We start from the raw sequence: 115,343 nt of genomic DNA, 5'->3' as shown, positions 1-115,343 counted from the left end.
ATGACTGCTCTGGTCCCCCTCCACCCCACGCGTGGTGGGTGCTGGCGATGTGCGGGCCGGTCCCCTCCGGTCCGCGGGTGCTTCCTTGTACGTCTCGTTCCCGTTTACGGCCGTTTTGCGGCGGCCTCAGGCGGATCCTGCCCCCTGCGGCGGTGCCGGGAACGGGAGCAGCGCCACTGTTACGTTGTCGTGGCCCCCGCCGTCCAGCGCGTGGCCGACCAGGACCCGGGCCGCGTGCAGCGGCCGCAGGGCCACGTCGGCGGGGACGACCTCGGACATCTCCTCCGCCGACTCCGCGTAGTTCCACAGGCCGTCCGTGCACACCACCACCACACCAGGCCGGTCCGGCTTGAAGGAAGCGGTGTGCGGCTCCAGTTCGTAGGCGTCCGCGCCGAGCCATCCGGTGATCGCGTGGGCCCGTTCGTCGGCGTACGCCTCGGCCTCGCTCATCAGCCCCGCGGCCACCATCTGTGCCGCCCAGGAGTCGTCCTCGGTGAGCCGGGCCGACGGCGCCCCGCGGTCCGCCGGCACCCAGTAGGCCCGGCTGTCGCCGACCCAGCCGACCACCAGCAGGCCCGCGGTGACGACCGAGCCGACGATCGTGCACGCCGGTGCGTTCTGGTGCGGGGTGTGCTCGCGGGCCGCCGGGGGCTCCTCGGCGAGGGCGTTGACGGCCTGGGAGGCCGCGACGATCGCCTCGTGCATCGCCGCCTGCGGGTGCGTGCCCTGGGGCAGCGCGGCCAGCAGGGCCTCGCTCGCGGCCCGGGAGGCGGCCAGCGAGGCCTCGTCGGGGCGGGTCGCCGAGGAGACGCCGTCGCAGACGACCGCGAACATCGCCGGGGTGCCGTCGGGCAGCGCGGCGCGACCGACGGTGAAGGCGTCCTCGTTGCGGTGGTGGCGCAGCCCGCGGTCGCTGACGGCGGCCACCGGGCCGGACTCCTGCTCCATGTGGTCGCGTTCGCGCGGCTGGGCGTGCCCGCAGTTCTCGCAGTAGCCGTCGTCGTCGACCCGGCCCGCCCGGCAGGCCACACACACCTTCGGCAGCTCGGTGGTCTCGGCGCTCTCCGTGGCGGAGGCGGCCACCCGCGGGTCCGGCGCCTGCAGCGCGTAGTCGTCGTCGGGCCTCGGCGGCCGGTCGAAACGCACCCCGGAGGCGGGCGACGCCGGTGAACCGGGCGGCGGCGAATCCGGCGCGGCCGGCGAACCGTGCGCCGGCGAACCCGGCAGCGGCTTGCCGCCCGAGTCCGTGCCGGGCAGATCCGTCGGCAGATGCGGGGCCGCCGACGGACCGGAGCTGTCCGGCTCGGGCGGTGGCCAGTCCACGCCGGAGGCGCCCATGGTGAGGGTCGGGTGGTCCTGCGACGCGGCGGGCACGGCCGACAGGTCGTACCCGCACGCACCGCAGAACAGGTCACCCGATTCGAGCGGCTCCGCGCAGCTCGGGCACTTCGCCGGTGCGGCCTGCTGGGGCATCTGCGACATCAACTACACCCACGTCCGGGGGCGGTAACGGTTGGCCCGTTCCACCAGGTCGATCCTCTCCTCACCGCCGGTCGCCAGTCTGGCCAGCGTGCGGTACGAGCGCTCCAGGCCGAAGCGGAGGCCCCGCTCGTCCAGACCGCTGCCGAGCAGCACCCGGCCACCGACGACGGGCCGGAAGTCCTGGCCTCCGGAGAGTATCCAGTCCAGCGCGCAGCCGAGGACTTCCGCCGACAACTGCTCGCGCCGTGCCGGATCCAGACCGTACGCGTCCAGCGCCTCGATCTGTCCGGCGGCGGCCGTCAGATCGTCCAGGAACGGCGTGTCGTCGGGTGTCGCGGTCCGGTGCCGCAGCCGCGACCGTACGGCCGCCACCCGGGCCGCCGTGTAGTGGATCGACGCCTCCGGCACCGATTCCAGGGTACGCACCGCACCGCTCCGGTCCCCGGCCGCCAGCTGCACCCGGGCCAGGCCGAAGGCGGAGCTGACGAAACCCGGGTCGGTCGCCCACACCAGCCGGTAGTACTCGGCCGCGTTGTCCAGCTGGCCGAGCACCTCCGCGCACAGCCCGAGCGCCAGCTTGGGCGTGGTCTCGCCCGGGAAGGCGTCGTAGATCGCGTCGAAGGACAGCGCCGCGCCCTCGTGGTCCCCGGTGACCAGGGCGGTCACACCCCGGTACCAGACCACCCGCCAGTCGTCGGGCTGCTCGCCCTCCAGCCGGTCCAGAGTCTCCAGCGCGGCCTCGAAGTCGCCGTTCTCCAGCCGGGCGCGGATCTGGCGCAGCCGGGTCTCCACGCTCTGCGTCGGCGCCGCGGCCAGCGCGCTGATCAGGCTGACCTCGCCCGCCCCCGAGGTCGTCAGCCCCGCCAGGAATCCGGCGTTCGGGTCGTTCGGGTCGACCAGCGGGACGGGCAGGGCGAGCGCGGCGGCCGGGGTGGGCACGGGCCGCACCAGGGCGGGGGAGACCGGGGCGTCCGCGCCGGACGGGGCGCCGGCCGCCCCCGGTGGCTCCAGCGCGAGCGTTCTGGACGCCACCGTCCGGCCGCCGAGCCGGGAGACGTCCCCGGCCAGCTTCGGGAACAGCTCCGTGTCCGTGACCTTCACCTCGGGTCCGAACAGCGTCGACAGCGCGGGCCGGGCCCTGCCGGTCTGCACCGACACCACCTCGCGCAGCACGCCCGTCAGCTGCTCGGCCATCTCCTGCGCGGAGGCGAACCGGCGGGCCGGGTCGGGATCGGTGGCCCGCACCAGCAGCCGGTAGAAGGACTCGTAGCTCCGGAACACCTCGATGTTGTCCGGGTCGGGCAGCGAGTCCACGAAGACGGTCGTGTAGCCCTGGAAGTCGAAGGTGAGGACCGCGAGGGTCCGGCCGACCGTGTACAGGTCGGAGGCGACCGACGGACCGACCTCGGCGACCTCCGGGGCCTGGTAGCCGACCGTGCCGTAGATCGCCGACTCGTCGTCGTCCATCCGGCGCACCGCGCCCATGTCGATCAGCTTGAGCTGGTCCTCGGTCTGGATGGCGTTGTCGACCTTGAAGTCGCAGTACAGCAGGTTGCGGCTGTGCAGATGACCGAGGGCCTCCAGCGCCTCGATCCCGTACGCGCAGGCCTGCTCCACCGGCAGCGGGTCGCGGCGGCCCTCCGGGGTCCGGCGGTCGTTGGCGATCTCCTTGAGGGACTTGCCGCCGACGTACTCCATGACGATGTAGCCGTCGAGCGAGCCGGTGCGCTGGTCCAGGTGCTCCACGAAGTTGTAGATCCGGACGATGTTGGCGTGCTCGATCTCCGCGAGGAACCGCCGCTCGGAGATCGCGGCGGCCATCGCGTCCTGGTCGCCGGTGTCGAGCAGGCCCTTGAGCACCACCCAGCGGTCGGACACCGCCCGGTCCACCGCCAGGTAGATCCAGCCCAGGCCACCGTGCGCGATACAGCCCACGACCTCGTACTGGCCGTGCACGACGTCCCCGGCCTTCAGCTTCGGCACGAACGAGTACGGGTTGCCGCACTTGGTGCAGAACCCCTCGGTCCGCCCCGGCCGCTCCCCACGGCCCCGGCCGACCGGCGCCCCGCAGTCCGAGCGCGAGCAGAACCGCTTGCGCTCGGGCACCTCCGGGTTGTCCAGGACCATCTCGCGCGGGTCCGGCTTCGGCACCTGCGGGACCGTGACCAGCCCCGCGCCCAGCCTGCTGCGCCCCGATGCGCTCGTCGACGAACCGGAGCTGCGCACCGACACCGAACGGCCCGTCGAGCCGCCCGACAGGGACCGTGAGAGCCGCCCGGAGACCGAGCGCCGTGACTTCGACGACTGTGACGACGTACGCGAACTGCGGCCGCTGGCGCGCGAACTCCCGCTGCTCGCCGAGGACCGGCCGCCGGCCGTGATCCCGGTGGGCGGCGACCCGACCAGTCCTCCCGCCGAGACGACCGGCGCCAGACCGCACGTGTCGCAGTACAGCTCGCCGTCGCCGACGTCCTCGTACGTGCCCTCGCACTCCGGCCGCTGGCACGTCTGTCCCGCCTGGCTCATCGCCGCCGCATCCCCCTTGTCGCTCACGCTCCGGGTCCCCTCCGGTCCTCGGGACCGCTCTGCTGCGGCACCCGCGGCGCGCCCAGCGCCTCGGCCGCCGCGTGCTGATAGCGCAGCACCGCCTGCTCCGCGACCCGCAGGTCGCAGGGCGCGCTCCACAACATCCGCCGGGCCGCGTCGTACCGTTCGATCAGGAACGGGTCCTCCGCCAGCCCGTGCCTGGCCACCTTCGCCTTGTACGCGTCCAGCCGGCCGCGCAGCTCCGCGCGGACCGCCAGCGGCGCGGTGACCGCCGTCAACGACTCACGGGCGCGCAGCAGTTCGTCCTCGGCCTTCTGCTCCAGGGACTCCAGGAGCGGCGACAGCCGGTGCCACTGGGCCGTTCTGCGGTATTCCGCGGCGGTCGCCAGCTGCTCCTGAAGCGCGGTGGGCGGGCCGCTGACCACCGGCACCTCGGTCGCCGCGATCTTCGCCAGCACCTCGCCGCGCGCGGTGCGCGCCTCGGCGAGGGTGCGGTCCGCCCGGGACAGCACGTCCCGCAGCCTGATCAGCCGGGCCTCCGCGTCCTGCCGGACCGTCAGCACGGCGTCGATCTCCCGCCGCACCTCCTCCAGCGCCCGCGCCTCACGGTCGTACACCGTGGTGTCCGGCCGGCCGCCGCCCGGCGCCGAACTCCCCTGCGCGGGAACCCAGAAGCCCAGCGGGTCCGAGACGACGTCCTCGCGCAGCCTCGTCAGTATGCGGGTGATCCGCTCCAGGTCGTCACCCGCCGGGTGCTCGCCCGGGCGGACCCCGACGGAGTGCGCCAGCTTGCGGGTGCGCTGCAGCTCGGCGGCGAGCAGATCGATCCGCGCGGGCAGCGCCGACCACACCGCGTCGGCGGTGACGACCAGGTCCAGCGAGGTCGCGTACAGCTCGTTCATCCGGTCGACCAGGGTCACCAGCGAGAAGCGCTCGCTGAGCCGGCCGGCCGCCGACAGCAGCGTCGGCGCGTTCGCCGTCGCCGTGGCGCTGCCCGCGACCGTCACCGACTCGCCGCGCAGCAGCTCGGTCAGCTCCACCAGGTCCTCACGGCTGGACCAGCGGCGTCGCGCCCTGATCTCCCGGGCCGAGCGCAGGGTGTCCGTGTAGGCGTCGAAGTACGCCCACAGCAGGGTGATCGAGGCGTCGGCGGACGTCCACCGCTCCCGGGTCGTCCCGGTGAGCGCGGCACCCTCCAGGAGCCTGCGGCCCGCGTGGTCCTGCAGGGCGAGCAGCGAGGTCTCGATCGCCTCGTGCTCCGCGCCGAGCCGCGCCAGCGCACGGTCCACCTCGTCCCGGTCCATCACCGGCCCGGCGGGGTCCGTGACGCCCATCGATCACCTCTCGCTCACTTGTCGGGACCGGCCCCGCGGACGCGGGTCAGCTGGTGCGCAGGTACTGCGGCGCGGGTGGTTCCGACGCCGCCGAGTCCGTTCCCAGTGTCGCCGACAGCCACTTGTCGTACGACGCCTGCCAGCCGTCCGCCCGGTAGCCGACCAGGATCTGATTGACCCGGCGTACCAGATCGGTCGAACCCTGTTTCATCGCCACGCCGTAGTACTCGGTCGTGAAGGCGGCGCCCTTCAGCTCGACCGTCGGGTCCTGCGCGGCCTGGCTGGCGGCCAGCGCGCCGTCGGTGACCACCGCGTCCACCTCGCCGAGCTGCAGCCGCACCAGGCAGTCGAGTTGGTTGGGCACGGTGGTGGAGATGTCGGCCGACGCGGGCAGCCGCCCGGCCTTCTTGTCCGCGTCCAGCTTGGTGAAGGCCGTCGAACCGGCCGCCGTGCAGATCCTCCGGTGCGCGAGCGTGTCGTTGTAGCCGGTGATCGGCGACGACTTGGGCGCCAGCACCTGCTGACCGGTCTTGAAGTAGGGCGCGGAGAACGCCACGTCCTTCAGCCGGTCGCAGTTGATGGTCATGGTGCGGACCACCATGTCGACCCGGCCGTCCTGGACGGCCGGTATCCGCTGGCTGGTCGGGATCGCCTTGAACTGCACCGCGTCGGGGTCGCCGAGGATGTCCTGGGCGATCCGGTGCACCAGGTCGATGTCGAAACCCTCCAGCTCCGCACCGGAGTTGTTCGGGTTGCGGTAGCCCCAGCGGTAGCTGTTCTGGTCGATGCCGACGATCAGCTTCCGCTTGGCGCCGGTACGGGCCTTGATGGCGTCGATCGTCGTGCCGTCCGCGCCCGACGGCGACCAGGTCTCGTTCTGTGCCTGGGAGTCGACGCAGCTGTCCGCCTTCGCCGGGCCGGCGGTGGCCAGTCCCGGACCGCCGCGCGCCCCGTCCGTGCCGCTCCCCCCGGCGGACTGGGTGAGGGGCAGCAGCAGGACGAACGCCAGCGCGAGAGCGCAGCCGACCGCCATCGCGCCCACTCCGCCCCAGCCGCGCAGGGAGGCCCGCATCCTCTGCACGAACACCCTCCCGCCCCCTCTCACCGGTACTCCGAAAGCCTGCGTCCGATGCCGAACAGCGCGCCCGACGCCGCCGCCACACCCAGCATGGCGGCACCGATCGGCAGCCCGGACATCGCGTCCCGCCCGTCGGTGGCCCGCTCCTGGAACTCGGACTCCTCGTGGGCGAGAGCATTCTTCAGGTTCGCGTCGACGCTGTCGAAGCATTCGGCGGTCGCGCCCTTGGCGCCTATCACCTTGTCCAGCGCCGCCTGGTAGTCGCCGTTCTCGTCCTCGGTGCGGGCGCCGGCGTGCCGCTCCTTCCACACCTTCATGTTCCCCTCGGCCGCCTGCACGGGCTTGCTGCCCGCCGAGTCGTCCGCGAGCGCCGCGGCCTGGGAGAGGCCCTTGCCGAGGGCGGCCATGTCCTGGTCGAAGTCGTAGTAGTACGCGTCGTAGGTCTCACCGTCGACCGTGACCGTCTCCGCGCCCCGCGCGACCAGGCTGAGGTTCTCGTTGCCCCGGGCCTTCAGGGAGGCGATCCGGGCGTCGTGCAGCACGTTCAGCGAGCGGACGCCGTGGTCGTAGGAGCCGTCCAGGCCGGCGCGGGCGAAGGTGTGGCCGACGACCAGCCACAGCAGCGTGACGACGGTGGCCGCGGAGGCCGCGACCAGGCCGTGGTTGAGCACCCGGTTGGTACGGCGGTAGTGACGCAACTGCGCCCAGGCGAGCGCGGCGAGGGCGAGCAGGCCGAGGACGATGGCCGCCCACGGGTACGGGGTCGCGTCCGCGTAGTCGGACGACAGCCGCGCGTTCTCCTTGGTGTAGAGATCCTCCGCCGCCGGGAGCATCTCCTTCTGCATCTTCTCGTTCGCGTACCGCAGGTAGGCGCCGCCGACCGGGTAGCCCTGCCGGTTGTAGACGCTGGCCCGCTCGACGAGCCCCTTGTACTCCGGGAGCAGTCTGTTCAGCTTCGCCACGGCCGCCTCGGAGGGGGAGCCGGGCTCGGAGTTGGCGGCTGCGGTGACGAGCTTGGCGGCGGCGGTCCGGATGTCCGTCTCGTACCGCGCGCGGGAGGCCGCCGTCTCCTGGCCGCCGGCCAGGAAGCCGCTGGAGGCCGCGGTGTTGGCGTCGGCCAGCGAACGGTAGATGTCGGCGGCGCCCGAACTGAGCGGCTGGCTGCGGTGCAGCACGTCGTCGGCGGCGGCCGCGCGGTCGGTCATCTGCCAGGCGGTGACGGCACCGAAGGCGACGATCAGGACGGCCAGGACGGCGCCGATGAGCCGGAGCCGGCCGGGCTCGGTGGTGGCTGCTGCGCGCACCTGCTCGACGCCCTCCGCGAAGGCGCTGCGGCGCGGGGGCGTCGCCTCGGGTGCGGGCGAGCCGGTGCGCTGTGCGGGCAGGACGGTACCCGTGCCTGGTGGCGCCGCGCTCTTCGTCGGCGGGTGTGTCACTTGACCTCCCCCATGGTCATCCGGTCGCCGCCCAGTATCGCCGCCCGGACTGACATTCGGCACCGGCCGTCACGGGATCTTGATCCGATCGCAGCGGAACCCCTGCCCATGAATACGCCGGGGGAATCGGTTCGGTTCCGCAGGGGTGGTGCGGGGGCGGAGGGCGGGGCGCGGAGGGGCGGTGCCGCATCGCCCCGCCCCACCCCGGGTCACCCCTCGAAGTAGGCGCGTGTCCTCGCCTGCGTGTCGGGCCCCGCATCCATCACGTCCAGCCCCAGCAGCGCCGCGCCCAGCACCGGCCGGGCCCGCACCACCCTCGGCACCGCCTTGGGCGCGCGCGCCGCCAGCAGTTCCCGTACGCCGTCGTCGAGGCCCGGGTGGCCGCCCGTCAGCACACCGCCGCCCAGCAGCACCGGCGTCTCCTCGTCCAGCAGGTCGAGGCGGGTCAGGGCGACCGTGGCCATCGTCGCGACCTCCTGCGCCAGCCGGTCCACCACCGAGCGGGCGATCGGGTCGCCGTCGGCCGCCGTCGCGAACAGCACCGGCGTCAGCTCGTGCCGGCGGCCGTACTCGACGTGCTCCAGGTGCAGCGCCTCGATCAGCGCGTACATGGACGTCAGCCCGAAGTGCGCCGGGAGGGTGTCGGCCAGGGCCGTCGGCCCGCCGCGCCCGTCCTCGGCCCGTGCCGCGTGCCACAGGGCCTCCTCGGCCAGTCCCCAACCGCCGCCCCAGTCACCCGAGATGCGGCCTATCGCGGGGAACCGGGCGGTGCGGCCGTCGGGGCGCATGCCCACGCAGTTGATGCCCGCGCCGCATACCACGGCGACGCCCCGGGGCTCGGCCACACCCGCCCGCAGGATGGCGAAGGTGTCGTTGCGGACGGTCACCGAACCGCCCCAGTCACGGGCGGCCAGCGCGGCGGCCAACTGCTCCTCCTCCACCGGCAGATCGGCGTTGGCGAGGCAGGCGGAGACATGGCCGACCGAGGTGACGCCGGCGGCGCCGTACGCCTCGGCGACCGCGGCCGCCACCTCGTCCACGGCCTGCTCCACGCCCACCACCGGCGGCCGGAAGCCGCCGCCGCGGGCCGTGGCGAGGACCTCGCCGTCCGCCGCCACCACTGCGACGTCGGTCTTGCTGTTGCCCGCGTCGATGGCGAGGACACTTGCGGTCAGGCCCACGCGAGGTGCTCCCGGTTGTGCGCGATCAGCTTGTCGGTGAGGGCTTCGGCGTACTCGTACTGGCCGACGAGGGGATGCGAGAGCAGGGCCCTGAAGACCCGGTCCCGGCCGCCGCGCAGTGCCGCCTCAAGGGCCAGTTCCTCGTACGCCGTCACGTTCGCCACCAGGCCGGCGAAGAGCGGGTCGACGTCCGGGACGGGCAGCGGTACGGGTCCACCGGAGCCGACCGCGGCCTGCACCTCGATCACCGCGTCGTCGGGGAGGAAGGGGAGCGTGCCGCCGTTGTAGGTGTTCACCACCTGGTAGGGGTTGCCGGCGCCGCCGAGCAGCGCCGCCGCCAGGTCCACCGCCGCCTCCGAGTAGTAGGCGCCGCCCCGCTTGGCGAGCAGCTCCGGCTTCTCGTCGAGCGCCGGGTCGCCGTACATCTCCAGCAGCTGCTTCTCCATCGCGGCCACTTCGGCGGCCCGGGACGGCTTGGTGCCCAGCTCCCGCACGACCTCGTCGTGGGCGTAGTAGTAGCGCAGGTAGTACGAGGGGATCACGCCGCCCAGGCGGTCCAGGAGCGCCGTCGGCAGCTTCAGGTCGGCGGCGATGGTGTCGCCGTGCTCCGCGAGCAGCTTGGGCAGCACGTTCTCACCCTCGGGCCCGCCGAGACGGACCGCCGTCTCCCAGGTGAGGTGGTTGAGGCCGAGGTGGTCCAGGTGGACCTCGGCGGGCGTGACACCGAGCAGGTTCGCGAACTTCCGCTGAAAGCCGATCGCCACGTTGCACAGCCCGACCGCCCGGTGCCCGGCCTGGAGCAGCGCGCGGGTCACGATCCCCACCGGGTTGGTGAAGTCGATGATCCAGGCGTTCGGGTTGGTCCGCCGGACGCGTTCGGCGATGTCCAGGACGACCGGGACCGTCCGCAGGGCCTTGGCCAGCCCGCCGGCGCCGGTCGTCTCCTGGCCGATGCAGCCGCACTCCAGCGGCCAGGTCTCGTCCTGCTGCCGGGCCGCCTGGCCGCCCACGCGCAGCTGGAGCAGCACCGCGTTTGCTCCCTCGACCCCGGCATCCAGGTCTGAGGTGGTGACGATACGGCCGCTGTGGCCCTGCTTGGCGAAGATCCGGCGGGCCAGTCCGCCCACCAGTTCCAGGCGTTCGGCGGCCGGGTCCACCAGGACCAGTTCCTCGATGGGCAGGGTGTCCCTGAGCCGCGCGAAGCCGTCGATGAGTTCGGGGGTGTAGGTCGAGCCTCCGCCGACCACGGTGAGTTTCATAAAAGGGTTAACCCTTCACTCCGGTGAGCGTGACGCCCTCGACGAACGCCTTCTGGGCGAAGAAGAACACGAGGATCACGGGGGCCATGACCAGGACGGTCGCGGCCATGGTGAGATTCCAGTCGGTGTGGTGCATGCCCTTGAACGACTCCAGGCCGTAGGACAGGGTCCAGGCGCCCGGGTTCTCCGAGGCGTAGATCTGGGGTCCGAAGTAGTCGTTCCAGGCGTAGAAGAACTGGAAGAGGGCGACGGCGGCGATGCCCGGCTTCGCCATCGGGATCACCACCCGCAGCAGGGTGCGCAGGTCCCCGCAGCCGTCCACCTTCGCCGCGTCCAGGTACTCGTTCGGGATCGTCATCAGGAACTGGCGCAGCAGGAAGATGGAGAACGCGTCGCCGAACGCCATCGGCACGATCAGCGGCCACAGGGTGCCGGACAGGCCCAGCTGCTTCGCCCAGAACAGGTACATCGGGATGATGATCACCTGCGGTGGCAGCATCATCATCGAGATCACCAGCATGAGCGAGAGATCGCGGCCCCGGAACCGGAACTTGGCGAGTGCGTACGCCACCGGGAGCGAGGAGACGACGGTCAGGACGGTGCCCAGGCCGGCGTAGAAGAGCGTGTTGCGCCACCAGGTCAGGAAGCCGGGGGTGTCGAAGACCTTGCGGTAGTTGCCCCACTCCCAGGTGTGCGGGATCAGGTCCCGGCTGAGTGCCTGGCTGTCGCTCATCAGCGAGGTCAGGAAGACGAACACGAAGGGGAGGGTGAAGAAGAGGGCGGCGGCGATGCCGAGCGAGTGGACCGCCACCCAGTTCAGCAGCGCCTTGCGGCGGGCGGTGCGTTCGGCCGACGTCATCGGCTGGTCGGTCACGTCCACCGGCCGGTCCAGTACCTGGGCCATGTTCAGTCACCTGCCTGGATGAGACCGCCCCGGCGCCGCATCAGGAACGCGGTGAACACCATGGACAGGACGAAGAGGACGAGGGCGACGACACACGCGGAGCCGTAGTCGAAGCGCTGGAAACCGAGGTTGTAGACGAGCTGGGGCAGGGTGAGCGTCGACTTCTCCGGATAACCGGGCTCGAACTGGGTGCCCGCTCCCTGGATGACCCCCGAGGCGACCTTCCCGGCGATGAGCGGCTGCGTGTAGTACTGCATCGTCTGGATGACACCCGTGACGACCGCGAACATCACGATCGGCGAGATGTTCGGCAGCGTCACGTACCGGAAGCGCTGCCACGCCGACGCGCCGTCCAGCTCCGCCGCCTCGTACTGCTCCGCCGGTACGTCGAGCAGCGCGGCCATGAAGATGACCATCAGGTCGCCGATGCCCCACAGGGCCAGCAGGGTCAGCGCCGGCTTGGACCAGGTGGGGTCGTTGAACCAGCCCGGGGCCGGGATCCCGGCCTTCTCCAGGATGGAGTTGACCGGTCCCGTACCGGGGTTGAGGAGGAAGGCGAAGGCCATGGTGGCCGCGACCGGCGGGGCCAGGTAGGGCAGGTAGAAGAGGGTGCGGAAGACTCCCGTAGCCGTCTTGATCTTCGTGATGAGCATGCCGATGCCGAGGCCGAAGACGACCCGGAGCGAGACCATCACGACCACGAGCCACAGGGTGTTGCGCATCGCGGGCCAGAAGTAGGGATAGTGCTCGAAGACGTACGTCCAGTTCTTCGTGCCGTTCCACGTCGCCGGTTTGAAACCGTCGTAGTGCATGAACGAGAAGTAGACCGTCGAGATCAGCGGATACGCGAAGAAGACCGCGAAGCCGATCAGCCAGGGCGACATGAAGGCGAGATTGCGCAGCGCCGCCTTGCGGCGCTTGGAGGCCAGGGTGATGGTGCTCATCGCTACTTCGCCTGCGCGATGTCCGTGTCGATCTGCGCGGCGGCCTGCTTCAGGCCCGCCTTCAGGTCGGTGACCTTGCCGCTCTCGTAGTCGTAGCCGAGCTGCTGGACGGTCGTCAGGTACACACCGCCGTTGACGGAGGCGGGCGCCGTCGTGGAGTCGGGGTTCGCGGCTATGTCCAGGAACGTCTTGAACCGCGGGTCGTACTTCAGCTTCGGCGACTTCAGGGCGGCCAGCGTGGACGGCACGTTGTGGATGGCGTTGGAGAAGTTCACCACCGCGTCCGTGTCGGTGCTGATGTACTTCACGAACTCCCAGGCCGCGTTCTGCTTCTTGCTGGTGGCGGCGATGCCGGCGATGGTGCCGGTGATGTAGCCCTTGCCGTACTGGGCGGCCTGGTCGTCGGGGACCGGCATCGGGGCGACGCCTATGTCGAAGTTCGGCTTGGCGTCCAGGGCCATGCCAAGGCGCCACTCACCGTCGAGCTGCATGGCGACCTGGCCGGTCTGGAAGGGGTGCTTGGGGCCCCACTCGTCGCCGAGCGTGGCGCGGAACGTCTCCAGCTTCTTGTAGCCGCCGAGCGCGTCGACGAGTTGCTTCTGGAGCGTGAAGGACTTCTCGAAGGCCGGGTCCTTGGCGAGGTTCGACTTGCCCTGGCTGTCGAAGTACGTCGGCGAGAACTGTCCGAGGTAGTGCTCGGTCGTGGTCTCCCAGCCGTGGTAGTCCGGCATGAAACCGAGCTGCTTGAAGCTGTCGCCCCTGGCGATCGTCAGCTTCTTGGCGTCGGACCGGAATTCGGACCAGGTCTTCGGCGGGCTGGTGATGCCGGCCTTCTGGAACGCCGTCTTGTTGTAGTAGAGCCCGTAGGCGTCCCCGAGCAACGGCACCGAGCAGCGGTTGCCCTCGAACTGGGTGTACTCGTTCATCGCCTTCGGGAACGTCGTCTCCGGGTCGATGTCCGACTTCTTGAAGAAGGGGTTGAGGTCGACCAGCGCGCCCGAGTCGCAGAACTTGCCCACGCTGTTGGTGGTGAAGGACGAGATGACGTCCGGGGCCTTGTCGCCGCCGGTGCGCAGCGCCTGGTTCATCTTGTCGTCGGTCATGTTGCCGACGACGTTGACGTGGATGTTGGGGTGCGCCTTCTCGAAGCCGGAGATCAGCGCCTGGACGGCCTTGACCTCGCTCGGCGCGCTCCAGGCGTGCCAGAAGTTGATGGTGGTGTCGGCCGAGGCGTCGTCGGTGGCGCCGGAGGATGACTGGCCGGTACAGGCGGTGAGCAGGGCGAGCGAACTGGTCAGGGCGGTGAGGGCAAACGCCGTCTTTCGGGCAGTGAAGGACATGGGCATGGCAAGGTCTCCCAGGGGCGGGCGGTGAGGGAAGGGGCCGGTGCGGGGGGTTGGCGGGGCGGTGCGGGCCGACGGGGTCTGGTGCGGGTCAGCGCGAGGTGTCGAAGACCTCGTCACGGGTGGTCGCGAGCGCGCTCTCCAGCGCGCCGCGCAGCACGGGGTGTTCCTGGACCTCGCCGACGACGAGCCGCGGCCGGGCGGCCGCCAGCTCCTCCAGCTCGGCCTGGACCAGGGCCCGCAGCACTTCGCCCCCGGCGGTCAGGACCGTGCCGCTGAGGACGACGAGTTCGGGGTCGAGGACGGAGACGAGGGAGGCGAGACCGGTGGCGACCCGGGTCGCGTAGGTCCGCAGGAGTTCGTGGTGCGGCCCGCTGCCGTGATCGGCGGCGCGGGCGACGAGCGCGGCGGCCGCCTCGGAGTGCGACCCGGCCGGCAGCCCGGCGATGCCGAGCTCGTCGGCCAGCCTGGGCAGCGACTGCGCTCCGGCGAGTTCCTGGTAACCGCCGCTGTTGGCCTTGGTGACCTGGCGGACCAGTGGGGCGCCCGGCACCGGAAGGAAGCCGACCTCGCCGGCGCCGCCGGTCCAGCCGCGGTGCAGTCGGCCGCCGAGCACCAGGGCGGCGCCGAGGCCCTCCTCGTTCCACAGCAGCACGAAGTCGCCGTGGCCGCGGGCCGCGCCGAGCCGCTGTTCGGCGATGGCGGCGAGGTTGACGTCGTTCTCGTACTCGACGGGCATCGGCAGCGCGGCGGCGAGGTCGTCGAGCAGTGCGGGGGAGTGCCAGCCGGGCAGGTGCGAGGCGTAGCGCAGCCGGCCGGTGTTGGGGTCGAAGGCGCCCGGTGTGCCGATGACCAGCCGGTGGACGTCGTCCCGGGCCAGCCCGGCCGCCTTGACCGCGCCGTCGAGCGCGTCGGTGACCTGCCGTACGACCGACTGGGCCGACCGCCGTCCCGGGGTAGGGAGTTCGTACTCGCCGACGGTGCGGCCGGTGATGTCGGCGACGGCGGCGCGGATCCGGGCCGGGTTGACGTCGAGCCCCGCAGCGTGGGCGGCGCCCGGATTCACCGAGTACAGCTGGGCGTTGGGGCCCGGCCGGCCCTCGCTCGTGCCGGTCGCGAGCACCAGTCCGGCCGCCTCCAGGCGGGCCAGCAGCTGCGAGGCCGTCGGCTTGGAGAGGCCGGTGAGCTTGCCGATCCGGGTCCGCGACAGCGGGCCGTGCTCCAGCAGCAGGTCCAGTGCGGCGCGGTCGTTCATGGCGCGGAGTACGCGCGGGGTGCCCGGCGTGCCTGCGGTTCCTGCCATGCGGTTCGACACCTGCCTTTCCAGCCGCTCAGTTTCCCAGTGACCCGGGTGATCGGTCCACCCGGGTGACGCTCTGGGATCACGCGCGGGGGTCACCCGCCCGGGACCCCCGGGACCGTTCGCCCTTGATCACTGTTAGGAAAGTTTCCTGTTGGCTGGAAAACGTAGGCCGCCGGAAGGGGAGCGTCAATAGCCCTACTGCGCGGCAACCCACTCGTTACCTGCGCTCGGACGCGCGAAGGGCCCGTCCGGAAGGCCGGACGGGCCCTTGTGGCGAGGCGCTCGCGGGTGCTACTTGACCTTGATGAAGTCGCCCGTGGCCGTCGCCGCCGCGGCGCCCCTGGCAGTCCTTGTACGCGGCCGCGTCCCTGTGGTTCGCCGTCGGCGGCACGACGGCCGTCCCCTCGGTGAACTCGGGTCGAATCGGCGCCACCGACGCCTCCTCGATCGCGATCAGCGAATCGGTGGGGTCCTGTTCCGTCACGACCGTCTCCATGATCGGTTCGGCGCTCGTCCCCCGTTCTCCTCACGCTGCTGCCAGGCTGAGCCCGCGCCGGGCGCCCCGGCGGAACGATGGGGCACCCCGTACGCCGTGAGACGCCGGAATGCCCCATCGTGCACTCGAACGAGTGTGCTGGACCGTTCCGCTACTTCCCGGCCGTCGCCCCTCGCTGCACGGCGATCGGAGCCGTCGCCGCCACCTGCGGCGAGTCCGAGTTGGAGAAGGCCGACGGTGCCGCCACGGCCGCCGCCGGGTCCACCGGCTCCTCCTCGGTGAGCGCGACCGGCGCCCCGCCGACGATCCTGATGTCCGCCTCGTCGAAGGCCCGCTTGATCCGCCAGCGCAGCTCGCGCTCGACCGTCAGGGCCTTGCCCGGCATGGTCTTGGCGGAGAGCCTGACCACCATCGAGTCGAGGAGGACGGAGTCCAGGCCGAGGATCTGGATCGGGCCCCAGAGCAGCTCGTTCCAGGGCTCCTCCTTGGCCATCTTCTCGGCGACCTCGTCCAGGGTGGCCCGGACCCGGTCCAGGTCCTCGGTGGTCCGGACGGTGACGTCCACACCGGCCGTGGCCCAGCCCTGCGAGAGGTTGCCGATCCGCTTGATCTCGCCGTTGCGCACGTACCAGATCTCGCCGTTGTCGCCGCGCAGCTTGGTCACCCGCAGGCCGACCTCGACCACCTCGCCGGAGGCGATCCCCGCGTCGATCGAGTCGCCGACGCCGTACTGGTCCTCCAGGATCATGAACACGCCGGACAGGAAGTCCGTGACCAGGTTGCGGGCGCCGAAACCGATCGCCACACCGGCGACACCGGCGGAGGCCAGCAGCGGGGCCAGGTCGATCTGGAAACTGCTCAGCACCATCAGCGCGGCCGTGCCGAGGATCAGGAAACTCGCCACCGACCGCAGCACGGACCCGATCGCCTGCGAGCGCTGCCGCCGCCGCTCGGCGTTGACCAGCAGCCCGCCGAGCGTGGTGCCCTCCGCCGACTCGACCGTCCGGTTCATCCGGTCGATGAACTTGGTGATCGCCCGTAGGACGACCTTTCTCAGCACCACCGCTATCACCAGGACCAGCAGCACCTTGAGCCCGATCGCCAGCCACGTCGACCAGTTCTGCTCGACCCAGCTCGCGGCGTTCGTGGCGCTCTCCTGGGCGTCCTGGAGTGCGGGCACCGCCGGTGTCTGCGACCCCGAGGGGGTCGGAGACGGCGACGGACCGGCGGCCAGCAGGGCGGCGGGCAAGGACACGGCGGGTACCTCCAGGCGGTGCGGTACTGCCCTCCGGTACGGCGTTCAAGGTCACGTACGGCGTTCAAGGTCACGAAAAGGTCACCGGACGGGCAGGATCACCACACTAACGGGGCATCGCGTGTGCGCCCGACGGATACGAGAAGGAGAGACCGTGCTCACTCCGGCTCGCCCCGGCTCACTCCGCGGGCCTCCCGGTTGAGCAGGCTCGCTTGAAATGGGGGGTGTCCGGGGGATGAATGCGGTGTGGTCGAAAACACTCCCAGGCCGTTACGCGGACATGGTGGCGCGTCCACCAGGCAAGAGGGGAGACTGGCCACAGATCGTCCCGGCGCGAGCCACGCGCCGCCGACGCCCAAGGAGGCCCCCGTGCCGCATGTCCTGGTCCTCAACGCGTCGTACGAGCCGCTCGGCGTCGTACCGCTCCGCCGCGCGCTCGTCCTCGTCCTGGAGAACAAGGCAGTCGCCTTGGAGGAATCCGGCGCCTTCATGCACAGCGCAACCGTCACAGTCTCCGCACCCAGCGTGGTCCGGCTCAAGCGATTCGTCCGGGTTCCCTACCGAGGACCCGTTCCGCTCACCCGAAGGGCGCTCTTCGCGCGCGACGGGGGCCGGTGCATGTACTGCGGTGGCGTCGCAACCAGCGTCGACCACGTCATCCCGCGCAGTCGCGGGGGTCAGCACGTCTGGGACAACGTGGTGGCGTCGTGCCGCCGCTGCAACCACGTCAAGGCCGACCGCCATCTCTTCGAGATCGGCTGGCGGCTGCGGCACAAACCAGCCCCACCCACCGGCCTGGCCTGGCGCATCATCGGGACCGGCCATAGGGACCCGCGCTGGCTGCCCTACTTGCAGCCGTACGGCGCGGACGACGCCCTGGCCCGGATCGACGGCATCTCCGCCTGACGATCCGGGCCTTCGCACACCCCGTGGCTGCCCGCCTCAGCCACGGGGCCCTTCGGCACGCGCACCCCGTACGACATACAGCGCGCCGCCCACCGCGAACGCCCCCAGCGCCGCCGCCCAGGCGCCCGGTTGCGCGCCCGGTTGCACGGGCCACGCCCAGACGGCCACCGCACGTCCACGCGCCCCCGCCGAGCCCAGGTACACGGCACTGACGTAACCGAAGGCGGGCAGCCAGCTCAGCCGGGCGCCGATCAGCACCGCCGCCGCGGCCGTCACTCCCGTACAGCCCAGCGTGTTGCGGATCACGGCCGGCGGTCCGAAGGCCTCGGGATGCCCCAGCACCGCCAGCGGCAGCAGCACGGCCGCCATTGCGACGAGCCCGGCCAGCTGAGCCAGCCGGAGCGGCCACCACGGCCGTACCGCCGTCCGGTCCAGTTCGTCCGAGGGCGAGTACAGGCTCGCCCCGATCACCGCGGCCGCCAGCAGCGGGGCCAGCGCGACCACCGGCACCCGGCGGTCCGGGTCCACATAGGCGTCCAGGCGGGCCGCCGCCCAGACGGCGAAGGCGGCCGTGCCGACGAGTGCGGCCAGGGCGGCCGGGAGCGTGCGCGCGCGGGCGTGGAGCAGGGGACCGGCGATCGTCGTCACAGCGCGGGCACCCCGCTCGGGTCGCAGTTCGCCCGGCCCGCGAAGTACGCCGACAGCCAGGCCCGGCGCTCCCGCGCACCCATCGCCGCCAGGCGGGCCCGGGCGGCGAGGCGCGCGGCCCTCTCGGCACGGGGGGCCAGGTCGTCGAGGTGCCGCCGGGCGGGAAGCGGTGCCAGGTAGTCGACGACCGCGTCGTCGGCCAGCACGATCCGCCGGTCGGTCAGCTCGTCCGGGCAGTCACCGCGCACTTGGAGCGCCCCCACCGCCTCCCACGCGAACTCCGCCGGATCGGTCAGCCGCCCCCGCGCGAACGACCAGCCGAGCGGCGTCAGCGACGGCAGGCCGGCCTCGCCGGCGCGCGGCCCGCCGTACCGGTCCACCCAGCGCACCGGCAGGTTCCGCACGCCCGCCAGCCGGCCGGTGACGCCCGACAGGGCCTCGGTGAGCTGCGGGAGCGCACCCGCGTACCGGGCGTCCACGCAGACCGCCGGGGTGACGGACGTGTCGCACACCTGCCGCAGGGCCAGCGGGTCGGTGCGCCACAGTCCGTCCCCGGTCCGTATGAGCAGCACGGCCGCGGCCGTCGCCGCGGCCAGCGGCAGCAGGGCCGTCCACCGGCGCCGGGCCGCGTACGCCAGTACGGCCGCCCCGGCCAGCCCGCCCGCCCACACCGCCGCCGTCACCGGCTGCCACCACACCGGCACCGACGTCTCCACGACCGCGAACGCCGGGTCGAGATACCGCCCGGACCCGGAGCCGGTCGCCGCCGGCACCCCCAGTCCCAGATAGCCCGCCACGGCCAGCAGCGGAGCCGTGAGCCGCCAGGGCACCACACGCCCGGCCACCTGGCCGGCCGGTACCGCGGCGCCCGTCACGAACGCGTCGAAGGGCAGCCGGGCGAGACGCGGTCCGTCACCCAGGGCACCCTGCGCGTACGGCCAGGTCGCGAGCAGCGCCAGCCCCGCCGCGGCCAGGTACCCGGCAGCCACCCAGAGCGCCATCGGCAGCACCGACACCAGGAACCGGGCCAGCGGTGGCCGTACGGCCGTGTCCCACAGCTCCCGGGTACGGCGCCGCCGCTCCCGTCCGCCCTGCCAGCAGCCCGCGGCCGCGGCCGCCGGGACCGTGATCAGCACGGCATCGTGCAGTTCGGTGGCCGTCTCCGCCCAGCCGCCCTGCCACCGGCCGGCCGACGCGGCGAGCGCCACGCCCAGCGTCAGCAGCACGGTCAGCCCGGCCCAGGGGGCGAAGCCCCGGCGCGCCTCCGCGAGCAGCGGGGCCCGTACCGTCGTCACCACTCTCATCGCAGGGCCTCCCGGGCGGTGCGGTGGGCGCGCAGGGCTGTCGTGTAGCCGCGCTCGATCGGATGGTCGCCGGGGCCCTCGGACCTCTCGCCGAGGGCGGCCAGCCCTCCGGGCGTGCCCCGGTAGGCGACCCGGCCCGCGTCCAGCAGGGTGACCTCCGTGCAGGCCGCGGCCACGTCCTCCACCAAGTGGGTGGAGACGACCACGGTCGCCGAGGCGCCCAGCTCGCGCAGCAGTTCCCGGAACTCCACGCGCTGCTCGGGGTCCAGGCCGGCGGTCGGTTCGTCGAGCAGCAGGACCTCCGGTTCGTTGACGACCGCCTGCGCGATGCCGACCCGGCGGACCATGCCCCCGGAGAGCGTCCGGATCTTCGCGTCGGCCCGGCCGGCGAGTCCGACCCGGGCCACCGCCCGCTCCACGGCGGCCGGGACCACGGCGGCCGGCATCTCCTTCAGCCAGGCCACGTACGCCACGAACTCCCGCACGGTGAACCCCGGGTAGTGGCCGAACTCCTGCGGCAGATAGCCCAGCCGGGCGCGGACCTCGCCGAGGGCGCGGTGCCCGGCGGTGTCCCGGCCGAGCAGCTCCACCCGTCCCGCGGCCGGCCGGGCGACCGTGGCCAGCACCCTGATCAGCGAGGTCTTCCCGGCGCCGTTCGGGCCCAGCAGCCCGTGCACACCCGTGCCGAGCGTGAGATCGACCGAGTCCAGGGCTACGGTCCTGCGGTGCCGGACGCGCAGGCCGGTCACTCGTATGTTCAACGGTTCTCCAGGTGGTCGTAGGCGTCCCGGCGGACGGCGAGGAGCGCGGCGCACGCGACGGCGGCGGCGGCCCAGCCGGCCTGGGTGCCGTCGAAGCAGGCGGACAGCTGTCCGGCCAGCCGCGCGGTGAACGGGCCGCCGTGGGCGGCGACGGCCGGGACGAGGACGGCGGCCAGCCAGCCGCCGCCGGTCACCGCGGTCCCGGTACGGCAGCCGACGCAGGACGCGAGCACCAGGGAGCCGAGGGTCAGCGCGAGGCCCGGCAGCAGCCAGGCGGCGGCCCCGGGGGTGCCCGAGGCGGGCAGGGCGGCGCCGGTGAGCGTCAGCACGGGCAGGCTCACGGCGAGGACGGCGGCGGTACGGGTGAGCGCGAGGCGCAGTCCGCCGGCGGGGGTGGACGCGGTGATCTCGTGCAGAGGGTCGGCGTGCGGGCCGTAGGAGAGGGCGACACCGGCCACGGGGACGACCGGGGCGACGGTCAGGAGGAGGGCGCGGGTGGCTCCGTAGTCCGCGGCTCGGGCCAGCAGGAGGGCACCGACGACGACGGTGAGGAGGGCGAGGAGCCAGCTGCCCCTCAGGGCGGGGCCGAGAGACCGGAAGGCGGGGGTGAGGCGGCTGGTCCGGTGTCGGCCGGTGGGGGCTCGTCGCGCTGCCTCCCGCGCCCCTGCGGCGGGGGGCGCGGCCGTCAGCACCAAGTCCCGGAGCTCTTCGAGGACCGGTCCCGCCGCTGTCTCCCGCACCGCCGCCGACACCCGGCTCGCACAGCCGGTGCAGCTCTCCAGATGCTTCTCCAGGGACCACGCGTCCGCCTCCGGCAGGGAGCCGTCGGCGTACCGCAGGGTGAGATCCTCGGAGGCGTGCCAGGGTGTCCTCACGCCGGGCCTCCCATCGGTGAAGGGTTCAACCGGGCCAGGGCCGTGCGCAGTTCGGCCCTGGCCCGGAGTGCGCGGGACTTGACCGTGCCCTCCGGTATGCCGAGCAGCCGCGCGGTCTCCCGGGTGGACAGGCCGTCCACGACCGTCGCCCGCAGCACCTCGCGCAGTTCGGGCGAGATCCGGTCCAGGGCGGTGCCGACGTCGCCGTACTCCAGGCCCATGAGCACCCGGTCCTCCGCGGAGGGCGCGACCGCGGGGCCGGGCAGGACCTCCACCCGGGCGGCCCGTTCCTGCACCCGACGGGCGTCCACCAGCCGGCGGGCGGCGATCGTCCACAGCCAGCCGCCGGCTTCCTGCCCGCGGTGTGCGGCGGCTGACCGCCACACCGTGACGAAGGTGTCCTGGAGCACTTCCCGCACCACCTCCGGGTCGGCGCAGCGCCGGGTCAGGCGGGCGTACAGCCAGCCCGCGTGCCGGTCGTACAGGACGGCCAGCGCCGGGCCGTCGCCGGCCGCGACGGCCCGCAGCAGCGCCGCGTCCCCGTCGGCCGTTCCGTCGTTCTCCCGGTGGCCCCCCATGGGGCGGAACAGTCTCACAGCCTCTTTATCGATCACCCGGACGCGGTCGGTTCACCCGGTGTGGGGACGGGGGGCGGGGAGTGCCCTCGCCGCGACGGGGTAGGCCTGCCACGACGCGGCGTCCGCCGCCGTACCCGACGTCAGGACAAGGAGGCCACCGTGGCCGCAACGGTTCACCATCCGATCCCGGCCCAGTTCAAACCCCCGGTGGAGACCGAGCAGGAGTCCCTGCTGTGCGTGTTCAGCGCCGAGACCGTCTGCGCGGAGGCGCCGCTGACCAGCGAGCCGCCGCTGCCCGACGCCGAGCCGCTGACCAGCGAACCGCCGCTCGCCGACCTGGCCCCGCTGACCAGTGAGCCGGGGTTGTAGATGAGCGAAGCCCTGGACGGGGAATTGTGCCGGCTCGCCGAACTGCACGGCGTCGCCACCTCCTACAGCCCGTCGCCGGACCGTACGGTCGCGGCCTCGGCCGGTGCCGTGACCGCGGTGCTGGCCGCCCTGGGCGTCGACGCGAGCGGCCCGGAGGCCGTCCGCACCGCCCTGGCCGACCGGGAGCGGGACCTCGCCGAACGGCTGCTGCCGCCGACACTCGTGCACTGGGCCGGTTCCCGCGGCCCCGCCCTCGACCTGCCCGCCGGCACCCGGCTGGAGGTCCGCACGGAGGACGGCGAGACCCGGGCGGACGTGACGGCCCTGCCGGCCGGGGTGCATCTGCTGACAGCCGTCGCGCCCGACGGCCGTACCGCCCGCAGCCACCTGATCGTCGCCCCCGACCGGCTGCCCACACCCGCCGGCCGCTCGTACGGCCTCCTCGTCCAGCTGTACTCGCTCCTCTCCGACCGTTCCTGGGGCATGGGCGACCTCGGTGACCTGGCCGGACTGGCCGACTGGGCCGGACGCACGGCCGGGGCCGGGTTCGTGCAGGTCAACCCGTTGCACGCGGCCGTGCCCGGACCTCCGACCGACCCCTCCCCCTACCGTCCCTCCTCCCGCCGGTTCCCCGACCCGGTGCACCTGCGGCTGGAGTCCGTCCCCGAGTACGTCCCGGATCCCGCGCTCACGGAACGCGCGGGACGGCTGCGCGCCGCCGTCCTCGAGCAGGGCGCCCACATCGACCGGGACGCGGTCTGGGAGCTGAAGCGGCAGGCGCTGGAGGCGGTGGCCGCCGTACCGCTCACCGCCGCCCGGCAGGCCGCCTACGACGCCTTCCGCGCCGACCAGGGGCAGCCCCTGGAGGACCACGCCACCTGGTACGCGCTCGCCGAGCGGCACGGCTCCGACTGGCACCGGTGGCCCGAGGCGCTGCGCGACCCGCGCTCGCCGGAGACCGCCCGCGCCCGTGCCTCGCTGCGGGACCGGGTCGCCTTCCACTCCCGGCTCGCCTGGCTCACCGACACCCAGCTCACCGACGCCCAGCGCACCGCCCGCGCGGCCGGGATGCCGGTCGGGATCGTGCACGACCTCGCCGTCGGAGTGCACCCCGCGGGCGCGGACGCCTGGGCGCAGCGCGCCTTCTTCGCCGCCGGGATGTCCGTCGGCGCCCCGCCCGACGCGTTCAACGCCCGAGGCCAGGACTGGGGCCTGCCGCCCTGGCGCCCCGACCGCCTCGCCGCCTCCGGTCACGCTCCCTACCGCCAGCTGCTGCGCGCCCTGTTCCGCTATGCGGGCGCGCTGCGCATCGACCACGTGATGGGCCTGTTCCGGCTGTGGTGGGTGCCGGAGGGCCGGCCGCCCACGGAGGGCACGTACGTCCGCTACGACGCCGAGGCGATGCTGGCCCTGCTGGCGCTGGAGGCGACCCGGGCGGGGGCGGTGGTGATCGGGGAGGACCTGGGGACCGTGGAGCCGGGGGTGCGCGAGACGCTCCAGCTCCACGGGGTGCTCGGCACGTCGGTGCTCTGGTTCGAACGGGACTGGGACGGCGACGGCCGCCCGCTCGCCCCGGAGAGCTGGCGCGCCGACTGTCTCGCCACCGCCACCACCCACGACCTGCCGCCCACCGCCGCCCGCCTCACCGGCGAGCACGTCGGACTCCGCGACCGGCTGGGTCTGCTGACCCGTCCGGTGGCCGAGGAGCGGGCGGACGCGGCGGCCGACACGGCGGAGTGGCTGGCGCTGCTGACCCGGCTGGGCCTGCTGGCCGGCTCCGACGCCGGTGACGAGGAGGCCGAGATCCGGGCCGTGCACCGCTTCCTGCTCCGCACCCCGGCCCGCATGGTCGGCGTCTGGCTCCCCGACACGGTCGGCGACCGCCGCCCGCAGAACCTCCCCGGCACCTGGGACCAGTACCCGAACTGGCGCCTCCCGATCGCCGACGCGACGGGCCGCCCGGTGACCCTGGAGGAGCTGACGGCGTCGGCGAGGGTCCGCGCGCTCCTGGAGGTGCTGCGGCCGGAGAACCCGCCCGGCCCGGAGGACGACGGCCGCTCGGTGCCTCTGCCCAGCCCGTCCGGGGCGTGAGGGCGGCGACCGGTCCTGGGGCGTCCGCCGGCCGGCGGCGGCTCGGCGGCGGCCCCCGGGGCGGTCTCGGCCGTGCGCGGCGCCGCGTACGGGTACCCCGGCCGCGCGCCCCTCAGGCCGGCCCGCTACTTTTGGGAGCGTGGACAAGAAGAACGCCCTGCGCGCCGGCGCCCTGGCTGCCGGTACGACGCTGATGATGCTGCTCATGTCGTCCCCTGCTCTCGCGCTCACGCGTGACGACGGCGACGACCCCGGCAAGGGCCTGAGCGTCATCGAGACGCTGGGTCTCTACGTCCTGATCCCGCTCGTGCTCTTCGTGGTCATCGCGGGCCTGGTCATGGTGCTGGACAAGTCCAAGATCCGGGTCACCAGGCCGGGCACGACGAAGGCCAGGGCGAAGGCCTGACCTCCGCTTCTCCGTCGAGGGCGCCGGTCGCCTTCCGTACGTCCCCGCACGGGGCGCACGGGAGCTGACCGGCGCCCTCGGTGCGTTCGGCGCGTTCGCTCAGGGGTTCGGCGCGGTCAGATACCGCTGCAGGGTCGGCCCGAGCCACGCGAGGATCTCCTCCCGCGCAAGCGTCACCACCGGTGGCAGCCGCAGCACGTAACGGGTGAGGGCGAGCCCCATCAACTGCGCGGCGCACAGCCCCGCCCGCGTCTGCACCTGCTCGGGGTCGGGGCACACCAGCCGGGCCACCGGTACCACCTGCTCCCGGAAGATGTCCTGCAGCCGTTCGGCCCCCGCCCTGTTGGTGATGCCGACCCGCAGTACCGCGGTGAGCTCCTCGTTCTCCTCCCAGATGGTCAGGAAGTGGGCCACCAGCGTCCGCCCGGCCTCGGTGCGCGGCACCTGGGACACGTCGGGCATGTGCAGATCGAGCGCGACGGCCGCCGCGAACAGGCCGTCCTTGTTGCCGAAATAGCGCATGACCATGGACGGGTCGATGTGCGCGTCCTTGGCGATGGCGCGGATGGTGGCGCGCTCGTACCCGTCGGTGGCGAAGCGTTCGCGGGCCGCGGCCAGGATGGCGGAGCGGCTGGCCTCGGAGCGGCGCGTCGCCGAGCCGTTCGTGGGCCCTGTGTCTCTACTGGGGGTGCCGGTCATGCCAACGAGCGTAGGCCAACAGTCGTAGGCCAACAAGTGTTGACTGCGTGAGCGACCCTGCCTAGGCTTGTCAACAAGCGTTGGCCCACAGGTGTTGGCAAACAGGCGCTGGTCAACAAGCGCTGGTCAACAAGCGCTGGTCAACAAGCGTTGGTCAACGAGTGCTGGTCACCGCGCGTAGGCAATCCAGGAGGCCCCCATGAACGGCCCGACCGCCACCCCCGCCACCCCCACAAGCCCCGCCACCCCCGCGACCTCCCGCGTGATCGTCGTCGGCTCCGGTCCCACCGGCCTGCTCCTCGCCGGTGACCTCGCCGCTGCCGGCATCCCGGTCACCGTCCTGGAGAAGCGGCCGCACGGGATCAGCAACCTCTCCCGCGCCTTCGTCCTGCACGCCCGTGCCCTGGAGCAGCTGGACGCCCGCGCCGTCGCCGACGAGCTGGAGGCCGTCGGCAAGCCGCTCACCCGGCTCAACCTCTTCGACGGGCTCACTCTCGACGTCGGGGCCCTCCCCTCCCGTTTCCGGCACGTGCTCGTGATCCCGCAGTACGAGGTGGAGAAGGTGCTGGAGCGCCGCGCGGTCCAGGCCGGTGTCGACTTCCGCTACGAGTCCGAGGTGACCGGCCTGAGCCAGGACGCCGACGGCGTCACCGTGCACGTCGAGGGCGCCGAGGGCGACGAGGACCTGCGCGCCGCGTATGTCGTCGGCGCCGACGGCATGCGCAGTGCCGTGCGGACGGCGGTCGGGCTGCCGTTCCCGGGAAGGTCCGCGATCCGGTCCGTCGTCCTCGCCGACGTGCTGCTCGACGAGGAGCCCGAGACGCTGATCACGGCCGCCGCGGTCGGCGACGCGTTCGCCTTCCTCGCGCCCTTCGGCGACGGCTACCACCGTGTCATCTGCTGGCACCGGGGCCGTGACGTTCCCGATCACGAGCCGGTCGGTCTCGACGAGGTCAGGGAGATCACCCGGCTGGCCCTGGGCCGGGACTTCGGAATGCGCGAGGCCCGCTGGGTGTCCCGCTTCCACAGCGACGAGCGGCAGGCGCCCGGCTACCGGGTGGGCCGGGTCTTCCTGGCCGGTGACGCGGCGCATGTGCACACCCCGGCCGGCGGCCAGGGGATGAACACCGGTCTGCAGGACGCGGCCAACCTGAGCTGGAAGCTCGCCGCCGTCCTGCACGGCCACGCCGCACCCGGTCTGCTCGACACCTACCAGGCCGAACGCCACCCGGTCGGCAGGTCGGTGCTGCGCAGCAGCGGCGCGATCGTCCGCCTGGCGATGGCCAAGGGCTGGCAGCTGCCGGTGCGTTCCGTGCTCGTCGCGGTCCTCGACCGGCTGGCTCCCGTCCGCGCCAGGATCATGGGCCAGATCACCGGCGTCGGCTACCGGTACCCGGCTCCGAGGGGAGCCCATCCCCTCACCGGCGCCCGCGTTCCCGATCTCGCCCTGGCCGGCGGCGGCCGGCTCTACGAGGCGCTGCGCGGCGGCCGGTTCGTCCTGGTCACCCCGGGTGCGTACGAGGCGGGCGAGGGGCGCGCGGACCGGCTGGCGGTGGCGCACTGGGCGAGCGACCGCGGTACGACGGTGCTGGTGCGCCCCGACGGGTACGCGGCCTGGGCGGCGGAGGACGCGCGGGCCGCGGACATCGAGTCGGCGCTGGCCGCGCACGTCGGCTGAGCGGACGCCATCGGCGACGGCCGGGTCAGCCGACGGTGAAGTCGGTGACCTTGGTGTCCAGGGTGGTGCTGCCGTCCTTGGCGGTGGCCAGTACGGCGACGTGCCAGGTGCCGTGCGCGGACGAGGCGGCGTCGGCGGCGGTCACCACGGACTTGTGGACGCACCGCGTGGTGTCCCCCTCGGCCGGCGCGCAGGTCGCCGACTCCACCCCGGCCATGTCCTTGGCGGTCAGCGGCTTCTTCGCGAACTCGGACTTCTCCGGCCAGGCCAGCACCTTCAGGCTCTTCACCCCGGAGGATGCCGTGACCTCGGTGGAGAAGGCGAACGAACCGGCACGGCCGCTGTCGGCCGCGGTGTATCGGGCGGTGCTGTGCGCGAAGGCGGGCGGCTGGTCCCCCGCGTAGGCGAGGGCGAAGGCACCGGCGCCACCGAGGACGACGACACCGGCGGCGATGGACAGAGCGATACGACGGGACATGACGGCTTCTCCGTAACTGTCTGGCTGTCTGCGTGTCTGCGTGTCTGCGTGTCTGCGTGTCTGCGTGTCTGGCGGACTGTCCGGCTGACTCCGGCCGAATCCGACCGGCTCGGCCGGGCGAACCGGCGCTCCGTGCCCCGCCGTTGCACCGATACTCGCAACGCACGGACACCCCGGACGTGAGCACGGGTACTCAACTCCGCCTAGGTGATGGGGAGCGCGGGGACCCGGCTGCGCCCTTGACAGCCGTTGCGCCCGGAGTTCCCATGGGGGTCGCCCAACGTCCGTATCGACAAGGGGAGTTGACGTGACGACCAAGATCGAGATCCGCCCGTTGGACAAGAAGGAGACCACCGGGGACAGCAACTCTCAGGGCGCTTGACGGGAGAGGCCCGCGTGCGGACTCCGCCGTTGCGGCGCCCGCTCTACCCGGGCGTCGGCGAGCTGGAGCGGCGGGCTCGCACGCTGGTCGCTCTCGCGCCCGGGACGCTGCGGCTGCGGGCGGCCGGGGAGAGCCGGGCCGGCCGGCCCCTGTGGCTGCTGTCCGCCGGGCACGGCAAACGGCAGCTGCTGACGGTCGCGGGCGCGCACGCCAACGAACCCGTGGGGGGCGCCTCCGCGCTCCGGCTCGCCCGTCTCCTCGCCCACCGGCCCGAGCTGCTCCGCCGCCTCGACTGCACCTGGCACCTGCTGCTCTGTCTCGACCCGGACGGCGCCCGCCTCGCGCACGGCTGGCAGCCCGAGGAACCCGACCCGTCCCTGGAGGAGTGCCACCGGCACTTCTACCGGCCCGAGTTCTCCTGCCAGCCCGAGTCGCTGCCCGCCTCGGACACCGGACGGGAACCGCTGCCCGAGTCCGCCGCGCTGGTGCGGCTGCTCGACGAACTGCGTCCGGCGGTCCAGTTCACCCTGCACGGCATCGAGTTCGGCGGCGCCTTCACCATGCAGACCCGGGAGGTTCCGGGCGCCGCCCGCGCGTTCCGGGAGATCGCCGCCCGGCTGCGGATCCCGCTCGACGACCACCCCTGCGACGGTCCTGACTGGCGTCCGGACCCGCCCGGCGTCCTGCGGCTGCCGCCGGCGAGCAGCGGCAGCGAACGCGACCCGAGCGGCTTCGTCGCCGAGAGCACCTGGCTCCACCCGCGGTGCCACGGCACCCTCACCGTCCTCGTCGAGGCACCGGCCTGGGCGGTGCCCGCGGTGAGCGACTCCCGGGCCGCCCCCGACCCGCGGCGCGCCGTCGGCCGGGCCCGCGACCTGCTGCTGGCCCGGACCCGGGAGCTCGCCGCCCTGCTGGAGCCGGTCCCGGCCGGTGCGGTACCGGACGATCTGCGGCCCCTGCACACCGCCGCCGATGAGCTGCTGCGGGTCGCGCCGTCGCTCGCGGCCGGCTGGGCCGAGGAGGAACACGCGGGTTCCCGGGGCCACTTCGCGACCCTAGGGGTCTCCGCCCGCCGTATCCCGCTGCGGGTGGCGGCCATGGCCCACCGGGCGCTGGCCCGCACCGAGCCCGCGACCGCCGACGCGCTCGCGGACCTGGTGCGCGAGTGGTGCCGGGAGCTGGACAAGGCCTGCGAGCCGCGCTGGATCCCGGTGTCCGCGCAGACCGGGCTGCACGTGCGGACGATGCTGGATCTCGCCGCACGGCTGTGCGCATGAGGAAGGGGGCGCCGGTCCGCCGGCGCCCCCTCCGTCGTGACGACGGCCGCTACTGGGCCGCGGCGTCCGCCGCCTGCGCCCGCAGGGCGCGCTCGACGCCCGCGCGGGACTCCGAGACGAGACGGGCCAGGGCCGCGTTCGGCTGGGCCGCGGCCAGCCACGCATCCGTCTTGGTGACGGTCTCCTCGGAGACCTGGAGGGCCGGGTAGAGGCCGACCGCGATCTGCTGGGCGATCTCGTGGGAGCGGGTGTCCCACACCGACTTCAGGATCTCGAAGTACCGGTCCGTGTACGGCGCCAGCAGTTCACGCTGGTCCATCTGGACGAAGCCGCCGATCACCGCCTCCTGCACGGCGTTCGGCAGCTTGTCGGACTCGATGACCGACGCCCACGCCTCGGCCTTGGCCTCCTCGGTCGGCCGGGCGGCACGGGCGGTGGCCGCGTGGCGCTCGCCGGCGGCCGTCCTGTCCCGCTCGTACTCGCCCGCGATCTCCGCCTCGTCGAACCGGCCGACCGCCGCCAGCCGCTCCACGAACGCCCAGCGCAGGTCGGTGTCGACGGCCAGGCCCTCGATGGTGTGGGTGCCCTCCAGCAGGCTGTCCAGCAGGTCCAGCTGCTCCGGGGTGCGGGCGGTGGCCGCGAACGCCCGCGCCCAGGCCAGCTGGTGGTCGCTCGCCGGGGCGGCCGACCGCAGGTGGGCCAGGGTGGCGTCGGTCCAGCGGGTGAGCAGCGCCTCGCGGGCGGTCGGGTCGGCGTACAGCTCGACGGCCAGCTTCACCTGGCGGTGCAGCGACTGCACGACACCGATGTCGGACTCCTTGCCGATGCCCGCCAGCACCAGGGCCAGGTACTCACGGGCCGGCAGTTCGGCGTCGCGGGTCATGTCCCAGGCCGACGCCCAGCACAGCGCGCGGGGCAGGGAGGCCTCGAAGTCGCCCAGGTGCTCCGTCACGACGTGCAGCGACCGCTCGTCCAGCCGGACCTTCGCGTACGACAGGTCGTCGTCGTTGAGCAGGAACACCGCGGGACGGCGGCGGCCGGTCAGCTCCGGTACGGCGGTCAGCTCGCCGTCCACGTCCAGCTCGATCCGGTCGGTGCGCACCAGCTTGCCGGTCGCCTCGTCCAGGTCGTACAGGCCGATCGCGATGCGGTGCGGACGCAGGACCGGCTCGCCCTTGGCGCCGGCGGGCAGCGCCGGGGCCTCCTGGCGGATCGCGAAGGAGGTGATGACACCATCGCCGTCGGTCTCGACCTCCGGGCGCAGGATGTTGATCCCGGCGGTCTGCAGCCACTTCTTCGACCAGGTGCTCAGGTCACGCCCGGAGGTCTCCTCCAGGGCGCCCAGCAGGTCGGACAGGCGCGTGTTGCCGAACGCGTGCCGTTTGAAGTACGCCTGTACGCCCGTGAAGAACTCGTCCATGCCGACGTAGGCGACGAGCTGCTTCAGGACGGACGCGCCCTTGGCGTAGGTGATGCCGTCGAAGTTGACGAGGACGTCGTCCAGGTCGCGGATCTCGGCCATGATCGGGTGCGTGGAGGGCAGCTGGTCCTGCCGGTACGCCCAGGTCTTCATGGAGTTGGCGAACGTCGTCCACGAGTGCGGCCAGCGCGAGCCGGGCGCGTACGCCTGGCAGGCGATGGAGGTGTAGGTGGCGAACGACTCGTTCAGCCACAGGTCGTTCCACCACTCCATGGTGACCAGGTCGCCGAACCACATGTGGGCCAGCTCGTGCAGGATCGTCTCGGCGCGCGTCTCGTACGCCGCGTCGGTCACCTTGGACCGGAAGACGTACTGGTCGCGGATGGTCACCGCGCCCGCGTTCTCCATCGCGCCCGCGTTGAACTCCGGCACGAACAGCTGGTCGTACTTCTTGAACGGGTACGCGTAGTCGAACTTCTCCTGGAACCAGTCGAAGCCCTGCCGCGTCACCTCGAAGATCGCGTCCGAGTCGAGGAACTCGGCGAGCGAGGGCCGGCAGTAGATGCCCAGCGGCACCGACTGGCCGTCCTTCTCGTACACGCTGTGCACGGAGTGGTACGGGCCGACGATCAGCGCGGTGATGTACGACGAGATGCGGGGCGTCGGCTCGAAGACCCAGACGTCGTCCTTGGGCTCGGGCGTCGGCGAGTTCGAGATGACCGTCCAGCCGGCCGGCGCCTTCACCGTGAACTGGAAGGTCGCCTTGAGGTCCGGCTGCTCGAAGGAGGCGAAGACCCGGCGGGCGTCCGGCACCTCGAACTGGGTGTACAGGTAGGCCTGCTCGTCGACCGGGTCGACGAACCGGTGCAGACCCTCGCCCGTGTTGGTGTAGGCGCAGTCGGCCACGACCCGCAGGACGTTGCGGCCCGCCAGCAGGTCCGGCAGGGCGATCCGGGAGTCCTCGAAGACCTCGGCGGCATCCAGCGGGTCGCCGTTCAGGGTGACCTCGTGGACCGCCGGGGCCACCAGGTCGATGAAGGAAGCGGCGCCTGCTTCGGCGACGTCGAAGCGCACCGTGGTCACGGACCGGTAGGTACCGCCCTCCTGCGCTCCGGAGAGGTCGAGATCGATCTCGTACGAGTCAATGGTGAGCAGCTTCGCCCGCTGCTGTGCCTCTTCGCGAGTCAGGTTTGTGCCAGGCACGCGGTCATCTCCTCGTTATGTGTGGGTTGCGCCATCCTTCCACGGCGGCCCGGCCCCGGGCGACGAGGAAAATCCCAGAGATCTCCCGGACACGGGATGTCAGGCGGCCGTCGTACCGCCGTCGACCGGCATCGCCGCGCCGGTCACGAAGGAGGAGCGGTCGCTGCACAGCCACAGCGCGGCCTCCGCGACCTCGGCGGGGCCGGCCATCCGCTTCTGGAGGGTCTCGCCCTCGAACCGCTCCCGCAGCTCCGGCAGCGTGCGCACCGCCCGGTCCATCATCTCGGTGCGGGTACTGCCCACGACCAGCGCGTTGACCCGGATGCCGCGCTGCGCGTACTCGGCCGCGGCGGCCCTGGTGAGCCCGAGGACGGCGTGCTTGGCGGCCACGTACGCGGCCGACGCCCCCGTCGCCCGCTGTCCCGCGACACTCGACGTGTTGACGATCGTGCCGCCGCCGGACCCGAGCATCTCGGGGATCTGGGAGCGCAGACAGTTCCAGACCCCGCGCACGTTGACGTCCATGGTCTGCTCGTAGACGTCCTGGCCGGTCTCGTGCAGCTCGGTCCCGGCGGTGCCGAACCCGGCGTTGTTGAAGGCGCAGTCCAGGCGGCCGAAGGCGGCGACCGCCGTACGGACGACCTCCTCCACCTCCGCGGCCGAGGCCACGTCCGCCGGTACGGCCAGCGCCCGGCCCCCGTCGGCGGTGATCTCCTCGGCCAGCGCGCGCAGCCGCTCCTCCCGCCGCGCCGTCAGCACGACGGCCGCACCCTCCCGCGCGAACAGCCGCGCGGCGGCCGCCCCGATCCCGCTGGAAGCACCGGTGATCATGACGACCTTGCCGTCGAGAACACGCGACGCGGCACAGGACGGCTGGGTGTTGCTCATGTGTGGTGTCCCTCCCCTGGACGAGGTGCGTGAGCGACGGCGCCCCGTCAGGGGCGCGGGACCGTGCCGATATGCGGCTCCGCGGCGGGCGCGGCCGGCCGGGACGGCGCCGCACCCGCCCCGCGGCAGAAGGCGGCACCCCCTGAGGCGGACGGCGCCTAGGCCGACAGCTCCGCCGCCACCAGCTCGGCGATCTGCACCGCGTTCAGCGCGGCCCCCTTGCGGAGGTTGTCGTTGGAGATGAACAGCGCGATCCCGTTGTCGACCGTCTCGTCGCGACGGATCCGGCCGACGTACGACGCGTCCTGGCCGGCCGCCTGCAGCGGGGTCGGGATGTCGGAGAGCTCGACGCCCGGGGCGTCCGCGAGCAGCTCGGTGGCGCGCTCCGGGCTGATCGGGCGGGCGAACCGGGCGTTGACCTGGAGGGAGTGGCCGGAGAACACCGGGACGCGCACGCAGGTGCCGGAGACCTTGAGCGCCGGGAGTTCGAGGATCTTGCGGGACTCGTGGCGCAGCTTCTGCTCCTCGTCGGTCTCGTTGAGACCGTCGTCGACGAGGTTGCCGGCGAAGGGGAGCACGTTGAAGGCGATGGGCCGCTTGTAGACCTGCGGCTCGGGGAAGTCGACGGCCGCGCCGTCGTGGGTGAGCTTGTCGGCGTCGGCGGCGACCTTCTGCACCTGCCCGTGCAGCTCGGCGACGCCCGCCAGACCGGAGCCGGAGACCGCCTGGTAGGTGGTGGCGACGACCGCTTCGAGGCCCGCCTCCGCGTCCAGCACCTTCAGGACCGGCATCGCGGCCATCGTGGTGCAGTTCGGGTTGGCGATGATGCCCTTGGGGCGGTCGGCGATCGCGTGCGGGTTGACCTCGGAGACGACCAGCGGGACCGCGGGGTCCTTGCGCCAGGCGGAGGAGTTGTCGATGACGACGGCACCCTGCGCCGCGACCTTCTCGGCGAGCGCCCGGGAGGTGGATCCGCCCGCCGAGAACAGCACGATGTCCAGGCCCGTGTAGTCGGCGGTCGCCGCGTCCTCCACGGTCACGCCGTCCAGCACCGTCCCGGCGGAACGGGCCGAGGCGAACAGGCGCAGCCCGGTGACGGGGAAGTCGCGTTCCGTGAGGATCCTGCGCATGACCGTGCCGACCTGACCGGTGGCTCCGACGATTCCGACCCTCACGGTGACTCCCTCTGCCTGTGGTGACGTGTGTCTGCGGCCTTTCCATCATGCGGCCGACCCGGGTCAGCCTGTCCAATTCTTTGCCCGCCATGCCCGAGGAGTGGACCGCACGGTCGGCGGAACTCTCGTCGGCACCGGCACTGAGCTGCATAAATTACCTCCGTGCCGCGCCCGCGCCGCAAGCTGTGCCGCCTGGCGCGCCGGTGTGACATACGCCTCGGGAAAGATTTCCCGGAGCCGTCCGAACGTTTCGGGGAGCTGCGGCGTCGTAGGGGAAACGCGGTGAGGGGGGTGGGTTGTGCTGCGCAGAAAGGCCCGCCGGGCCCAGGGGGACCAGCATGGTGATCCCCTGGACGCGGACCAGGAGCGCCGGGTCCGGGCGGTGCTCGCGCTGGGCGGCGTACCGCAGGTCGACCTGCTGGACGGGGTGCAGCAGGTCCGCCTGCGGCTGCTGGAGCGGGCCGCGAGCGGGCGGGAGGCACCGCGGGACGTCTCGGCGTGGGCGGCGGTGGTCGCCTCCAACCTCGCCATGGACTGGCACCGCGCCAAGCGCCGCCAGGAACGCCTCGGCGAACGCCTGGCCGCCCTGCGCGTCCCCGACCACACCTCGGGCGAGGACAGCAGTGTGCTCTCCGTCGCCGTCGCCCGCGGCCTGGACGAGCTGCCGGACGCCCAGCGCCAGGTCGTCGTCCTGCGCTTCTACGCCGACCTGCCGGTGCGCGGCATAGCCGAGGAACTCGGCATCCCCGAGGGCACGGTCAAGAGCCGGCTGCACACGGCGGTACGTGCCCTGCGCGCCCGCCTGCACGAGGACGAGGTGGTGTGACCATGCCCGCCGAACACGACGGCCACGACGCCGAGGGCGAGGTGCGGGACGGGTTCTTCGGTGGCGCCGACGGTGGTGCCGCCCACGGCGCCGACGCGCTGCTCGCCGTTCTGCTGGACGAGCCGCTCTCCGACCGGCAGCGTGCCGACCCGGGCTTCATGGCCGAGCACCGGGCCGCCGCCGCCGACGTCGCGGTCCTGCGGGAGCGGCTGGGCGTCATCGGGAACGCGCTCGCCGGATCCCGGCCGGAGCGGGAGCCGGCGCCCCGCCTTCCTCCCCGGCCCGAGCGGGAGCCGGCGCCCCGCCCCGCTCCCCGGCGGCATCCCAGGGTGCGGGCCCTCGCGCTCGCCGGCGCCTTCGCCGCCGCGTTCGCCTCGGTCGTGCTCGGCTTCGGCTGGCTGGCGGCGCACGGTCCGAGCGGGTCGGAGTCCGACAACCGCAGCAGCTCCGACAAGGCGGCCGGGAGCGTCCCGGCCCAGGAGTCCGCCGCCGGCCCCGGCTACCTGGCCTGCGCCCGGCTCGTGGCCGAGGGCACCGTCACCGGGGTCCGACAGCTCCCGGACGCCGGCAGGGAACGCGTCACCCTACGTGTGACCCACGCCTACAAACCGGCGAGGACGGCCGCGGAGGTCGACGTCGTCGTCGAGTCCGATGCCCGGATCCGCGCCGGGGTCCGGCTGCTGGTCGGCGTCACCCGCGGCCGGTCCGTGGCCGACCTGTACGCCGTCGGCGAGGCCGCGATCGCGCCGGAGCGCGCCTGGATCGTCCGTGACCTGCCCGAGTCCCGGACGGCGACCTGCCCGGGCGCATGAAGGAGGCGGGCGCCGCTCGGGACGCCCGCCTCCGTTCCGGTGTCCCTTACGGAACGACCTTCTCGATCTTCACGCTGCCGATGCCCGCGACCGTGCCACGTGCGTTGACCAGCTGGACCCGGCCGAAGAACTCACGTCCCTCGGGGGCCGCCGTGGCCGCCGTGACCTGGCCGGTCACCGTGGCCGATCCGCCCGTGCCGAGCTTGACCGGCGCCGACCCGTCGACCGTGACCGCGCCGAGCGCGGCGGAGAAGAACACGTCCCGGTAGTCGTAGTCGGTGGCACCCGAGGGGACCGAGTAGCCGGCGACCTGGACGGTGTACGTGCCGGCGGCCGGCGAGGCGATGGAGACCGCCTCCTCCGAGTCGCCGTCGGCGGACTGGGCGACCTGCTTGCCGGACGCGTCGTACACGGTCAGGTCCAGGTCGGCGGCCGCGTCGGAGACACCGCCGATGGCCACGTCCAGCGACTGCGCGCCCGCCGGCACGGTCACCGTGGTGGACTGGACCTCGCCCTCCTTGATCGAGGGACGGGCCGTCTTCGAGGAGCCGAGCGGACCGCCGACCAGCTTGCCGTCGAGCGCGGCGAACTCGTTGGTCACCTTCCAGGAGGCGCTGACCGGGACGCCGGCCTTCGCCTCGGGCAGGGTCACGGTCTCCGGGTCGAAGGCCGCGCCGAGCACGGTGACGCCCAGCTTGTACGGGTTGTCGAGCAGCGGCGAGGTGCGGCGCGCCTCCACCTCGATCTCCCAGACCCCCGCCTGCGGGTCGGCGTACGAACGGACGTCGGGCTTGCAGCCGTTGCCGTCGAGGTAGTTGTTGTAGCAGTACGGGGTGCCGGTGTCCTCGACCGGGACGCCGTAGGGGTGGATGGAGATGAACCGCGTCTGGCTCTTGGCGGCCAGCCCGCTCATCGCGACCTCAAGCGACCTGGCGCCCTCGGGCACGGTCACGAAGTACGACGTGGAGCTGTTGCGCTGCACCGAACCGGACGCGGCCCAGGTGTAGTGGACGGGGGCCGACACCACGACCGTCGTCAGGATCTGCTTGTCCACGCCCTCGGTCTTCGGGTCGTCGACCTCCAGGATCGCCGACCTGATGCCCGAACTCTTCGCCCGCGCCTGCACCTTGACCGTCACCGGCTGGTTCAGCGGCAGCCTCACCTCGTCGTCGCCGAGGACCTTGAAGGTGTGCCCGGCGTTGTTCTCGAAGCGCAGCTCGTGCCGGACCGCCTTGTCCGGGCCCGAGGTCCGGGTGATCGTGACGTCGTAGGTCTTCTTCTGCCCGGCCTTCAGGCCGCCCTCGCGGTCGTACAGGCCGGTGCCGAAGCCCGGGGTCTTCAGCGCGTAGTCGATCGCGGTGTCGACGGGCGCCTTGACGGTGTAGTCGTGCGCGGCGGCGTGGTCGCGGATGGCGTCCCACGCGTCGACGACGTCGATGCGGCCCGCGCCCTCCTCGTAGGCCTGCACGTCCTTGATGTGGTGGGCGGTCGAGGTCAGCGCCGTGCGCAGGTCGGCGGGGGAGAGGCTGATGTGCTTCTCCTTCGCCGCCGACAGCAGCAGGGCGGAGGCTCCCGCGGCCTGCGGGGAGGCCATCGAGGTGCCCTGGAGCATGGAGTAGCCGGCCGGCAGTGAGTAGCCCGCCTCGGCGACCGGGGAGCCCGGCAGCCAGGTCTGGGTGGTGTTGATCGCGGCACCGGGGGCGACCAGCGTCGGCGCGAAGCCGCCGTCCTCCCGCGGACCGCGCGAGGAGAAGGGCAGCAGCTGGTACTTCGTCGTCACCTGGGAGCCGTAGTTGGCGGCCCAGGTGTCCCTGGAGATGCCCGCGCCGACCGAGATGACCTTGTCGGCGAGTCCCGGGTCACCGATGGTGTTCGTGCCCGGGCCGGAGTTGCCCGCGGAGATCACCAGCTGCACGCCGTAGGTGTCGATGAGCCGGGTGTACAGCTCGGCGCGCGCGTTGTTGCCGTCGTTCAGCGCCGGCAGACCGCCGATCGACATGTTGACGATGTCGACGCCCCGGTTGGCGACCAGGTCGATCATGCCCTCGGTGAGCGCGACGTTGGTGCAGCCGCCGGTCCAGGTGCAGGCCCGGGAGGAGACGATCTTCGCGCCCGGAGCCGCGCCGGTCATCCTGCCGCCGAACAGCCCGTTGGCGGCGGTGATGCCGGCGACGTGGGTGCCGTGCTCGGACTCGATGACCCCGATGTTGACGAAGTCGGCCGTCTTGCCGACCCAGTCCCCGCCGTACGGGTCCATCGGGACGTCCTTGCGGATCTGCACGACGAACGGCTGCCGCTCGACGACGTCGGTCGCCGGGTTGTCGGTGCCGAAGTAGCCGACCTGGTAGCCGTCCTTGTACGGCTTCATCGGCGTGTCGTCGGAGAAGTCGTGGTTGTTGTTCAGGTCGACGGTGACCTTGCCGGCCGCCGGGTCGTAGAGCACGCCCCAGCTGTCGGTGGTGTCCCCGTCCCGGTTGGCGTCACCGGCCGCGTCGCCACCCGTGGTGTACGACTCCTTGAACGTGCTGATCCCGTACGACCCGGCCGGCGCCGCCCAGGTCTGGCCGCCGTAGCTGAAACTCGGCCCGGACACGGCCGTGACCATGGGCCGCCAGGTCTGGTCGCTGTCGACGATCGGGTCGGTCGAGGTCACCCAGTCGACGATCTTCCGCTCGCCCGTGGTGGTCTTCTGCAGCGCCGGGTGGCCGAGGTCCACGCCGGAGTCCAGGATGCCGATCGTGACGCCCCGGCCGTCCGCCTTCGGGTGGTCCTCGACGAAGTCGACGGCGCCGGTCTCGAAGGAGGGGTTGTACGGGTTCGCGGCGGGGGTGTTCCTCCCCGGCGCCGGGGAGGTCTTCGCGGCCCTGGCGGACTTGGCCGGCTTGGCGGTGTCCGACACCGCCGGGTCGTCGAGCTGGATCTCCTGGCGCAGATCGATCGCGTGCACCGAGGACAGCTTCGCGGCGGCGGCGATCGCCGAGTCCGCCCGGCCGGTGGGGACGGTGGCCCGCACATAGCCGAGCTCGTCGTACGTACGGCCCACCGAGCCGCCCTTGACCCCGTCCAGCTCCCGGGCGACCTGCTCGGTCTGCCCCGGGGCGGTCGCGATCATCATCGTGACGTTCTTGGTGCCGTCGGCCTTGGCCTCGGCGAGCAGTTCGGCGTCGTCCGAACCGAGCTTGTCGTGGGCCGGCTTGGCGTCCGCGGTGGCGGCGGCCGGGGCCTGGGCCGCGGCGGCCGCCAGGGGTATCGGCCCGGCGGCGGAGAGCGCGGCCACGACACCGACGGCGACGGCTATCCGGCCCAGGCGTCTGTGGCCCGGTATCGGGTCGTGCTGGGGGCTGAGGGTCATCTGCATCCCTTGTAGGTAAAGGAACGAGCATGGAACGGCCGGAACCTGGTCAAGAACCAGCGCGCAGGCGCACAGCTTTCCCCAAGGGAATGGCCTTTTGGGATCGTTGACCGAATCGATATGAACGTATGGGGAAAACCCCCTGTCTGCGTCCTTGCTGTGAAAGGAAATCCCGTTGGCCGCGGACTCCCGCGGGGCCTACCGTGCGGATGTGCGCGAGAAGCTGAGGGTGGCGGCCTACGCCGTGTGCGTCCGTGACGGACAGGTCCTGCTCGCCCGGTCGCCCGCCGACGACGGCACGCCCGAGTGGGTCCTGCCCGGCGGCGGCATGGAACACGGCGAGGACCCCTACGACACGGTCCGGCGCGAGCTGTTGGAGGAGACCGGCTACCGCATCGAGGTGACCGGGCTGCTGGGCATCGACTCCCGCCACCACCGCTTCGTCCGGGAGAGTCTGCTGGCCCGCGTCACCGACCACCACCACGTGCGGATCGTCTACAGCGGCGAGATCGCCGGCGGCGAACTGCGCAACGAGGTGAACGGCTCCACCGACATGGCCGCCTGGCACGACCTGGACGCCGTACCGGACCTGAGGCACATCCGGCTGGTCGACGTCGCCCTGCGGCTGTGGCGGGAGCGGCCGGCGGCGGGGCGGTTCGCACAGGAGCAGTCGTAAGCACCGCGGGCCGGTCGTGAGGGCCGGAGACCCGCCCCTTCCCCGGCAGATGAACGCGGAGTGACCGGACCCCGGACGCCCGCGATCCGCTCCATGACCGGCCCCCACCTCACCTGATCCACGTACGGTGATCGGCGCTGCACGTTGCCGCCGCGTTCACGCGCAGGCCATCCCCGGTGCCAACGATCCAGAGTGAGCGGGAAGTTCGCGGAAGCGATCGCCCGCGACCACTGCCGGACGCGTTCGCACTCGGGGAGACCGCGCCATGTCGCGCATACGCTCAGTCGCCACCTCCGCGGCCCACAAGGGCCGCGAGGCACTGGAGATCAACCGTCGTACCGTGCTCGCCACCGCCGGAGCCCTCTCGCTCTCCGCCGGCGTCGGCCTCGCCCTGCGTCCCACCGCCGGCCAGGCCGCGCCCGCCGTCACCGAGGAGCAGCAGCCGGTCGCCGAGGGCCGCCGGGCCGCCGCGGCGCCCCTCGCGCCCTACACCAAGGGCACCACCCTCGCCTCCGTCGCGGCCCCCCGCACCGGTTCCGGCTACCGCCGGCTCGGTGACGGCGCCGGCTGGTCGCGCGTGCTCCGCTCCGACCTGGCCGCGGCCAAGTCGGGCCGGGCCGACCGCCGTACCGCACTGGCCGCGTTCGTGCAGTTCACCGACCTGCACCTGATGGACGTCCAGCACCCGCTGCGGCTGGAGTACCTGCGCGCCCACGACCCGCACGCCTGGCGCCCCCACGAGGCGCTGACCGTGCCCGGCGCGGTCTCCCTCGTCGAGCGCGTGAACGCGCTGCGCGGCGCCCCGGTCACCGGCTCCCCGCTGCACTTCGTGATGACGACCGGCGACAACACCGACAACAACGCCCACTCCGAGCTGGAGTGGTTCATGAAGGTGATGAGCGGCGGCCGGATCACCCCCAACAGCGGCGACCCCGCGCACTACGAGGGCGTGCAGAACAGCGGCCTGAAGATGTACTGGCAGGCGGGCTCCACCGTCCGCGACGGCGACAAGGCGCTCGGCTTCCCGCACCTGGCCGGCTTCCTCGCCGCCGCGATCCGCGAGGTGAACAGCCCCGGCCTCAACCTCCCCTGGTACTCCACCGTCGGCAACCACGACGCGCTGCCGCTCGGCTGCTTCGGCTCCCACGCCGATCCCTACCTGGCCGCGGCCGCGGTGGCCGGCAAGAAGCTGATGACGGTGACCGACGCCGAGGCCAGGAAGCTCCAGGACTCCATCCGCAACGCCCAGGACCCCAAGGGCAGCGGCTACCGCGACTTCCTCAAGGCCCACGCCCGCTCGATGCGCTCGGTGACACCGGACGACAAGCGCGCCCCCTACACGGCGTCGGACTACCTCAAGGCCCACCTGGACCCGGCCCACCAGGGCCTCGGGCCGGTCGGGCACGGCTACTCCTTTGCGAACCTGGCCGCGGGCACCCAGTACTACGTCTTCCGTATCTCCGACGACGTCATCGGCATCAGCCTCGACACGACGGACGCCGGCGGACACTACGACGGATCGATCGGAGGGGCCCAGCTGGCCTGGCTGGAGAAGACCCTGCGGGAGAACAAGGACTCCTACGCGGTCGTCTTCAGCCACCACACCAGCCGGACGATGACCAACACCCGCCCCGACCCGGCCCGCCCGGGCGACCGCCGCCACTCGGGCGCCGAGCTGGTCAGCCTCCTCAACCGGCACGCGGGCGTGCTCGCCTGGGTGAACGGCCACATCCACCGCAACCTCATCACCCCGCACAAGGCCTCGAACGGCAACTCCTTCTGGGAGATCACCACCGCCTCGCACGTGGACCACCCGCAGCTGGCCCGGGTCGTCGAGCTGGTGGACAACAAGGACGGCACGGTCTCCCTCTTCACCACCCTGATCGAGTCGGCGGCCCCGCACCGCACGGACTTCTCCGACCTCTCCCAGACCGGCCTCGCCGCCCTGTACCGCGAACTGGCCTTCAACGCGCCCGGTTCCAGCAAGGTCCTGGGCGGCGACGCCGTGGACCGGAACACGGAGCTGGTCCTGAAGAAGGGCTGAAACTCACCCAACCGGCCCACAGCCGGGCAACCTCGCCGATCACGGCGGTGTCCCTTCCCCCGACCGGGTCCGACGACCGCGTGGACCCGACCGGTGACCGACCGGTGATCCGACTGGGGGAGAGACATGTTCGTACGTACGACACTGGTGGCGGCCACGGCGGTGGCCCTGTCGGCGGCGCTCCTGGCACCGGCGGTGGCGGCACCCGCCGCCGGGCACAGCGCCACCCGCGAGGCGGTCCGGGCCGCGGTCGCGGCGGGCGTGCCCGGGGTGACGGCCACGGTCCGCGGCCCGGGCGGCACCTGGTCCACGACGGCCGGGGTGGGCGACACCCGCACCGGTGCCCCGCGTGCCGCGTCCGACCGCTACCGGGTCGGCAGCATCACGAAGACCTTCGTCTCCACGGTCCTGCTCCAACTGGAGGCGGAGGGCCGCCTGTCCCTGGACGACACGGTGGACAAGTGGCTGCCCGGCGTGGTCCGCGGCCACGGCAACGACGGCCGCCGCGTCACCGTCCGCCAGCTCCTCGGCCACACCAGCGGCATCTTCAACTACACGGCGGACGACGACTTCGGGCGTACGTACTTCCTCAAGGACGGCTTCTTCCGGCACCGCTACGACACCCTGACGGCCGCCGGGCTGGTGGGCATCGCGATGCGCCACGAGCCGGCCTTCGCACCGGGCACGAGCTGGTCCTACTCCAACACGAACTACGTCCTGGCCGGCCTGGTGATCAAGGCGGTGACGGGCCACTCGTACGCCTGGGAGATCACGCACCGGGTGATCGGGCCACTCCACCTGACCGGCACGTCCGTCCCCGGCACCCGCACCACCCTCCCGCGCCCGAGCAGCCGCGCCTACTCGAAACTGGCGGAGACCGCCACCGGCCCCACCTACGACGTCACCGCCCTCAACCCCTCCATGGCCTCCTCGGCCGGCGAGATCATTTCCACCTCCGCCGACCTGACCCGCTTCTACCAGGCCCTGCTGCGCGGCCGGCTGCTCCCCGCGCACCAGCTGAAGGAGATGAAGACCACGGTCCCCGTCCCCGGCGACCCCAACAGCGCCTACGGCCTCGGCCTGATCGACCACACCCTCTCCTGCGGGGTGCACGTCTGGGGCCACGACGGCGGCATCCACGGCTCCTCCTCCACGGCGGCCACCACCCCCGACGGCCGCCACGCCCTGGCCGTGAACTTCAACGGCGACTGGACGGGCGACCCGGCCACGGTCCTGGACGCGGAGTTCTGCGGGAGCTGAGCGCCTCCCACGGGCGCCCGCCGCGAGCGCCCTTTGCGGGCAGCCGGAAAAAAGATCCGGCGGTGATGTAGAGAACGCGCGGTCGGCTCCGTCCCAGGGGCGAGCGCGGCCACAATGGGTCGCACGAGCACCGAGGAGAACCACCATGGCCAAGTACCTGCTGCTCAAGCACTACCGGGGCGCCCCGGCCGCGGTCAACGACGTCCCCATGGACCAGTGGACGCCCGAGGAGATCTCGGCCCACCTGCAGTACATGAACGACTTCGCGGCGCGGCTGGAGAAGAGCGGCGAGTTCGTCGACAGCCAGGCGCTGGCTCCGGAGGGGACGTTCGTCCAGTACGGCGGTGAGGGGCGCCCGCCGGTCACCGACGGACCGTTCGCGGAGACCAAGGACCTCATCGCCGGCTGGATGATCATCGACGTCGACAGCTACGAGCGCGCCGTCGAGCTGGCGGGGGAGCTGTCGGCCGCCCCCGGGGCCGGCGGCAGGCCGATCCACGAGTGGCTGGAGCTGCGCCCGTTCTACGGCGTGCGGCCCACGGTCACCGAATGACCTCGGAGATGAACGAGGCTCTGATCCGGAGTCTCACCCCGGGCGTGCTCGGGATCCTCGTCCGCCGCGGAGCCGACTTCGCGGCGGCCGAGGACGCCGTGCAGGACGCGCTCGTCGAGGCGGTCCGGAGCTGGCCGGCAGACCCGCCGCGGGACGCCACGGGCTGGCTGGTCACCGTGGCCTGGCGCAGGTTCCTCGACGCGACCCGGGCGGACACCGCCCGCCGCCGGCGCGAGCAACGCGCCGACGAGGAACCCGCGCCCGGGCCGGCGCCCGCGGCCGACGACACGCTTCACCTCTACTTCCTGTGCGCCCACCCGTCCCTGACCCCGTCGTCCGCGGTCGCGCTCACCCTGCGCGCCGTCGGCGGGCTCACCACCCGGCAGATCGCCCAGGCCTACCTGGTGCCGGAGGCGACCATGGCACAGCGCATCAGCCGGGCCAAGCGCACCGTCTCCGGCGTGCGGTTCGACCAGCCCGGCGACGTCGCCACCGTGTTGCGCGTGCTCTACCTCGTGTTCAACGAGGGCTACTCCGGTGACGTCGACCTCGCCGCCGAGGCAATCCGGCTCACCCGGCTTCTCGCCGCCCGGGTCGACCACCCCGAGGCGGCCGGACTGCTCGCCCTCATGCTGCTCCACCATGCCCGGCGCGCCGCCCGTACCGCGCCCGACGGCAGTCTGGTGCCGCTCGCCGAGCAGGACCGCAGCCGCTGGGACACCCGCCTGATCGCCGAGGGCGTCGGGATCCTCCAGGCGGCCCTCGCCCGCGACCGCCTCGGCGAGTTCCAGGCCCAGGCCGCCGTCGCCGCCCTGCACGCGGACGCGCTCACCGCCGAGGAGACCGACTGGGTGCAGATCGTCGAGTGGTACGACGAACTCGCGCGCCTGACCGAAAGCCCGGTGGTCCGGCTCAACCGCGCGGTCGCCGTGGGTGAGGCCGACGGACCGCGCGCCGGTCTGGCCGCGCTCGCGGCGCTCGACCCCGCCCTGCCCCGGTACACCGCGGTATCCGCCTACCTCCACGAGCGCGCCGGCGACCTGCCGACCGCGGCGCGGCTGTACGCCGAGGCGGCCGGGAAGGCGGCCGACCTCGCCGAGCGGGACCATCTGACCCGCCAGGCCGCCCGGCTCAACGCCCGTCGCGGCCGCCGCTGACACCGTCGTACGTTCCAAGGGCGCGCTTGCCGATTTTTTGCCGTTGGCCGGGTCGGTCCCGCGCCTCCCGCCGCCCCGACAAGGTCCCGTAAAACCGCAGGTCAGAAGGGTGACAACGAAGGTCGTCGGACGATGCCGCGCGTGACCGTCCCGGTACCCGCCGTGTAAATGAATCGGACTCCGATATGAGACATACCGTTCATCCGAATGAAACGTCCGTACCGCCTCATATCGGCTAACCCGAGGTTCCCGGGGATGGCTCGATATGGTGCAAGGCTGGTGATCGTGTGGGCGCTCGGCCCGGACTTCGTGTGCTCTCGGTCTACGAGGGTTTTTTCTCCGGGGGAGCCCGGATCGTGCACAGCGATGTGCTGCTCGGCCTGGTAGAGGGCGGACAGCAGTGGCATCGGGTGCTGAGTCTGCACGGTGAGGTCCACCGAGAAGCCACCACGCAGCGTATGGAGGACGACGCCTGTTACCGCGCGCTCACGGCCGGCGGCATCGACGTCACCTCCCTCGGCCGCACCGCGGGCCTCGTCGACGGCACGGTGGCGGCGTCGGTTTTCAGCGGGCCCGAACTGGCCGATACCGCACGGGCGATGGCCGGTGCGGACGTCATCCTCTCCCTGAAGGAGCAGCCGCTCGCGCTCCTCAACCAGGCCGGGCTGCCCCGTCGCCCCGTCGTCGTCTGCCTGCACCGGTCCGACCCGGAGAACCAGGGCCCGGCGCTGGACGAGCTGAAGACCGCCATCGCGGACGGGAAGGTCGTGGCGTGCGTGTGCTGCGCGGAGTCCACGCGGGAGGCGTACGAGGCGGCCGGCATCCCCGGTGAGCTGCTGCACGTCATCCCGAACGGGGTCGATCTGCTCCGCTTCCGCCCGGACGCGGCGGCCCGCCTCGCCTTCCGCGAGTCCGCCGGGATCCCGGCCGCCGCCCCCGTCGTCGTCTTCGCGGCCCGGTACGCCGGCATGAAGAACGTGCCGCTCTTCCTGCGGGCGGCCCGGGCGTGGCTGGCCCGCGAGGGCGGCGGCCACGTGGTCATGTGCGGCGCCGGGATGACCGGGGACAACCCCGCGCTCTGGGCCGACATGGAGATCGCCTTCGGCGCCGACCGGGCCGCCCTCGGCGACCGGGTGCACCTCCTTGGCGTACGGCACGACATGGAGGCCGTCTACGCCGGATCCGACGTCGTCGCCCTCACCTCCGTCTCCGGCGAGGCGGCACCGCTGTGCCTGATCGAGGGCATGATGTGCGGCGCCGTACCGGTGACGACCGACGTCGGCGACAGCGCCTCGATCGTCGAGGGGCTCGGTCTCGTGACGCCCTTCGACCCCGACGCGATCGCCTTCGCGTGGTCGGCGGCGGTGGCCGAGCGCGAGGCCTTCACGCCGGCACTGCTCACGAGCCGCGAGCGGTTCAGCCGTACCCGGATGATCGCCGCGTATGCCGACCTGCTGGACCGCGTCGCCGGCGACGTGCGCGACGAACTGCGGCCGGGCGTCGGCGGGCAGTAACAGGGCAGGACGCCGAGAGGCCGTCGGTCCCCCTCCGGACCGACGGCCTCCGCGCTCCCCTCCGCGATCCCCCTTCGTTACCGGGGCAGCACCACGACATGGGCGGCCGGATCCCGGTCCTCGGAGGCCATCAGGGCGGTACGGACCACCGCAGCCTGCTGCTCCATCGTGTCGCGGAGCTTCTTCGGGGTGAGGTGGACGACGGTGATGCCCAGCCGCTCCAGGTGTTCGCGCTTGCCGGCGTACTCGGACCACAGGGCGTCCTCGTCCTGGCGCGGCGCGCGGGTGTCCAGTTCGAGGGCGACGGCCTGCTCGGGCCAGTAGGCGTCCAGGCCGCCCAGGTGCGGGCCGCCGGGCAGGCGCAGGTCCACGTTCCACACCGGGTCGGGCAGGCCGTACTCGTGGACCATCCGGTAGAGGCGGTCCTCGGCGATGGCCCGGCCCTCGGCGACCAGCGAGTCGACGGCGTCGACCACGTGCGGGCGGGACAGCAGCTTCGCCTCGTTCAGCGCCCGCACCACCGGGGCCGGTTCGCAGTGGTGACCGCGGACCGCCTCCGTCAGCAGCCGGCGTACCGCCTCCGCGTCGGTCAGGTCCGCCACCGCGTCCGCGAGGGCGCGGGGGACCGGGGCGACGGGCAGGCCGGTCACCGCCTCGGCGGTCGGCAGGGCCGAAGTGCGCAGTACCCGGACGTAGGAGGTGGAGCGGATCCGGCGCAGGCGCGGGACCAGGACGTCCACGTGGTCCAGGGAGAGCAGCGGCGGGGTGGCCGTGAAGCCGTGCAGGGTCAGCGCGGCCAGGCCCGTGATCATCGCCTCCGGGTAGACCGTGCGGTGCGGGGAGCCGGCGCCGGGCTGGGCGGGCACGCCGGGGGCCGGCTCGCGGGCGGCGAACAGCAGCGCCCCGTGCAGGCGTTCCTCGCTGGTCGGCGCGCCGGGGTGGAGCAGGATCACGCCGGGCAGCAGCTGCTGCCAGGGGCCGCCGGCCCGGCACTGCTCGGTGATCTCGGCGGCGGGGACGCCGTGGGAGCGGAGCTGAGCCGTCGTCAGCACCCGGCGGTGGACGTCGGAGAGGTGACTCAGGGGGCGGGGGGAGAGCGGGGTGTTGTGGGTCATGGACCGGAGATTCCCGCGTCCGGTCTGCCCGTTAACCGCTGTTACGTTCCTGTTGAAGAATGCGGACGGAACGGTGCTAAAGGTCAGGTGTTCGACTGCCGAGTAGGAGCCGAAAACCCCTGGTCCGATCGGGTGCGGACCAGAGGTTACGGTCATGATGGAATGAATTCCGTAACGGTCACCCGGCGGGGAACCGTAGGCCAAAGGTCAGCCGGTGACGGCCCTCGCGTCGCACTCCTGTCCGCGCAGTGTGCGGGCCAGGTCGTCGCGGGCCTCCAGGACCAGCCGGCGCAGGGCCGGCGGCGCGTCGGCGTGGGCCGTGAGCCAGGCGTCCGTCGCCTCCAGCGTCCGGGGGCTGTCCTGCAACGAGGGGTACAGGCCCCGCACCACGTCCATCCCGATCTGGATCGAGCGGTCCTCCCAGATCCGCGCGATGACCTCGAAGTACTTCTCCGCGTAGGGCGCCAGCAGGTCCCGCTGCGAGGACTGCGCGAAGCCCGCGATGGTCGCCTCCACCAGCGCGTTGGACAGCGACTGCGACTCCACGACCTGAGCCCAGGCCTGCGCCTTCACCGCCGCCGACGGCCGGGCGGCCAGGCAGCGCACCTGGTGGCGCTTGCCGGACGCGGTGTCGTCGCGGTTCAGTTCGGCCGCCAGCACGGACTCGTCGGCCGCGCCGTGCGCGGCGAGGGGCTCCAGGAACGCCCAGCGCAGCTCCTGGTCGACGTCCAGGCCCTCGATCGTGGCCGCGCCCGACAGCAGCTCCCCGAGCAGCCGCAGGTCGGCCTCGTCCGCCGCCGTCGACGCGAAGAACCGCGCCCAGGCCAGCTGGTGCTCGCTGCCCGGTTCGGCCTGCCGCAGCTCCCGCAGGGCGCCCTCCGCGAGCCGCCGCCCGGCCGTCTCCCGCCCCTCGGGCGCCACGTAGTTCACCAGCGCCGAGTCCGCCCACGCGTGCAGCATCTGCAGCACGCCGATGTCCGACTCGCGGCTCGCGAACCGCAGCACCAGGCCGACGAAGTCCCGGGCCGGCAGCAGCGCGTCCCGGGTCAGGTTCCACAGCGCCGACCAGCACAGGGCGCGGGCGAGCGGGTCGGTCAGGTCGCCCAGGTGGTCCCGGAGCGTCGCCAGCGAGGTGTCGTCGAAGCGGATCTTGCAGTAGGTGAGGTCGTCGTCGTTGACCAGGACCAGCTCGGGGGCCTCGGCGCCGGCCAGGTCGGCGATCACCGTGCGCGGGCCGTCCACGTCCGTCTCCGCGCGCGCGTACCGCTCCAGCGCCCCCCCGGCCGTTCGGCGGTACAGGCCGATCGCGACCCGGTGCGGGCGCAGTTCGGGGTGTGACTCGGCGGCCTCCTGGACCACCGCCAGCTCGGCGATCCGCCCGTCGGCGGCGAGCAGCACCTGCGGGGTCAGCGCGTTCACCCCCGCCGTCTGGAGCCACTTCCCGGCCCAGGCGCTCATGTCCCGGCCGCTGGTCTCCTCCAGGACCGACAGCAGGTCGGCCAGGCGGGTGTTGCCGTACGCGTTGCGCTTGAAGTAGCGGCGGGCGCCTTCCAGGAACGCGTCCTGGCCGACGTAGGCCACCAGCTGCTTGAGGACGGAGGCGCCCTTGGCGTAGGTGATGCCGTCGAAGTTGAGCTTGGCGTCCTGGAGGTCGCGGATGTCGGCGGTGATCGGGTGTGTGGACGGCAGCTGGTCGGCGCGGTAGGCCCAGGCCTTGCGGCGGTTGGCGAAGGTGGTCCAGGCGTTGGTGAAACGGGTCGCGCCGACGTTCGCGAAGGTGCCCATGAAGTCCGCGAAGGACTCCTTCAGCCACAGGTCGTCCCACCACACCATGGTGACAAGGTCGCCGAACCACATGTGCGCCATCTCGTGCAGGATGACGTTGGCCCGCGCCTCGTAGGACGCCTGGGTCACCTTGCCCCGGAAGATGTACTCCTCCCGGAAGGTCACCAGACCCGGGTTCTCCATCGCGCCGAGGTTGTACTCGGGCACGAACGCCTGGTCGTACTTCCCGAAGGGGTACGGGTAGTCGAAGTGGTCGTGGAAGAAGTCCAGTCCCTGCTTGGTGACGAGGAAGACGTCGTCCGCGTCGAAGTAGGGCGCCAGGCCCTTGCGGCACATCGCGCCGAGCGGGATCTCCAGCGCCGTCCCGTCCGGGAGCGTGCGCGTGTAGTGGTCCGTCACGTGGTGGTAGGGACCGGCCACCACACAGGTGATGTACGTCGAGATCGGCTTGGTCTCCGCGAACCGCCACACCCCGTCGGCGAGTTCACCGGCCCCGTTGCTCCACACCGTCCACTCCTCGGGCGCCCGCACCTCGAAGCGGAACGGCGCCTTGAGGTCCGGCTGCTCGAAGTTGGCGAAGACCCGGCGGGAGTCGGCCGGCTCGTACTGCGTGTAGAGGTAGACCTCGCCGTCCTCGGGGTCGACGAAGCGGTGCAGGCCCTCACCGGTACGGGAGTAGGCGCACTGCGCGTCCACCACCAGCTCGTTCTCCGCAGCCAGGGCCTCCAGGGCGATCCGGGTGCCGTCGAAGACCTCGCCCGGGTCGAGATCCTTGCCGTTCAGGGTCACGGCCGTCACGCTCGGCGCGATCAGGTCGGCGAAGCTCGACGCGCCCGGCTCGCTGCAGCGGAAGCGGATCGTGGTCACCGAACGGAAGGTGCGCGGCTCGCCCTGGCCCTCGCCGAGGGCCGACCGCACGTCCAGCGACACGTCGTAGCTCTCCACCGACAGCAGGGCGGCCCGCTCCCGGGCCTCGTCGCGGGACAGATTCTCACCGGGCACGGGCGGCACTCCCTCATCGTTGTCGGTACGCCGGAACAGCACCGATCCTCCCATGCGCCCCTGACCGCGGGACCCGGGAATGGGGTCGTGGGTGCCGGTGTTGCCGGTGGAAAAGGCCTTATTCCAAGGAGAACCATGTCCGAGACCGAGACGCGTTCCGGCAAGACCCCCGTCGACTTCTGGTTCGACCCGCTGTGCCCCTGGGCCTGGATGACCTCCCGCTGGGTCCTGGAAGTGGAGAAGGTCCGGGACATCGAGGTCCGCTGGCACATCATGAGCCTGGCCGTGCTGAACGAGCCCAAGCTGGACGAGCTGCCCGAGGAGTACCGCGAGCTGCTGGAGACCAAGGCGTGGAAGCCGATCCGCGTGGTCACCGCGGCCTGGCAGAAGCACGGCTCCGACATCCTCGGCCCGCTGTACACCGCGCTCGGCACCCGTATCCACAACAACGGCGAGGGCCCGACCCTGGAGGCCATCGCCGGCGCGCTCGAGGACGTCGGTCTGCCCGCCGACCTGATCGACTACGCCGAGCAGGAGGACTTCGAGTTCGACGCGGAGCTGCGCGCCTCCCACAAGGAGGGCATCGACAAGGTCGGCCAGGACGTCGGCACCCCGGTCATCGCGGTCCCCGGCGCGGACGGCGAGCAGATCGCCTTCTTCGGCCCGGTCGTCACCCCCGCCCCCAAGGGCGAGGAGGCGGCCCGCCTGTGGGACGGCACCCTCGCGGTCGCCTCCGTCCCCGGCTTCTACGAGATCAAGCGGACCCGCACCAAGGGCCCCGACTTCAGCAACCTGTAGGCCCCGGCGGCCGCAGGCCCAGCGGCCCCGCACGGGGAGGCCCCCGCGAGTCATGTCCTCGCGGGGGCCTCCCTTTTTGCCGCCTGCCCGCGTGAGCGGTGAGAAGACGATCACGAGGCAGGGCGTATCGGCGGCTCAGGGAGCCAGCAGCAGCACATCCGTGCGGGACTTCGCCGCCTCGTGGCGGCGGGCCACGTCCTGCCAGTCGACGACGGCCCACATGGCGTCGATGAAGTCGACCTTCTGGTTCCTGTACTGGAGGTAGAAGGCGTGCTCCCAGGCGTCGAAGACCAGGATCGGGGTGGAGCCCTGGCCGACGTTGCCCTGGTGGTCGTAGACCTGCTCGACGATCAGCCGCCCGCTCAGCGGCTCGTGGGCGAGGACGCCCCAGCCGGAGCCCTGGGTGGTCGCGGCGGCCTTGGTGAGCTGGGCCTTGAAGCCGGCGAAGGAACCGAAGGACTCGGTGATCGCGTCGGCCAGGCCGCCCACGCCGTCGGCGGCCAGCGGCTCGCCGCCGCCGTCCTTCGGGCCGGTCATGTTCCGCCAGTAGATGCTGTGCAGGATGTGCCCGGACAGGTGGAAGGCCAGGTTCTTCTCCAGCCCGTTGACCGCCCCCCAGGCTGCCTTGTCCCGCGCCTCCGCGAGCTGCTCCAGCGTGTCGTTGGCGCCCTTGACGTAGGCGGCGTGGTGCTTGTCGTGGTGCAGCTCGATGATCTCGGGACTGATCACGGGCGCGAGCGCGGAGTAGTCGTAGGGCAGTTCAGGGAGCGTGTAGACGGGCATGGGCGTGAGTCCCCTCCGGACCTCTTACTCTTATTGCGAAAGACTTGCAACTACACATTAGCAACAAGAAGCCTGTCGCGGGCAAGGAAGAAGGCCCCCACGTGTCGTCACGTGAGGGCCTCGGGAAGAGGTGGCGGGGTCAGCCGCCGGCGCGCCGCCGCTGCCGCAGGTACCCGGCCGCCGCGAGTACGGCGGTCATCCCGCCCCTGTAGTACAGCTGCACACGGGTGCCGGCCTCGCGGGCCATCAGGGCGAGGACGGCCGCCATGCCGGCCAGGGCCACCCCGCGCGGCCCGGTGTCCCGGTGCTTCGACTCCCGCCGCACCAGCACCCGGCCGCGCAGGCCGAGCGGCGCGACCGTGGTGTACGGGACGGCCACGTGCACCCCGCCGACCACGAACCGCGGTACGGGCATGGGAACCGTCCTCGGGAACGGGGCCGACACGTCTGGGCGGACGAGGCGCGCCGGGTCCGGTCCCTGCCGCGCGGACTCAGGCCGGACGGCGACAGGTGGCAGCCCCTTGCCGTCGCGGGTCGACATAGCGACGCGACGTGAAGTTCCGGGACTGGGCGGCCATGTGCGAGAGCGTAGGCCGGCAACCCGGAATCCCACCAGAGCCCTGGGATTTGATTGGTGGAGCTCCACAGGCCTGTTCAACGCCGCTGACGTGACTGAAACATCTCTGCCTCAGTGATCGGCGTCACCTCGTACCGCGTGTAGTCCACATTCTTTGTGGGGAGCCCACCAAGTGCCCGTTCCGGCCTTTGTCGATCGCTGACGTGTTCGGTTCAGGCGGCCCGGGATAGCGTCACGGTGTCCCCTGCCTGTCCGTCCACCCTCACCTCGCGGAGTCCCCATGAGCACCGCCACCGCAGCCGCGTCGAGCCGTACCGGCACCGTCCTCGCCGACCTCCTGCCCGTGTCCCGGGTGCGCGATGTCGCCCTCGTGGCCGGCGGCGCCGCGCTCACCGGCCTCGCCGCGCAGATCGCCGTCCCGGTGCCGGGTTCCCCGGTCCCGGTGACCGGCCAGACCTTCGCGGCCCTGCTCGTCGGCACCGCCCTCGGTGCCCGCCGCGGTCTGCTCTCCCTCGCGCTGTACGCGCTGGCGGGACTCGCGGGCGTGCCGTGGTTCGCGAGCGGCACCTCCGGAGTCTCCGTCTCCTTCGGCTACATCCTCGGCATGATGCTCGCCTCCGCCGTCGTGGGCGCCCTGGCCCGGCGCGGCGCCGACCGCAACGCGCTGCGGATGGCGGGCACGATGCTGCTCGGCGAGGCGCTCATCTACGCGATCGGTGTGCCGTACCTGGCCTACGCCGCCGACCTGTCCGCGTCCGCGGCGATCGCCGCCGGCCTCACCCCGTTCCTGATCGGCGACGCGGTCAAGGCGGTCCTGGCGATGGGTGCGCTGCCGGCCGCCTGGAAGCTCGCCGGCAAGAGCTGACGGGACGAGAGCTCCGCGGGGGTCCGGGGCGCACACGCGCCCCGGGCCCCTTCGCGTGGGTGTCCCGCTCAGTCCGCCCGCCGCTGCGACCACCACACGCCCGCCGCCCCGGCCACGATCAGCGCCGCGCCGGCCGCGCCGAGCGGCAGTACGTCACGGTCCGTGCCGGTCTTCGGCAGCTGGTCGCCGCCCGGCCCCACCGGTTTGTTGTCGGTGCCGAGCAGCAGCGGGGTGGCCGGCGCGTTCGGCGACGGGTTCGTCGTACCGAACGGCACCGGGCCCTGCTGCCAGAACGTCTTCTTCCCGTCCGCGCTCTGCACGGGCAGACAGATCTTCCCGGTCCTGCCCAGGTCGAACGTGGCGTCCACCGGGTACGACTTCGACTTGCCCGCGCCGAGCGCGCCGACCGGGCAACGGAAGCCGCTGTTCGAACCGGCCGGCAGGTCCTTCGCCGCGATGGCGTCGCAGCCCTGCACGTTCGTGACCTTCAGGCCGTCGAAACCGACCACCAAAAGCCTGATGCCGGTGCTGTCCTTGGTTCCTTCGTTCTTGACGGTGGCGGTAACCGCCGTTTTCTGCGAGCTGTTGTCGACCGAGATCTTCCCGGGCAGAGTGGTCGTCAGTTTCACGCCCTCCGGTGCCTGGTCGACCGCCTTTCCCCCCTTGCCGCTCGCCGGTCCCTGGTCATCGGCGACAGCCGTGAACGGGAGGATCATCACGGCCGAGAAAGATGCCGTGACCAGCGATCCCGCGACGACTGCCATACGACGAGAACTCATGTTCGTCCCCCTTGCGACCCCCTGGGCCGCGCCTGAATTCGCGGCCACTTGAAGAGGTACCACAAGATTTCTCCGCCCTATGCTGGTACGGCCGTAAGTGTGACCATCGTGTGTCATCAGGGGCGGTCGTCGAGGGGGTACAGCGAATTGCCGGAGAATTCAGGGAATTCAGAGAATTCAGGGAGTCCAGGGAGCCCGGGTGATCACGGTGGTCCAGGGAATTCTGATGGCCCAGAGAATCCGGCGGGTCCGGGGAGTTCGGTGGGTGCGGGGCCCGGTGGTGTCCCGGGGCTGCTGGTGACCGGTCGCTACCGGCTGGCCGAGAGTATCGGGCAGGGGGGAATGGGGCGGGTGTGGCGGGCCGCCGACGAGACGCTCGACCGGCAGGTGGCCGTCAAGGAGATGCGGATCGACGGGCTCGGCGCCGAGGACACCCGCACCCGCCGCGAACGCACCCTGCGCGAGGCCCGTGCCACCGCCCGGATCGACCACCCCAACGTCGTACGGGTCTACGACGTCGTCGACGAGGGGGAACGGCTGTGGATCGTCATGGAGCTGGTCCGCGGCCGCTCCCTTGAATGGATCATGGCCGAGGAGGGGGCGCTGAGCCCGCGCGCGGCGGCCCGGATCGGCCTCGGTCTGGTCGCCGCGCTGCGGCAGGTGCACGCCGGGGGGGTGCTGCACCGCGACATCAAACCCGGGAACGTACTCGTCGAGAGCGCCGCCGGCCGCGTCGTCCTCACCGACTTCGGCATCGCGGCGATCCAGGACGCCAAGGCGCTCACCATGGTCGGCATGCTCGTCGGTTCCCCCGACTACATGGCACCCGAGCGGATCTCCGGGCGCCCGCAGGGCCCGCCGTCCGACGTCTGGTCGCTCGGCGCGACCCTGTGCGCCGCGCTCGGCGGCCGCTCCCCCTTCGCCCGCGACACGACCCTCGCCACCCTGCACGCGGTCCTCTACGAGGAGCCCGAACTCCCGGCGACGACGGGCCCGTTGCACGACCTGCTGTCCGCGCTGCTGGCGAAGGAACCGACGGCACGCCCGGGCCTGGAGGAGGCCGAGGAGACCCTGCGCCCGGTGGCCCACCCGACCCGGACCCCGGCACAGGCCTACCCGGCCCCGGTTCCTGCCCCGGTGGAGCGCCCGACCCCGACGTACGTGGAGCTGACGAAACCGCACGCCCCGGCCCCGGAGGACGCCCGCCCGCAGCCGGCACAGCTGCAGGCCTCCCCGCCGGTGAGCGCTTCGACGCAGGCGGCGACGCAATCCCGCTCGGAGCCCCCGTCCAGCAGTCCGGTGGACCCCACACTGCGACGCCCCCTCAGGGGCGCGGCGAACGGCGCCACAAGGCCTGGCGCACCCGCGGCGGTCCCCCGGCGCAAAGTCCCCCGGCGCACCGCTCTCCTGGCCGTCCTCGGGACCGCCGCGGTGGCCACCGCCGTTGCCGTCCTCGTCACCACCACGGCCGGCGGCGGTGACGGTCGAGCGGCCGGCACCTCCCCGACCGCCTCGACCGCGAGGCCCGCCACACCGGCGCCCACGGTCGAAGGCACCGCCCGCCCCCGGACCCTCCCGCCCGGCGCCCACGAGGAGGCCGGCGGCTTCGCCTGGGTGACCCCGAAGGGCTGGCGCAGGGACGTGAAGACCGGCGCCGAGGTGCACTACACCTCCCCGGACGGCAGCCAGGAACTCGTCGCCAAGTCCTCCCTGGCCCGCGGCGACCTCATGGACAGCTGGAGCGCCTCCGAACGCAGCGCCCACCAGGGCCAGGACTACAGCAAGATCCGGCTGGCCGAGACGGAGTTCCGCGGCCACCCGGCGGTGATCTGGGAGTACACCTTCACCCTCGAGGGAGTCCCCTGGCACGCACGGCTGCTGGGGTTCGACACCGACGGGAAGTCGTACCAGATCAACACCTGGTACCAGCCGGCGGTCGAAACCCAGGCCGTGCGGACCTATGAGCGGGTCAAGGAGGACTTCACCCTGCTGTGAGCGGCCAACGGATCAGCCGACGGACACCTTGTCGGCGGGCTCACCGGCCTCCGCGGCGACCGCCGCCCGGTTCCCCGTGAGCTTCTGCTTCACCAGCGCGACGGCGATCACGAGCGCCGCGACGAGCAGTGACAGCAGCACGGTCGTACGGCCGCTGCTCTCGCCCTCCGTGTCGGTCAGCATGTAGCCGAGGACGAACACGATCAGACCGGCCGTCGCCCAGGTCAGGTAGGGGTACAGCCACATCTTCACGACGAGCTTCTCCGGCGCCTCGGCCTGGATGATCTTCCGCATGCGCAGCTGCGAGAAGCAGATGACCAGCCAGACGAACAGGGCGACCGCGCCGGAGGAGTTGACGAGGAAGAGGAAGACGGAGTCCGGGAAGCGGTAGTTGAAGAAGACGGCGACGAACCCGAAGACGACGGACGCCACGATCGCGGCCATCGGCACACCGCGGGAGGTGGTCCTGGCGAACGCCTTCGGCGCGTCGCCGCGCTGCCCGAGCGAGAACGCCATCCGGGAGGCCGTGTACAGGCCGGAGTTGAGGCACGAGAGCACCGAGGTCAGCACGATGAAGTTCATGATCTCGCCGGCGTGCGCGATGCCGAGGGAGTCGAGGGCGGCGACGTACGAGCCCTTCTCCTTGATCGACGGGTCGTTCCACGGCAGCAGCGCGATGACGATGAGGATCGAGCCGAGGTAGAAGACGCCGATCCGCCAGATGATGCTGTTGGTCGACTTGGTGACCGCGCGCTGCGGGTTCTCGGACTCGCCGGCCGCCAGGGTGGCGATCTCGCTGCCCATGAAGGAGAAGACGACCAGCAGGACGCCGGTGAGGATGGCGCCGGGCCCGTTGGGCAGGAATCCGCCGTGGTCGGTGAGGTTGGCGAAGCTCGCCTTGTCCGCGTGGACGCCGGGCAGCACACCGAGGACCGCCAGCAGGCCGACGACGATGAACGCGCCGATCGCGACGACCTTGATGCCGGCGAACCAGAACTCGAACTCGCCGTAGGAGCCGACCGAGACCAGGTTGGTGGCGGTCAGGACCACCATCACGATGAGCGCCCAGCCCCACTGGGGCACGGCCGGGATCCAGCCCTCCAGGATCTTGGCGCCGGCGGTCGCCTCGACCGCCAGCACCACGACCCAGAAGAACCAGTACAGCCAGCCGATGGAGAACCCGGCCCAGCGGCCGAGCGCGCGGTCGGCGTGCGCGGAGAACGAACCGGAGGTCGGATTGGCTGCGGACATCTCGCCGAGCATCCGCATCACGAGGACGACGAGCGTGCCGACGAGTGCGTACGACAGGAGGATGCCGGGTCCTGCGGTGGCGATACCCGAGCTGGAACCGACGAAGAGACCGGCGCCGATGACACCACCGATGGCGATCATCGACAGATGGCGGTTCTTGAGTCCTGCGTGCAGACCGTTGCCGTTGCCGGGATCGCCGGCCGGGGGCGGGGCAGTCGTGGTCGGCTGCGAAGTCATGGGGGAATTCCTTTGCGCCGTGAATGGGGGTCCCGTACGAGCGGCGTACGAGTTGGTCCAGTGAAACGGAGGCGGAGGAATTCCTGAACCTTTGATTCCAGATCGTTACTTGAGGTTTTCCTGAGGTTCTGTAGTGTTACTCACACTTTCCGGGGCGTGGCCCCCGAACTGCCGCGCGTCAACGGCCATGTCACACTCGTCCCATGCGCGTGTATCTCGGCTCCGACCATGCGGGCTTCGAACTCAAGAACCACCTCGTCGAGTGGCTGAAGGCGGCGGGCCACGACCCCGTCGACTGCGGCCCCCACATCTACGACGCCCAGGACGACTACCCGCCTTTCTGCCTCCGCGCGGCCGAGCGGACCGCGGCGGACCCGGAGTCCCTCGGCATCGTGATCGGCGGCTCCGGCAACGGTGAGCAGATCGCGGCGAACAAGGTGAAGGGCGTGCGCGCCGCGCTCGCCTGGAGCGAGGAGACCGCGTCGCTCGGCCGGCAGCACAACGACGCGAACGTCGTCGCGGTCGGGGCGCGGATGCACACCGAGGAGGAGGCGACGAAGTTCGTCGAGACCTTCCTGAACACGCCGTTCTCGCAGGGCGAGCGCCACATCCGCCGCATCGACATGCTCAGTGCGTACGAGACGACGGGCACCCTCCCGCCGGTCCCGGCGCACCACCCGCAGCAGCAGGCGTAACCGGAAGTCCTCCGATTCCCACCCCTCGACCGAGTGAGTCGAGTGGGTGGGTGGGAAAGGAATCACCTCAGTGCCAGAGGGGCACACGATCCACCGGCTGGCCCTGGACTACCGCCGGCTCAGCGGACCCGTGCGGGTCAGCAGCCCGCAGGGCAAGTTCTCCGACGCCGCCCAGCTGATCGACGGCGCGCCCCTCACCCGCACCGAGGCGCACGGCAAGCACCTCTTCCTGGGCTTCCGCGACAGTGACTGGGTCCACATCCACCTCGGGCTCTTCGGCAAGGTCACCTTCGGTGACGCTCCCGCGCCGCCGGGCACCGACACCGTCCGGCTCCGCCTCGCCGACACCGCCTCCTACGCCGACCTGCGCGGCCCCACCACCTGCGCCCTGATCACCGACGCGGAGAAGCACGCCGTACACGCCCGGCTCGGCCCGGATCCGCTCCGCGCCGACGCCGACCCGGGCGCCGCGTACCAAAAGATCTCCCGCAGCCGCACGACCGTCGCCGCGCTCCTGATGGACCAGAAGGTCATCGCGGGGGTCGGCAACGTCTACCGCGCCGAGGTGCTGTTCCGGCACGGGATCGATCCCTGTCGCGCGGGCCGGGAGATCACCCCCGCCGAGTGGGACGCCGTCTGGGCCGACCTGGTCGCTCTCATGCGCGAAGGCGTCCGGAACAACCGCATCGACACCGTCCGGCCCGAACACACCCCGGAGGCGATGGGACGCCCGCCGCGCGTGGACGACCACGGCGGCGAGGTGTACGTCTACCGCCGGGCCGCCCTGCCCTGCCACATCTGCGGCACCGAGATCCGCACCGTGGACCTCGCCGCCCGCAACCTCTTCTGGTGCCCACGCTGTCAGAAGCGCTGAGCGGCGCGCCCCGGAGCGGGCTCTAGAAACCGTGCGGCAGCCACGGCAGGGACGCCGACCCGAACGCCGTCGACGCCTCCGCGAGCGCCCCCGGCCGCAGCTCCCGTACCCGGTCCGCCCGCGCCAGCGACACCAGGGAGACACCACCGAGGTAGGCCGCCGCCAGCTCCCGTACGGACAGGGCGAGTTCGGCCGCATCCGCCGTACGTTCGCAGGAGGCGCCCTTGGTGTCGCCGGTCAGCCGCCAACGCCCCTCGTTCCACGGGCAGAAGGCGTCGGTCACCTCCAACACCACGTCCACCGGCGCCTGATAGGTCCGCGCCGCGAGCGCCCTGCCGACGTCGACGAGGCGGAGGTATCCCATGTCCCGCACCCGCGTCAGACAGCGCCGGATGTCGGAGACCAGGTACTGCCAGGCGTCGTCGACCGGCCGTCCCCGCAGCGTCAGCTTGGACATCAGGTCGATGCCGAACAGGAACCGCCACAGCGCCGCGTCGCTCGCCGCGTCCAGCGCGGCCAGGTCCTCCAGCGCCACGGTGCCGTCGTGCCCGCTCGGCGACCAGCCCAGCTTGGTACGGAAACGGGCGTACCCGACGATCCGCCCGTCCCGCTCGGCGACCACGCACTGCAGCGCCGACGCCCCGTCCCGGTGGCTCTCCGGGTCCACGAGGGGCGCCCGCTCCCAGCCGGGCTGCCGGGCCAGCATCCCGGGCCGCAGCGGCACCAGCTCCGCGTACACCGCCTCGCACGCGTCGAGCACGTCGGCCGGCCTGGCGTACCTCAGCCGTACGTCGTCGGTGCCGGCCGGCACGGTCAGCGTGACCCGGCTCGTGTCGATCTCGGCCTGCAGCTGCTGGACGGCCATGTCGTACCCGAAGCGGCCGTAGATCGCCGGCTCGGAGGCGGTCAGCGCGGCGAGCGCCTCGCCCCGCTCCCGTACGTCGTCCAGCTGGCGCCGCATCATCGCGGTCAGCACCCCGCGCCGCCGGTGCGTGGCGGACACGCTCACCATGGTGACGCCCGCCACCGGCAGCACCGCGCCGCCCGGTACGGTCATCCGGAAGCTGAACGCCCCGCCCGTCCCGACCAGGTCGGACCCGTCCCATGCGGCCAGTGAACGCTCGAACTCCGTGAGGGAGCGATCCAGCTCACGCTCCTCCGCGGAGGTCGAGCCGGCGCCGAAAGCCCGGATCAGGTGGTCCCACCACCCGTCGAACTCCTCGGCACGCAGCACCTTCAACTCGGTCGCACGGTCGGTCGCCATCCGCCATGCGTACCAGGGGCAATGCCGGACAGGCCAGCGAATTTCTCCCGGACGGCGACGCGGGGCCGTCCGGTGAAGTTCACTGTGAAGTCGCACTCGACGGCGAACCTCGGACGGGGGACAAGTGGGACCTCCCGTGCCGAGCAGCTGGTCCGATGGATAGGGTCCCGAACTAATGGCAGCAGACGGAGAGCGGCGCGGGAAGGCCGAGACCTTCACGGCCCGGTGCAGGATGCAGTGGCACCGGGCCCGCGTCGGGCTGCGCAGAAGCGCCGTGGACTACTTCCGCGGCGACGGTTCCGACTGGATCGCGCTCGCCGGACTCCTGCTGACCGTGCCCGTGCTGGCGGCCATGACCCTCGCCAACTCGGTGTGGTTCTCGCCGGCCTCCCTGGTCCTGCCGATCATCGCGGGCGGCCTGCTGCTGCGCCCGGCGAGCCTGCTCGGCCTGTACGCGGCGGGCGCCACGGCGCTGATCGTCGAGTCGGTCCGGCTCGGCCCCTACACCGAGGGCCCCTCCCGGGTCACCCCCGGCGTGGTCCTGGTCGTGGCCGCCTGCGGTTTCTTCGGCCTCCTCACCGCCCAGTTCCGCAGCCGGGTCGGCGTGCCCTGGCGGCGCGGCGGCACCATGCTCTTCGACCTGCGCGAACGCATCCGGGTGCAGAGCAAGCTGCCGAAGCTGCCGCCGGGCTGGCACCGCGAGATGGCCCTGCGGCCGGCCGGCGGCCAGTCCTTCTCCGGGGACTTCGTGGTCGCCGCCCGCACGAACAACGGCCGCACGATGGAGGTCGTCCTCACCGACGTCTCCGGCAAGGGCATGGACGCGGCGTCCCGCGCCCTGCTGCTGTCCGGCGCGTTCGGCGGCCTCCTGGGCTCCCTGCCCCCGCACGCCTTCCTCACCGCCGCCAACGGATACCTCCTGCGCCAGGACTGGGACGAGGGCTTCGCCACCTCGATCCACCTGGTCCTCGACCTGGACTCCGGCGACTACGAGCTCTACTCCGCGGGCCACCCCCCGGGGCTCCAGCTCAGCGCGGGCAGCGGCCGCTGGGAGGAGAAGGCCGCGGAGGGCCCGCTCCTGGGCGTCTACGACGGCGCCCAGTTCGACTCGGTCAAGGGCTCGCTGCGGCCGGGCGACGTCCTGATGCTCTTCACGGACGGCCTGGTGGAGACGTCGGACCGGGACATCGTGGAGGGCATCGACCGCCTCACCGGCGAGGCCGACCGCTATGTGGCGGGCGGCTTCCACGGGGCGGCCTGGCACCTGATCGAGGCGGTGGCGAAGGACGTGAACGACGACAGGGCGCTGCTGCTGATCTGCCGCGAGGCGGCGCGGTGAGCCGGCCCGGCCCGCGGGCGGTCGTGCCGCTCGGGGCGGCACGGGTGGGCGCCGGCGGCACCCCCTCCGGGGGAGGCACCCCGCAAGCGCCGGTGAGCGTCCCCGCCCCCGCCACGGAGCACTCGCACCTGTGACCTCCCCGACCCCCCTCTCCCTCCCCGAAGTCGAGGCGCTCGCCCGAGCCGCCCACGCGGGACAGACCGACAAGGCCGGCCGCCCCTACGCCGAGCACCTCGCCGCCGTGGCCGAGGGCGTCCGCGCCCGCGGCGGTGACCCGGAGCAGATCGCCGCCGCCTGGCTGCACGACGCCGTCGAGGACCACGCCCTCAGCGCGGAACGGCTCGCGGCGACCCCCCTCACGGCCCGCACCAGGGCCATCGTGCTCGCCCTCACCAAGCACCCCGCCGAGCCCGCCGAGGCGTACGCCCGCCGCATCCTGGACACCCCGGGCGCCCTCCTGGTCAAAGAGGCCGACCTCGCGCACAACGCCGACCCGGGCCGTCTCGCCGTACTCGACGAAGAGACCCGGAAACGGCTGACCGAGAAGTACGCCAGGATGCGCGCCCTGCTCAGCCCGCCGGCGTAACCGGAATCACGCGTTGGCCATCTCCCGGCCCTCCCGGCGCTGCCGCTCCCGCGCCTGTTCCGCCGCGTCCTGCCGGAACGCCCAGGCCATCCTCGGCTCCATGGCGAACCGGAACACCCGCCGGACCGGCCCGGAGCACAGCAGTGTGACGGTGGCGCCCGCGAGGGCGGTGACGAGGATCTCGCCGAGCGGCCCGTGCAGCCACCGCGGATCGAACCAGCCCGCGTGGTCGGCGTACTTCACGGCGAAACCGTGCAGCAGATAGCCGTACAGCGTGCCCGCGCCCAGTGCCGTGAACCACATCCGGCGGCCCGGTACCCAGGACAGGAAGCCGGCCGTCAGCAGCAGCGAGCAGCCGAACATCGCGAGCACCATCACCGGCCCGCACCACCACGGCACACCCAGTTCCTGCGCGGAGTCCCGGTGGTAGAACCACGCGGTGTTCATCCGGGGCACCGACCACCAGGAGAAGGCCAGCGCGAAGGCGAACACCGGCAGCGCGGCGATCCGCACCGGCCACCGGCGTACCAGCCGGAAGTGCTCGGGCCTCAGGCACAGGCCGAGCACGAAGTACGGCAGGAACTGCAGGACCCGCTGCAGGTCCAGGTCGTCGCCGATGCTGGGGGACACGGACGCCAGCATCGCGACGGCGAAGGCGACGGGCAGCGGGTGGCGGACCGCCCGCCAGATCGGCGTGGTCAGCCGCCAGACGAACAGTGCGCACAGGAACCAGGTCAGGTACCAGGGGTCGAGCAGGCTGATGTCCTGGCCGGGGGAGTGGTCGACGTACCGCTCGAACAGCGAATAGGCGGTCTCGAACAGGACGTACGGCACGACGACGCCGGTGATCAGCCGCTTCAGCCGGTCCGGGCGCATGTCGAAATTCCGGGAGAAGTAGCCGGAGATGACGATGAACGCCGGCATGTGGAAGGCGTACACGACGCAGTACAGCGCCTCCAGGACACGGCTGTCACCCTTCAGCGGCTCCCAGGAGTGGCCCATCGCGACGAGCACGATCGCCAGGTACTTGGCGTTGTCGAAGAAGGCGTCGCGGTGTCCGTACGCCGGCGGCCGGGCGGGGGGACGCGGTGCTGGGTTCTGGCCGGGGGACGTGGCGGCGGCAAACATCTGAGGCACCCTAGCGTCGCCTGTGGGATTTCGTAAAACCATCGATGTGAATGCTGGATATCGGCCGTGACGGTCTGTGAACCGCCCGTCTGTTTACCCGGGTCGACTCCTGCAGCCATGCGGTTTCATGCGGCACTTACACCCTTGATGTCCCTGTTCATCCTGACTAATTGGTGCATAACGCCTGCGTGTGACCCCGCCTTGTGATGCCTGTGTCAACAATTCGAATTGGCTGCGCACGCGTTGTGTGGACACCGAAACCAAGTCTGCCGATTACCTTGGATCCGCGGCCGGGTGGGCCGTCGAATTACTGTGCGGGCGGGGGCCGGTGGGCGGTGAGTTGTCGACGTTGTGTCACGGGCCGCATAGTGCGGCCGGGTTGGTGGCACGATGGTCCTGGCGGGGGTGCGGGGTCGTACCCCCGGGCCGGGAGAGCGGAACCGACCGAGGGCGTGATCAGTTGTGGCGATTTCACTGTCTGTGGTGCTGCTGTTGGCGATCATCCTGGTGGTGCTGATCAGAGGGGGGAGCATCAAGGCCGGCCCCGCGATCGTCGCCGTCCTGTTCGGCTTCTTCCTCGCGTCGACCGGGATGGCCCCCTCCATCCAGCGCTTCCTCGACTCGATAGCGCAGACCATCAACTCGATCAGCTTCTGACCGCGCGGGCGCGCGCGGGCGTGCGCCCGCGCGAGTGAGCTTCCCGAGCCGCGGACACGCGACGGAACCGAGACATGGATTCCGTACGCCCTGTACGGCGCCGGCTCCGTCCGTGCGCCCGGCGTGCCCGGCCCGCCACGGAGTGAGGCCCCCGGCCCCGGACGCGGGGAAGGCCCGGACACGCGGAAGGCCCAGGCGAGGAGGTCGGAACCTCTCGCCTGGGCCTTCGCCACGCAGAGCGGGCGACGGGAATCGAACCCGCGTAGTCAGTTTGGAAGACTGGAGCTCTACCATTGAGCTACGCCCGCACATCACGCACCGCAGGTCGGTGACCGCGGCACAGAAGGCATCGTAGCGGGTCGTCCACCGCCTAGGCCAACGTGTTGGTCTGCACGGACGTGGCGCCGGCGCGGGTGAACAAAGCGGCCGACGCGGGCGGGCCGGGCATGTACCCTACGTGTCGCACCGAAACGGGGTGTGGCGCAGCTTGGTAGCGCGTCCGCTTTGGGAGCGGAAGGCCGTGGGTTCAAATCCCGCCACCCCGACCATCGAATGACGGCGTCCGTCTTGATCGCCTTTTGGGGCGCTGAGCGGCTGCGGTTACTATGCAAGCTGCGCGCCCGCGTGTCCCGGCCCCCGCACGGCGGCCTACGAACTCCTCCGGGCGGCGAAACTCCGCCGGTGCCTCTCTGGTCCCGGCAGAACCCAAGCAGTCAGCCACAAGGAGACCGAACCGTGAAGAGCGCCGTGGAGACCCTGAACCCGACCCGGGTTCGGCTCACTGTCGAGGTGCCCTTCGAGGAGCTCAAGGACAGCCTCGACGCGGCGTACAAGAAGATCAACCAGCAGGTCACGGTGAAGGGCTTCCGCAAGGGCAAGATCCCGGCCCGCGTCATCGACCAGCGGTTCGGCCGCGGTGCGGTGCTGGAGGAGGCCGTCAACGACGCGCTTCCGAAGTTCTACACCGAGGCGGTCAACGAGGCCGAGCTCAACCCGCTGGGCCAGCCCGAGGTCGACATCACCGAGCTGAAGGACGGCGAGACGCTGAACTTCACCGCCGAGGTCGACATCCGCCCCGCCCTGGAGATCCCGGACTACTCCGGTATCGAGGTCGAGGTCGACGCCGTCGAGGTGACCGACGAGGACATCGAGAAGTCCGTGGAGCAGCTCCGTGAGCGCTTCGCCTCGACCTCCCCGGTCGAGCGGGCCGCCGAGGACGGCGACGTCGTCACCATCGACCTGGAGGCCAAGGTCGACGGAGAGGTGCTGGAGGACGGCATCGCGAGCGGTGTCTCCTACACCATCGGCTCCGGCGAGCTGCTCGACGGCATCGACGACGCCGTGAAGGGCCTGGAGGCCGGTGGCGAGGCCACCTTCGCCTCCGAGCTCAAGGGCGGCTCCGCGGCCGGCCGTGAGGCCGAGGTCACCGTCAAGGTCACCCAGGTCGCCGCCCGCGAACTTCCCGCACTGGACGACGAGTTCGCGCAGCTGGCCTCCGAGTTCGACACCCTGGACGAGCTCAAGGAAGACAGCCGCAAGCGGCTCGCCAACATGAAGACGTACGACCAGGCCACGCAGGCCCAGGAGCGCGTCCTGGAGAAGCTCCTGGAGCTCGTCGAGGTGCCCGTCCCCGAGAAGCTGCTCGAGGACGAGATCAACACCCGCAAGCACAACCTGGAGCACCACCAGCTCGGCCAGATGGGTCTCGACCTGGAGAAGTACCTCGAGATCCAGGGCAAGACCGCCGAGGAGTTCGAGGCCGAGACCAAGGAAGCCGCGGTCAAGGGCATCAAGACCCAGTTCGTCCTCGACGAGCTGGTCAAGGTGGAGAAGCTGAACGTCAACCAGGAGGAGCTCACCGAGCACCTCATGCGGCGTGCGGCCTCCTCCGGCATGTCCCCCGACCAGTTCGCCCAGGCCGTCGTCGAGGGTGGCCAGGTTCCGCTCCTGGTCGGCGAGGTCGCCCGCGGCAAGGCCCTGGCCGTCGTGGTCGAGGCCGCCACGGTGAAGGACACCAACGGCGAGGTCGTCGACCTGGACGACGAGGACGAGGACGAGACGGAGGCCCCCGAGGCCGCCGCCGAGGCCCCGGCCGCCACGGACGAGGAGAAGACCGAGGGCTGAGCCCCACGGCGCCCGCCAACGGCGTACAAGGGGCTCCTGGGCACCGTCCCGGGGGCCCCTTCGTCATCGCCGGGACCGTAGTGCCCCCCGCGGGGGGCACTGGGGAACTGCGCGACAAGCCGCTGCGCGCCCGCACGCGCCCGCGCGCCCGTAGCACCACGGCGAGTACCCGTCCGGCCACCGCCGGGGGCTCTACGCCCCCGGCGAACAGCCCTCTTACCGGGATTCCCCGAAGGGACCATCGCGTTAGGGTCCATGAGTACGAGGGCAGCCAAGCCCCCGGCTACGGAAACGTGAGACGGCCCGGCGCCGTCGTAAGACGAGCAGGTGGATACGTGACGAATCTGATGCCCTCCGCCGCCGGCGAGCCTTCCTTCGGTGGTGGCCTCGGCGACCAGGTCTACAACCGGCTGCTCGGCGAGCGGATCATCTTCCTGGGCCAGCAGGTCGACGACGACATCGCCAACAAGATCACCGCGCAGCTGCTGCTGCTCGCGGCCGATCCCGGCAAGGACATCTACCTCTACATCAACAGCCCCGGTGGTTCGGTGACGGCCGGCATGGCGATCTACGACACCATGCAGTACATCCCGAACGACGTGGTGACCATCGCGATGGGCATGGCGGCCTCGATGGGCCAGTTCCTGCTCACCGGCGGCGCCGCGGGCAAGCGCTTCGCGCTGCCGCACGCCGACATCATGATGCACCAGGGCTCCGCGGGCCTCGGCGGTACCGTCTCGGACATCAAGATCCAGGCCGAGTACCTGCTGCGCACCAAGAAGCGCATGTCCGAGCTGACCGCGCAGCACTCCGGCCAGACCGTCGAGGCGATCGTCCGCGACGGCGACCGCGACCGCTGGTTCACCCCGGAAGAGGCCAAGGAGTACGGTCTCATTGACGAGATCATCACGCATGCCTCCGGTGTTCCGGGAGGCGGCGGCACCGGCGCCTGAGACCAGGCCCCGCCACGCCACGCTCCGCCGAGACTCCAGCCCCCCGAACGCCACCAGGACGGTGAACACCCTCATGAGCAACATTCCCGGCGCCGCTGACGCCCGCTACGACGGGCCCCGGCCCGACGCCCGCTACGTCATCCCGCGCTTCGTCGAGCGCACCTCCCAGGGCATCCGCGAGTACGACCCGTACGCGAAGCTCTTCGAGGAGCGCGTGATCTTCCTCGGCGTCCAGATCGACGACGCCTCCGCCAACGACGTCATGGCGCAGCTGCTGTGCCTGGAGTCGATGGACCCCGACCGGGACATCTCGATCTACATCAACAGCCCGGGCGGCGACATGACCGCCCTCACGGCGATCTACGACACGATGCAGTTCGTCAAGCCCGACATCCAGACGGTCTGCATGGGCCAGGCGGCCTCCGCCGCCGCGATCCTGCTGGCCGCCGGCACGCCCGGCAAGCGCATGGCGCTGCCGAACTCCCGGGTGCTGATCCACCAGCCCGCCGGTTCCACCGGCCGCGGCCAGCTCTCCGACCTGGAGATCATCGCCAAGGAGTTCACGCGGATGCGTGACCAGCTGGAGACCATGCTGTCCAAGCACTCCAACCGGCCGATCGAGCAGGTCCGCGAGGACATCGAGCGCGACAAGATCCTCACGGCCGAGGAAGCCCTCGACTACGGCATCGTGGACCAGATCATCTCCACCCGGAAGATGAACAACGCTGACGTCCGCTGACAGAGGATGTAGTCTCTGCCGCCCTTGGCCCGGTTTGACCGCGGGCTCGGCAAGGTGCACGTCAAAGTGAACCGTGCCAAGGGGGGCCCGTACGAGGGGCCCGGCAAGGTACCGTCGACATAAGGCAGCACCAGGAGCCGCTGGATTCGAAAGAGTCCAGGCGTCTCCCAGGCGAAGGGGAAGCACACCGTGGCACGCATCGGTGACGGCGGCGATCTGCTCAAGTGCTCGTTCTGCGGCAAGAGCCAGAAGCAGGTCAAGAAGCTCATCGCAGGGCCCGGTGTGTACATCTGCGACGAGTGCATCGACCTCTGCAACGAGATCATCGAGGAGGAACTCGCCGAGACGAGCGAGGTGCGCTGGGAGGAACTCCCCAAGCCCCGCGAGATCTACGAGTTCCTGGAGGGCTACGTGGTCGGCCAGGAGGCCGCCAAGAAGGCCCTCTCGGTCGCGGTGTACAACCACTACAAGCGGGTCCAGGCCGGCGAGAACGGCGGCGGCCAAAGCCGCGAGGACGCCATCGAGTTGGCGAAGTCCAACATCCTGCTGCTGGGGCCCACCGGCTCCGGCAAGACGCTTCTGGCGCAGACCCTGGCCCGCATGCTGAACGTGCCGTTCGCGATCGCCGACGCGACCGCGCTGACGGAGGCGGGCTACGTGGGCGAGGACGTCGAGAACATCCTCCTCAAGCTGATCCAGGCGGCCGACTACGACGTCAAGAAGGCCGAGACCGGGATCATCTACATCGACGAGATCGACAAGGTCGCGCGGAAGAGTGAAAACCCGTCGATCACCCGGGACGTCAGCGGCGAGGGCGTGCAGCAGGCCCTGCTGAAGATCCTGGAGGGCACCACCGCGTCGGTCCCGCCGCAGGGCGGCCGCAAGCACCCGCACCAGGAGTTCATCCAGATCGACACGACGAACGTGCTGTTCATCGTGGGCGGCGCCTTCGCGGGCCTGGAGAAGATCATCGAGTCACGGGCGGGCGCCAAGGGCATCGGCTTCGGCGCGACCATCCGCTCCAAGCGCGAGCTGCAGTCCAAGGACCAGTTCGAGGACGTCATGCCCGAGGACCTGGTGAAGTTCGGCATGATCCCCGAGTTCATCGGCCGGCTGCCCGTCATCACCTCGGTCCACAACCTGGACCGCGAGGCCCTGCTCCAGATCCTGATCGAGCCGCGCAACGCGCTGGTCAAGCAGTACCAGCGCCTGTTCGAACTCGACGGCGTGGAGCTGGACTTCGAGCGCGAGGCGCTGGAGGCCATCGCCGACCAGGCCATCCTCCGCCAGACCGGCGCCCGCGGCCTGCGCGCCATCATGGAAGAAGTCCTCATGTCCGTGATGTACGAGGTCCCGTCCCGCAAGGACGTGGCCCGCGTGGTCATCACGGCCGACGTCGTCCACTCCAACGTCAACCCGACCCTGATCCCGCGCGACGCGCGCGGGCGCGGCGCGGGCGAGCAGAAGTCGGCATAGCCGTACCGGTCGTAGCGAGGAGGGGCGCCCGCGAGCTTCGCGGGCGCCCCTCCTCGGTGTCTCAGGCGACCGTCAGGCCTTGACGCGGACGTCGTCGCGGAGCTTGGCGGTCAGGGAGGCGGTGTCGTCCATCGAGCCGCTCTTCCCGGTGGCGATGGCGGCCAGATCGTAGGCGAACACGTAGGCCACCGTGCTGTGGTCGCCCCACACGCAGAACGGCATCGTCGTGGACTTGCCGGTGGAGCTGTCCTTGGACTCGATCTCCTGGCACTTCATGATGCCGTCGAAGCCGGCGGGCTTGAACGTCCGGGGCTCGCCCACGAGCTTGCCCTCCGAGTCGCTCTTCGCGCTCTCCGCCTTGGTCTCGGCGAACATCGCGTCGACGGTCTTCCCGGGATCCTCGATGGTGCCGTACACCCCGCTGAACGTCAGGGACTTGGCCGTGAGACCCGAGCCCTGCACGTAGCTCGCGCTCACGTCCTTGGGGTCGTGGATGCCCCACGCCTCGGCGTCCTTGACGTCGGACGAGGTCAGCTTGCCCGATTCGGAGTTGCCCTGCTTCTTGTAGGCGCCGTCGATGACCACCGCCGGCGCCGTCAGCTTGTGCGGCCCGTCGTCGGCGACCGAGCCGGCGCTGCCGCCGCTGTTGCCGAGTGCGAAGTACGCGCCCACCGCGATCGCCGCCACCACCGCGACCGCCCCGATGATCAGGCCCGTCCGCTTCTTCCCGGCGCCCGGAGCCGGTGGCTGCGGAACGCCGTAGGGCTGCTGGCCGTACGGAGGCTGGCCGTAGGGCGGCTGCTGCTGGCCGTACGGGTTCTGCTGCGGCGGGACGGGGGCGCCCTGGGGCGGATAGCCGTAGCCCGGCTGCGGCGGCTGCCCCGGGGGCTGCTGGGGGTAGCCGTAGCCGGGCTGGGGCGCCTGCGGCTGGCCGTACGGACCCGGCTGCTGTCCGTAGGGTCCCGGCTGCTGCGGCGGCCCCCCGTACGGGCCCGGCTGGTTGTGACTCATCTCTGGGTTCCCCTCCAGATGCTTATGTGTTCCTGACATCCTGGCTCAGCCGCCGGGGACGCACGGCACGGGGGTGCGCACCGTTACAGAACAAACGCGTTTCGGTACAGCCCTGAGACACCTCTAAACTGAGCGCCGTGACCGAGAATGCTCAGCAGCAGCCCACAGCGCCCAGCACCGAACTGCCGACCCAGTACGCGCCGGCCGACGTAGAGGGGCCGCTGTACGAGCGCTGGGTGGAGCGCGGTTACTTCGCGGCCGACGCCAAGAGCGACAAGCCCGCGTACACCATCGTCATCCCGCCGCCCAACGTCACCGGCTCCCTGCACCTGGGCCACGCCTTCCAGCACACGCTGATGGACGCGCTGACCCGCCGCAAGCGCATGCAGGGCTTCGAGTCGCTGTGGCTGCCCGGCATGGACCACGCCGGTATCGCCACCCAGAACAAGGTCGAGCAGCAGCTCGCCGAGGAGGGCAAGTCCCGCCAGGACCTCGGCCGCGAGGAGTTCGTCGAGCGGGTCTGGCAGTGGAAGGAAGAGTACGGCGGCAAGATCCTCGGCCAGATGCGCCGGCTCGGCGACGGCGTCGACTGGGACCGTGAGCGCTTCACCATGGACGAGGGCCTGTCCAAGGCCGTCCAGACCATCTTCAAGAAGCTCTACGAGGACGAGCTGATCTACCGCGCCGAGCGCATCATCAACTGGTGCCCGCGCTGTCTGACGGCCATCTCGGACATCGAGGTGGAGTACCAGGAGGACGACGGCGAGCTGGTCTCCATCAGGTACGGCGAGGGGGAGGAGACGCTGGTTGTCGCCACCACCCGCGCGGAGACGATGCTCGGCGACACCGCGGTCGCCGTCCACCCCGACGACGAGCGGTACAAGCACCTGGTCGGCAAGCGCATCAAGCTCCCGCTGACGGACCGTACGATCCCCGTCGTCGCCGACACGCACGTCGACCCGGAGTTCGGCACGGGTGCCGTCAAGGTCACCCCGGCCCACGACCCGAACGACTTCGCGATCGGCCAGCGGCACGGCCTCGAGTCCATCACCGTGATGGACGAGCGGGCCGTCATCACCGTCCACGGGCCCTTCGCGGGCCTGGACCGCTTCGAGGCGCGGTCCGCGATCGTCGCGGCGCTGCGCTCGCAGGGCCGGATCGTCGCCGAGAAGCGGCCCTACGTCCACAGCGTCGGCCACTGCTCGCGCTGCGGCACGACCATCGAGCCGCGGCTGTCCATGCAGTGGTGGGTCAAGGTCGGCCCGCTGGCCAAGGCCGCCGGCGACGCGGTCCGCGACGGCCGGGTCAGGATCCACCCCGAGGACATGTCGAAGCGGTACTTCGACTGGGTCGACAACATGCACGACTGGTGCATCTCGCGCCAGCTGTGGTGGGGCCACCGGATCCCGGTCTGGTACGGCCCGGACGGCGAGGCCGTCTGCGTCGGCCCCGACGAGCAGCCGCCCGGCACCGAGGCGGAGGGCTGGAAGCAGGACACCGACGTCCTGGACACCTGGTTCTCCTCCGGCCTGTGGCCCTTCTCCACCCTCGGCTGGCCCGAACAGACCGCGGACCTGCGGAAGTTCTACTCGACCGACGTCCTGCTCACCGGCCACGACATCATCTTCTTCTGGGTCGCCCGGATGATGATGTTCGGCCTGTACGCGATGGACGGCGAGGTTCCCTTCCGTACCATCGCGCTGACCGGCCTGGTCCGTGACGAGCGCGGCAAGAAGATGTCGAAGTCGTTCGGCAACGTCGTCGACCCGCTGGACTGGATGGACAAGTACGGCTCCGACGCCGTCCGCTTCACCCTGGCCCGCGGTGCCAACCCCGGCACCGACGTCCCGATCGGCGAGGACTGGGTCCAGGCCTCCCGCAACTTCGCCAACAAGATCTGGAACGCGACCCGGTTCGCCCTGATGAACGGCGCCACGGTCCAGGGCCCGCTGCCGGACCCGTCCGAGATGTCGGCGACGGACCGCTGGATCCTGTCCCGCCTCAACAAGACGGTCGCCGAAGTCGACGCGTTCTACGACGACTTCCAGTTCGCGAAGCTGTCCGACGCCCTCTACCACTTCGCGTGGGACGAGGTCTTCGACTGGTACGTCGAGCTGTCGAAGACGACGTTCCAGGCGGGCGGCCGGAGCGCCGAGGTCTCCCAGCGGGTCCTGGGCGAGGTCCTCGACGTCACCCTGAAGCTGCTCCACCCGGTGGTCCCCTTCGTCACGGACACCCTGTGGACCACCCTCACGGGCGGCGAGTCGGTCGTCGTCGCGCGGTGGCCGTCCGACAGCGGCTTCCGCGACGAGGCGGCGGAGAAGGAGATCGAGAGCCTCCAGTCGGTCATCACCGAGGTCCGCCGCTTCCGCGCCGACCAGGGCCTGCAGCCCGGCCAGCGGGTCCCGGCCCGCCTCGCCCTCGACGGCACGGCACTCGCCCCGCACGAGGCGGCCATCCGCCAGCTGCTCCGCCTCCAGCCGGAGGGCGACGCCTTCGCGGCCACCGCCACCCTCCCGGTCGCCGGTGCCACGGTCGCCCTCGACCTCTCCGGCACCATCGACGTGGCGGCGGAGCGCAAGCGTCTGGCCAAGGACCTCGCGGCCGCCGAGAAGGAGAAGGCCCAGGCGACGGCCAAGCTGGGCAACGAGGCGTTCCTCGCGAAGGCCCCGGACAACGTGGTGGACAAGATCCGCGGCCGGCTGGCCAAGGCGGACGAGGACATCGCCCGTATCCAGGCCCAGCTGGAGCGCCTTCCGCAGGCCTGACCCCCGCCAGGACCCCGCAGGCGTCCGGCAGCCCGTGCTCCGGGCCGCCGGACGCCTGCGCGTTTTCCGCCGCCACCAAGCGCCGACCGGCCATCGCCCTACAATCCAAATGTAGGGACATAGCCTTGATGTCCCGTTGTGACGCGATGTGGCGGAGGGAACGCCCGCATGCTGCGCAGGGGCCGAACGAAGACACCTCCGCAAGGGGGACTGGTTGCCCTGACGGCTGTCACGGGCGCCCTGCTCGCCGTTTTCATCGGCATCGTCTTCCTGATGCTGGTGTGGGCCCTCCAGGACGCCCGCGGCTCCTTGGGGGCCGCCCGCGCCGACCGCCCGGCACTGGACCAGGCCGGGGCGGTGCAGAAGGTCGTGCTCGACATGGAGGGCGGGCAGCTGGGCTACGTCATCACCGGGCAGGACGAGTTCCTCAAGCCGTGGCGGGCGGCACGGGCCGAGTTCCCCGTGCAGGCGCAGCGGCTCGTGGACGTCAGCTCCACCACCGGCCAGCGGCGGCTCGCCCAGCAGATCCGGCAGTCCGGGCAGTCCTTCATCGACGACTATTCGGTGCCGCTCGTGGACGCGGTCAGACGCGGCGATCCCTCCGTGAGCAGCACGGCACGCACGCGGGAGGGCAGACAACGGGTCGAGGAGCTGCGCAGCCGGCTCAGGGATTACCTGGGCGGCGAGCGCGTCGGCATCGACCAGCAGGAACACGCCCTCGAAGACCGGATGGACCGGCTGGCCATCGGGGCGTCCGCCGGTGTCGCCGGGGCGGTCGTGCTGATCGTCGGCTACGGCGCCTACGTGACCCGGATGATCGTCTGGCCGGTGCGCAGGATGGCCGGCACCGCGACCCGGCTGGCCGCCGGGGACCTGAGCGCGCGGGTGCCGCCCTCCGGCAGGCGGGAGATCGGGCAGCTGGAGACGGCGTTCAACACCATGGCCGCCTCCCTGGAGAAGAGCCACCGCAGGCTCAGACTGCTCTACGACGCCGGAACGGCCGTGGGTAACACCCTCGACGTGCGGCGGACCGCCGACGAACTCGTCCGGGTCGCCGTCCCCCGCTTCGCCGACCACGTCACCGTCGACCTGGCGGCGGCCGTCCTGGCCGGTGCCGAGCCGGAGGACGCCGACGGCTCGGTGCTGCGCCGGGTCGCCCGGGGCGGCATCCGCGACGATCCGCCGCTGGACCCCGTCGGCGCGCCGGCGGCACCCGGCCGGGCCGCCCCAGGCACCGGCGCGGCCCTCCACTCCGACCTGAGCGCCGCCCCCGCCGCGTGGGCCACCGACACCCGGTGCGCGGACCGGCTGCTCGCCTACGGCATGGGCTCGCTGATCACCGCGCCGCTGTCGGCGCAGGGCGTCCCGATGGGTGTGATCGCCTTCTGGCGGACCCGGAACTCCCCGCCGTTCGAGGAGGACGACCTCTCCGACGCCGAGGAACTCGCCGCGAAGACCGCGGCCGCCATCGACAACGCGCGGCGCTACACCCGGGAGCGCGAGACCGCGCTGACCCTCCAGCACAGCCTGCTCCCGCACGGCCTGCCCGAGCGCCCGACCGTCGAGGTCGCCTACCGCTACCTCCCCACCGGCACCCGGGCCGGAGTCGGCGGCGACTGGCTCGACGTGATCCCGCTGTCCGGCACCCGGGTGGCCCTGGTCGTCGGGGACGTCGTCGGCCACGGCATCCAGGCCTCGGCCACCATGGGCCGGCTGCGCACGGCGGTCCGCACCCTCGCCGACGTCGACCTGCCGCCCGAGGAACTCCTCACCCACCTGGACGACCTCGTCCTCCATCTCGACGACGGCGCCATGGAACCGGCCGGAGAGGTCGGCTCGACCTGCCTGTACGCCGTCTACGACCCGATCTCGCGGCGCTGCTCCCTGGCCAGCGCGGGCCATCCGCTGCCCTTCGTGATCACCCCGCAGGGCGCCGTGGAGAAGGCCCCCGGACAGGCCGGACCGCCGCTCGGGCTCGGCGGACTGCCGTTCGAGACCACCGAACTGGACCTCGCCCAGGGCACCACCCTCGCGCTGTTCAGCAACGGCCTGGTGCACTCCCGCAACCTCGACCTCAGCCAGGGCCTCGACCGGCTCCGCCGCGCCCTGGCGACCCCGGGTGCGTCCCTGGAGGCGACCTGCGACCACGTGGTGGCCACGCTGCGCACCGGCGAACCCGCCGACGACGTCACACTGCTGCTGGCCCGCACCCACACCCTGCCCTCCGACCGGGTGGCCACCTGGGAGGTCCCCGCGGACCCCGAGCACGTCGCCCGGGCCCGCGCCCTGACCACCGGCCAGCTCGGCGCCTGGCAGCTGGACGACCTGTCGTTCACCACCGAACTGGTGGTCAGCGAGCTGGTCACCAACGCCATCCGCTACGGCGGCTCCCCGATCCAGCTGCGGCTCATCCGGGACACCACGATGCTGATCTGCGAGGTCTCCGACGGCAGCAGCACCGCCCCCCACCTGCGGCGGGCCCGCGTCTTCGACGAGGGCGGCCGAGGCCTGCTGCTGGTCGCCCAGCTCACCCAGCGCTGGGGCACCCGGCAGACCTCCGCGGGCAAGACCATCTGGTGCGAGCAGGCCCTGCCCGCCGCCGATGCCGCCCAGCCCGCATAGCCCTCCTGGGCCGCCGGGCGGGTGCCGGGCTCCGTAGACTGGTGCCGTGAGTGATCTGCCGCCGCGCGACCCCCATGACAGCTTCGACGAGCACGCCGAGCACGCCGAGCCCGACGAGAACGCCGAGAACCTCGAAGACGCCTTCGAGGGCATCGTCGCGGCCGAGACCGACCGCGACCCCGACCTCGCGGTGATCGAGGCCGGCAGCCGGACCCTGCGTACCCAGGGCGGCACGCCGCAGGCCGATGTTCCGGCCCGCCCCGAGGATCCCGAGGTCGACCGGGCCCTGCGCGAGGTGGAGACGGAGCTCGCGACCCGCTGGGGCGAGACCAAGCTGGAGCCGTCGGTCACCCGGATCGCCGCCCTCATGGACGTCCTGGGCGACCCCCAGCGTGCGTACCCCTCGATCCACATCACCGGCACCAACGGCAAGACCTCCACCGCCCGGATGGTCGAGGCCCTGCTGGGCGCCTTCGACCTGCGCACCGGCCGCTACACCAGCCCCCACGTGCAGTCGATCACCGAGCGCATCAGCCTCGACGGCGCCCCGATCTCCGCCGAGCGCTTCATCGAGACGTACGACGACATCAAGCCCTACGTCGAACTGGTCGACTCCCGGCAGGAGTACCGGCTCTCCTTCTTCGAGGTGCTCACCGGCATGGCGTACGCGGCGTTCGCGGACGCCCCCGTCGACGTCGCCGTCGTCGAGGTCGGCATGGGCGGCTCCTGGGACGCCACGAACGTCATCGACGGGGACGTCGCCGTCGTCACCCCCATCGACCTCGACCACACCGACCGGCTCGGCGGGACCACCGCCGAGATCGCGGGCGAGAAGGCCGGGATCATCAAGCAGGACGCCACCGTGATCCTCGCCCAGCAGCCGGTGGACGCGGCCCAGGTGCTGCTGAAGAAGGCCGTCGAGGTGGACGCCACGGTGGCCCGGGAGGGCCTGGAGTTCGGGGTGGTCGCCCGCCAGGTCGCCGTCGGCGGCCAGGTGCTCACCCTGCGCGGCCTCGGCGGCGAGTACGACCAGGTCTACCTCCCCCTGCACGGCGCCTACCAGGCTCACAACGCGGCCGTCGCGCTGGCCGCCGTGGAGGCGTTCTTCGGGGTCGGCTCGCAGCGCCCCGAGCCCCTCGCCGTGGACACGGTCCGCAAGGCGTTCGCCGCGGTCACCTCGCCGGGCCGGCTCGAAGTCGTACGGAGCTCTCCCACCGTCGTGCTGGACGCCGCGCACAACCCGGCCGGTGCCCGCGCCACCGCCGAGGCGGTCGGCGAGGCCTTCGACTTCAGCCGGCTGATCGGCGTGGTCGGGGCCAGCGGCGACAAGGACGTCCGGGGCCTCCTGGAGGCCTTCGAGCCGATCTTCGCCGAGGTCGTCGTGACCCAGAACTCCAGCCCCCGCGCGATGGACGCGGACGAACTGGCCACGGTCGCCGTCGAGGTGTTCGGCGAGGACCGGGTCCAGGTCGAGCCGCGGCTGCCGGACGCCCTGGAGGCCGCGATCACGCTGGCCGAGGAGGAGGGCGAGTTCGCGGGCGCGGGGGTGCTGGTCGCCGGCTCGGTCATCACGGTCGGCGAGGCCCGCCTGCTGCTGGGGAGGGCCTGACCATGCGGACACTCTGCTCCTCCACCCTGATCGGCGAGTTCTTCGTCATCGGCTTCGCCGCGCTGGTCGCCATGAAGGACCCCGACCTGTCCACGGCCACGGTGTGGCTGGTCAGCGGCATCGCGATGGTCCTCTGCGTGGCCCTGTGCGGTGTGGTCACCCGGCCCGGCGGCATCGCCTTCGGCTGGGCCCTGCAGATCGCGCTGATCGCCTCCGGCGTCTTCGTGCCGACGATGTACTTCATGGGCGCGGTCTTCGCGGCCCTGTGGTGGGCGTCGGTGCACTACGGCCGGAAGATCGACGCGGCGAAGGCCCGTTTCGCGGCACAGGCGGACCCGGCGCCCCGGCCCTCGGCCCCGGGAGCTGACACTGCGTGACGGGCGCCCGGACCAGCCCTGTAGCCTCTCCTCACCGCACACGTAAGTACCGCGAAGGAGCCCTCACGTGACTCAGCGCACCCTCGTCCTGCTCAAGCCCGACGCCGTCCGGCGCGGCCTGACCGGCGAGATCATCGGCCGTATCGAGCGCAAGGCCGACTGGCGGATCACCGCGCTGGAGCTGCGCTCCCTGGAGCGGGCGACGCTGGAGCAGCACTACGCCGAACATGTCGGCAAGCCGTTCTACGAGCCGCTGGTCGAGTTCATGGCCTCCGGCCCGGTCGTCGCCCTGATCGTCGAGGGCGAGCGGGTCATCGAGGGCATCCGCGCGCTGGCCGGCCCCACCGACCCGATCGCCGCCGCGCCGGGCTCCATCCGCGGCGACTTCGGTGTCATCGTCCGCGAGAACCTGATCCACGCGTCCGACTCCGAGGAGTCCGCGGAACGCGAGATCAAGATCTTCTTCCCGGGCCGCGCCTGACTCCGCGGGCCGGGCCCGCCTTCCAGGGCCGCGCCTGACTCCCTCGGTCGGGGCACCGTAGAGTTTCCGTAGAATTTTCTGACGGGCCGTCAGTCCAGTGCGCCGTCCGGCCTGGGACGGTCGAATGATTTCGGCCGTCCTTCGGCATATGCGTGCCGATCGGGGGAACGAGTGCCCCCGTCGGACCGTCTCCACAAGCGAGTCGGCCCTGTACGTGATGACAATGGCGAAGACCCTCGCGCAGTGTTCGTGCAGGCGCGTCTACGATGTAAGCCTTCACGTCACAGCAGCCACTTCGCCGACCTGAAATGCCCTCAAAAGCTCCCGGGAAGGCCAGACGAATCCTGATGGGGAACTCAATGTCGTTCATCGGCCGTGACATGGCTGTCGACCTCGGGACCGCCAACACGCTGGTGTACGTCAGGGGTCGCGGGATCGTACTCAACGAGCCGTCCGTCGTCGCGATCAATACGAACACCGGTGGAATTCTGGCAGTCGGCGCGGAAGCGAAGAAGATGATCGGGCGCACGCCCGGCAACATCGTCGCCGTACGGCCCCTGAAGGACGGCGTGATCGCCGACTTCGAGATCACCGAGCGGATGCTCCGCTACTTCATCCTGAAGATCCACAAGCGGCGCTACCTGGCGCGGCCGCGGGTCGTCGTGTGCGTGCCCTCCGGTATCACCGGTGTCGAGCGCCGCGCGGTGATCGAGGCGTCGTCGCAGGCCGGTGCCCGCCAGGTGCACATCATCGAGGAGCCCATGGCCGCCGCCATCGGCTCCGGCCTGCCGGTCCACGAGGCCACGGGCAACATGGTGGTGGACATCGGCGGCGGCACCACGGAGGTCGCGGTCATCTCGCTCGGCGGCATCGTCACCGCCCAGTCGATCCGCGTCGCCGGCGACGAGCTGGACAACGCGATCATCCAGCACATCAAGAAGGAGTACAGCCTCCTCCTCGGTGAGCGGACGGCCGAACAGATCAAGATCACGATCGGTTCGGCGTACGACCTGGACTCCGACGAGCACACCGAGATCCGCGGCCGGGACCTGGTGTCCGGGCTGCCGAAGACCGTGGTCATCTCGGCCGCCGAGGTCCGCAAGGCGATCGAGGAACCCGTCAACGCGATCGTGGACGCCGTCAAGACGACGCTGGACAAGTGCCCGCCGGAGCTCTCCGGCGACATCATGGACAGGGGAATCGTGCTGACCGGAGGCGGAGCGCTGCTGCGCGGTCTGGACGAGCGGCTGCGCCGGGAGACCGGCATGCCGATCCACATCGCCGAGGACCCGCTGGACAGCGTGGCGCTCGGATCCGGCAAGTGCGTCGAGGAATTCGAGGCGCTCCAGCAGGTCCTGGACGCCCAGCCGCGCAGATGACGTAACTCTTCGATTCCGCCGTACGAGATGATCCCCTCTCGTGCGGCGGATCGTTGATATGGAGGCATAGGCTCGCCCGCACGAGCTCCGCCCCCCGACTCACAAAAACAAGCTCCCGCAAGTTCTTGTCAAGTTCCTATTGAGGAAGGCACGGCCGCCGCACGTGAGGGACACGAAAGAGAGCCGGCTGCTCCTGGTGCTGCTGATCGCCATCGCGTTCGCGTTGATCACGGTGGACATCCGGGGCGGCAGGAACTCCCCGGTCGACGGCGCCCGGCAGGCCGCGGCCGCGGCCTTCGGCCCGATCGAGAACGGCATGTCGACGGTGGTGGACCCGGTGGGCAACGCCGTCTCCGCCGTCCGCGACTCCGACGAACGGCACGACCGGCTGGCCCGGCTGGAGAAGCAGAACGCGACCCTCAAGGCGAAGCTCGGCAGCGACGACCGCAACCGCAGCCGCCTCAACCAGCTCGACAAGATGCTGAAGATGGCCGGAGAGGGCCAGTACGGCATCAAGGGCGCGCAGGTCATCGCCATAGGGTCGGCGCAGGGCTTCTCCTGGACCATCACCATCGACGTCGGCGCCAACGACGGCATCAAACGCGACATGACCGTGCTGAACGGCAGCGGCCTGGTCGGCCGCGTGACCACGGTCGGCCCGGACGCGGCCACCGTGCTGCTCGCCAACGATCCGGACTTCACCGTCGGCACCCGCATGGAGGGCAGCGACGAGCTCGGCTTCGCCTCCGGACAGGGCGACCGCCCGCTGCGTGTCGAGCTCCTCAACGGCAAGGCCGAGGTGAAGAAGGGCGACCGGCTCGTCACCTTCGGCTCCGAGGCGGACCGGCCCTTCGTGCCCGGCGTCCCGGTCGGCACCGTCTCCAGCGTCGACCCGTCCCACGGCGGCCTCACCCGCACCCTTTACGTCACGCCGTTCGTGTCCTTCACCAAGCTCGACATCGTCGGCGTGGTCGTCGAGGCACCGAAGAAGGACCCGCGCGACGAGGTGCTCCCGGCCAAGCCGAAGCCGACGCCCATCCCGACGGTGACCGTCACGGTCACCCCGTCCGCGAGCGCGAGCGCGAACACGGGATCGGACTCGGGCACCGGCTCGGGTACGGACACCGGCACGAACTCGGGTACCGACGAGACCGACACCAACGACCAGCAGCGGTAGGAGCTGAATCCCTTCATGCGTGTCAACCGCATCCTGCTCTCCTCCGCCCTGGTCGTCGTCGCCCTGGTGATCCAGGTGAGCGTCCTCGCCCGCCTCCACCTGCCGGGCGCCGTCCCCGACCTGCTGCTGCTCACCGTCCTCGGCCTGGCCATGGTGTACGGCCATGTGGGCGGCGCCCTCGTCGGCTTCGGCGCCGGACTCCTCGCCGACCTCGCCCCGCCCGCCGACCACGCGGCCGGCCGCTACGCCCTGGTGCTCTGCGTCGTCGGGTACTGCGCGGGCCTGATCAAGCCGGAGAACGGCCGGCTGAGGTCCGCGACCGGGCCGATGCTCGTCGTGGTCGCCGCCGCCATCGGCTCCACCCTGCTGTACGCGGGTGTCGGCGCCCTGGTCGGCGACACCGCCGCCCGGCACGTCGGCATGACCAGCCTGCTGGTCACCGCCGCCCTCTACGACCTGCTGCTCGCCCCGTTCGTGGTCCCCGGCATCATGTGGCTGGCCCGCCGTGCCGACAGCGACCCGCTGGCGGAGGCCAACTCCGGTGGCAGAGCCGGTGACATCTCCTCCGGCTGGCTCTCCTCCGGCACCGGACTGCGCATCGGCGGCCAGCGCAGCGGTCTCGGCTCCCTGAGGGCAAGGGCCCGCACCCGCAGCGTCCGCGTCGGCCGCATCAAGGGGGTCAAGCGTCTGTGAGGGCAGGGGAGTTCACCCGGCGACCCGGCGGCGCCGCCCACAGCTTCGTCGTATATGACACAGACGTACGCCACGGAGAGGGGGAGGCAACCCAGTGACCAACATTCCCGAGACCGGTCGGACCCCACGGGTCCAGATCCGTCTCGTCGTCATCCAGATCCTGGTCCTCTCCCTGCTCGGCACCCTCGGCGGCCGCCTGTGGTACCTGCAGATCCGTGAGGGCGCCGAGTACCAGAAGGAAGCTTCCGGCAACCACGTTCAGCAGGTCGTCGAGCCCGCCGTACGCGGTTCGATCCTGGACGCGCGCGGAGTCCCCATCGCGGACAACGAGACCCGGCTGGTGGTCTCCGCCTCCCGTACCGACCTGCTCAAGCAGGCGGACGACGGCAAGGCGGTCCTCACCAAGCTCGCCGGCGTCCTCGGGATGAACCCCACCGACGTCATGCAGAAGGTCCGCCTCTGCGACGCCAAGACCCCGCAGCCCTGCTGGAACGGCTCCCCCTACCAGCCGATCCCGATCACCGACGAGGCCACCGCCAAGCAGGCCCTGCAGATCCGTGAGCGGGCCGAGGACTTCCCCGGCATCACCGCCGAGCCCGAGGCCGTGCGCCGCTACCCGGCCCCCGGCAAGGCCAACACCTCCCAGGTCCTCGGCTACCTCTCGCCGGTCACCGACGACGAGATCCAGCAGGCGCAGAACACCACCTCGCCCTACCTGCGTTCGGACATGGTCGGCCGCTCCGGCCTGGAGCGCGAGTACGACAAGGAACTGCGCGGCAAGGCCGGCGTCACCCGCTACGAGGTGGACAACCTCGGCCGGGTCATCGGCAAGGCCAAGTCCGACGCCGCCGAGCCCGGAGCCAACCTGGTCACCAGCATCGACTCCCGGGTCCAGCGGGTCGCCGAGTACGAGCTGGACAAGGCGATGAAGGTCGCCCGCCAGCAGTACGACAAGATCACCAGCCAGAACTACAAGGCCGACTCCGGCGCCGTCGTCGTGATGGAGGCCAAGACCGGCCGGATCGTCGCGATGGCCTCCGCGCCGACCTACGACCCGAACGTCTGGGTCGGCGGCATCTCCGCCAAGGACTACAAGGCCCTCACCGGCAAGAACTCCGACTACCCGTTGCTCAACAGGGCCATACAGGGTCAGGCGGCGCCCGGTTCGACGTTCAAGGTGGTCTCCACGGCCGCCGCGGTCCAGGCCGGCTACGTGTGGGACGGCGGCTACCCCTGCACGAGTTCGTACTCGGTGGGCGGCCAGGTCTTCAAGAACTTCGAGGGCGAGAACTTCGGCCCGATCTCCCTCGGCCGCGCCCTTGAGGTGTCCTGCGACACCGTCTTCTACGGCCTCGCCGACCGCGAGTGGAAGAAGGACGGCGGCATCAACCCGAAGAAGGGCGAGCCCAGGGACTGGTTCTTCAAGACCGCCCACCAGTTCGGCCTCGGCAAGGAGACCGGCGTGGACCTCCCCAACGAGGTCACCGGCCGGGTCCCCGACCGCCAGTGGAAGCTCGACTACTGGAAGGCCAACAAGGACGCCTGGTGCAAGTCCGGCAAGAAGGACGGCTCCTACGTCGAGAAGATCGAGTACGAGAACTGCCTCGAAGGCAACAAGATGCGTGAGGGCGACGAGATCAACTACTCCATCGGCCAGGGCGACACCCTCGTCACCCCGATCCAGGAGGCGATGATCTACGGTGCGGTCGCCAACGGCGGCACCGAGTACCAGCCGACCATCGGCAAGGCCGTCATCAGCGCCGACGGCAAGACCGTTCAGGAGATCAAGCCCAAGGCGGTGCGCAAGCTGCCCGTCAGCCAGGCCACCCTCAGGGGCATGGACGACGCCTTCGCCGGCGTCATCACCCGCGGTACCGCCGCCTGGAAGTTCGGCGGCTGGCCGCAGGACAAGATCGCCCTGCACGGCAAGACCGGTACGGCCGAGGTCTACGGCAAGCAGACCACGTCGTGGCTGGCCACCTACAGCAAGGACTACACGGTCATCATGACCATCGCCCAGGCCGGTACCGGTTCCGGTGCCTCCGGTGAGGCGGTCCGCAACATCTACAGTGCGCTGTACGGCGTCGGTGCCGACGGCTCCATCGACAAGAACAAGGCGCTGCTCTACACCCCGCAGCAGGGCCTGCCCAAGGTCCGCACGGATGGCACCATCGACTCGCCGAAGGTCTCCAAGGACCCGGTGAAGGACTTCCAGGCGACCCAGAAGGGCGACAAGCAGGACGGCGGCCAGCAGACCCCGGCCGCCACGTCCTCGCCGTCGGCGGGCAACCGTGACACCCGGAGGCGGGCGCGCAAGAGGGGAAGCCGGAGGATGCTGACGTGACGCACGTGTGTGGCGGGAGGGTCCCGGCGTGACCGGTGCCAACAGCTTCTCCGTCTCCGGATACGGTCCCGCGCGGGGCGGCTGGACCCGGGTCTTCGCCCGGGACTCGCTGGCCCGCCGCCTGGACTGGCCGATGCTGGCGGCGGCCCTGGCGCTGTCGCTGCTGGGCTCGCTGCTGGTGTTCTCGGCGACCCGCAACCGCACCGAGATCAACCAGGGCGACCAGTACTACTTCCTGCTCCGGCACCTGATGAACACCGGCATCGGACTCGCCCTGATGATCGGCACGGTCTGGATCGGCCACCGCCAGCTGCGCAACGCGGTGCCGATCCTGTACGGCCTGTCGCTGCTCGGCATCCTGGCCGTGCTCACCCCGCTGGGCTCCACCGTCAACGGCGCGCACTCCTGGATCGTGCTCGGCGGCGGCTTCTCGCTTCAGCCGTCCGAGTTCGTCAAGATCACGATCATCCTGGGGATGGCGATGATACTGGCGGCCCGGGTCGACGCCGGCGACAAGAAGTACCCGGACCACCGCACGGTCCTGCAGTCGCTGGGCCTGGCCTCGGTTCCGATCCTGATCGTGCTGCTGATGCCCGACCTCGGCTCGGTCATGGTCATGGTGATCATCATCCTGGCCGTGCTGCTCTCCTCCGGCGCCTCCAACCGCTGGATCTTCGGCCTGCTGGCGACCGGCCTGCTGGGCGCGATCGCGGTCTGGCAGCTGCACATCCTGGACGAGTACCAGATCAACCGCTTCGCGGCCTTCGCCAATCCCGACCTCGACCCCGCGGGCGTCGGCTACAACACCAACCAGGCCCGGATCGCCATCGGCTCCGGCGGTCTGACCGGCGCGGGCCTCTTCCACGGCTCGCAGACCACCGGCCAGTTCGTCCCCGAGCAGCAGACCGACTTCGTCTTCACGGTGGCGGGGGAGGAGCTGGGCTTCGCCGGCGCGGGCCTGATCATCGTGCTCCTGGGCGTCGTCCTGTGGCGCGCCTGCCGGATCGCCCGCGAGACGACCGAGCTGTACGGCACGGTCGTGGCGGCGGGCATCGTGGCCTGGTTCGCGTTCCAGGCGTTCGAGAACATCGGTATGACCCTCGGCATCATGCCGGTCACCGGCCTGCCGCTGCCGTTCGTGTCGTACGGCGGCTCGTCGATGTTCGCGGTGTGGGTGGCGGTGGGACTGCTGCAGTCGATCAGGGTGCAGCGCCCGATGTCGGCCTGACCGGGACGTCGGGAGGGCGAGACGTCACGAGGGTGAGCTGAACACGTCGTATCCGGCAAATGGGCCGTTCGCCGCTTGTTCACCTCACCCTCGTTTTTGTGCCACCTCTGATTCGCCCATTGCGCCCGCTGTCCCCGCGGCGCCGCGGCCATTAGATTCGGTTCATGGCGGATACGAAGCGTGAGATCGAGCGCAAGTACGAATCCGACGAGAGCGGACTGCCCGACCTGACCGGCGTCGCCGGCGTGGCGAACGTCGTGGACAAGGGCACCGCCGAACTCGACGCCACCTACCACGACACCTCCGACCTGCGCCTGGCCTCGGCCAGGGTCACCCTGCGCCACCGCACCGGAGGCACCGACGCCGGCTGGCACCTCAAACTCCCGGTCGCCCCCGGCATCCGCGACGAGATCCACGCCCCGCTCTCCGACGCTCTCCCCGACGAACTCGCCGGCCTGGCCCGCTCCCGGGTCCGCGAGGGCCAGCTGGTCCCGGTGATCCGCCTGCGCACCACCCGCGACATCCGTCACCTCGTCGACGCGGACGGCACCCTGCTCGCCGAGGTGAGCGTCGACCGCGTCCGGGCCGAGCGGCTCTTCGGCGGCGCGGGCAAGGCCCAGTGGACCGAGATCGAGGTGGAACTGGCCGACGGCGGCGACCCGGCCTTCCTCGACAAGGTGGAGAAACGATTGGGCAAGGCGGGGGTACGGCCGTCCAAGTCCGCCTCGAAACTGGACCGGGCCCTGTCCGAGACCAAGGGCGGCAAACCGCACCCGCCCAAGTCCGGCTCCGGCAGCCCCGTCACGGCCGGCGACCACGTCCTGGCCTACGTCCGCGCCCAGCGGGACGCGATCGTCGAGCTCGACCCCGCCGTGCGCCTGGACACCGAGGAAGGCGTCCACGACATGCGGGTGGCCACCCGCCGGCTGCGCAGCACCTTCCGCACCTTCGGCAAGGTCCTCGACCGCCAGGTCACCGACCCGGTCGCCGACGAGCTGAAGTGGCTGGCCGGGGAACTGGGCGTGGGCCGTGACCAGGAGGTCCTGGCCGAACGCCTGATGACGGCCCTGGACGAGGTCCCCGGCCGCCTCGTCTCCGGCCCGGTCCACGACCGCCTGCGGGCCTGGGCCGAGGCCGGTGAGCGCGGCTCCCGGGGCCGGCTCCTCGGCGTGCTGAACTCCCACCGCTACCTCGCCCTGCTCGACACCCTGGACGCCCTGGCCGCCGACCCGCCGCTGCGCGAGGCGGCCGCCGGGAACCCGGCGAAGGTCCTCGCCAAGGCCGTGCGCAAGGACTTCGCGAAGGTGACCGACCTGCTCGAGACCGCCATGGCCGAGCCCCCGGGCCACGACCGCGACCTCGGCCTGCACGACGCCCGCAAGAAGGCCAAACGCACCCGCTACGCCGCCGAAGCAGCCCGTCCCGCCCTCGGCGGCCCCGCGAAATCCCTGGTCAAGTCCATGAAGTCGCTCCAGTCCCTGCTCGGCGAACACCAGGACAGCGTGATGGCCCGCCAAACCCTGCGCGAACTGTCCGCGGTGGCGCACGCGGCCGGGGAGAGCGCGTTCACCTACGGCCTGCTGTACGGCCGCGAGGAGCGGCGGGCCGCGGCGGTGGAGGCGAGGACGCCCGGCGCCTGGCAGGAGATCAAGGAGGATGCGCCCGTCTGAACGCGCGTACGGGGGACACCGCCGGGCGCGCTACGCTGGATGACCACCCTCCCCCAGCCTCCGGCCGGGGGTGTCCCAGTCAGCTCACAAAGGTCCGCGAGATGCCTGCCGAAGCCGCCGCCCAGGTCGCCGAGTCTGTGTTCCCGCAGCTCGAAGCTCTGCTCCCGCATGTGCAGAAGCCGATCCAGTACGTAGGCGGAGAGCTCAACTCCACGGTCAAGCCGTGGGAGGAGTGCGACGTCCGCTGGGCGCTCATGTACCCCGACGCGTACGAGGTCGGTCTGCCCAACCAGGGCGTCATGATCCTCTACGAGGTGCTCAACGAGCAGCAGGGCGTCCTCGCCGAGCGCACCTACAGCGTGTGGCCGGACCTGGAAGCGCTGATGCGCGAGCACCGCGTCCCGCAGTTCACGGTGGACAGCCACCGCCCGGTGCGGGCCTTCGACGTGTTCGGCCTGTCCTTCTCCACGGAGCTGGGCTACACCAACATGCTCACCGCCCTGGACCTGGCGGGCATCCCCCTGGAGTCGAAGGACCGCGGCCTGGAGGACCCGATCGTCCTGGCCGGCGGCCACGCGGCCTTCAACCCGGAACCCATCGCCGACTTCATCGACGCGGCGATCATCGGCGACGGCGAGCAGGCCGTCCTCGACATGACGAAGATCATCCGTGAGTGGAAGGCGGAAGGCCGCCCCGGCGGCCGCGAGGAGGTCCTCTTCCGCCTGGCGAAGACGGGCTCCGTCTACATCCCGGCCTTCTACGACGTGGAGTACCTCGCCGACGGCCGGATCGCCCGCGTGGTCCCCAACAGGTCGGGCGTCCCGTGGCGGGTCTCCAAGCACACCGTCATGGACCTGGACGAGTGGCCCTACCCCAAGCAGCCCCTGGTCCCGCTCGCCGAGACCGTCCACGAGCGGATGTCCGTCGAGATCTTCCGCGGCTGCACCCGCGGCTGCCGCTTCTGCCAGGCCGGCATGATCACCCGCCCGGTGCGCGAGCGCTCCATCACCGGCATCGGCGAGATGGTCGACAAGGGCCTCAAGGCCACCGGCTTCGAGGAGGTCGGCCTGCTCTCCCTCTCCTCCGCGGACCACTCGGAGATCGGCGACATCGCCAAGGGCCTCGCCGACCGCTACACCGAGGACAAGATCGGCCTCTCCCTGCCCTCCACCCGCGTCGACGCCTTCAACGTCGACCTGGCCAACGAGCTCACGCGCAACGGCCGCCGCTCCGGTCTCACCTTCGCCCCCGAGGGCGGCTCCGAGCGCATGCGCAAGGTCATCAACAAGATGGTCTCGGAGGACGACCTGATCCGCACGGTCGCCACCGCCTACGGCAACGGCTGGCGCCAGGTGAAGCTCTACTTCATGTGCGGCCTGCCCACCGAGACCGACGAGGACGTCCTCCAGATCGCCGACATGGCGATGAACGTCATCCAGAAGGGCCGCGAGGTCTCCGGCCAGGGCGACATCCGCTGCACCGTCTCGATCGGCGGCTTCGTCCCCAAGCCGCACACCCCCTTCCAGTGGGCCCCGCAGCTGAGCGCCGAGGAGACGGACGCGCGCCTGGAGAAGCTGCGCGACAAGATCCGCGGCGACAAGAAGTACGGCCGCTCGATCGGCTTCCGCTACCACGACGGCAAGCCCGGCATCGTCGAGGGCCTGCTCTCCCGCGGCGACCGCCGCATCGGCGCCGTGATCCGCGCGGTCTACGAGGACGGCGGCCGCTTCGACGGCTGGCGCGAGCACTTCTCCTACGACCGCTGGATGACCTGCGCCGACAAGACCCTGCCCGCCCTCGGCGTGGACGTCGACTGGTACACCACCCGCGAGCGCACCTACGAGGAGGTCCTGCCCTGGGACCACCTCGACTCCGGCCTCGACAAGGACTGGCTCTGGGAGGACTGGCAGGACGCCCTCGACGAGACGGAGGTCGAGGACTGCCGCTGGACCCCGTGCTTCGACTGCGGGGTCTGCCCGCAGATGGATACTTGGCCACAAGTAAGTAACAGCGGCAAGAAGTTGCTGCCGTTGACGGTCAAGAAGGACGCTCCGACCAGCGGACACGCTCACTGACGTGAGTGAAGCGCTGCGGCGGATCGCTGAGGCTGTGGCGGAGGTCGCAGAGGATGAGGTGGCTGCCGCGCTGGGCGCACTCGGAGTGCTGCCGGGGCGGCAGAGCCAGGTGCGGGATGCGTCTAGAACGCCGCTGCCGCCGCCTGGGGGCTCGCCGGGGATCCTCTCCGAGGTGGAGTGGGTCTGATCCCCTCGGCTACCTGAGAACCACCTCTGTGAACCTCTGAGCCCCTCCTTTGGTCGCTTGAGTTCAAGAGGTCGTTGCAACACCCCGCTTGAGGGGAGTTGCAGTGGACTTCGAGATCCGGGAGAACCGGAAGCCGCAGGGGGCCCAGGAAGCTCCTGAAGGAGCGTGAGCTTTACCTCTCCCCTGTGGATCAAGGGATGGGGATCGCAGGTATGCCGGAACGTGGGAGTGCACGAGCGGACCGGCCGGGAGTGTCGTTACGGACGGCCCAACGGCCGGGCGAAGAGACCGCGACCGCGTGCGTCGGAATGATGTCGACGTCAGTGGTAGGTCTTGGCGAAGACGGCGGGCCTGTCCGTGGACAGGGGGTTGCCTCGAAGATGCCCATGAGGAACTCGACGTCGTCGTGCCGGCCTTCTCGGCGTGGGCCAGAGTCCGGGTGGTACAAGTCATAAGGGACATCTGTTGCTGTCGAAGTTCTGGTGCCCTTCCTCAGATCAACTGCGACTCCTGCGCAACCTAGTCGCTCCTACTTACGCAACCCACTTTGTGCATAGTCATAGCGCCGAAGGTCCAACGTCCGTACCCTGGAAGGGTGACGCTATCTGTTGATGACATCGAGCTAGCTGACGCTGTAGAGGCAATCCGCGATGGACTGCTGGCAGCGACTAACCGTGGCAGTGGCTCGCCCTTGCGCTTCGAACTCGGTGACATCCAAATGGAGTTTTCAGTCGAACTCCGGCGCGACGTCAGAGGTAAGGGGGGCGTTAAGGCGTGGGTTGCTAACGTCTCCACGGAAGGTGGCTTTGCAAGTACCCGGGCCCAAAGAATCACTTTCACCCTCAAGCCCAAGAATGCAGTCACAAATAATGGCTGGGACATATCAGATGAAACTGAGGGGGACGTCAGCGGGTTCGAGAGCAGCAACTAAAACTCATGTCTCAACACGGCCCGACTCGGGAACGTATAGGCGCGGTACTTGCAGACGGAAGACAGGGCAGTGGGTATCTTCTTAATCCTCGCTTGTTCTTGACCGCTGCCCACGTGGTAGGCGATGCGGCGAGGGTGCAAGTAGTGTTGCCTGGCATTGGGAAGGTTTTTTGTGACGTCGCGTGGATGAGACAGGACGATCGCTGCGATGCTGCGCTCCTCATCACAGATAGCCCCGTTGGCGGTAATATCGCGCCCTTTTCTGGCGCACGTCTAGGGTCGGTTAATTCACTCGCCCCTCTCCCGAACTGCCAGGCGATCGGATTTCCTCGCGCACAGCGAGATAGCAAGGAGCGTCTCGACAGCGAACAACTTGTAGGTACTCTGAAGCCCGGCTCGAATCTGCTGAGCAGGCGATATGTTCTAGATAATACACATACTCCTCCATCGGGCCGCGATAGCTCTGCTTCACCGTGGGCAGGTTTTTCAGGGGCGGCAATATTTTATAGTGATGTCATTATTGGGGTCGTTGGCCACGATCCAGCCAATTGGCAACATGGTCGCGTCGAGGCAACGCCCGTATCGGAATTCTATGGCGATCCGTTATTTAGAGAAGCGATCGAGAAAAATGGCATGCTCGATCATCTCTCGATACCTGGCGACCTGTCGCCCGATAGTGTATTCGAAGAGCAATATAGAGGGTACATTACGACCAGGTATGGCACGTTGACCATCTTTGGTATTGATCTGCGGGACCGTTCTCAGGCTGAATGGCCACTTGATGCCGCTTATCTTAGCCTTGAGGCAGCGGAGTATAGGGCGAAAACAGGAGGGGCGGCCTCGGCCCGGGCAGGGATGAGTGAAATGTCCCAAGCCGTGAGGCCTGCCGACAAAGCCCTTGAAGGTCATGATCGGGTGCTGTTGCGAGGAGTGGCAGGCTCGGGGAAAACAACGCTTGTTCAGTGGCTGGCGGTCTCAACGGCTAAGCGGGAACTCGATGGAGGCCTTCACCACCTCTATGGTCGTGTGCCATTCGTCCTACCTCTGCGGACCCTGATTCGCAACTCGTCACTACCGCTTCCCGGAGAGTTTCTCGCAGCTGCTCGAAGTCCGTTGTCTGGCCTGCAACCCCAGGGCTGGGCAGAGCGAGTTCTAATGACGCAACGAGGGCTCATTCTGGTTGATGGGATTGATGAGATATCGGAAGCAGACCGTGAACGTGTAAGGAGTTGGTTGCATGAACTCCTTAAAGTATTTCCGGGAAACTGTTGGCTCGTTACGTCACGTCCTTCGGCGGTTTCAGATGACTGGCTAGCTTCAGAAGATTTCATCGAGCTCAGCTTGTCACCGATGAATCAAAAGGATGTAACCACGTTTGTGCAGCGCTGGCACAGTGCTGCAAGCCAGACATGCCGAGACGCTGATGAAGGCGTACGCCTGGCTGACTATGAGTCGAGGCTGCTCGGGACGCTGAGATCTAAACAAGACCTGAGACGCCTGGCCACAAACCCGCTGATGTGTGGACTCATTTGCGCCCTTCACCGTGACCGCAGAGGTTACCTCCCTCCAGGGAGAAAGCACCTGTACGATGCCGCTCTTTCCATGCTACTCGCGCGACGGGATCGTGAACGAGACCTTGAAGTGCAAATCACAGAAGAGCCGCAGATTCAACTCCTCCAAAAACTAGCCTATTGGTTGATCCGTAATGGGCAAGTAGAGATGGATCGCTCAGACGCCATTAGCATCATTGAAGCGACCCTTCCAGCTATGCCCCTCTTGGGACAACTCGGGACCGCAGAACAGGTGTATAAGTACCTGCTTGTGAGAAGTGGAGTGCTGCGCGAACCTACTGACGGTGTTATGGACTTTATTCACCGCACTTTTCAGGACTATTTGGGGGCTAAAGCGGCTGTCGAGGAACGCGACTTTGATCTCATGGTGAAGAACGCTCATCATGACCAGTGGGAAGATGTCATACGAATGGCGGTAGCTCACGCGTATCCTGCAGAGAGGACCCGTCTACTGAATAAGCTGGTCAAGCGTGGCGACCGAGTGAAGCGCCATAAGACTCGACTCTACTTGCTTGCCATGGCATGCCTGGAGCAAGCTGCCGAATTGGACCCAGAAATTCGACGAGAAATCGAGAAGCGAGCCAGTGAGCTTATTCCTCCGAATGACTACCATGAGGCTGAGAGGCTTGCAAACGCCGGCCCCATGGTGCTGGATTTGCTTCCTGGCCCCGAGGGTCTGACGCCACTCCAAGCTAGATCAGTAGTCGAGACGATCACAGCTATTGGAACCGATTCCGCGATCCCTGCACTCGCACGCTTCCGCGAACATGAGTCTGCCCAAATCCAAGATACTTTGGCGAGAGGCTGGAGTAAGTACGACGTTCGGGCCTATGGTCAAGAAATAATCGCGCACATGCCGAAGGATACGCTCTTCTGGATAAAGTCGGAAGGGCAACTCAGGTTCCTCCGGGACGTCGGCGGCCGACCAGGGCTAATCGCGAACGGTGATTACACAGAAGATCTCCTAGCGTATACATTGAATCATGAAATTCTCAACCGTCTCGGAATTCATTCGAATGACGTAATCGCCGACCTCTCGTTTCTGTGTGCATTTTCGAAATTGAAGACACTCTTTCTTTATGGATGCCCATCGATCCGTGATCTATCACCAATCGGCGAGCTACCGCTCGATGAGATAAGTATTAATGAAATGGCTGGACTCTCGGACGATTTTCGGGGCCTGAGCTCTATGCGACACCTCCGACGGCTGGGAATCTTGCAGGAAGTTCCATGCTCGGATCTCTCTGTACTACCACGCGAAGCTCCGTTGCAAAGAATCTACTTCTCGGGCTCTGCCCTTAATAGAAGCGGCCTCCGTGGATTGAGGGAATACTCGACACTTAAGCAGCTGTCGATATCGGTGCGAGTGAAACTTTCTTCTCGTGATTGGGTTGAAGCGAACCACTTGCCACGGTTGGAAGAACTATCTGTAGACAAGTCTCTGATTCCTGGAATTTTGGAATATGGCGAATCTTGGTCGCAGGTTAAGTGTCTCCGATTTCTGCATCCGCATCGGGCGGCGAGATATGTTATGGAGTCGGGGGCGTGTCGAACGCTTGCAGATATGTTCCCGAATGTGACGCGCATTACGGGTGTTCTTGATAACGCTGAGCGGGCAAATGTTGAAGCGGCATTTCCGCTCGCAGAGATTGTAGTTAGGCTTTGACGCGACAAGGGACGGCCGTCCCTCTCGGTCGGCGCGCACTGAGGCTGCCGTGGTTCTTTGTTGGGCTCAACTTCCTGGTCCTCGTGCCAGTGCCCTCAGGACTGCGTCAACTACCCCAAAATTGCGGGCTGTTGGGAAGGCTGAGTGCCCTCGAAACACTTGTTCCGGGCTCAGCGACCAACTGTTGGTCACATACGTGTCTGATCTATGGGTGCTAGCTTGCAGCGGCCCCAGCCTCGTTTCGTAACGCTTTGCTCGATACGGTCGTAGCCGTGTCTGGCGTGCGTCGGGTTGGTCACCCGTGGGCGTGCGCCGGTTGATCGCGCGCGACTAGGGGAGCTGGTACGGGCATGGCGCTTGACGCTGCTCGATCTCAAGAGGGGTTCACGTCGGCGAGGGCTACGCGGGTGATGGCTGCCGCGTGCCAGGCTGCGGGGCTCGATGACAGAGGCGCAGAGTTGATCCGTCTCGGGGAAAACGCGCTGTTCCGGCTGGCTTCGGCACCGGTCATCGTACGCGTGGCGCGGGGGGAGGAATGGCTACCCAAGGCCCGCGTGGAAGTGGACGTGTCGCGGTGGCTCGGGGAGGAAGGGTTTCCGGCTGCGCAGATCGTCGAGGACCTTGAGCAACCCTTCTTGATCGATGGTCACCCGGTGACGTTCTGGCATCTGATCGTCGAAGGGGATCGTAAGGCGACGTACGGGGAGCTGGGTGGCGTCCTGCGGGATCTGCACTCGCTGACGGTGCCGGACGGGCTTGTACTGCCTTCGTACGATCCCTTCGATAAACAAGCTCTGAGGCTCGATCGGGCGGTGATCCCGGACGACGACAAGGCCTTCTTGCGGAAGAGGTGGCGCGAACTGCAAGACAGGTACGCCGAGTTGCGGTTTGAGTCGGCCAAGGGGCCGGTGCACGGGGATGCCCACGTGCAGAACCTCATGGTGGATGATCAAGATCGTGTGATCTTGATTGACTTCGAGATGTTCTGCTACGACCACCCGGAGTGGGATCTCATGGTTACGGCCGTGGAACATCACAGTCTTGGCTGGCAGACCGACGAACAGTACGCCGACTTCGTGGCCGCGTATGGGCGTGACCTGTACGACTGGCCCGGTTACGAGACATTGCGGGGTATCCAAGAGTTCGGCATGACGACGTGGCTCATGCAGAACGTTCAGGAGGATGAGGAAACGGCGGCCGAGTACCGCCGGCGCATCGCCGGACTGCGGAACGACGATGCGCCCCGGGACTGGCGCCCGTGGTGACTGCTACTCGTCGTCCTCGTCCAAGCGCGTCAGCGCATCGCGCACCTTCTCGCTGAAGGCTGCCACGGTGGGGTTCGTTGCGTGCACACTGACCTCGCTCTGGAAGTCGGTCACGTAGCGCTGGAATCGGGTGGACTGGAGGGAGTCGCCGCCGTCGACTGCGAGGCTCGCGGTGGTGACGGCGGCTTCCAACTCGCCGTTCAGTAGCTGGCTCTGGGCAAGCACCATGCGGCAGAAACCAAGTGTGCGGGCGTACTTCGGGTCGGTGCTGTCCACCGCGCGCTGGGCCTGCTCGACGGCTTCGCGACGCATCTTGAGATCGCGGAAGCAGTGGCAGAGTTCGCCCATGAGTTCTGCTTCGTCGAAGTAGCTGAGCCATTCCGGGTCGTCGGCCGTGTGCGCGCGTTCGAAGTGGCGCTCTGCCTCCTTCATCGCGCGGGCCGCAGCGAAGCCGTCGCCTGCGTTGGACAGGGCACGGGCCTCCATTGCCGAGTAGTTCGCCATGGCGCGGGGCGTGGCACGGTTCTTGGCGCCCTCGACGGCGGCACGGGCGAATTGGATGGCCTGGGCGTGGTTGCCGAGGTAGTTGGCCTGGTGGCTGAGGTTGCCCAGGATGCGGGCGCCGAACATGCGGTCGTCGATGACCTGGGACAGGCGCAGCGTGGATGTCAGGTAGCGGTGGGCGAGTCGATGGTTGCCAGCGTCGTACGCGGTCCATGCCAGCAACTGGGACACCTCGGCGGCTGCGCCGAATAACGCCGTGCCCACCTTCTCGCTGTAGCTGACGCTCAGGAGCGGCAGCACCTCGTGCCGGAAGTAGTGGCGTAATGCCTTGTGGCCGTGGCCTCCGCCGTACTTGAAGTCGAGGGCCATGAACGTCCCGGCGGCGTCCCTGATCGCCCGGACGTCCCGCATGCCCACTCGCTGGAGAGCCGGCCTGTCCGCCTGGATGCCATCTGGGCGCGCGATCATCCATGTCAGGACGGCGGAGCTGATGTCGGCCTCCGCGATGATCAGTTGGTCCGAGGCGGGAGCGTCGGCGCGCTCCTGGGCGAGTCCGTCAAGCATGGACAGGACATCGGGAACGGTGCCGGGGTAGCCGATCGGCTCGGGCGTAGTCGGTTTGCTGTCGCCGAAGAATCCGAGATCGCCGGGCGTGATGCGCCGGCCTAGCTTCGCCGAGAGGACATCCGCCATGATCGCCGCTGTCTGCGGCCTGATGCTTGAGCCGTTGCGCCAACGCTGTACAGATACGTGCGTGGTACCCAGCTCGGTGCCTCGCCGGTAGGCATCGTCCGTCATGCGTTTCGCAAGGCCTTTGTTGGAGATCTTTGCTTCGCTCATGACGGCGATCAACTGCGCGTTGGGCTCTCGGCTCATGCTCCCCTGCCAACCCGAGAATGACGGCGAGTGTTCATCTTGTCACAGCACTATCCGGCTGAGGGGGTCCATTCCTGAACCCCCTTCCCTTTGCAAGTGCTCAGGTGAACCCCCCAATGAACGCTCCCGCTCGCGTCCCCTGCGCCGTGTACTGACTTGCGTGAGGCAAGCGGAGACATGAGAGCTGCCGGAGGGACACGATGGACGCGGGGAAAGCCAAGCATGTGATGGGCGAGCTGGATGCATACGCTCACTGGTTCGTAGCGCCGGATCCGTCCTATGGCGGTCACTACATGACGGTGACGCTCTTCGCCGAGTTCGGCGACACGGGACGCGTCGCGCGCGACACGGCCACCGTGTTCCTGCGTGGCGCGGTCCCGCGTGACCTCGTGTATGACGCTCAACTCGCCGTCTCAGAGCTGGTCGCGAATGTCGTGAACCATGCGATTCCGGACCGCCACCACTCCAGTCCGGGTGCCTGCCGGCGCATCGACGTGACCTACAAGTTGTTCCCCAAGTGGCTGTTCATCGGGGTCGCGGACGAGGACTCGACGCCCCCGCTGCTGCCCATGGGTGACTTCTACTCGCCGGAGTTGGTGACGGAGTTCTCGGAGGCGGTCCTGGCTGACAGCGGCCGTGGGCTGATGATCACTCAGCGAATGGCGGCAGCTGTGTGGTGGACGCCGAAAGCGGGCGGAGGCAAGACGGTCTGGTGCCGCTTCGACCTGGACGGCGAAGCGGAGGACGTCCCGTATTGATGATCTCCGGTCCGCCGCCCCCACATCACTCCCACGCGATCGGGAGTGGGCGGCGGGCCGGAAACCGGCCGGAGTCTGACCACTCCGGCCAAGGAGCGCGGTCTCTTTAGGACCCGGAGACTCCCCTCCCGGAGAGATCGCGCTTCACAGCCTGATAAGGCCGGGCCACCCCATTAGCCCTGGAAAGCGAAGGGTGGCCCGGCCGGGAACACGGCGGTTCCCGGTGCCTGATGGTACCGGGGCCGTCGTGCTGCGTTTTGGCCCTGGTGCAAGGAAGTTGACGATCCGTTACCTAGATCAGGGCAGAGGTGGGCAAGATGACTGGCTCCGGTGAGGGCTGGCTGAGTGACGGGCTCGATGTGCCGGGTCCGGACTTCGGATTCTGGACGCCCGGCGTCGACTACATCGCGGGGTGGCGTGAGGCGCGGGAGGCCGCCGATCGCTTGAACCGGGCGCTCTTGGGCGTGGGGTTCGAGCTGTCCGCGGTGCGGGCCGTCGCCTCGACGAACGAGGACGGGCAGGGGGCCGTGCGGCTGGCGGGCTGGCCCGGTGCGGTGGAGCGGCTCGCCCAGCTCCTGGAGATGCGCGCGGATGGCGACGGCGGTGCAGCGTGAGGCGTCTTCTCGCTAGTGAGCGCTGCACGTGGGCACGTCGCCGGCCGCTGAGACTTTGGGCGGTAGCTGCCATGGGGCGAGTGAACAGGGGGCCTTACGCTCGCCAGCGGATCGGGCAGTCCTTGGAGCTGCCCGCAAGAGCCCGATCGGCCCCCTGTTCTTCGAGGCTCGCCCCATGGGAGCTGCCTAAAGTCTCGGCAGCCGGCGACCCCCAGCCCCGTGGGCCCCGGCCCTCGTCGGCCGGGCGGCGCCTCGACTCCTTGGGCGTGCTGTGTGCGGGGGCGTCGGGCGACCGGACGGGACCGGCGGTCACGCCGCACGCCCGGCCGGGGCGGCCGGGCGCCCCGGCGCGCCGCAGGCGCGCCCTTGAGGAAGTGAAGGCTCTTTCGACCGATCCTCGACTCAGCTCACCGGCGGGTGCGTCGTGCGGGCTGTTTGTCGGCGGTGATCCGGTAGGCGAGTTCGGCGCGGTCGGCTCCGATGCGGAGTTCTTCGAGGATCAGGGGGCGGTCGTCGGTGTCGTGGGTGACGCGGGCCAGGTGCAGGATCGGGGTCGCGTCGGGGAGCTGGAGCGTGGTGCGCTCGTCGGGCAGGGGCATGCGGGCGCGCACGGTCTCGGACCAGGTGAGCTTGTGGCCGTCCTCGGTGAGCTGCCGGTAGAGGGCACCCGACCGCTTGTGCGGGTCCTCGGCGAGTGCCGGAACCATGTCGGCCACGGCGAATGGGATCAGGGTGCGGTGCATCGCACGCGTCCCCGTGCTCGGATCGAGGAGCAGCCGGTCACAGCCGAACAAGGCTTCTTCCTCGCCGAGGTGGAGGAGTCGGCCGGTGGCCTTCGTGGTGTGCGTGCGGTAGGCGGAGGGCTCCTCGGTCTCCTGCCAGACGTCGCCGTTGGGCATGACGAACTTGCCGTCCGGTGTGCGGCTGATCCGGCGCTCGATCGTCATCGACGGCTGTCCGTCGGACCTGACGAAGCTGCCCTTGCCATGGCGGACATCGATCAGTCCTTCCGCCCGCAGTGCTGCGATGGCGTTACGGACGGTGGGTCGGGACACGCCGTAGCGGGTCATGAGCTGGGCTTCGGACGGGAGCAGGGAGTCGGGGGCGAACTCGCCCGACAGGATCGCTTCGCGGATCGCGGCGGCCACCTGCTGGTAGAGGGCTCCGGGGCGCTGGATCTCCGACATCTGGGCATCTCCGGCGGGTCGGGGTCATAGGCGCGTCGCACGCGCGACATCACTCGTCAGCATAAGTACTTGCGCACTCGCCGTACAGGACTTCATAGTCATCACTCGTTAGGACAAGTGACGTCAGAGTAAGTCTGGCGTCAGATTGGCCAGGGAGGCCGAAGAAATGCAGTCCATTCCCGTGGACACCGGGCGGCTGGGCGTACTGCGGTGCGCCATCGCTCCCGAAGCGAAGATCACCAACAGCGAGACACAGGAGGTGAAAAGGGACCGGGACGGCAACCCGGTCTGGACGGTGGCGGTCACCGTGCGGCAGGACGGGCGGCGGATCTCCGTCATCGAGATCGCCGTCAGCGGCCCGCCCAAGGGCATCGAGGAAGGCCAGGTCGTCAAGGTCACAGGGCTGACCGCGTTCATGTGGTCGATGGGCGACCGGCACGGCGTCAGCTTCCGCGCCGACGCCATCACCACCGTGCACGGAACCCCCGTACAGGGCAAGGGCGGTGAGGCGTGATGGGACCGATCGTGCTCGCATTCGTTCTCGCCGTGCTCGCCTGGATGCTCGTGGTCGGTGACCTGGTGCGCCGGCACCGTCCGGTCTGGCACTGGTACCTCGCCGGCTACCCGGCAACCGCGTTCCGGGTGGTGGCGACCTGGCGCAAGGTCGCGATGCTCAACGACCTGTCCGTGTCCCGGCGCCCGCCCCGCGGACTCCTCGGCGACCTGGTCGTCAAGGGCGACCCGCTCCGGCCGGTCACCCCGCGCGCCTCGTTCCCTCGCGCCACCCGGCTGGGCCTGACCGTGACCGTGCGCCTGCATGCCGGACAGACTCCGGCGACGTACATGAAGGCGGCGGATGCCCTGGTCCACGCGTGGAAGGTCCACGCCGTCCGGGTCACCTCCCCGGAACGCGGGCTCGTCCTCCTGACCGCGACCGCCACGGACCCGCTGGAACGGCCCGGCTTAGCCACGGCACCGACCGAGCTGCTGTCGGCCCTCATCGGGGTTCTGGAGTCCGGCGGCGCGTGGGTGATGAACCTCAGGTTGGTGCCGCACTGGCTGATCGCCGGAGCTACCCGGTCGGGCAAGTCCACGCTGCTGGCCCGGCTGATCACACAGCTAGCCCCGCAGCGGGTCGCCCTGGTCGGGATCGACTGCAAGGGCGGCATGGAACTCGGCCTGTTCGCCGACCGGCTCAGCGCGCTGGCCACCTGCCGCAGCGAAGCGGTCACCGTGCTCTTCGCACTGGCCGCCGACATGAGAGACCGGATGAGCGCGTGCCGGGCGGCCGGCGTCCGCTCGATCTGGGAGCTCCCCGACAAGCTCCGGCCGGTGCCCATAGTGGTGATCGTCGACGAGATCGCCGAACTGTACCTGTCCGACGGCACCCGCGAGAGCAAGGCGGAAGCGGAGCAGTGCTCCACGCTCCTGCTGCGCCTGGCCCAGCTCGGGGCCGCGCTAGGCCTGCACCTGGTCGTCGCCGGACAACGCGTCGGCTCCGACCTCGGGCCCGGCGTCACCGCCCTGCGCGCCCAGCTAGGCGGCCGGATCTGCCACCGCGTCAACGACCCCGGCACCGCAGAGATGACCCTGGGCGACCTCAACAAGGACGCCGTGGCCGTTGCCCAGTCCATCACCGCCGAAGAGCGAGGGGTGGCCGTGTGCACGGGCCCGGACGGCGGCTGGAGCCGGGCCCGCTCCCACCTCACCCCCACCGAAGAAGCCGTCTCGACGGCCCGCAAGTACAGCGCGCTGACCCCCCACCTGCCCGCGCTCGGCCGCGCCCTCATGGTGCCGGAAGGAGAGAGCAAGTGATCAGCGAAGGCACGGCCTACGGGTTCGCGGTGATCTTCGGGATCATCACCGTCCTCCTCGTCCGTTCCCGCGACGTCCGCCCCTGGGAAGCCGTCTGTGTCGGCCTCTTCGGTCTCTACCTCGGCCAGACCCCCGTAGGCCTGACCGTGCACGAACTCGTCACCTGGTTCATCAGCGGCTTCTCCCACACCTGAGCAGAGAAGGGACCACCACCATGCCCATGCCTCGCGTGAGGTGCCCGTACTGCAAGGGCGACGGAGCACGGAAGACCTGGACCGGACGACTGCGGCGCTGCCGCGTCTGCCGGGGCACCGGCACCATCCGCTGAACCCCCGCCCTCCCGACACACGCAAGGGAGTGATCCCCATGCCTCACGGCGCACCACCATCCACCCACCGTGCCGCCCCGGCGGCTCACGCTGGAAGGTCACCACCATCACCCCGGAGTTCACCCCGGCCGGCAGGCGCGCCGCCCTCGACCGCGCGGCGCGCCTGCGTCAGCTCCCCGAAACCGACCGCGACGCAATCCGCCTCGCCCAAGACCCGCAATTCCACCGCTGGCTTCAGCAGATCACCGCAACCGGCGGATGCTCCCACCCCGTCCACCTCTCCGGCTTCACCACCACCCTGGACGGCACAACCGGCGAGATCCTCCACCACTACGACACCCGCACCGAACCCGGCGAACGCCTCCTCGTCCGCTGCCGCAACCGCCGCGCCACCATCTGCCCCGCCTGCTCCCGCCTCCACGCCGGAGACACCTACCACCTCGTCCGCGCGGGCCTCCTCGGCGGCAAGAACGTCCCCGCGACAGTCCGCCACCGGCCCCGGCTCTTCGTCACCCTGACCGCCCCATCCTTCGGCCCGTCCACCGGTTGGGGGATGTGTGCCGTCCCCGCCGCGACGGCGGAACCTGCGAGCACGGGCGGCCCCTCGGCTGCGGCGCCGTGCACGCCCCGGACGCTCCGGTCGTCGGCCAGCCGCTGTGTGCCGACTGCTACGACTACACCGGCCACGTGCTGTGGCACGCGCACGCTTCCAAGCTGTGGGACCGGTTCGTCATCGACGTCCGCCGGCGCCTGGCCTCCTCGGTCGGCCTCGTACAGTCCGAGTTCGCGCGGCGCGCCCGGCTGTCCTTCGCCCGCGTCGCCGAGTACCAGAAACGCGCGGCCGTCCACGTACATGCCGTCGTACGCCTCGACGGTCCGGGCGGGGCCGATGACGAACCCCCGGCCTGGGGCACTGCGGAACTGCTCATCAAGGCCGTGCACGCCTCCGCCCGGCGCGTCCTGGTCCACACTCCCTACTGCCTCGCCGTGGGCGAACTGGCACTGCGCTGGGGCGCCCAGGTCGACGCCCGGCCCCTGCGCACGAACGGCGACGGACCCGACGATGACGCCGTGGCTGTCTACGTCGCCAAGTACGTCACCAAGGGAGCCAGCGAGACAGGTGCTGGCACCGACCACCCCCTCACCGACCGGGAGGACATCGAGTCGACACCCGTCAGTGGACACGTCCGCACCCTCATGCGGACCTGCTGGCGCCTCGGCAGCCTCCCCGAATACGAGTCTCTCCGTCTCCGGGACTGGACTCACACCCTCGGCTATCGGGGCCACATCCTCACCAAATCCCGCGCCTACTCCACCACCTACGCAGCACTCCGAGCCGAACGCGCCCACCACATGGGCCACACCGACACCCCCGACACGATCACCGAACGGCACTGGCGCTACGTCGGCTCCGGCCACACCCCCGGCGCGGCACTCATCGCCGCCGGGATCGCCGAAGACCTTGGAGAGTCCCGGCGGCTCGGAACGGAGGCAAGTCAGGAAGGGGGGTGGAGCCGATAACCGCTCTTCCCGAACCTGAACCCCGGCGACCTGCGCGTTTCGCTCTGCCTCGCTGCTCGGATGGCAGAGCTATGAGCGTGATCGAAAGCGAGATTGTGATCGTGGACGACGACGGCACGGAGACACCATTTGATCCCGCCTCCTGGTTCCTGTGACGACGAGAAGCCGCCTCCCCTGTATCTCCAGGGAAGGCGGCTTCGCACGTGAGTTGGTTGTGCCGGGCCGTGTCAGAGTGCTTCCGCGAAGTCGTCCTCTCGGACCACGAGTCGTTCGCGTACGTCCTTCGGGATCAGCAGGCGAAGGTGAACCTTCGGGGCTCGGACTTTCGGCACCTTCGTCCGGGTGACCTCGCACCGGATGCCGACTCGGTACAGGTCTGCGGTCATGGCTTCCATGCCGCCTTCCTGCCAGTGCTCACGGAAGGTCTTACCGCCGTGGACGTTGACCCATCGGTCCTTCGCTGTCTCGGGGTCGATGGCTTCCAACTCGCCGATGAGTCTGTCCAGCGTCGTCTCTGCCTGCTCCTTCGTGAACCGGGTCTTCGTGTACCGGCCTCCCGGTTCGAGCTCCTTCATGTAGAGGGCGATGGACTCTTGGAGACGCTTGATCTCGCGCCGAACCTCGGCACCCTCGGCGTACTGGCGGACCTGGACCGGAAAGTCCCCCAGGACTTTGAGCGCGTCCTCCACAAGGCGTTCGTAGACCTGCTCTGGGTTGGGTGCGCCGAGTCCGCCACTCTTGCAGTTGCGGCACCGGAGGTAGTGGTAGGTCCCGAACTTGTTGTTCGTGATGTGGACGGTCATGTTCGTCTTGCAGTCGGCGCACAGGAGAACGCCGAGGAACTGAGTCGCTCCGCCGACACGGCGTGGCGGCTGGTTCTTCTTGCGCTTGTCAAGAGCGGCACCGAGAGTCTCGAACTCCTCGTCGGTGAAGATCGGGGGCGCAACCTTGATCGGCCTGCCGTCCTTGCCGAGGATCGGCTTCGAACGTCGTTGCCCTCCTTGTTTGTCCTCCTCTACCCGGTATCCGAGAAGGGCAGGGTTCCGCAGCCGGCGGTGGAGTGTTGCCACGGTGAGCCCCTGGCTCATGAGGCCGGACCGCTTCAGGCAGCGCACCATGAACCGGGCGGAGCGTCCTCGGAGGGCCATGCACCGAGCCCAGTGCAGTGCCTTGTGCGCTTCGGGGTCGATGACGAGAACGAGCTTCCCCGAGTCGTCCTCGTCGGTCACGTAGCCGTATGTCGGCTTGCCGATGATCCAGTCTTCTTGAGACTTCGCGTAGTCCCACAGGCTCGTGACCCGGGTGGAGGTGTTGGCCGCTTCGATCTCGGCGATGCCGCCGATGATCGTGACCATGATCTTCCCGGCCGTCGTCGTGAGATCAAGGCTGTCGTTCTTCGAGACGAGATTCTTCCCGCGCCTCAGGCTCCACTCGATCATCGTCGAGAGGTCGGAGAGACGGCGCACGAAGCGGTCGAGCTTCCAGAACAGGATCTCGTCGAACTCGGGGGAGCGGTTGTTCAGCCAGTCCCCAAGTTCCTTCCTCTTCCACGGCGGCACCTTGGTGGCCGACACGTTCAGGTCTGAGGCGACGCCGATGACTCGACAGCCCCGCTCCCTGGCAAGGATGCGGAGGTCAAGTTCCTGCCGTACCGGCGATGTCGTGTCATCCGTCAACACGGACAAGCGGACGGACAAGAGAGCCCGAGGAGCGTCCTCGGGTAACAGAGACTCGGCCCGCTTCAGCTCCTCTAACAGAGCTAGATCGGCCTCGGTCCACTCGGCTTCCACGTTGTACGTCGCTCGCTCTGCCGCGAGCCGTCGCTGTCCTCGTTTCCCCATGCTGACCAGCGTAGAGCTGGTTTTAGAAGTTTTTCCATACGTCCGGCGATGGACACCCAGATCCAGGTCGGCCCGACCGGCAAGAAGCTGCTGCCGCTGACGGTCAAGAACGCCGCGGCCGCCTCCGGAGGACACGCGCACTGAGGCGGGCGACGCTCCTGGAGGCGCCCTGGGCCGTCGGGTGCGGTCAACCGGAAGACGGGCCGTAGAGCGCGGCGATGTTCTGGGACGACGACCACCGGCTGTAGGTGGGGGACTGGGGCCAGCCCTCGGGTGAGTCCTGCCATTCCTCCTGGCGTCCGTACGGCAGCAGGTCGATCAGCGCGAAGCTGTGGCTGAGCTGTTCGGTCCCGCGGCCGTCGGTGTGCCACGTGCGGTAGACGGTGTCGTTGTCGCGCAGGAACACGTTGACCGCGAATCCACCGTCGGGCGGTGCGCCGACGTCCGATCCGAACGGGCTGTTCGCGGTCGAGTACCACGCCATCCGGTTGCCGACCCGCTGCCGGTAGGCGAGTGCCTCCTTGATCGGGCCCTGGGTGACGACGACGAATCGCGCGTCGTAGGCGTCCAGGAACTCCAGGCGGGTGTACTGCGAGGTGAAGCCCGTACACCCCGGGCACTGCCACTCCTTGCCGGTGAACCACATGTGGTTGTAGACGATCAGCTGCCTCCTGCCGTCGAAGACGTCCGCCAGCCGAACGGGCCCGTCCTCCCCTTCGAGGGTGTAGTCGGGCATCTCGACCATCGGCAGGCGGCGACGCTCGGCGGCGATGGCGTCCAGCTCGCGGGTCGCGGCCTTCTCCCGGGCGCGCAGTGCCTCAAGCCGCTGTTCCCAGGTCGTGGCGTCGACGACGGGTGGTAGCGCGTGGACGGTCATGGTCCCCTCACAGGTCTCGTGCACGGATTGGGCTTGTGCGGGGTCAGACTCCACGGGGCTCCGGAACTCATCGGTCGGCCGGGCACGCGGCGCAGGGCTCCGAACGCGGGCCGCGGCGGCGGTCCGTCAGGAGACGAGGACGCCGATGCCGTCCCCGAGGAGTTTCAGCCCGAGGACGAAGAACAGGACCGCCATCACGGCGACGTTGTGCCGGGCCGCCCAGTCCTTCCAGTCGCCGAGCGTGGCCTTGGCGCGCGCTCCCCCGAGCAGGAAGACCCCAAGGGGGGCCAGCAGACCGAGGGTGGCGATCACGACGAAGACCGCGAGCGACGCGATCTGCTGCCCGAGCGGCAGTCCGGCCGAGCCGATCGCGGCGCCCGCGGCGATGGTCAGCGGGGCGTTCTTGGCGTTGAGCGCGGCCAGGGCCAGTCCGAGTGCGAAGACCTTGACCGGGGTGAGGCGGTCGATGGCGCTCATCCACTTCGGCAGCCGGGCTTGGGAGGGATCCCTCGGCCGTCGATGCCACTGCAGGGCCCCGAAGACGACGAGGAACAGGCCGATGGCGAGCTTGAGGGCGCCCACCCAGGTGGCCGGGTGGTTGTGGGCGGAGGCCCGAGCAGGGGAGGCGACCGCCAGCATGACCGCGCCCAGTGCCGCCAGCCCGAGGATCCAGCCGACGGTGAAGAGAACTCCGTTCAGACGTCCCCGGGGCGTGGCGAGTACGAGGATGACGGCGATGATCGGGAGCGGGCTGACCGCGACGCCGGCCGCAAGCCCCAGCACGTCACCGAGAACCTTGCCCATGGTTGCCTCCAGGTGGGGGACCGGCGGACCCCTCAAGCCTGTGTCCCATGTTCCTGCGGTGCCGAGCGGGCCGCACCTCGCGACCCGGCCCACGCGCGTGAGTCCTCCGACCGGGCCTGGCGGCCGGGCCCGACGCCGGGGCGCCGGGCCGGGAGGGGGCCGGGCCCGGCGCGGGCGTTCCTACCAGATCACCGGCAGCTCCAGCGGGAATCGCCTGATCGTCTCCGTGTCCCAGCGCAGCTCCTCCGGGGGCACGGCGAGGCGCAGGCCGGGGAATCTCTCCACGAGGCGGCCGATGGCCACTTCCAGTTCCGCCATGGCCAACGGCATCGCGATGCAGCGGTGTCCGCCCCAGCCGAAGGTCATGTGCGGGGCGCTGGGGCGTTCGGGGTCGATGACATGGGGTGCCGCGTAGCGGTTCGCGTCACGGTTGGCCGTCAGGTACGACACGTGCACGAAGTCGCCGGCCTTGATCAGCGCGCCGTCCAGTTCCACGTCCGCGAGCGCCACGCGGGGGATCCCGACCCCCTTGCGGAACGGGATGCAGCGGAGCAGCTCGTGCAGGACGTCCGTCAGGGTCTCGGGCCGGCGGGTGAGGCCCTGCATCAGCTCGGGATGGGTCAGGAGCAGGTAGACGATGTCGCTGATCTGGCAGGTGGCCGTGTCCTGGCCGCTGAGCGCCAGCGTCAGCGCCATGACCGCGAGTTCCTTGTCGTCGAGGTGGTCCTCGTCCTCGCGTGCCTCGGCCATCGCGCTGATGAGGTCGGGGCCGGGCGCGTCGCGGCGCTGGTCGACGAGCTTGCCGAAGTAGGCGATCAGATCGGCCTTGGCGGTCGCGGCGGCCTCCTTGTTGCCCGCGCCGACGACCAGCAGCTGGTGCACGGACTCCCCGATCCGGGGCCATTCCTCCCGTTCGACACCGAGGAGGTCCAGGATGGCGTGCTGGGGGAGCGGGTCGGAGAGGTGCTTGACCACGTCGGCCGGGGGTCCCTCCTTCTCCATGCCGTCCAGGAGACGGTCGGTGAGCCAGCTGATCCGTTGCCGCATGGAGTCGACCCGCTGCTGTGTGAAGGCCTGCGAGGCCAGGTGACGGACGCGGCTGCTCTGCGGCGGGTCCATCACGTTGATCGATTCCGGCGAGACGATGGGCTCCGGTGTCATCCGGGGGTAGTCGTGGCCGATGATCCCCGCCCGGCTGAACCGGGCGTCGGTGGTCACCTGCTTGACGGAGTCGAAGCCGGTGATCAGCCAGGCATCGGTGTCGCCGTAGGGGAGCCGGATGCGTGCCGGGGAACGGCGGCTCATCAGGTCCGCGAGCTCGGGATCAAAGTCGAGCGCTTCGCTGAAGCGGAACGAACAGGTGGTTGTCTCGTTGTCTGCGGCCATCAGCAGGCTCTCCTCCAGGAATGGGTACCGCGAGAACAGGCTGGACCTGGACGGTGATCACGTCCGGCACGCGACGCCGGGACGCGGTGTGTCGGGAGCGTGTGCCCTGCTCTGTCTCGTCGGTCATGTCATCGGCCTCCTCGCAGGATGCAAGCACGAGAGTGCGCGTCGACAGCTGATCGGCACAGTTGTACCCGGCCAGGTGGGCTAATGCGGTAATGGTCCCGGTGCACTGCCCGGCCCCCGGCCCGCTGCCAGTGGATCCCGGCCGGGAGGAAGGGCCTGTCCTCGGGGGCGGCCTTGCGGGCGCGCAGGACGCGTTCGGCGGGCGGGCCCGCCGGTACGCGCGGCGGCGGATCGGGCCGCTCGATGGCCTGTGCCGCCGTGGCGGCCGTCCTGCGGGGTGACCGCCTCGCCGCGCAGGGGGCCGAGCGCCTCGTACAGCGGGGCGTGGGGGTCGTTCTCCTTCAGGAACACCTTGGCGCAGGAACACCTCGGCGCGTTCGGCGCCGCCCGAGGAGACCACGCCGGGCTGGACGAAGCTCACCCTGACGCCGAACCGGCCCGTCTGGACGGTGAGCGTCTCGGCGGGGGCCTGCAGCGCCCACCCGCCGGCGCCGCAGGGGTCTGTCAGCGGGAGCACCAGACGTCCCTGGATGCCGGAGACGACGACCAGGCGGCCCGCTCCCCGTTGCCGCATCGCCGGGAGCACGGCCTGTGTCACGCGCAGCGCGCCCAGGGTGCTGAGCGGGAAGAGCCGCTCGACCTCCGGGAGCGGGACGCTCTCCGGCGGTGCCCGGACGGTGGTGCCCGCGTTGCTGACCAGTACGTCGACCTCGCCGGCCTGGCGCACCGCCCGGTCGACGGTGTCCTGGCCGGTGACGTCCAGGCGCAGGCGCCGGTCGGAGTGCGGCGCGGCCGTGCCGGTCCCGGAGACCGTGCTGGAGAACGGACCCGGATGCGAACCGGCGGACTCCGACGACGACGCCGTCTCCGAGGCGCTCAACAGGCCGGGACGGCCCCTGGAACCGATCACGCCGCCGCCGCCGCTCGGCTGCGTGCCCCCGTGCCGGCGCCAATTCGCGGGCGCTCGGCGGCCCGGATGCCGTTCGGCCGGGGGAGTGACAGACTGGTTTTTCCGAGCCGGCGGGCCTGTGACGGAGTGTTACGCGGGCCTTGGGTCGCGGCGGCCATGCGGACGGCCGCCGGTCTCAACTCCCGCGCCGCGTCCCGCACTTCCGCCCCGCCGGCCCCTGCGACGACTTCCTCTCCGAGGACAGCCGGGGCGCCGGCCCCTGTACGCAGTGGAGGCGGTGGCCATGAGCGGTGACGGTGGCGAGCGCGGCGGCGCACGCGGGGAACTGGCCGGGCAGACGGTCGTGGTGGTGGGCGGCAGCGCGGGCATCGGCCTGGAGACCGCGCGGCAGGTACGGACGGCCGGCGGTGAACTGGTGCTCGTGGCGCGCAACGCCGAGCGTCTCCAGCGGGCCGCGGACGAACTGCACCCGCGGAGTACGGCCGTGTTCGACGCCTTCGACACCGCCCGCACGGAGCGCTTCTTCGAAGAGCTGCCCGGGCATGCCGACCACGTGCTGGTGACGGCGGGCAGCCCGGCGTACACGCCCTTCGGCGAACTTGATCTGACCGACGCCGGAAGGGACTTCGGCGGGCGGCTCGCCATGGTGCTCGCGGTGGCGCGGGCGAGCCGGGGGAAGGTCAGGGCCGGCGGGGCGCTGCTGTTCATCGGCGGCACCGGCGGCCGGCGGCCCGCGCCCGGGATGGCGGTGACCGGCGCGCTCACCGCGGCGCTGCCCGCGCTGATCGCCAACCTGGCGCTGGAGGTCGCCCCGGTCCGGGTCAACCTCATCGCGGCCGGCTTCGTGGACACACCGCTGTCGGCCTCCCTGCTGGGCGACCGAATCGACGCGCGGCGCGAGGAGTTGAGGAAGACGTTGCCCATCGGGCGGGTCGTCGGTCCGGCCGACGTCGCCGCCCTCGCGGTGCACCTCATGGTCAACGACGCCCTCACCGGCGCCACCTACGACATCGACGGCGGCCAGCAGCTCCTCGCGCACTGAGGCCCCTTGTGCGCGCCTTGTCGCGGGTCCGGCCGTCGCCGGTGCTCCCTCCGAGACGGGAAGTGCGAACCATGGACATGAAACTCGAGGTCGTCGTGGTACCGGTGTCCGACGTGGACCGGGCCAAGGACTTCTACACGGCGCTGGGCTGGCGGCTCGACGCGGACGTCGCCACCGACGGGGAGTTCCGGGTGGTGCAGGTGACCCCGCCGGGTTCCCCGGCGTCGGTCATCTTCGGTGAGTCGGTCACCGAGCAGGCGCCCGGCTCGGCCCGGGGACTGCACCTGATCGTCGACGACATCGACACCGCGCACGACGAGCTGGCACGGCACGGCGCCCACCCCAGCGAGGTGTTCCACGACGCCGGCGGTGTCTTCCACCACGCCGACGGCGACGCCCGGGTGTCCGGTCCCGCACCGCAGCACGACAGCTACGGCTCCTTCCTGTCGTTCAGCGACCCGGACGGCAACGGCTGGCTCCTCCAGGAGGTCACCGACCGGCTGCCGGGGCGGCTGGATCCCGCGGTCACCTCGTTCGCCTCGGCCGAGGACCTGGCGAGCGCCCTGCGGCGGGCCGAGGCCGCCCACGGCAAGCACGAGGCACGCACCGGCGCGGCGGACCCTGACTGGCCCGACTGGTACGCGCGGTACATGGCGAGCGAGCAGGCCGGGACCGAACCACCCACGTGAGCCGGGACGCCGCAAAGGATCCCGGGGACACGTCCCCGGGATCCGCGCGGGCGGGAGCCGGGACGCCGGGAGGCCCCGTGGTCACGCGCCGGGAGCGACGCCGGCGTACCCCCGGCCCGCCCCCTGTGGCCGCCGCGACGAGCCCCGGTACCGCCCGTCCGGCCCGCCCGGAGCCCCAGGAGACATCCCCAGGAGACCCCCTCAGGAGACACCATGAAGCCCGGCACCCTCTCCGCGCAGATCCTCGACCCCGCCAACCGAGCCGACCCCTACCCGCTCTACGCGGAGCTGCGCAGGACGCCGGTCATGCGGGATGACGACGGCACCTACCTGGTCAGCACGTACCACGAGGCTCGCAGCCTGGCCAACGACCCGCGGCTGAGCCAGGACGCGCGCAACCGCCCGCCCGGCTACGACCGGCCCGCGCAGCCGGAGGAGGAGACAGGGCTGCCGCCGAGCTTCATCTTCACCGACCCGCCCGAACACGACCGGCTGCGCGCCGTCTTCAACCGGCCGTTCGGGCCCCCGCACAGCCCCGGGTTCGTCGACAGCCTGCGCGGCGAGCTGGCCGCGGTGGTCAGCGGGCTGCTGGACCGCTTCGAGGGCAAGGACCAGGTCGACATCGTCGAGGACTTCGCCTACCCCCTGCCCGTCACCGCCATCTGCCGGGTCCTCGGCGTGCCCCGCGAGGACGAGCCGCGGTTCCACGGCTGGGCCGACGCCGTCGCCTCCGGCATCGACCCGCAGCGCGGCGGACTCGGCCAGGAGGAGATCCTGGCGGCGCGCCAGGAACTGAGGACCTACCTGGCCGAGCTGATCGAGACCAGACGCCGGCATCCCGGCCCGGGTCTGCTCAGCGCCCTCGCGCCGCAGACCGAGCCCGGCGGCAGCCTGACACCCGGAGATCTCGTGACCACCGCGGTACTGCTGCTGGTCGCGGGCCATGAGACCACCGTCAACCTGATCACCAACACCACACTCACCCTGCTGCGCCACCCCGACGTCCTGGAGAGGTTCAGGACCGAACCGGGCCTGGCCGTGCCGCTCATCGAGGAGATGCTGCGCTACGAACCGCCGGTCCAGTTCGTCCCGTTCAACGTCGCCCTGGCCGACATCGAGCTCGCCGGCACCATCATTCCCAAGGGCTCGCCGGTCTGGATCATGGTGGCCGCGGCCAACCGCGATCCAAGCCGCTTCGAGGACCCCGACCGCTTCGATCCGGACCGTGGGGACAACGAACACCTCGGCTTCTACACCGGCGTCCACTACTGCTTCGGCGCCCCGCTCGCCCGGGTCGAGGCACACCTCGCGCTGCCCGAACTGTTCCGGCGGGTCGGGAGCCTCCGGCTGCTCGAAGACCCGCCGCCGTACCGCGCCAACGCCGTGCTGCGCGGCCCCCGCCACCTCCCCGTGGCGACGGCGGGCCTCACGGCCTGAGCACGCCGGCGGCGCCCGGCCGCCGTCAGCGCGGCGCCGTCAGCGTGAAGTCGCGGCCTCGGCCGTGCGGACGGCGCGCAGGGCACGGTCGACGGTCTCCTGGTTCTCGCCCACCGGGGCCACGTAGTCGAGGACCCCGCGTGCCGCGTCCTCGCCGAGGGTCCGGGTGATCACCCAGGTGGCGAGATACTGGGACGCCAGGCAGCCGCCGGCCGTCGCGATGTTCCCCTCGGCGTGGAACGGCTTGTCCAGGACGGTGACCCCGGCCGCCTCGACGAAGGGCCGGCTCCGGCGGTCCGTGCAGACGGGCATGGCGTCCACCAGACCGAGCCGCGCGAGCACCAGCGCGCCCGAGCACTGCGCGCCGACCAGTTGCCGGGACGGGTCGAGCCGCAGCCGGGAGACCAGCCGGTCGTCGGCGACCACCTCCCGTGCCTTCACCCCGCTGCCGACCAGCACCACGTCGGCTTCGGTCACGAACTCCATCGGGCGCTGCCCGGTCACCTCGACGCCGTTCATGGACGTGACCACCGGCGTCGGTGTCGTGATGAAGGCCTCCAGGCCGTCCTCGCGGCACCGGTTGATCAGCGCGGCGGCGATGAAGCTGTCGAGTTCGTTGAATCCGTCGAAGGTGAGTACGGCTACCTGCATGGCGTCTCCTCGGAGCGCAACGGGGGCGAACGGGGGCGCGAACCTCGCAGCAGGCCCGGGACCGGGCCGTGGGCCGATCCGCGTCCGGTGGCCGTTCGCGGACACCCTACCGAGGCCGCCCGCTCCGGCGACCTGCTCGATGAGCCGCTGTGAGGTGTCCCACGGACTCTTGTCCCACGTGGACCCGGCTGCCTAAATTCGGTCATATGTCCAGTTCTGATGCCCCCCTTCCCGCCGGACCGGTCGACTTCACCGTCGATCTCACCGGGCACGAGATGACCCGGCGCGCCCACGTCATGGCCGCCCTCGGCGCCGACTGGGACCCCGTGGCGGCGCTGCGGGGCGAGGAGGAGGCGTACGACATGCTGTACTCCGGGCTCGACGAGGAGCAGCAGCGGCTGTACGACTCGCTCGTCGCCGCCGGGGTACTGCCCCGCCGCTGACCCCACTGCCGGCCCCGCGCCCCCGCCGGCGACGAAACCGTGACACGACCGCCATGGCAGGCGCACGGACCGGCCGCACAATCGGGATGACCGAAGGCCGGTGCGACACGGGGGAGCTGGCGGGCATGGAACTGGAACTCGGCTACGACCTGCTGGGCAGCAGGCTGCGCTCCATCGGGGACGTTCCTGTCACCTACGGCCGGTGGGGCGGCAGGCCGCACGCGCTCGGACCGCATCCGCTGGAGTACGACATGCTCGGCAGCCGGCTGCGGTGGATCGGCGACATCGAGATCGGGTACGGCCGCCTGGGCACCGTTCCGAGAACGTTCGGTACCTGGGACGTCGACTGCGCCGCCTGGTCCGGGATCCCGGGCAGCGTCGGGCCCTACGCGGTGCAGCACCCGAGGCTCAGCGGCCGGGCGAAGGCGGTCGGCCCGCTCGTCCTGTCGTACGACGCCCTCGGTACCCGCCCCCGTCGCGTCGCGCTCCCCAAGGACCTGTCCGCGCTCCCCGACGACCTCCTGCGTGTCCTCTTCCTGGTCCTGTACCTCCAGGCCGAACGCAACAAGAAGGCGTCCGCCGCCTCGTAGACGGCCGAAGGCCCGCCGGACGGATCCGGCGGGCCTTCGGGGTGACGGCGGCTCAGACGGCGGGCGAGTACTTCGGGTTGTCGCCGTACTGGTTCTGCTCCGGCTTGCCCTCGGAGGCGAGCCACACCAGCAGGATGATCCAGCCGACCAGCGGGATGATGCCGACCAGGACCGCCCAGCCGGAACGGCCGGTGTCGTGCAGCCGGCGGACCGCCACGCCCAGACCGGGCAGGAAGACCGCGAGGTCGTAGATGAGGCCGAGGGCGGCGAACCCGATGACCCGCCCGACGACCAGCAGCACGATGCTGATGATCGCGTTGAACAGGAAGAACATCCAGTATTCCTGCCGGCGCGCGCGGCCGCTGAACACCGCGTACTTCTTCAGTACGTCCAGGTACCAGTTCATTGCTCGTCCCCCAAGGATCCAAGAAAGGCTCAAGTTGTGGCTGGCGCCCAGCAAATCAAGCCGCGGTGGCCGGTTCCATCCAGATTGGCGTGTGCGGGTCAACCGTTACCGTGTCGCCGCCGTTCGGTGATCAAGGGCGGCCGATCGCATCCGCGCGGCACGCGACAGCGTCTGTATGGCTATGGCCATGAACACGCAGAAACAGCCGCAGCGGCGACCGCAACCGCAGACACCGCAGCCCGAGGGGTGCCTCGTCGTCGCGATCAGGATCCCCGTCCGTGTCTTCGTGTTCCTCGTGGTCCTGCCGGTACGGCTGCTCTGGGACGCCTTCGCCGCCGTCGCCCGGTTCCTGTGGCGCCACCTCGTCGTCGCCGTCGCGCGATTCCTCTGGCGGTACGTCCTCACCCCGGCCGGCCGCGCCGTCGCCTGGCTCCTGCACGTCCTCCTCGTCGTCCCGCTGACCTGGCTGTACCGCTACCTGCTCACCCCCCTCGGTCACGGCCTCGCCTGGCTCTACGCGCGCGTGCTCACCCCGGTCGGGCACGCGGTGCTCCGGCTCCTCGCACCCGTGGGCAAAGCCGTCGCCTGGATGACCGGGCAGCTCGCCACCGCCCTGTACTGGACCGCGCGGATCCTCCTCGTGCTGCCCGCCGTCGCCCTGTGGCGCTGGATCCTCACCCCGGTCGGCCACGTCCTCGGCATCGTCCTCAGGGAGATCCTGGACGCCCTCGGCCACGCCTGGCGGGCCGCCGGACACGTCGCACGGGCCCTCGGGCGGGTTCTCGGGACCCTCTTCCGGTGGATCCTCCTGGAGCCCGCGCGCCTGCTCTACCGGACCGTCCTCACCCCGGTCGGACACGTCGTGAGCGACCTCGTGCTGCACCCCGCCGCCCAGGTCGCACGGGCCGTCTCCCGCGCCGTCCGGCAGGCCCGCGCCGACCTGCGCCGCGCCCTGTTCGGCGAGCCGGCCCGCCCGCAGGCCGTGGACCGGCGGGAACCCGTCGGCCGCGACACACGTACTCTTGATGGATAGCAGGACACGGCAGCACGGCCCCCGCGGCACGGCTGCTCTCACCAGAACCACGAAGGACTGACGACACTGGGCAAGCGACAGCCCGAAGGCCCGCCGCCCGCACCGGCGGTGCAGCGCATCCGACTGCGCTACACCAAGCGCGGCCGCCTCCGGTTCACCAGCCACCGTGACTTCCAGCGCGCCTTCGAGCGTGCGCTGCGCCGCGCCGAGGTGCCCATGGCGTACTCGGCGGGGTTCACACCGCACCCCAAGGTGTCGTACGCCAATGCCGCACCCACCGGCACCGGCAGCGAGGCCGAGTACCTGGAGATCGCGCTCACCGCGCCCCGCGACCCGGAGCGCCTGCGGATCCTCCTCGACGAGTCCCTGCCTGCCGGGCTCGACATCGTCGACGCGGTCGAGGCCCGCACGTCCGGGCTGGCCGACCGGCTCACCGCCTCCGTGTGGGAGCTGCGGCTGGCCGGACTGGACCCGGAACGGGCCGCGCAGGCCGTCACCGCGTTCAACGCGGCCGACGCCGTCGAGGTCCAGCGCATGACCAAGAACGGCGTCCGGACCTTCGACGCCCGCCCCGCGGTCGTACAACTTGAAACGCACAATGAAACGGCTGATAGGCCGAGCGACCAGCCCTGTGCGATACTGCGGCTGGTTGTTCGGCACGTGACGCCTGCCGTACGACCCGACGACGTCCTGTCCGGTCTCCGCGCCGTGGCCGACCTGGCGCCGCCGGTCCCCGCAGCGGTGACCAGGCTGGCGCAGGGGCTGCTCGATGAAGAGACCGGCACGGTGACCGACCCGCTCGCGCCCGACCGCGAGGCAGTGGCGGCCCTCTCGAAGGCCGAACCCGCCGCCGCCGCGACGGCGCCGGCGTAAGGAAGGTCCCGCGAAGGACGGACGTCGTACGCGCAGCCCTTGTACTCGGGAGCCACCTGGGTCGGGCGGCGCACCGACCAGAAGACTTTCGCCAGGCCGTCCGCGACAAGGCGTACGGAACCGGCGAGACAGGACACAGAGAGCTCCTGTGCGGCGCCCGCGCCCCACACGGCGGCACCGCGCATCGCGCGAGCCGCGGACGTCACCGGCGGTCGCTCGAACCGATCGACGCCGGACCAGGCGCGGCGCCCGGGAGCCTGACGGGAGAACCGCCCGCATGCTCGAACCGACTGAGCCCATCGAGGGCTCCGAACCGAACACCCCCAGCGACACCCTGCCGCCGCGCAGGCGTCGCCGTGCCGCGTCCCGCCCGGCGGGACCGCCCGCCGCGACCGAGGCCGTGGCCGAGATCACCACGCCGGCCGTGCCGGCCGCCGAGTCGTTCCCCGCCGAGCCCGCGGAGGCCGACGAGGAGACGGCAGAGACCCTGGCAGCGGCCGAGGCCGTCGAGACCGCAGAGACCGCGGAGGACGTCGCGCCCGCTCCGCGTGGCCGCCGCCGGGCGACCCGCCGGGCGTCCGCGCCCGCCGGTGCCCCGACGGGAGCCGCGGCCGTCGAGACGGCCGAGACCGTCCTTCCCGCGACCGCGGCCGCCACCGAGTC

At 70.6% G+C, this 115,343-nt stretch carries 95 protein-coding genes, 2 tRNA genes and 2 pseudogenes (2 of these 99 cut by a window edge); 56 read left to right on the top strand and 43 right to left on the bottom strand.

The window, feature by feature from the left end:
• The 13 genes from ACZ4O3_RS29495 to ACZ4O3_RS29435 form a co-directional block, all read right to left on the bottom strand.
• Nucleotides 1–2: a 2-nt sliver of a vWA domain-containing protein gene (locus tag ACZ4O3_RS29495; RefSeq protein WP_467725092.1), read on the bottom strand. It extends 1,339 nt beyond the left edge of the window; a 2-nt sliver of its 1,341-nt coding sequence is all that appears in the window; only part of the start codon is in view: it crosses the left edge, with 2 bases visible at nt 1–2; the stop codon falls past the left edge of the window.
• A 124-nt stretch (nt 3–126) separates the two neighbouring features.
• A complete protein-coding gene (locus ACZ4O3_RS29490; protein ID WP_467725090.1) occupies nt 127–1,482 on the bottom strand; it encodes a PP2C family serine/threonine-protein phosphatase in 1,356 nt (451 codons plus the stop codon).
• A 3-nt stretch (nt 1,483–1,485) separates the two neighbouring features.
• Nucleotides 1,486–4,008, bottom strand: a complete 2,523-nt coding sequence (locus ACZ4O3_RS29485; protein ID WP_362723985.1) for a serine/threonine-protein kinase — start codon at nt 4,006–4,008, stop codon at nt 1,486–1,488.
• A gap of 23 nt (nt 4,009–4,031) precedes the next feature.
• Nucleotides 4,032–5,363: a hypothetical protein gene (locus tag ACZ4O3_RS29480; RefSeq protein ID WP_362723982.1), complete on the bottom strand. Its 1,332-nt coding sequence runs from the start codon at nt 5,361–5,363 to the stop codon at nt 4,032–4,034.
• A gap of 46 nt (nt 5,364–5,409) precedes the next feature.
• Entirely contained in the window at nt 5,410–6,435 is a 1,026-nt protein-coding gene (locus ACZ4O3_RS29475; RefSeq protein ID WP_362723988.1) for a glutamate ABC transporter substrate-binding protein, read from the bottom strand.
• Nucleotides 6,436–6,464: 29 nt separating this feature from the next.
• Complete coding sequence (locus ACZ4O3_RS29470) at nt 6,465–7,877, bottom strand: hypothetical protein (RefSeq protein WP_384999351.1); 1,413 nt, start codon at nt 7,875–7,877, stop codon at nt 6,465–6,467.
• A gap of 209 nt (nt 7,878–8,086) precedes the next feature.
• Entirely contained in the window at nt 8,087–9,058 is a 972-nt protein-coding gene (locus tag ACZ4O3_RS29465) for an N-acetylglucosamine kinase (RefSeq protein WP_384999348.1), read from the bottom strand.
• Entirely contained in the window at nt 9,049–10,317 is a 1,269-nt protein-coding gene (locus ACZ4O3_RS29460) for a 6-phospho-beta-glucosidase (RefSeq protein WP_362727517.1), read from the bottom strand. The genes ACZ4O3_RS29465 and ACZ4O3_RS29460 overlap by 10 nt, the downstream gene beginning before the upstream one ends.
• 7 nt (nt 10,318–10,324) lie before the next feature.
• Complete coding sequence (locus tag ACZ4O3_RS29455; protein WP_467725087.1) at nt 10,325–11,221, bottom strand: carbohydrate ABC transporter permease; 897 nt, start codon at nt 11,219–11,221, stop codon at nt 10,325–10,327.
• Nucleotides 11,222–11,223: 2 nt separating this feature from the next.
• On the bottom strand, nt 11,224–12,165 hold the full coding sequence (locus tag ACZ4O3_RS29450; RefSeq protein WP_362727513.1) for a carbohydrate ABC transporter permease: 942 nt from the start codon (nt 12,163–12,165) through the stop codon (nt 11,224–11,226).
• 2 nt (nt 12,166–12,167) lie between these two features.
• A complete protein-coding gene (locus tag ACZ4O3_RS29445) occupies nt 12,168–13,505 on the bottom strand; it encodes an ABC transporter substrate-binding protein (RefSeq protein WP_467725141.1) in 1,338 nt (445 codons plus the stop codon).
• Nucleotides 13,506–13,599: 94 nt separating this feature from the next.
• Complete coding sequence (locus tag ACZ4O3_RS29440; protein ID WP_467725085.1) at nt 13,600–14,811, bottom strand: ROK family transcriptional regulator; 1,212 nt, start codon at nt 14,809–14,811, stop codon at nt 13,600–13,602.
• A 647-nt stretch (nt 14,812–15,458) separates the two neighbouring features.
• Nucleotides 15,459–16,562 carry a mechanosensitive ion channel family protein gene (locus ACZ4O3_RS29435; RefSeq protein WP_362728687.1) on the bottom strand — a complete coding sequence of 368 codons (1,104 nt, stop codon included), beginning with the start codon at nt 16,560–16,562 and terminating at the stop codon, nt 15,459–15,461.
• Between the two features lie 369 nt (nt 16,563–16,931).
• Here ACZ4O3_RS29435 and ACZ4O3_RS29430 point away from each other — a divergent pair, with 369 nt between their 5' ends.
• Nucleotides 16,932–17,468: an HNH endonuclease gene (locus ACZ4O3_RS29430; protein ID WP_362728685.1), complete on the top strand. Its 537-nt coding sequence runs from the start codon at nt 16,932–16,934 to the stop codon at nt 17,466–17,468.
• Between the two features lie 36 nt (nt 17,469–17,504).
• On the opposite strand, the gene ACZ4O3_RS29425 is transcribed toward ACZ4O3_RS29430, so the two are convergent.
• Genes ACZ4O3_RS29425 through ACZ4O3_RS29405 form a run of 5 tightly spaced genes read right to left on the bottom strand, consistent with a single transcriptional unit; the run spans nt 17,505 to nt 21,634 of the window.
• Nucleotides 17,505–18,107: a hypothetical protein gene (locus ACZ4O3_RS29425; RefSeq protein WP_467725139.1), complete on the bottom strand. Its 603-nt coding sequence runs from the start codon at nt 18,105–18,107 to the stop codon at nt 17,505–17,507.
• Nucleotides 18,108–18,112: 5 nt separating this feature from the next.
• A complete protein-coding gene (locus ACZ4O3_RS29420) occupies nt 18,113–19,420 on the bottom strand; it encodes a hypothetical protein (protein WP_467725083.1) in 1,308 nt (435 codons plus the stop codon).
• Complete coding sequence (locus ACZ4O3_RS29415; protein WP_467725137.1) at nt 19,417–20,169, bottom strand: ABC transporter ATP-binding protein; 753 nt, start codon at nt 20,167–20,169, stop codon at nt 19,417–19,419. The genes ACZ4O3_RS29420 and ACZ4O3_RS29415 overlap by 4 nt, the downstream gene beginning before the upstream one ends.
• Nucleotides 20,170–20,177: 8 nt before the next feature.
• Nucleotides 20,178–21,056 (bottom strand): zf-HC2 domain-containing protein, encoded by an 879-nt coding sequence (locus ACZ4O3_RS29410; RefSeq protein ID WP_467725081.1) that lies wholly within the window; start codon nt 21,054–21,056, stop codon nt 20,178–20,180.
• Nucleotides 21,053–21,634: an RNA polymerase sigma factor gene (locus tag ACZ4O3_RS29405; protein WP_384999385.1), complete on the bottom strand. Its 582-nt coding sequence runs from the start codon at nt 21,632–21,634 to the stop codon at nt 21,053–21,055. The genes ACZ4O3_RS29410 and ACZ4O3_RS29405 overlap by 4 nt, the downstream gene beginning before the upstream one ends.
• A 159-nt stretch (nt 21,635–21,793) precedes the next feature.
• On the opposite strand from ACZ4O3_RS29405, the gene ACZ4O3_RS29400 reads away from it, so the two are divergent.
• From ACZ4O3_RS29400 to ACZ4O3_RS29390, 3 genes are all read left to right on the top strand, one after another.
• The gene (locus ACZ4O3_RS29400) at nt 21,794–22,003 is read left to right on the top strand and encodes a hypothetical protein (RefSeq protein ID WP_467725079.1); all 210 of its coding nucleotides are present in this window, start codon (nt 21,794–21,796) and stop codon (nt 22,001–22,003) included.
• Nucleotides 22,004–24,094 (top strand): 4-alpha-glucanotransferase, encoded by a 2,091-nt coding sequence (gene malQ, locus ACZ4O3_RS29395; RefSeq protein WP_467725077.1) that lies wholly within the window; start codon nt 22,004–22,006, stop codon nt 24,092–24,094.
• 139 nt (nt 24,095–24,233) lie between these two features.
• Nucleotides 24,234–24,500 carry a hypothetical protein gene (locus ACZ4O3_RS29390; RefSeq protein WP_362722070.1) on the top strand — a complete coding sequence of 89 codons (267 nt, stop codon included), beginning with the start codon at nt 24,234–24,236 and terminating at the stop codon, nt 24,498–24,500.
• A 99-nt stretch (nt 24,501–24,599) separates the two neighbouring features.
• Here ACZ4O3_RS29390 and ACZ4O3_RS29385 read toward each other — a convergent pair whose 3' ends face one another.
• Nucleotides 24,600–25,199, bottom strand: a complete 600-nt coding sequence (locus ACZ4O3_RS29385) for a TetR/AcrR family transcriptional regulator (RefSeq protein ID WP_362722067.1) — start codon at nt 25,197–25,199, stop codon at nt 24,600–24,602.
• A gap of 199 nt (nt 25,200–25,398) precedes the next feature.
• On the opposite strand from ACZ4O3_RS29385, the gene ACZ4O3_RS29380 reads away from it, so the two are divergent.
• Nucleotides 25,399–26,877, top strand: coding sequence for an FAD-dependent monooxygenase (locus ACZ4O3_RS29380; protein WP_467725075.1), 1,479 nt, complete (start codon nt 25,399–25,401; stop codon nt 26,875–26,877).
• Nucleotides 26,878–26,902: 25 nt separating this feature from the next.
• Here ACZ4O3_RS29380 and ACZ4O3_RS29375 read toward each other — a convergent pair whose 3' ends face one another.
• Nucleotides 26,903–27,355: a DUF5707 domain-containing protein gene (locus ACZ4O3_RS29375; RefSeq protein WP_362722062.1), complete on the bottom strand. Its 453-nt coding sequence runs from the start codon at nt 27,353–27,355 to the stop codon at nt 26,903–26,905.
• A gap of 396 nt (nt 27,356–27,751) precedes the next feature.
• On the opposite strand from ACZ4O3_RS29375, the gene ACZ4O3_RS29370 reads away from it, so the two are divergent.
• A complete protein-coding gene (locus ACZ4O3_RS29370) occupies nt 27,752–29,014 on the top strand; it encodes a M14 family zinc carboxypeptidase (RefSeq protein WP_467725073.1) in 1,263 nt (420 codons plus the stop codon).
• 49 nt (nt 29,015–29,063) lie between these two features.
• Here the strand turns inward: ACZ4O3_RS29370 and pepN (ACZ4O3_RS29365) are convergent, their stop codons facing one another.
• From pepN (ACZ4O3_RS29365) to ACZ4O3_RS29355, 3 genes are all read right to left on the bottom strand, one after another.
• Nucleotides 29,064–31,637 (bottom strand): aminopeptidase N, encoded by a 2,574-nt coding sequence (gene pepN / locus ACZ4O3_RS29365; RefSeq protein WP_467725071.1) that lies wholly within the window; start codon nt 31,635–31,637, stop codon nt 29,064–29,066.
• Between the two features lie 99 nt (nt 31,638–31,736).
• Nucleotides 31,737–32,525, bottom strand: a complete 789-nt coding sequence (locus ACZ4O3_RS29360; protein ID WP_362729243.1) for an SDR family NAD(P)-dependent oxidoreductase — start codon at nt 32,523–32,525, stop codon at nt 31,737–31,739.
• Between the two features lie 158 nt (nt 32,526–32,683).
• On the bottom strand, nt 32,684–33,700 hold the full coding sequence (locus ACZ4O3_RS29355; RefSeq protein ID WP_362731270.1) for an aspartate-semialdehyde dehydrogenase: 1,017 nt from the start codon (nt 33,698–33,700) through the stop codon (nt 32,684–32,686).
• A gap of 298 nt (nt 33,701–33,998) precedes the next feature.
• Between ACZ4O3_RS29355 and ACZ4O3_RS29350 the strand changes: the two genes are divergently transcribed.
• Together ACZ4O3_RS29350 and ACZ4O3_RS29345 are read left to right on the top strand one after the other, a co-directional pair.
• Nucleotides 33,999–34,526, top strand: coding sequence for an RNA polymerase sigma factor (locus ACZ4O3_RS29350; protein ID WP_362731267.1), 528 nt, complete (start codon nt 33,999–34,001; stop codon nt 34,524–34,526).
• Between the two features lie 2 nt (nt 34,527–34,528).
• A complete protein-coding gene (locus tag ACZ4O3_RS29345; RefSeq protein WP_467725070.1) occupies nt 34,529–35,338 on the top strand; it encodes a hypothetical protein in 810 nt (269 codons plus the stop codon).
• Nucleotides 35,339–35,384: 46 nt separating this feature from the next.
• Here ACZ4O3_RS29345 and ACZ4O3_RS29340 read toward each other — a convergent pair whose 3' ends face one another.
• Entirely contained in the window at nt 35,385–38,690 is a 3,306-nt protein-coding gene (locus tag ACZ4O3_RS29340) for a S8 family serine peptidase (protein ID WP_467725069.1), read from the bottom strand.
• A 211-nt stretch (nt 38,691–38,901) separates the two neighbouring features.
• Here ACZ4O3_RS29340 and ACZ4O3_RS29335 point away from each other — a divergent pair, with 211 nt between their 5' ends.
• The 6 genes from ACZ4O3_RS29335 to ACZ4O3_RS29310 all read left to right on the top strand — a co-directional run bounded on the left by ACZ4O3_RS29335 (nt 38,902) and on the right by ACZ4O3_RS29310 (nt 45,894).
• On the top strand, nt 38,902–39,366 hold the full coding sequence (locus ACZ4O3_RS29335; protein WP_384999295.1) for an NUDIX hydrolase: 465 nt from the start codon (nt 38,902–38,904) through the stop codon (nt 39,364–39,366).
• Between the two features lie 265 nt (nt 39,367–39,631).
• Entirely contained in the window at nt 39,632–41,410 is a 1,779-nt protein-coding gene (locus ACZ4O3_RS29330) for a TIGR03767 family metallophosphoesterase (RefSeq protein WP_467725067.1), read from the top strand.
• A 126-nt stretch (nt 41,411–41,536) separates the two neighbouring features.
• Nucleotides 41,537–42,670: a serine hydrolase domain-containing protein gene (locus tag ACZ4O3_RS29325; protein ID WP_467725065.1), complete on the top strand. Its 1,134-nt coding sequence runs from the start codon at nt 41,537–41,539 to the stop codon at nt 42,668–42,670.
• Nucleotides 42,671–42,815: 145 nt separating this feature from the next.
• Entirely contained in the window at nt 42,816–43,223 is a 408-nt protein-coding gene (locus ACZ4O3_RS29320) for a YciI family protein (RefSeq protein ID WP_362731936.1), read from the top strand.
• An 8-nt stretch (nt 43,224–43,231) separates the two neighbouring features.
• Nucleotides 43,232–44,380 carry an RNA polymerase sigma factor gene (locus ACZ4O3_RS29315; RefSeq protein WP_467725135.1) on the top strand — a complete coding sequence of 383 codons (1,149 nt, stop codon included), beginning with the start codon at nt 43,232–43,234 and terminating at the stop codon, nt 44,378–44,380.
• A 311-nt stretch (nt 44,381–44,691) separates the two neighbouring features.
• Nucleotides 44,692–45,894 (top strand): glycosyltransferase, encoded by a 1,203-nt coding sequence (locus tag ACZ4O3_RS29310; protein ID WP_362730949.1) that lies wholly within the window; start codon nt 44,692–44,694, stop codon nt 45,892–45,894.
• A 77-nt stretch (nt 45,895–45,971) separates the two neighbouring features.
• On the opposite strand, the gene ACZ4O3_RS29305 is transcribed toward ACZ4O3_RS29310, so the two are convergent.
• Together ACZ4O3_RS29305 and pepN (ACZ4O3_RS29300) are read right to left on the bottom strand one after the other, a co-directional pair.
• Nucleotides 45,972–47,009 carry a hypothetical protein gene (locus tag ACZ4O3_RS29305; RefSeq protein WP_467725063.1) on the bottom strand — a complete coding sequence of 346 codons (1,038 nt, stop codon included), beginning with the start codon at nt 47,007–47,009 and terminating at the stop codon, nt 45,972–45,974.
• Between the two features lie 207 nt (nt 47,010–47,216).
• Nucleotides 47,217–49,796 carry an aminopeptidase N gene (pepN, locus tag ACZ4O3_RS29300; RefSeq protein WP_467725061.1) on the bottom strand — a complete coding sequence of 860 codons (2,580 nt, stop codon included), beginning with the start codon at nt 49,794–49,796 and terminating at the stop codon, nt 47,217–47,219.
• Between the two features lie 135 nt (nt 49,797–49,931).
• Here pepN (ACZ4O3_RS29300) and ACZ4O3_RS29295 point away from each other — a divergent pair, with 135 nt between their 5' ends.
• Nucleotides 49,932–50,594 carry a mycothiol-dependent nitroreductase Rv2466c family protein gene (locus ACZ4O3_RS29295; protein ID WP_362730447.1) on the top strand — a complete coding sequence of 221 codons (663 nt, stop codon included), beginning with the start codon at nt 49,932–49,934 and terminating at the stop codon, nt 50,592–50,594.
• Between the two features lie 135 nt (nt 50,595–50,729).
• Here the strand turns inward: ACZ4O3_RS29295 and ACZ4O3_RS29290 are convergent, their stop codons facing one another.
• Both ACZ4O3_RS29290 and ACZ4O3_RS29285 read right to left on the bottom strand, forming a co-directional pair.
• Complete coding sequence (locus ACZ4O3_RS29290) at nt 50,730–51,377, bottom strand: superoxide dismutase (RefSeq protein WP_467725059.1); 648 nt, start codon at nt 51,375–51,377, stop codon at nt 50,730–50,732.
• A gap of 139 nt (nt 51,378–51,516) precedes the next feature.
• Nucleotides 51,517–51,660, bottom strand: a pseudogene (locus ACZ4O3_RS29285) (amino acid transporter); the annotation flags it as partial.
• 574 nt (nt 51,661–52,234) lie between these two features.
• Between ACZ4O3_RS29285 and ACZ4O3_RS29280 the strand changes: the two are divergent.
• Nucleotides 52,235–52,819, top strand: a complete 585-nt coding sequence (locus ACZ4O3_RS29280) for a biotin transporter BioY (RefSeq protein WP_362731535.1) — start codon at nt 52,235–52,237, stop codon at nt 52,817–52,819.
• A 68-nt stretch (nt 52,820–52,887) separates the two neighbouring features.
• Here the strand turns inward: ACZ4O3_RS29280 and ACZ4O3_RS29275 are convergent, their stop codons facing one another.
• On the bottom strand, nt 52,888–53,598 hold the full coding sequence (locus ACZ4O3_RS29275) for an LPXTG cell wall anchor domain-containing protein (RefSeq protein ID WP_362732232.1): 711 nt from the start codon (nt 53,596–53,598) through the stop codon (nt 52,888–52,890).
• Between the two features lie 261 nt (nt 53,599–53,859).
• Between ACZ4O3_RS29275 and ACZ4O3_RS29270 the strand changes: the two genes are divergently transcribed.
• A complete protein-coding gene (locus ACZ4O3_RS29270) occupies nt 53,860–55,593 on the top strand; it encodes a serine/threonine-protein kinase (protein ID WP_467725056.1) in 1,734 nt (577 codons plus the stop codon).
• A 12-nt stretch (nt 55,594–55,605) separates the two neighbouring features.
• On the opposite strand, the gene ACZ4O3_RS29265 is transcribed toward ACZ4O3_RS29270, so the two are convergent.
• The gene (locus ACZ4O3_RS29265) at nt 55,606–57,081 is read right to left on the bottom strand and encodes an amino acid permease (RefSeq protein ID WP_362724667.1); all 1,476 of its coding nucleotides are present in this window, start codon (nt 57,079–57,081) and stop codon (nt 55,606–55,608) included.
• 203 nt (nt 57,082–57,284) lie between these two features.
• Here ACZ4O3_RS29265 and ACZ4O3_RS29260 point away from each other — a divergent pair, with 203 nt between their 5' ends.
• Nucleotides 57,285–57,776, top strand: coding sequence for a ribose-5-phosphate isomerase (locus tag ACZ4O3_RS29260; RefSeq protein WP_362724670.1), 492 nt, complete (start codon nt 57,285–57,287; stop codon nt 57,774–57,776).
• A gap of 70 nt (nt 57,777–57,846) precedes the next feature.
• Entirely contained in the window at nt 57,847–58,650 is an 804-nt protein-coding gene (locus tag ACZ4O3_RS29255; protein WP_362724673.1) for an Fpg/Nei family DNA glycosylase, read from the top strand.
• 22 nt (nt 58,651–58,672) lie between these two features.
• On the opposite strand, the gene ACZ4O3_RS29250 is transcribed toward ACZ4O3_RS29255, so the two are convergent.
• On the bottom strand, nt 58,673–59,914 hold the full coding sequence (locus ACZ4O3_RS29250) for a GNAT family N-acetyltransferase (RefSeq protein WP_362724676.1): 1,242 nt from the start codon (nt 59,912–59,914) through the stop codon (nt 58,673–58,675).
• A 175-nt stretch (nt 59,915–60,089) separates the two neighbouring features.
• Here ACZ4O3_RS29250 and ACZ4O3_RS29245 point away from each other — a divergent pair, with 175 nt between their 5' ends.
• Both ACZ4O3_RS29245 and ACZ4O3_RS29240 read left to right on the top strand, forming a co-directional pair.
• The gene (locus tag ACZ4O3_RS29245) at nt 60,090–61,253 is read left to right on the top strand and encodes a PP2C family protein-serine/threonine phosphatase (protein ID WP_362724679.1); all 1,164 of its coding nucleotides are present in this window, start codon (nt 60,090–60,092) and stop codon (nt 61,251–61,253) included.
• A 130-nt stretch (nt 61,254–61,383) separates the two neighbouring features.
• Nucleotides 61,384–61,839, top strand: a complete 456-nt coding sequence (locus ACZ4O3_RS29240; protein WP_467725054.1) for an HD domain-containing protein — start codon at nt 61,384–61,386, stop codon at nt 61,837–61,839.
• 6 nt (nt 61,840–61,845) lie between these two features.
• Here the strand turns inward: ACZ4O3_RS29240 and ACZ4O3_RS29235 are convergent, their stop codons facing one another.
• Entirely contained in the window at nt 61,846–62,967 is a 1,122-nt protein-coding gene (locus ACZ4O3_RS29235; protein ID WP_467725053.1) for an acyltransferase family protein, read from the bottom strand.
• Nucleotides 62,968–63,429: 462 nt separating this feature from the next.
• Between ACZ4O3_RS29235 and ACZ4O3_RS29230 the strand changes: the two genes are divergently transcribed.
• Entirely contained in the window at nt 63,430–63,624 is a 195-nt protein-coding gene (locus tag ACZ4O3_RS29230; protein WP_054231893.1) for a hypothetical protein, read from the top strand.
• A gap of 237 nt (nt 63,625–63,861) precedes the next feature.
• Here the strand turns inward: ACZ4O3_RS29230 and ACZ4O3_RS29225 are convergent.
• Nucleotides 63,862–63,932: transfer RNA gene (locus ACZ4O3_RS29225), tRNA-Gly, on the bottom strand.
• 163 nt (nt 63,933–64,095) lie between these two features.
• Between ACZ4O3_RS29225 and ACZ4O3_RS29220 the strand changes: the two genes are divergently transcribed.
• From ACZ4O3_RS29220 to clpX, 5 genes are all read left to right on the top strand, one after another.
• Nucleotides 64,096–64,172: transfer RNA gene (locus ACZ4O3_RS29220), tRNA-Pro, on the top strand.
• A 187-nt stretch (nt 64,173–64,359) separates the two neighbouring features.
• On the top strand, nt 64,360–65,748 hold the full coding sequence (gene tig, locus ACZ4O3_RS29215) for a trigger factor (RefSeq protein ID WP_362723402.1): 1,389 nt from the start codon (nt 64,360–64,362) through the stop codon (nt 65,746–65,748).
• 347 nt (nt 65,749–66,095) lie between these two features.
• Nucleotides 66,096–66,701 (top strand): ATP-dependent Clp protease proteolytic subunit, encoded by a 606-nt coding sequence (locus tag ACZ4O3_RS29210; RefSeq protein WP_362723412.1) that lies wholly within the window; start codon nt 66,096–66,098, stop codon nt 66,699–66,701.
• A 73-nt stretch (nt 66,702–66,774) separates the two neighbouring features.
• Nucleotides 66,775–67,440: an ATP-dependent Clp protease proteolytic subunit gene (locus ACZ4O3_RS29205; RefSeq protein ID WP_362723399.1), complete on the top strand. Its 666-nt coding sequence runs from the start codon at nt 66,775–66,777 to the stop codon at nt 67,438–67,440.
• Nucleotides 67,441–67,629: 189 nt separating this feature from the next.
• Nucleotides 67,630–68,916 (top strand): ATP-dependent Clp protease ATP-binding subunit ClpX, encoded by a 1,287-nt coding sequence (gene clpX / locus ACZ4O3_RS29200; RefSeq protein WP_351319384.1) that lies wholly within the window; start codon nt 67,630–67,632, stop codon nt 68,914–68,916.
• Between the two features lie 72 nt (nt 68,917–68,988).
• Here the strand turns inward: clpX and ACZ4O3_RS29195 are convergent, their stop codons facing one another.
• On the bottom strand, nt 68,989–69,927 hold the full coding sequence (locus ACZ4O3_RS29195) for a hypothetical protein (protein ID WP_362728786.1): 939 nt from the start codon (nt 69,925–69,927) through the stop codon (nt 68,989–68,991).
• A 137-nt stretch (nt 69,928–70,064) separates the two neighbouring features.
• On the opposite strand from ACZ4O3_RS29195, the gene ACZ4O3_RS29190 reads away from it, so the two are divergent.
• The 15 genes from ACZ4O3_RS29190 (at nt 70,065) to ACZ4O3_RS29120 (ending at nt 93,969) form a co-directional block, all read left to right on the top strand.
• Nucleotides 70,065–72,695 (top strand): valine--tRNA ligase, encoded by a 2,631-nt coding sequence (locus ACZ4O3_RS29190; protein WP_467725050.1) that lies wholly within the window; start codon nt 70,065–70,067, stop codon nt 72,693–72,695.
• Nucleotides 72,696–72,863: 168 nt separating this feature from the next.
• Complete coding sequence (locus ACZ4O3_RS29185; RefSeq protein ID WP_467725048.1) at nt 72,864–75,317, top strand: SpoIIE family protein phosphatase; 2,454 nt, start codon at nt 72,864–72,866, stop codon at nt 75,315–75,317.
• Nucleotides 75,318–75,363: 46 nt separating this feature from the next.
• Entirely contained in the window at nt 75,364–76,926 is a 1,563-nt protein-coding gene (folC, locus tag ACZ4O3_RS29180) for a bifunctional tetrahydrofolate synthase/dihydrofolate synthase (RefSeq protein WP_467725046.1), read from the top strand.
• Between the two features lie 2 nt (nt 76,927–76,928).
• Nucleotides 76,929–77,303 carry a DUF4233 domain-containing protein gene (locus ACZ4O3_RS29175; RefSeq protein ID WP_362718437.1) on the top strand — a complete coding sequence of 125 codons (375 nt, stop codon included), beginning with the start codon at nt 76,929–76,931 and terminating at the stop codon, nt 77,301–77,303.
• 67 nt (nt 77,304–77,370) lie between these two features.
• Nucleotides 77,371–77,784 (top strand): nucleoside-diphosphate kinase, encoded by a 414-nt coding sequence (ndk, locus tag ACZ4O3_RS29170; protein WP_351691096.1) that lies wholly within the window; start codon nt 77,371–77,373, stop codon nt 77,782–77,784.
• Nucleotides 77,785–78,143: 359 nt separating this feature from the next.
• A complete protein-coding gene (locus ACZ4O3_RS29165) occupies nt 78,144–79,163 on the top strand; it encodes a rod shape-determining protein (protein ID WP_004001297.1) in 1,020 nt (339 codons plus the stop codon).
• 163 nt (nt 79,164–79,326) lie between these two features.
• Nucleotides 79,327–80,340 carry a rod shape-determining protein MreC gene (gene mreC, locus ACZ4O3_RS29160; RefSeq protein WP_467725045.1) on the top strand — a complete coding sequence of 338 codons (1,014 nt, stop codon included), beginning with the start codon at nt 79,327–79,329 and terminating at the stop codon, nt 80,338–80,340.
• Nucleotides 80,341–80,355: 15 nt separating this feature from the next.
• Nucleotides 80,356–81,033, top strand: a complete 678-nt coding sequence (gene mreD, locus ACZ4O3_RS29155; protein ID WP_467725043.1) for a rod shape-determining protein MreD — start codon at nt 80,356–80,358, stop codon at nt 81,031–81,033.
• 94 nt (nt 81,034–81,127) lie between these two features.
• Entirely contained in the window at nt 81,128–83,377 is a 2,250-nt protein-coding gene (gene mrdA / locus ACZ4O3_RS29150; protein WP_362718445.1) for a penicillin-binding protein 2, read from the top strand.
• 28 nt (nt 83,378–83,405) lie between these two features.
• The gene (rodA, locus tag ACZ4O3_RS29145; RefSeq protein ID WP_362718448.1) at nt 83,406–84,605 is read left to right on the top strand and encodes a rod shape-determining protein RodA; all 1,200 of its coding nucleotides are present in this window, start codon (nt 83,406–83,408) and stop codon (nt 84,603–84,605) included.
• A gap of 164 nt (nt 84,606–84,769) precedes the next feature.
• A complete protein-coding gene (locus ACZ4O3_RS29140) occupies nt 84,770–86,275 on the top strand; it encodes a CYTH and CHAD domain-containing protein (RefSeq protein ID WP_467725040.1) in 1,506 nt (501 codons plus the stop codon).
• A gap of 101 nt (nt 86,276–86,376) precedes the next feature.
• Nucleotides 86,377–88,350: a TIGR03960 family B12-binding radical SAM protein gene (locus ACZ4O3_RS29135; RefSeq protein ID WP_467725038.1), complete on the top strand. Its 1,974-nt coding sequence runs from the start codon at nt 86,377–86,379 to the stop codon at nt 88,348–88,350.
• A 782-nt stretch (nt 88,351–89,132) separates the two neighbouring features.
• The gene (locus ACZ4O3_RS29130; RefSeq protein ID WP_467725036.1) at nt 89,133–89,468 is read left to right on the top strand and encodes a trypco2 family protein; all 336 of its coding nucleotides are present in this window, start codon (nt 89,133–89,135) and stop codon (nt 89,466–89,468) included.
• Between the two features lie 5 nt (nt 89,469–89,473).
• Nucleotides 89,474–92,704, top strand: a complete 3,231-nt coding sequence (locus ACZ4O3_RS29125; protein ID WP_467725034.1) for an NACHT domain-containing protein — start codon at nt 89,474–89,476, stop codon at nt 92,702–92,704.
• A 350-nt stretch (nt 92,705–93,054) separates the two neighbouring features.
• Nucleotides 93,055–93,969, top strand: coding sequence for a phosphotransferase enzyme family protein (locus tag ACZ4O3_RS29120; protein ID WP_467725032.1), 915 nt, complete (start codon nt 93,055–93,057; stop codon nt 93,967–93,969).
• 3 nt (nt 93,970–93,972) lie between these two features.
• Here the strand turns inward: ACZ4O3_RS29120 and ACZ4O3_RS29115 are convergent, their stop codons facing one another.
• The gene (locus ACZ4O3_RS29115) at nt 93,973–95,349 is read right to left on the bottom strand and encodes a sporulation protein (protein WP_467725030.1); all 1,377 of its coding nucleotides are present in this window, start codon (nt 95,347–95,349) and stop codon (nt 93,973–93,975) included.
• Nucleotides 95,350–95,549: 200 nt separating this feature from the next.
• On the opposite strand from ACZ4O3_RS29115, the gene ACZ4O3_RS29110 reads away from it, so the two are divergent.
• Together ACZ4O3_RS29110 and ACZ4O3_RS29105 are read left to right on the top strand one after the other, a co-directional pair.
• Entirely contained in the window at nt 95,550–96,107 is a 558-nt protein-coding gene (locus ACZ4O3_RS29110) for an ATP-binding protein (RefSeq protein ID WP_467725028.1), read from the top strand.
• Nucleotides 96,108–96,424: 317 nt separating this feature from the next.
• Nucleotides 96,425–96,721: a hypothetical protein gene (locus ACZ4O3_RS29105; protein ID WP_467725027.1), complete on the top strand. Its 297-nt coding sequence runs from the start codon at nt 96,425–96,427 to the stop codon at nt 96,719–96,721.
• 407 nt (nt 96,722–97,128) lie between these two features.
• Here the strand turns inward: ACZ4O3_RS29105 and ACZ4O3_RS29100 are convergent, their stop codons facing one another.
• On the bottom strand, nt 97,129–97,908 hold the full coding sequence (locus ACZ4O3_RS29100) for a GntR family transcriptional regulator (RefSeq protein WP_467725026.1): 780 nt from the start codon (nt 97,906–97,908) through the stop codon (nt 97,129–97,131).
• 166 nt (nt 97,909–98,074) lie between these two features.
• Between ACZ4O3_RS29100 and ACZ4O3_RS29095 the strand changes: the two genes are divergently transcribed.
• The 4 genes and pseudogenes from ACZ4O3_RS29095 to ACZ4O3_RS29080 all read left to right on the top strand — a co-directional run bounded on the left by ACZ4O3_RS29095 (nt 98,075) and on the right by ACZ4O3_RS29080 (nt 101,572).
• The gene (locus tag ACZ4O3_RS29095; RefSeq protein WP_467725024.1) at nt 98,075–98,422 is read left to right on the top strand and encodes an SCO3933 family regulatory protein; all 348 of its coding nucleotides are present in this window, start codon (nt 98,075–98,077) and stop codon (nt 98,420–98,422) included.
• A complete protein-coding gene (locus tag ACZ4O3_RS29090) occupies nt 98,422–99,723 on the top strand; it encodes an FtsK/SpoIIIE domain-containing protein (protein ID WP_467725022.1) in 1,302 nt (433 codons plus the stop codon). Before ACZ4O3_RS29095 ends, ACZ4O3_RS29090 begins: the two co-directional genes overlap by 1 nt.
• Nucleotides 99,720–99,917, top strand: a complete 198-nt coding sequence (locus ACZ4O3_RS29085) for a hypothetical protein (RefSeq protein ID WP_393814632.1) — start codon at nt 99,720–99,722, stop codon at nt 99,915–99,917. Before ACZ4O3_RS29090 ends, ACZ4O3_RS29085 begins: the two co-directional genes overlap by 4 nt.
• 192 nt (nt 99,918–100,109) lie before the next feature.
• Nucleotides 100,110–101,572 (top strand): annotated as a pseudogene (locus tag ACZ4O3_RS29080) (replication initiator).
• A 227-nt stretch (nt 101,573–101,799) separates the two neighbouring features.
• Here ACZ4O3_RS29080 and ACZ4O3_RS29075 read toward each other — a convergent pair.
• The 5 genes from ACZ4O3_RS29075 to ACZ4O3_RS29055 form a co-directional block, all read right to left on the bottom strand.
• Nucleotides 101,800–103,362, bottom strand: a complete 1,563-nt coding sequence (locus ACZ4O3_RS29075) for a recombinase family protein (protein WP_467725133.1) — start codon at nt 103,360–103,362, stop codon at nt 101,800–101,802.
• Nucleotides 103,363–103,600: 238 nt separating this feature from the next.
• Nucleotides 103,601–104,290, bottom strand: coding sequence for a DUF899 domain-containing protein (locus tag ACZ4O3_RS29070; RefSeq protein ID WP_384999984.1), 690 nt, complete (start codon nt 104,288–104,290; stop codon nt 103,601–103,603).
• A gap of 126 nt (nt 104,291–104,416) precedes the next feature.
• Entirely contained in the window at nt 104,417–105,094 is a 678-nt protein-coding gene (locus ACZ4O3_RS29065; RefSeq protein ID WP_467725020.1) for a GAP family protein, read from the bottom strand.
• 180 nt (nt 105,095–105,274) lie between these two features.
• The gene (locus ACZ4O3_RS29060) at nt 105,275–106,480 is read right to left on the bottom strand and encodes a cytochrome P450 (protein ID WP_362714565.1); all 1,206 of its coding nucleotides are present in this window, start codon (nt 106,478–106,480) and stop codon (nt 105,275–105,277) included.
• Nucleotides 106,419–107,333, bottom strand: a complete 915-nt coding sequence (locus ACZ4O3_RS29055; RefSeq protein WP_467725131.1) for an SDR family NAD(P)-dependent oxidoreductase — start codon at nt 107,331–107,333, stop codon at nt 106,419–106,421. Before ACZ4O3_RS29055 ends, ACZ4O3_RS29060 begins: the two co-directional genes overlap by 62 nt.
• 466 nt (nt 107,334–107,799) lie before the next feature.
• Between ACZ4O3_RS29055 and ACZ4O3_RS29050 the strand changes: the two genes are divergently transcribed.
• The 3 genes from ACZ4O3_RS29050 (at nt 107,800) to ACZ4O3_RS29040 (ending at nt 110,684) form a co-directional block, all read left to right on the top strand.
• Nucleotides 107,800–108,558, top strand: a complete 759-nt coding sequence (locus ACZ4O3_RS29050) for an SDR family oxidoreductase (RefSeq protein ID WP_467725019.1) — start codon at nt 107,800–107,802, stop codon at nt 108,556–108,558.
• A 71-nt stretch (nt 108,559–108,629) separates the two neighbouring features.
• Nucleotides 108,630–109,247, top strand: a complete 618-nt coding sequence (locus ACZ4O3_RS29045; protein WP_467725017.1) for a VOC family protein — start codon at nt 108,630–108,632, stop codon at nt 109,245–109,247.
• Between the two features lie 213 nt (nt 109,248–109,460).
• Entirely contained in the window at nt 109,461–110,684 is a 1,224-nt protein-coding gene (locus ACZ4O3_RS29040) for a cytochrome P450 (protein WP_362732697.1), read from the top strand.
• Nucleotides 110,685–110,723: 39 nt separating this feature from the next.
• Here ACZ4O3_RS29040 and ACZ4O3_RS29035 read toward each other — a convergent pair whose 3' ends face one another.
• Nucleotides 110,724–111,335, bottom strand: a complete 612-nt coding sequence (locus ACZ4O3_RS29035) for a DJ-1/PfpI family protein (protein ID WP_467725016.1) — start codon at nt 111,333–111,335, stop codon at nt 110,724–110,726.
• Nucleotides 111,336–111,541: 206 nt separating this feature from the next.
• On the opposite strand from ACZ4O3_RS29035, the gene ACZ4O3_RS29030 reads away from it, so the two are divergent.
• Together ACZ4O3_RS29030 and ACZ4O3_RS29025 are read left to right on the top strand one after the other, a co-directional pair.
• Nucleotides 111,542–111,778: a DUF6400 family protein gene (locus ACZ4O3_RS29030; RefSeq protein WP_362728269.1), complete on the top strand. Its 237-nt coding sequence runs from the start codon at nt 111,542–111,544 to the stop codon at nt 111,776–111,778.
• An 86-nt stretch (nt 111,779–111,864) separates the two neighbouring features.
• On the top strand, nt 111,865–112,368 hold the full coding sequence (locus ACZ4O3_RS29025) for a hypothetical protein (RefSeq protein ID WP_467725014.1): 504 nt from the start codon (nt 111,865–111,867) through the stop codon (nt 112,366–112,368).
• Between the two features lie 52 nt (nt 112,369–112,420).
• Here ACZ4O3_RS29025 and ACZ4O3_RS29020 read toward each other — a convergent pair whose 3' ends face one another.
• Nucleotides 112,421–112,774 carry a DUF805 domain-containing protein gene (locus tag ACZ4O3_RS29020; protein ID WP_362728273.1) on the bottom strand — a complete coding sequence of 118 codons (354 nt, stop codon included), beginning with the start codon at nt 112,772–112,774 and terminating at the stop codon, nt 112,421–112,423.
• Between the two features lie 187 nt (nt 112,775–112,961).
• Between ACZ4O3_RS29020 and ACZ4O3_RS29015 the strand changes: the two genes are divergently transcribed.
• The 3 genes from ACZ4O3_RS29015 to ACZ4O3_RS29005 all read left to right on the top strand — a co-directional run.
• Nucleotides 112,962–113,807, top strand: a complete 846-nt coding sequence (locus tag ACZ4O3_RS29015; protein ID WP_467725012.1) for a hypothetical protein — start codon at nt 112,962–112,964, stop codon at nt 113,805–113,807.
• Between the two features lie 108 nt (nt 113,808–113,915).
• A complete protein-coding gene (locus tag ACZ4O3_RS29010; protein ID WP_362728277.1) occupies nt 113,916–114,680 on the top strand; it encodes a TIGR03936 family radical SAM-associated protein in 765 nt (254 codons plus the stop codon).
• Between the two features lie 277 nt (nt 114,681–114,957).
• Nucleotides 114,958–115,343, top strand: partial view of an Rne/Rng family ribonuclease gene (locus ACZ4O3_RS29005; protein ID WP_467725010.1) — the 5' portion only. Its footprint extends 3,799 nt past the window's final position; 386 of the gene's 4,185 nt are visible here — the first part of the coding sequence; it begins with the start codon at nt 114,958–114,960; its stop codon lies off the right edge, out of view.

It is taken from the genome of Streptomyces sp. NPDC026515, assembly GCF_055567595.1.
The sequence above is the reverse complement of the archived record's forward strand: the minus strand, read 5'-3'. Positions and strand labels throughout refer to the sequence as shown.

What these genes read in the sequence shown, in the direction of transcription:
- ACZ4O3_RS29490 (WP_467725090.1), bottom strand. Translation starts at nt 1,482, where the DNA reads ATGTCGCAGATGCCCCAGCAGGCCGCACCGGCGAAGTGCCCGAGCTGC.
- ACZ4O3_RS29485 (WP_362723985.1), bottom strand. Translation starts at nt 4,008, where the DNA reads ATGAGCCAGGCGGGACAGACGTGCCAGCGGCCGGAGTGCGAGGGCACG.
- ACZ4O3_RS29480 (WP_362723982.1), bottom strand. Translation starts at nt 5,363, where the DNA reads ATGGGCGTCACGGACCCCGCCGGGCCGGTGATGGACCGGGACGAGGTG.
- ACZ4O3_RS29475 (WP_362723988.1), bottom strand. Translation starts at nt 6,435, where the DNA reads ATGCGGGCCTCCCTGCGCGGCTGGGGCGGAGTGGGCGCGATGGCGGTC.
- ACZ4O3_RS29460 (WP_362727517.1), bottom strand. Translation starts at nt 10,317, where the DNA reads ATGAAACTCACCGTGGTCGGCGGAGGCTCGACCTACACCCCCGAACTC.
- ACZ4O3_RS29455 (WP_467725087.1), bottom strand. Translation starts at nt 11,221, where the DNA reads ATGGCCCAGGTACTGGACCGGCCGGTGGACGTGACCGACCAGCCGATG.
- ACZ4O3_RS29450 (WP_362727513.1), bottom strand. Translation starts at nt 12,165, where the DNA reads ATGAGCACCATCACCCTGGCCTCCAAGCGCCGCAAGGCGGCGCTGCGC.
- ACZ4O3_RS29445 (WP_467725141.1), bottom strand. Translation starts at nt 13,505, where the DNA reads ATGTCCTTCACTGCCCGAAAGACGGCGTTTGCCCTCACCGCCCTGACC.
- ACZ4O3_RS29440 (WP_467725085.1), bottom strand. Translation starts at nt 14,811, where the DNA reads ATGGCAGGAACCGCAGGCACGCCGGGCACCCCGCGCGTACTCCGCGCC.
- ACZ4O3_RS29420 (WP_467725083.1), bottom strand. Translation starts at nt 19,420, where the DNA reads ATGAGAGTGGTGACGACGGTACGGGCCCCGCTGCTCGCGGAGGCGCGC.
- ACZ4O3_RS29405 (WP_384999385.1), bottom strand. Translation starts at nt 21,634, where the DNA reads ATGGGGGGCCACCGGGAGAACGACGGAACGGCCGACGGGGACGCGGCG.
- malQ (WP_467725077.1), top strand. Translation starts at nt 22,004, where the DNA reads ATGAGCGAAGCCCTGGACGGGGAATTGTGCCGGCTCGCCGAACTGCAC.
- ACZ4O3_RS29385 (WP_362722067.1), bottom strand. Translation starts at nt 25,199, where the DNA reads ATGACCGGCACCCCCAGTAGAGACACAGGGCCCACGAACGGCTCGGCG.
- ACZ4O3_RS29380 (WP_467725075.1), top strand. Translation starts at nt 25,399, where the DNA reads ATGAACGGCCCGACCGCCACCCCCGCCACCCCCACAAGCCCCGCCACC.
- ACZ4O3_RS29375 (WP_362722062.1), bottom strand. Translation starts at nt 27,355, where the DNA reads ATGTCCCGTCGTATCGCTCTGTCCATCGCCGCCGGTGTCGTCGTCCTC.
- ACZ4O3_RS29360 (WP_362729243.1), bottom strand. Translation starts at nt 32,525, where the DNA reads ATGAGCAACACCCAGCCGTCCTGTGCCGCGTCGCGTGTTCTCGACGGC.
- ACZ4O3_RS29345 (WP_467725070.1), top strand. Translation starts at nt 34,529, where the DNA reads ATGCCCGCCGAACACGACGGCCACGACGCCGAGGGCGAGGTGCGGGAC.
- ACZ4O3_RS29340 (WP_467725069.1), bottom strand. Translation starts at nt 38,690, where the DNA reads ATGACCCTCAGCCCCCAGCACGACCCGATACCGGGCCACAGACGCCTG.
- ACZ4O3_RS29330 (WP_467725067.1), top strand. Translation starts at nt 39,632, where the DNA reads ATGTCGCGCATACGCTCAGTCGCCACCTCCGCGGCCCACAAGGGCCGC.
- ACZ4O3_RS29325 (WP_467725065.1), top strand. Translation starts at nt 41,537, where the DNA reads ATGTTCGTACGTACGACACTGGTGGCGGCCACGGCGGTGGCCCTGTCG.
- ACZ4O3_RS29320 (WP_362731936.1), top strand. Translation starts at nt 42,816, where the DNA reads ATGGCCAAGTACCTGCTGCTCAAGCACTACCGGGGCGCCCCGGCCGCG.
- ACZ4O3_RS29315 (WP_467725135.1), top strand. Translation starts at nt 43,232, where the DNA reads ATGAACGAGGCTCTGATCCGGAGTCTCACCCCGGGCGTGCTCGGGATC.
- ACZ4O3_RS29305 (WP_467725063.1), bottom strand. Translation starts at nt 47,009, where the DNA reads ATGACCCACAACACCCCGCTCTCCCCCCGCCCCCTGAGTCACCTCTCC.
- ACZ4O3_RS29295 (WP_362730447.1), top strand. Translation starts at nt 49,932, where the DNA reads ATGTCCGAGACCGAGACGCGTTCCGGCAAGACCCCCGTCGACTTCTGG.
- ACZ4O3_RS29290 (WP_467725059.1), bottom strand. Translation starts at nt 51,377, where the DNA reads ATGCCCGTCTACACGCTCCCTGAACTGCCCTACGACTACTCCGCGCTC.
- ACZ4O3_RS29280 (WP_362731535.1), top strand. Translation starts at nt 52,235, where the DNA reads ATGAGCACCGCCACCGCAGCCGCGTCGAGCCGTACCGGCACCGTCCTC.
- ACZ4O3_RS29275 (WP_362732232.1), bottom strand. Translation starts at nt 53,598, where the DNA reads ATGAGTTCTCGTCGTATGGCAGTCGTCGCGGGATCGCTGGTCACGGCA.
- ACZ4O3_RS29265 (WP_362724667.1), bottom strand. Translation starts at nt 57,081, where the DNA reads ATGACTTCGCAGCCGACCACGACTGCCCCGCCCCCGGCCGGCGATCCC.
- ACZ4O3_RS29260 (WP_362724670.1), top strand. Translation starts at nt 57,285, where the DNA reads ATGCGCGTGTATCTCGGCTCCGACCATGCGGGCTTCGAACTCAAGAAC.
- ACZ4O3_RS29250 (WP_362724676.1), bottom strand. Translation starts at nt 59,914, where the DNA reads ATGGCGACCGACCGTGCGACCGAGTTGAAGGTGCTGCGTGCCGAGGAG.
- ACZ4O3_RS29245 (WP_362724679.1), top strand. Translation starts at nt 60,090, where the DNA reads ATGGCAGCAGACGGAGAGCGGCGCGGGAAGGCCGAGACCTTCACGGCC.
- ACZ4O3_RS29235 (WP_467725053.1), bottom strand. Translation starts at nt 62,967, where the DNA reads ATGTTTGCCGCCGCCACGTCCCCCGGCCAGAACCCAGCACCGCGTCCC.
- ACZ4O3_RS29210 (WP_362723412.1), top strand. Translation starts at nt 66,096, where the DNA reads ATGCCCTCCGCCGCCGGCGAGCCTTCCTTCGGTGGTGGCCTCGGCGAC.
- ACZ4O3_RS29205 (WP_362723399.1), top strand. Translation starts at nt 66,775, where the DNA reads ATGAGCAACATTCCCGGCGCCGCTGACGCCCGCTACGACGGGCCCCGG.
- ACZ4O3_RS29195 (WP_362728786.1), bottom strand. Translation starts at nt 69,927, where the DNA reads ATGAGTCACAACCAGCCGGGCCCGTACGGGGGGCCGCCGCAGCAGCCG.
- ACZ4O3_RS29185 (WP_467725048.1), top strand. Translation starts at nt 72,864, where the DNA reads ATGCTGCGCAGGGGCCGAACGAAGACACCTCCGCAAGGGGGACTGGTT.
- ACZ4O3_RS29175 (WP_362718437.1), top strand. Translation starts at nt 76,929, where the DNA reads ATGCGGACACTCTGCTCCTCCACCCTGATCGGCGAGTTCTTCGTCATC.
- ACZ4O3_RS29165 (WP_004001297.1), top strand. Translation starts at nt 78,144, where the DNA reads ATGTCGTTCATCGGCCGTGACATGGCTGTCGACCTCGGGACCGCCAAC.
- mreD (WP_467725043.1), top strand. Translation starts at nt 80,356, where the DNA reads ATGCGTGTCAACCGCATCCTGCTCTCCTCCGCCCTGGTCGTCGTCGCC.
- ACZ4O3_RS29140 (WP_467725040.1), top strand. Translation starts at nt 84,770, where the DNA reads ATGGCGGATACGAAGCGTGAGATCGAGCGCAAGTACGAATCCGACGAG.
- ACZ4O3_RS29135 (WP_467725038.1), top strand. Translation starts at nt 86,377, where the DNA reads ATGCCTGCCGAAGCCGCCGCCCAGGTCGCCGAGTCTGTGTTCCCGCAG.
- ACZ4O3_RS29125 (WP_467725034.1), top strand. Translation starts at nt 89,474, where the DNA reads ATGTCTCAACACGGCCCGACTCGGGAACGTATAGGCGCGGTACTTGCA.
- ACZ4O3_RS29120 (WP_467725032.1), top strand. Translation starts at nt 93,055, where the DNA reads ATGGCGCTTGACGCTGCTCGATCTCAAGAGGGGTTCACGTCGGCGAGG.
- ACZ4O3_RS29115 (WP_467725030.1), bottom strand. Translation starts at nt 95,349, where the DNA reads ATGAGCCGAGAGCCCAACGCGCAGTTGATCGCCGTCATGAGCGAAGCA.
- ACZ4O3_RS29110 (WP_467725028.1), top strand. Translation starts at nt 95,550, where the DNA reads ATGGACGCGGGGAAAGCCAAGCATGTGATGGGCGAGCTGGATGCATAC.
- ACZ4O3_RS29105 (WP_467725027.1), top strand. Translation starts at nt 96,425, where the DNA reads ATGACTGGCTCCGGTGAGGGCTGGCTGAGTGACGGGCTCGATGTGCCG.
- ACZ4O3_RS29100 (WP_467725026.1), bottom strand. Translation starts at nt 97,908, where the DNA reads ATGTCGGAGATCCAGCGCCCCGGAGCCCTCTACCAGCAGGTGGCCGCC.
- ACZ4O3_RS29095 (WP_467725024.1), top strand. Translation starts at nt 98,075, where the DNA reads ATGCAGTCCATTCCCGTGGACACCGGGCGGCTGGGCGTACTGCGGTGC.
- ACZ4O3_RS29090 (WP_467725022.1), top strand. Translation starts at nt 98,422, where the DNA reads ATGGGACCGATCGTGCTCGCATTCGTTCTCGCCGTGCTCGCCTGGATG.
- ACZ4O3_RS29070 (WP_384999984.1), bottom strand. Translation starts at nt 104,290, where the DNA reads ATGACCGTCCACGCGCTACCACCCGTCGTCGACGCCACGACCTGGGAA.
- ACZ4O3_RS29065 (WP_467725020.1), bottom strand. Translation starts at nt 105,094, where the DNA reads ATGGGCAAGGTTCTCGGTGACGTGCTGGGGCTTGCGGCCGGCGTCGCG.
- ACZ4O3_RS29060 (WP_362714565.1), bottom strand. Translation starts at nt 106,480, where the DNA reads ATGGCCGCAGACAACGAGACAACCACCTGTTCGTTCCGCTTCAGCGAA.
- ACZ4O3_RS29050 (WP_467725019.1), top strand. Translation starts at nt 107,800, where the DNA reads ATGAGCGGTGACGGTGGCGAGCGCGGCGGCGCACGCGGGGAACTGGCC.
- ACZ4O3_RS29045 (WP_467725017.1), top strand. Translation starts at nt 108,630, where the DNA reads ATGGACATGAAACTCGAGGTCGTCGTGGTACCGGTGTCCGACGTGGAC.
- ACZ4O3_RS29040 (WP_362732697.1), top strand. Translation starts at nt 109,461, where the DNA reads ATGAAGCCCGGCACCCTCTCCGCGCAGATCCTCGACCCCGCCAACCGA.
- ACZ4O3_RS29035 (WP_467725016.1), bottom strand. Translation starts at nt 111,335, where the DNA reads ATGCAGGTAGCCGTACTCACCTTCGACGGATTCAACGAACTCGACAGC.
- ACZ4O3_RS29030 (WP_362728269.1), top strand. Translation starts at nt 111,542, where the DNA reads ATGTCCAGTTCTGATGCCCCCCTTCCCGCCGGACCGGTCGACTTCACC.
- ACZ4O3_RS29025 (WP_467725014.1), top strand. Translation starts at nt 111,865, where the DNA reads ATGACCGAAGGCCGGTGCGACACGGGGGAGCTGGCGGGCATGGAACTG.
- ACZ4O3_RS29020 (WP_362728273.1), bottom strand. Translation starts at nt 112,774, where the DNA reads ATGAACTGGTACCTGGACGTACTGAAGAAGTACGCGGTGTTCAGCGGC.
- ACZ4O3_RS29015 (WP_467725012.1), top strand. Translation starts at nt 112,962, where the DNA reads ATGAACACGCAGAAACAGCCGCAGCGGCGACCGCAACCGCAGACACCG.